Source organism: Nocardia halotolerans, from assembly GCF_042650145.1.
In the GTDB taxonomy this organism is placed as follows: domain Bacteria; phylum Actinomycetota; class Actinomycetes; order Mycobacteriales; family Mycobacteriaceae; genus Nocardia; species Nocardia halotolerans.
The window spans coordinates 1-114,521 of record NZ_JBHSDL010000014.1 but is presented as its reverse complement, the minus strand read 5'-3'; the positions used below and the strand labels follow the sequence as shown (position 1 = coordinate 114,521).

The following is a 114,521-nucleotide window of genomic DNA, read 5'->3' as shown; positions in this document are numbered from 1 at the left end:
GGACACCCCACCCCGTTCACCCCGGAACAGAGTTCGTTATTGGCCCGAGTCCACCGACTGGCCGTACAGCGCCTGCGCCTGGACCGCCACGACGGTGACCACCTGCCCTGGCTGGCCGCCTCGGCCCGGCTGGGTTTCGACGACCCGCTCGACAGCCACTGCGAGGTCTTCGTGCTGGCCTACTACGGTGGTCGCACCTACCGGGCGATCGGTCGCGAACTGGGTCTGCGGGTACCCGCGGTGACCCGATTACTGGCCGAGGGCATCGAACGGCTCGCCGAACGTCACGCCGACACCATCGGCGCCGGGCGCGCGTGGAGTCCGCCCGGTTCGATCCTGGCGCTGGCCGACGCCTACGCCCTCGACGCCGTCGCCGAACTCGAACACCACCACATCGAGAACAAACTCACCGCCGTCCCGCCGAACGGGCTGGCGCAGTTCGCGTCCCGGGTGCGCGGCGTGCACGAGGTGCTGGCGCGGTTGGCCGCCGCCGACCAGCGCACTCCACCACGGCATCTGGAGAACCGGATCCTGGCCGACCTGAACGCCACCGAATCACCGCCGCGGCGCGGTCACCGGGTGAGCCGGCCACCGTGGTTACGCCGCTTCGGCGGATACCTGGCGGACTAGAGCACCACCACGTGGTCCTCGGCGACCCGCCCGCCCAGGCGGACCCAGCCGTCGGAATCCCATGCGGTGTAGAGCTGGGAGCCCCGGCCCTGGGTGATCACGAGTCCGCTGCGCAATTTCGCGGTGAGCGCGACCGCGGCGGCGCCGGTCGCCTCGTCCTCGGCGATCCCCATCGCCGGGGCGAACATGCGTGAGCGCAGGGCACCACGCGCCTCGTCGGTCCAGGTCCAGCAGTAGTGCTGCCCCTCGGTGAAGTCGCCCGGTTGCAGCGCGGCCAGTTCTTCGGCCGAATCCAGTTGGCGGAAGGTGAATGCCGGGGCCCACTCGGCGCGGGCGGTGATCCAGGTGAGCCCGTCGGTCTGGCTCACGGCCACCGAACCGGCCGGTACCCGCAGGGTGTGCACGGGTGTGCCCTGTCCGGCCAGCCACCACGCGGTGCCCACGGTGGGGTGTCCGGCGAAGGGCAGTTCGATGGCGGGGGTGTAGATGCGCAGGTCGGCGACTCCGTCTACCAGGTCCTGTACCACCGTGGTCTCGCTGAAACCCAGCCGTGCGGCGAGTTCCTGTTTGTCGAGGGCCACGACGTCGCCGGCGCGGGCGATACCCAGCGCGTTGCCGAGATTGCCTGCCGGGTCGGTGAACACTCGGACGACCTCGACCTGGATGTCCGGGGCTTCGGGCGCATCATGTGCGTTCATGATCACGAGCTTACCGATCCGCCCGGCAACGGCCGCGGCCCCGAGCGGAGGATCCGATCGGGGCCGCGAGTGGGTCGAGAGATCAGACGGCGGCCGCGGCCAGCGCCTCGGTGGAGGCCACGGCCTGGCCGACACCGGCCACGATCGCGGCCGCCCGCAGCGACTCGAAGATCACCTCGCGCGAGACACCGGCCTCGCGCAGGGTCTTCTCGTGCGCCTCCAGGCAGTGCGCGCAACCGTTGATCGAGGAGACCGCGAACGACCACAGTTCGAAGTCGGCCTTGTCCACACCCGGGTTACCGATGATGTTCATCCGCAGACCGGCCCGCAGGTCGTCGTAGCGGCCGCCCAGGAACGCCTTGCCGCGGTAGAACACGTTGTTCATGCCCATGATCGACGTGGCGCCCAGCGCGGCCTCGTAAGCCTCGGCCGAGAGCACGTCGGCGGCCTCTTCGGCGATTTCGCGCAGCGTGGTCGCCGAGCGGGTCGCCGCGGCCGCGGCGAGCAGGGTGCCCCACAGCTGCTGCTCGGTGAGCACCGTGGTGCGGGCCAACGAGGACAGGTTGAGCTTGAGGTCCTTGGCATACTCGGGAAGAGAGTTCTTCAGGTTCTCGATGCTCATGACAGTGGGGCTCCTTCGGATGAATCGGTGGGGATGGTGGTGACGCGAGCCGACGCCGCGATCAGACGCTGGCGGAAAGCAGCTCGCCGGCGTCGATGGTGGGGTCGCCCTTCTTCCAGTTGCAGGCGCACAGCTCGTCGGACTGCAGGGCGTCGAGCACGCGCAGCACCTCGTCGACGTTGCGGCCGACCGAACCGGCGGTCACCGAGACGAACTGGATCTCGTTGTTCGGGTCGATGATGAAGGTGGCGCGGTCGGCGACGCCGTCGGCGTTGAGCACGCCGGTGGCGCCGGCCAGTTCACGCTTGAGGTCCGAGAGCATCGGGAAGGGCAGGGTCTTGAGGTCTTCGTGCTGTGCGCGCCACTGGAAGTGCACGAACTCGTTGTCGACCGAGGCGCCGAGCACCTGGGTGTCGCGGTCGGCGAACTCGTCGTTCAGCTTGCCGAACGCCGCGATCTCGGTGGGGCACACGAAGGTGAAGTCCTTGGGCCAGAAGAACACAACGCGCCACTTGCCTGCATGGTCGTCACTGGTGATCTGGGTGAAGTAGTCGTCGGGCTGCTGCGCGTCGACCTTCGACAGGTCACCGCCGATGACGGCCTTGAGGTTGTATGCCGGGAACTGGTCGCCGATGGTCAGCAGAGCCATGCTCGTCTCCTCATGAGTGGTGGGTGTCGTGCTCATCGTGTGAGCTCGCCAGAGATCTTGCCCAAAGCCTACTGAAAGGTAAAGCCGATTGCTCGTCGTACACTGATAGGTGTGAGTGATCAGACTTATCAGCCAACCCTGTCGCAGCTGCGTGCGTTCGTCGCCGTTGCCGAATACCGGCATTTCGGTACTGCCGCAGCACGTTTGACTGTGAGCCAACCCACGTTATCGCAGGCCCTGGCATCACTGGAAAACGGCCTCGGCCTGCAGCTGATCGAGCGCAGCACGCGCCGGGTACTGGTCACCGCCGCCGGGATGCGGCTGCTCCCGCAAGCCATGGCCACCCTGGAGGCGGCCGACCGTTTCGTCGCCTCGGCCACCGGCGACAGCCTCGGCGGTGTGCTGCGCCTGGGCATGATCCCGACCGTCGCACCCTACGTGCTGCCCGAGCTGCTGCCCGAGCTGCGCAGCAAACTACCGAACCTGGTGCCCCAGGTCGTGGAGGACCAGACCGCCCGGTTGCTCGACGGCCTGCGCACCGGCGTGCTCGATGTCGCTGTGCTCGCGCTGCCCAGTGAGGCGCCCGGGCTGGTCGAGATCCCGCTCTACTCCGAAGAGTTCGTGCTGGTCACACCGCGCGGGCACGAACTGGCCGGGCGCACCGACCTGGCCGCGGGCGCGCTCACGGATCTGCCGTTGTTGCTGCTCGACGAGGGGCACTGTCTGCGCGACCAGACGATGGAGTTGTGCCGCACCGCCGATGTACACCCCGGCGCGGTCGGCGACACCCGCGCGGCCTCGCTGACCACCGTGGTGCAGTGCGTGGCCGGCGGGCTCGGGGTGACGCTCATCCCGGAGATGGCGGTGGCGGCCGAATCCAGCCGCGGCACCCTGGACACCGCGCGGTTCGCCGCGCCGGCGCCGGGCCGAACCATCGGCTTGGCCTATCGCGCCTCCTCGGCGCGGGCCGAGGACTACGAATACCTGGCAGCGCTGATCCGATCGAAGCGACCCTTCTGAGGTGGTGGTCGTCGAGTCGGCCACGCTGTGGTGGTGCGGACCGGATCGCGCGGGGCGGGCCTCGCCTCGCAGCGGCGCCGGACGGCTCACCTGCTACTTTGAACGTCGTTCAATTGCTGTTGTTAAGGATGTCTGACTGTGCCCGATGTCGAGAATTCCCCGAAGCGGGCGACCCGTTTCGCCGCGCGGGAGCTGGCGCAGATCGCCGTCTTCGCGGCCCTGATCGCGGCGCTGGGGCTACCCGGTGCGATCACCGTCGGATTCAGTGGTGTCCCGATCACGCTGCAGACCCTCGGGGTGATCCTCACCGGCGCGATCCTCGGCGCGCGCAAGGGCACCGCCGCGGTCGCGGTGTTCATCGCGTTGACCCTGATCGGCTTGCCGCTGCTCTCGGGCGGGCGCACCGGGCTCACGGCGCTGGCCTCGCCGACCGCTGGATACCTGATCGGCTGGATCCCGGCGACGCTGCTGATCGGCTGGCTCACGGCGGTGATCCTGCCGAAATACCCGATCGTGCTCGGTCTGCTGGTCAACGCCCTCGGTGGGGTACTGGTCATCTACCTGTTCGGAACCGCGGGGCTGCTGGTCCGCACCGATCTGGGAGTGTGGGCCGCGGTATCGACCAACTTCGCCTTCCTACCGGGTGATCTGGCCAAGGTGGTCGTTGCCACCGTCGTCGCCAAGGGTGTGCACCGCGCCTACCCCGGGCTGATCCATGGCTGATCGCGCAGCGTGTCGCGGGAGCGTGCGATGAGCGAGATCGTCATCGACGCGGTGGGCCACCACTTCGGTGACCGCACCGTGCTGCGTGACATCGACCTGCGGATCACCGAACGCCGGGTCGGTTTCATCGGAGCCAACGGATCCGGGAAGTCGACACTGGCACGGATGCTCAACGGCCTGCTGAAGCCTGCCACCGGCACCGTGACCGTCGACGGCATCGACGCGGCTCGCAAAGGCGCGCAGGTGCGGCGCAAGGTCGGGTTCGTTTTCACTGATCCCGATACCCAGATCGTCATGCCGACCGTCGGGGAGGACCTGGCGTTCTCCTTGCGGCGCAGCGGCCTGAGCAAGGCCGAGGTCGCCGAGCGAGTGGCGCGGATGCTGGATCGCTTCGGGCTGGCCGCGCACGCCGACCATCCGGCACACCTGCTCTCCGGCGGTCAGAAACAACTACTCGCGCTCGGGTCGGCGCTGATCCGCGCACCCGAGGTGATCATCGCCGACGAACCGACCACGCTGCTGGATCTGCGCAACGCCCGGCTGGTGACCGAGGCACTGAACTCGCTCGAACAGCAGGTGATCGTGGTGACCCATCAGCTCGCGCTGCTCGACGGCTTCGACCGGGTGGTGGTGCTCGACGACGGCGCTGTCGCCTTCGACGGGGCACCGGGGGACGCGGTCGGCGCCTATCGACGCCTGATCGAATGATCGGCCTGTACTGCCCCGGCGACTCGCCACTGCACCGGCTGCCGGCGGGAATCAAACTCGCCCTGCTGATGGTCGCGATCGTCGCGACGGCGGTGTTCGTACGCACCCCGCTCGGGGTCGCGGGTGTCGCGGTGGTGGTGGCCGGGCTGTTCGCGCTCGCGCGCATCTCGTGGCGGGTCGCACTGGCCCAGATTCGCCCCGTGCTGTGGATGATGCTGATCATCGGAGCATTCCAGTTGCTCACCACCTCGCCGGCGCGTGCCGTGGTGGTCTGCGGCGTGCTGCTCGTCTCGGTGTCGCTCGCGGCGCTGGTGACGGTGACCACCAGGGTGAGCGCGATGCTCGACGCGCTCACCACGGCGCTCACCCCGCTCCGTCGAGTCGGTGTCGATCCGGAGCGGGTGAGTCTGCTGCTCGCCTTGGCGATCCGGTGCGTTCCGCTGCTCGCGGGCATAGTCCACGATGTCGCGCAGGCACGGCGAGCTCGCGGCGTCTCCTGGTCGGCGACCGCATTGGTGACGCCGGTGCTGGTACGAGCGCTGCGAACGGCCGACGCGATGGGGGATGCCCTGGCCGCTCGCGGGGTCGACGACGACTGAGGTCCGGATGCCGCGAGCCGGCAGGTGGTGTCCCGTGCCCGGCTCGTCGCGTCAGATGACGGCGTCGAAGGGCACCGATGCGTCGAGCGCGAACCAGCCCATCGGCAGCCGGCGCCCGCGCGTGCGGAAGTAGCTGGGGCCCAGCCACAGGCCGGGTTCGATCTCGCGGAGTTCGTCGTAGATGCCGCGTGCGGATTCGGGCACCCCTGGGCGTGTGGTGTAGTCCAGACACACCGCGGGACGACCGTCGACTACTGAACGACCAACCGTCGCAACGAAGTTCATCGCTCGCACGCCGCCGAGGGCGGTGAACACGTTGTGGCCGAGTGCCACCGATTCGGTGGTGTGTCGAAACGATTTTCCCACCCAGAAGTAGGTGGGGCGTGCCATCAGTGCGCCCAAGACCCGTTGCCCCACCGCCGGGAACGAACGCATCGCCACGTCGCCGTCGAGGCGCGCGAAGTCGGCTGCTGTCACCGGGGACGCCTCGGCGAACAGCGTGCGGAACTCGCCGATTCCGGTGGCGGAGAGCCGGTCCAGACGTGGGCGCCGGGCGGTGGGCCTACGGACCGGCATCAGTCCGTCCGCGGACAACGGTGTCTGCTTCACGTGCGGCTCGATTCTGTCGAAGCTGGTACCTCGCATGGTGCCAACATCCGGCGCCGGCGGCACCGGAATCGAGACCTCGGCGATCCTGAGCCGGCACGGCTGGTCGAATACGGACCCACCGGAGGACCGTGCTCGGTGGCCCGCCGATGCCGAAGGCGGTGAACCGGGAATCCGGGTCACCGCCTTCGACGAGGGAAAGGCCGAGCTCAGCCGCGCAGCGCGTACGGTTCGATCGCGCCGCGCTCGAGGGCGCGCGCGTCGATGGTCGCGGGGCGGTAGGGAAGCAGGGCCAACCGGTCGGTCATGCCGCGCACCGGATCGTCGATCTTCTCGTTCAGACCGAACAGGAAGGTCCACTCGTGCTCGTCGCTGCTGTAGGGCACCACGGTGTCGAACTGCTCCTGGAAACGACCCCAGGAACGTTTGAGCGTCTCGTTGCGCCACATGGTCGCGCACCCGGCCTGGGCCGAGAGCACGCCACCGGGCGCCAGCAGTGCCTTGCACCGCGACAGGAACTCCGATTCGTAGAGGCGGTTGTGCTGGGCGTCCTCCACGCGCTCGTCGGGCAGATCGATGACGATCACGTCGTAGCGGGTACCGGCCTGCCGCGCCTCGGCGAGAAAGTCCCAGCCGTCGGCGTAGTGCACCCGAACCGGGCCCTCGCCGCGCACCGCGGCGGCCAGCTCCTGCGGGGTGTACCCGTAGGGCAGGTGCTGCGCGCACAGCTCGACTTCGCGCTCGTCGATGTCGACATGGTCGACCACGGTGGCACCGGCGGCGACCGACATCTGCGAAGCCACCCCTTCACCCGAGCCGATGATCAGCACCCGGTCCAGCTTCTCGGCCAGCACGAACGCCGGGACCATCATGGCCTCGTGGTAGGTGAGCTGGGAGAACTCGGTGGACTGGCGGTCGTCGTCGGAGAACAGGGAGATGCCCTGATCGGTGCGCGCGATCACCATGTGCTGGTACGGAGTGTGGGTGTCCACGATCACCTCGTGCAGTTCCCAGATCCGGGTCAGGCCGTCGCCCACCGGTTCGAGGATCTGCTCGGCACCGTGGCCACGCTGGACCACTTTCATCCGGACTTCGCCGGGAGACAACTTGTCCCGCAGCAACTCCACCGCCTTCGTCGCGCCCGCGCCGATGCTGCCGCAGGTGAAGACGTCGACGAAGAGTTCGCCGGACTCCGGATAAGTGTGAATCGAGGCGTGGGACTCCGACAACAGGGCGAGGACGGTCACCCCCTGCGGTTCGAACTTTTTGTGAACGACATCGCAGATGGTGACGCCCGCCGCGATCAGAGACTCACGCAACGCCGATTCGAGTCGTTCGACATCGTCACACAGGTCTGTGTCGACACCACCGAACTCGGCCAGCACGTGCCAGCCGGTGAATTCCGCCGTCATGGGCAAACTCACTCTCGCTCAGCGCCCGAGACATGAACGGTCAAGGGCGGAAAACCATTGAAGGACACCGACGAATAACTCGCGGTATAGGCACCGGTGTGCGGAATCCGAACGCGATCACCGGCTCGCAACGTGGTCGGCAGAAGGACCTTCGTGCGTTGATACAGTACATCGTCGCCGTCGCAGGTCGGACCCGCGACCACCGCCTCCGCGACCGGATCGCCGTCGCGATCGGTGACGAAACGGTATGCGATGTACTCGTTCTCGGTTTCGGCCATACCGTTGTACCGGCCGATGTCGAGATACACCCAGCGCCGGCCGTCCGGCGCGAAACGCACGCCGACGACCTCGGCGTGCACGGTGCCCGCGTTGCCCACCAGCGCGCGTCCCGGTTCGATGATCAGACCGGTGGCTGCGGGCAGGTAGCGGGTCGCGGACTCGGCGATCGCGGTCGCGATGGCACCCGGTTCGGGTGCGGGCTCGGCGTAGGAGATCGGCAGACCACCGCCCACGTTCACCGCACCGACCGTGATCCCCTTGTCCGCCAGCGCGTTCACGAGCTCACCGGCCTGCTCGACACCGATCCGCCAGGCGTCGGGGTCGAGCTGCTGGGAGCCCACATGGAAGTACGGTCCGCCGACCGTGAGACCGAGATCGCGGGCGCGCACCAGCAACCGGAACGCCTCACCCGGCGTGCACCCGAACTTGGTGCCGAAGGGCGTGCGTGATTCCGGCGCCGCGGCCAGGAACCGGCACTCGACCTCGGCGCCGGGGGCGTGCTCGGCGATGCGCAGCAGATCGTCTTCGGTGTCGAAGGCGAAGCGGCGCACACCGGCGGCGTGGGCGTAGGCGATGTGGGCGCTCTTCTTGATCGGGTTGCCGTAGCAGAGCTTGCCCGCCTCGATGCCCAGTCTCGAGCACTGGTCGATCTCGCCGACACTGGCCACATCGAACTCGGCGCCCTCACCGTCGAGCAGGGTCAGTACTGCGTCCACCGGTGCCGCTTTCACCGCATACCTGATCCGGGTGCCCTGCGTGCGCGCCGCCGTCAGCGCGCCAGCGAGAGCGCGGAAGTTGGCACGTACCTGTTCGGGACAGATGACAAGGTACGGGGTTTCGGGCATAGTTGAACTTTCGGTCGGCGGCCGGGAGAGACTACCAGCGGCCCCCGCCCGACATCGAATTCGTCAAACCTTCGTCATATCCGCCGTGTAGAGGCGGATATCACTCATCCGGCGACCACTGTGACCTCGTCGAACACCACCTCGCCCGCGGCGTCGGACTCCTCGAGATCCACGATCGCGCTCAGCGCCCAGCCGTGATCACCGGCCGGGTCGTCGAGCACCTGGCGCACGTGCCAGAAACCGGGGCGCTGCTCCACCTGGAACAGTTGCGGGCCGCGCGCGTCGGGGCCGGTGCCGATCGAGTCGTACTCGTCGAAGTAGGCGGCGAAGTCCTCGGCCCAGTCGGGGCCGGTGCCGAGCTGATCGAGTTCGTACCAGCGCCGCCGCGAGGCCAACTCGACCCGACGGAACATGGCGTTTCGCACCATGATCCGGAAGGCGCGTTCGTTGGCCGAGATCGGGCGCACCGATTCGGCGCCGAAGGCGATCTGTTCGGTGTCGATCTCGGCGCCGGGATTGGTGAGCTGTTCCCATTCGTCGAGCAGGCTCGAATCCACCTGGCGGATCAGCTCACCCAGCCACTCGGTGAGGTCGTCGAGCTCCTCGGTGCGCGCCGCATCGGGCACGGTGCGCCGCAGCGCCCGGTAGGCGTCGGCCAGATAGCGCAGCACCACACCTTCGGAACGGGTCAGTTCGTAGAACGAGATCAGCTCGGCGAAGGTCATCGCGCGCTCGATCATGTCGCGCACCACCGACTTCGGTGACGGCGCGAACTCCGACACCCACGGATGCCCGGCCCGGTAGGTCTCGAACGCGGGCTCGATCAGCTCGGCCAGCGGCTTGGGCCAGGTGACCTCCTCGAGGAGCTCCATACGCTCCTCGTACTCGATGCCCTCGGCCTTCATCTCGGCCACCGCCGCACCACGGGCCTTGTGCTGCTGGGCCATCAGCAGCTGACGTGGATCCTCGAGCGTCGCTTCGATCAGCGACACGACATCGAGTGTGTAGGTGGGGTTCTCGCGATCCAGCAGGTCGAAGGCGGCCAGCGCGAACGGCGACAACGGCTGGTCGAGAGCGAAGTCACGCTGCAGGTCCACGGTGAGCCGTGCCATCCGGCCCTTGTCGTCGGGCTCGGAGAGTTGTTGCACCACACCGGCATCGCGCAGCGAACGATAGAGCCGGATGGCGCGCAGGATGTGCTTGCGCTGAGCCGGGCGCGGTTCGTGATTGTGCTCGAGCAGGTGGCGCATGGCGTAGAAACAGTTGCCCGGGCGGGCGATCACGTTGAGCAGCATCGAGTTCGTCACCGCGAAGCGTGAAACCATCGGCTCGGGCTGGGCGGTCACCAGGCGGTCGAAGGTTTCCTCGCTCCAGGACACGAAACCCTCGGGTGGCTTGCGGCGCTGGATCTTTCGTTGCTTCTTCGGATCGTCACCCGCTTTGGCGACCAGGCGGGCGTTCTCGACTTCGTGCTCCGGTGCCTGCACCACCACGGTGCCCATGGTGTCGTACCCGGCGCGACCGGCACGGCCGGCGATCTGATGGAACTCACGGGCCTTGAGCCTGCGGGTGCGCACGCCGTCGTACTTGGTGAGCCCGGTCAGCAGCACCGTGCGGATGGGCACATTGATCCCGACACCGAGGGTGTCGGTACCGCACACCACCTTCAACAGGCCCTCCTGGGCGAGCTTCTCCACCAGCCTGCGGTACTTGGGCAGCATCCCCGCGTGGTGCACCCCGATGCCGTGGCGGATCAACCGCGACAGCGTCTTGCCGAAACCGGACGCGAAACGGAACTCGCCGATGGCGGCGGCGATCGCATCCTTCTCCGCGCGTGAGGAGAAGTTCACGCTGGTCAGCGCCTGTGCGCGTTCCAGCGCGGCCGCCTGGGTGAAGTGCACCACATAGACCGGGGCCTGATGGGTGGTCACCAGCTCCTCGAGCGTTTCGGTGATGGGCGTGCGCACATAGGAAAACGTCAGTGGCACCGGACGTTCGGTGCCCGCGACCACCGCGGTGGGGCGTCCGGTGCGCTCCTCGAGATCGGTGGCGAAGAACTCGACCTCACCCAGGGTCGCCGACATCAGCAGGAACTGGGCGTTCGGCAACTCGATGATCGGCACCTGCCAGGCCCAGCCACGGTCGGGGTCGGAGTAGAAATGGAACTCGTCCATCACCACCTGCCCGACTTCGGCATCGGCACCTTCACGCAACGCCAGGTTCGCCAGGATCTCCGCGGTGGCGCAGATGATCGGCGCGTCGGCGTTGACCGCGGCGTCACCGGTGACCATGCCGACGTTCTCGGCGCCGAACACCTCGCACAGCGCGAAGAACTTCTCGCTCACCAGCGCTTTGATCGGCGCGGTGTAGTAGCTGCGCCGCCCGTTGGCCATGGCGAACAGGTGCGCGCCGACCGCCACCAGCGACTTACCGGAGCCGGTCGGAGTGGCCAGGATGACGTTGGACCCCGACGCCAGCTCCATCAGCGCCTCGTCCTGCGCTGGATACAGGGTGGTGCCCTGTTCGGCGGCCCACAGCGCGAACGACTCGTAGAGGGCGTCGGCGTCGGTTCCGGGAATTTCCAGCAGGTCGGTCAGATCCACTCCGACCACCCTAGTGTGCGCGGCGGTGTCGCCTCGCCAACCCTGCGCACGGCCGCAACGCAGGCGCGTAGGTCAGGCCCCGTGGGTCTTCAGTCCCTGCCGTCGCCCGAGGTGTCGTCGTAGCCGCCCTGTTCGGCGAGGAAGCGTTCGAACTCCGCGCCGAGCTCCTCACCACTGGGCAGTTCGCCGTCACCGGCCAGCAGACTGGACTGACGTTCCTGCGCGGTGACGAAGCTGTCGTACTGGCGTTCCAGCGCCGTCACGACGGTCTCGACCTCCTCGTTGCCCTCGATGTGCTCGGCGACCTGCTCGCGCACCCGTGCGGCCGCCTCGCCCAGCGCCGTCAACGGCAGTTCCAGGCCGGCGTTGTCGGCGACGTTCTCGAGCAGGGTCTGAGCGGCCTCGGGGTAGTCGGTCTGGGCCAGGTAGTGCGGCACGTGCACCGAGAACCCCAGCGACTCGTGGCCGTGCTGGGCCATCCGGAACTCGAGCAGCGACGAAGCGCTGCTGGGCACCTGCAACTCACCGGGCCAGCGCTGGTGCTCGCCGAGCAGCGAACGGTCCGAGGAGTGCGCGGTGACCCCCAACGGGCGGGTATGCGGGATGGCCATCGGGATCGCGGACAGGCCGATGGTGCGGCGCACGCCCAGCTGTTCGGCCAGCAACCGCACCGCGGTCGTGAACTTCTCCCAGCGCAGATCCGGTTCCAGACCCGCCAGCAGCAGGAACGGGGTGCCCGCGGTATCGCGCAGCGCCCACAGGTTCAGCTCCGGCTCGGCGTAGTCGGCGAAGTGGTCGGTCTTGAATGTCATCAGGGGACGGCGCGAGCGGTAGTCGAGCAACTCGTCCACCGCGAAAGAAGCGACCAACTCCGATTCGAGGCTCTCGCGCAGATGTGTGGTGGCCAAACGCACCGCGTGGCCCGCGTCGGTGAAACCTTCCAACCCGTGTACCAGCACGGGGCCGGCGCCGTCGTCCGCGGACAACTGCGGTGCCGGGAACTCCAGTTCGTACATGTGCGACTGGTCATCCATCGCGTTTCTCCTTCCTGCGCGGTCCACCAGCGCTCGCGGCGGGGGAGGCGTTCTCCATTGTCCCCCACGCGAGCAGACAGCGCGCACACGGCCGGAGGACGGCTCGTCCTCTAGGCAACAGCGGCACCGGACCCGGCATTCCCCACGGCGTGGCGCAAGCCGCACCGATCCGCGGGTGGGGCACAGTGGACAGAGTGAACACGACGAGGATCACACCGATCGGCGCAGGTCGGCGCGGGACAGCCGGCCGCCGGCGGATCGCCGGGGCGGCGGTGGTACTCGTCGCGGTGTCGACCGGATGCGGGCAGGCGGTGAGTGGGACGCCGGTGGCCGAGAGCGCGATGTCGATGCGCCACGTCGAGGCGCCGATCGCCGAGCTGCTGCCCACCCCGGGGCAGTTTCCGTCCCGGTACCCGGCGGTGGCGTTGCCGCCACAGGCCGCGGCGGCGGCCGCGGGGGATCTCGACGGGGTGGGAATGGGCGCCACCGTGAGCCCGGTGGAGTGCACACCGCCGGATCCTGAATCCGATGTGGAACCGGCCGCGGTGGCCGTCGGCACCGATGACGCGACCAGGGCCAGTCTCACCGTGGAGCTGTCGCGCACCACCGAAGGGCTCGCCGTCGTGCGTGCGCGCCTCGACGCGTGCGAGGAGATCCGGGTCCGTCGCGCCGGCGCCGGATCGACCGTCACCACCGTGCTCGACGAAGCCGCCCTGCCCGGGGCCGATGAGGCGATCTCCTTGCGGCGCACCGTAATCCCCGACGTCGGCGGGCAAGGGCTGACCCAGACGATGCAGAGTTCGGTCGGTCGCGTCGGGGACGTGCGGATCACGGTGACCTCCATGATCTTCGGCGCGGGCGAACCCGACACCGCCGCCGTGGCGGAGCTGTTCGCGACCACGGTGCGCGGAATCCGCACCCGCTGAGGGCGCCTACCATCCGGCGCCGACATGTTCACCGCGCGGCCGTGGCGTGGACCGGGATCACTCCACAGGCACGGCGGTACTCACAGGGCAACCGAAAGCCCAGCTCACCGAGTCGGCGGCAGACCGCGGTGCGCGCACTGTGGAGCCATGACGCCTTCGACGAACTCCACCCGCCGGGCCGAGCGCACCGGACCGTTCCCCCGCGCCCTGCGCTGCGCCGAAACCACCCCCGGCTACCCCGAGCTGACCCCGCCCCCACTGCGAGTGGACGAACCCGGCGAGCTGATCGCGGCACTGCCCGCGATGCTCGGCTTCGTGCCCGAACGATCCCTGGTCGTCGCCGTCCTGCACGGTGACGGTCGCGGTCGCACCACCGCGATCGAAGCGGTGGTGCGCTTCGATCTCGACAGCGTGACCGATCCGCACCACATCGATCAGCTCTGTGCGTGCCTGAGCTCGATCTGCGTCCGCGAGGCAGCCACCGGGGTGCTGGCCGTGTTCGTCGACGACCGCCGCGAATCCGCGGCCCTGGAAGCTCTGCGCATCGTCACCCTGCTCGAGACGCTGGACGCGGAAGGAATCGTCGTGCGCGGGGCGTGGGCGGTCCCGGCGATCGCGGCCGGCGCCCGGTTCCGGGGCCTGCTCGACACCGCCACCGGATCGGTGGCCGATCCGGGCGCGTCGATGATCGCGTTGTCACACGTGCTCGACGGCAAACAGATTCGGCCCTCGCGCGGGGAGCTGACCGCCCTCGTCGCGCCCGATCCGCCGCTGTGCGCACGAGTCGGTGACCGGCTGGGCTCGGCGGTGACTCGATACCGGGCCGGACTGTCGGCGGCGCAACGAGCCGGCCGGTCCACGGCGTATCAGCGGCGGGCCCTGGAATGGGTGCTGTGGCAGATCGCCGACGCCGCGTCCGGTGAACCACGCGCCGACCGCGAGCTCGCGCAGCTGGCCGCGACGCTGCGCGACCGGCCCATCCGCGACGCGCTGTACGGCCTGGCACTGGGTGATCACGCCGAAGCCGCCGAACAGCTGTGGGCACAGCTGGCCAGGGCCACACCCGGCACCGATCGCGCCGAAGCCGCGGCGCTGCTCGGGTTCAGCGCCTACGTGCGCGGCGACGGACCGTTCGCCGGTATCGCCCTGGCCGCCGCGGTGGCCGCCGACGCCGACCACTCGATGGCGGTGCTGCTCGAGACCTCGCTGCAGAGCGGTCTGCGCCCGGAGCGGCTGCGCAAACTCGCTCACTGCGGTCAGCAGATCGCCGCCGATCTGGGGGTCGACATCGGCCCGATCCGCCGGTGAAGCCGGGGACACCCGGCGCCGGTCAGGCGGCGCTGTGCGCCGCGGACCCGAGTGAACGCAGGAAATCCCAGGCATCGGAGACGATCTCGTCGAGATCGGTGTGCTCGGGAGTCCATCCCAGCTCCGCCACCGCGCGGTCGCTCGAGGCGACCAGCACGGCCGGGTCACCGGCGCGGCGGGGCGCATCGATCGCCTCGATCGGCAACCCGGTCACCCGCTCGCACGCCGAGATCACCTCGCGCACCGAAAAGCCGGTGCCCGAGCCGAGATTGAGGATCCGGTGACTACCCGGACGGGCCGAGGACAGCGCGAGCAGATGGGCCTGCGCCAGATCGCGGATGTGGATGTAGTCGCGCACACAGGTGCCGTCCGGCGTCGGCCAGTCGGTGCCGTAGACGGAAATGGCCTTGCGGTGCCCCAGCGCCACCTGCAACACGAGGGGGATCAGATGTGTTTCCACGACCCGGTTCTCACCGAGGCCGCCGTAGGCGCCCGCCACGTTGAAGTAGCGCAGGCTGGTCGCGGCGAGTCCGTGCGCCGCCGCATAGGAGGTGATGGCGTGGTCGATGGCCAGCTTGCTCGCACCGTAGGGGTTGGTGGGCCTGGTCGGCGCGTCCTCGGTGATCGGCACCTGCTCGGGTTCGCCGTACACCGCGGCCGTCGAGGAGAACACCAGTCGCGCGGTAGCGGTCTCGCGCATCGCCTCGAGCAGGGCCAAGGTCTTCACGACATTGCCCTGCCAATACTTCTCCGGCTGCTCCACCGATTCGCCGACCAGCGACTGGGCCGCGAAATGCAGGACACCGTCGAAGGATTCGGCGCGCAGCAGTGGCGGCACGGCGTCGGCGATGTCGCCCTCGACGAAGCGCGCGCCCGCCGGGACACCGGCGGCATTACCGGTCGAGAGATCGTCGACGACAACCACCTCGTTGCCCTGCTCGAGCAACACCGCGGCGCAGACGCCGCCCACGTAGCCGGCGCCGCCGGTGACCAGAAGTTTCACGAATCAGACCAGCCTCACCTGGACGGCGTGCGCCATCTCTTCCGACAATTCGAAACCGTTGTGTCCCGGCACCGTGATCAGCACCGCACCCGGCTTGGTCTCCACGGTGACACGCGCGTCGGGCACCACGCCCGCCTCACGCAGCCTGCCGATGACCTCCGGGTCGGTCTGGATGTGTTCGGCCAACCGGCGCACCACCACCGCGTGCAGCGTCCCGTTGGGCAGGTCGGAGAGCCGGATGAGTTGCTCCTCGGCCGCCGGGGCGTCGAGGAGGCCGAGCTCGTCGAGCCCGGGGATGGGGTTGCCGTAGGGCGAGGTGGTGGGGTGGTTGAGCACCTCGATCAGGCGCCGCTCCACGTCCTCGCTCATCACGTGCTCCCAGCGGCACGCCTCGGCGTGCACGTTCTGCCAGTCCAGGCCGATGATGTCGACCAGCAACCGCTCGGCGAGCCGGTGCTTGCGCATCACCGCGACCGCCATGGCCCGGCCCTTGTCGGTGAGCTCGAGATGGCGGTCGCCCGCGACGAGCAGCAGGCCGTCGCGTTCCATCCGCGCGACCGTCTGGCTCACCGTCGGACCACTCTGTTCGAGGCGTTCGGCGATACGCGCCCGCAAGGGCACCACGCCCTCTTCCTCGAGGTCGTAGATGGTACGGAGATACATCTCCGTGGTGTCGACCAGATCCTTCACCTGATACCCCTTCGTCGGCACGAATTCTACCCACGCGCGAACGCCTGTCCGACCGCCGGACCGGCGGCCCTATTTCTACTGCATGTCAACGCCACACGGAGGCTGCTGCTTCCGGCTAGCGTGGCGAGCATGGTCACCCCGCCACGCAGCGAAGAACGGGGGACTCTGGTGTGGACCGAGCGATTCCTCGGTTACACCTGGAGTCCGGAGCACCCGATGAAACCGGCGCGCTTGAAGTTCACCATGTCGCTGGCCGAAAGTCTGGGCTTGCTCGACGGTGTCGAGCCGCTGGACCCCGGCGCGGCCACCGACACCGACCTGATGCGGGTGCACAGCAGCGCCTATATCGAGGCGGTGCGCCGCGCCGGTGACGGGCCACCCACCCCCGAGGACACCCTCTACGGGCTCGGCACCGCCGACAATCCGGTCTTCCCACGGATGCACGAGGCGGCGTCGGTGATCGTCGGCGGCACCCTGGCCGCGGCCGGGGAGATCGCGGCCGGCCGCACCCGGCGGGCGGTGAGCATCGGCGGCGGAATGCACCACGCCATGCCGGATTCGGCGGCCGGCTTCTGCATCTACAACGATGCCGCGATCGCGATCTCCTGGTTGCTCGAACACGGCTTCGACCGGATCGCCTATCTCGATGTCGACGTCCATCACGGCGACGGCGTGCAACGTGCCTTCTACGCCGATCCGCGGGTGCTCACGGTGTCGCTGCACCAGCACCCGGCGACCCTGTGGCCCAATACCGGGTGGCCGGAGGAGACCGGAGTGGGCGCCGCCGAGGGCACCTCGATCAATCTGCCGTTGCTGCCGGGCACTCGGGACGCCCAGTGGCTGCGCGGTTTTCACGCGGTGGTGCCGGGTGCGGTCGCCGCGTTCGGGCCGCAGATCATCGTCAGCCAGTGCGGCGTGGACACCCACCGCGAAGATCCCCTGGCCGACCTGGAACTCACCGTGGACGGTCAGCGCGCGGCCTTCCTCGCCATGCGCGAGCTGGCCGACCGCTACGCCGAAGGGCGGTGGCTGGCCCTGGGCGGCGGCGGATACGGCGTGGTGCGGGTGGTGCCGCGCGCCTGGACGCATCTGCTCGCCGCCGCGCTGGACCGTCCACTGGCCCCGCGGACTCCGGTGCCCGAGGACTGGATCGAACAGGTGCGCACCGCCGCACCGCGGGTGACTCCACCGACGTCGATGACCGACGACGGTGACATCGACTACCTGCCGTGGGACGGGCCCGGTGGTACCCCGGAGATCGGTGACGCCGACCAGATCCGGGCCCAGCGGGCGGTCGACACCGCCATTTCGGCGACCAGACGCGCCAGTTTCGGCCTGCTGGGCCTGGATCCGGAGGATCCTCGTGACTGAGCCGCTGCTGCCGGACACCCCGGACACGCCCGCGAATCCGCCTGCGCCGCCACCACAGTGGTTCGGTGACGTGCTGGCAGCCGACGGCGGGGTGGTGCGGATCCGGCCGGTGGTGCCCGCCGACGCCGAGGCCCTCGCGGCCTTCCACACCGGGCTCTCCGACCGCACCCGCTACCTGCGCTACTTCGGCCCCTACCCGCGGATCTCGGCGAAGGACATGTACCGCACCACCCACGTCGACTACCACGACCGGGTGGGGCTGGTCGCTGTCCTTGGCACCGCGATCATCGCCGTGGCCCGCTACGAACTGCTCGACCGGCCGGGACGGCGCGCGGCCGAGGTGGCCTTCGTGGTGGCCGACGAACACCAGGGCCGCGGGCTCGGCTCGATCCTGCTCGAACACCTCGCCGGCGCCGCCGCCGAGAACGAGGTGGAGGCCTTCGTCGCCGAAGTGCTCGCCGAGAACGAGGCGATGATCACGGTGTTCCGCGAGGCCGGCTACCAGTTGCAGCGCAGTCGCGACGGCGCCGAGGTGCATCTGGAATTCGCGATCGACCCCACCGAAGCCTTACGCGCGGTGCGCGACGCCCGCGAGGCCGCCTCGGAGGCACGCAGTGTGGGCAATCTGCTCACCCCCGGTTCGGTCGCGGTGATCGGCGCCTCGCCGGTGCCGACCCGGGTGGGTGGCGCGGTGCTGGCCAACCTGCTCGCCGGTGGGTTCAGCGGTCCCGTGTTCCCGGTGAACCCGAATCGGCGGTCCGTGCTCGGAGTGCGCGCCTACGCCACCGTGCGCGAGATCCCCGACGAGGTGGATCTCGCGGTGGTCGCGGTGCCGCCCGCCGCGATCGGCTCGGTGCTCGACGACTGCATGGCCAAGGGTGTCAAGGGACTGATCGTGCTCACCGCGGGCTTCGGCGAGACCGGGCCCACCGGGCTGGCCGCCGAACACGATCTGGTCGCGGCCGCACGCGGGCACGGGATGCGGGTGGTCGGCCCCAGCGCGCTCGGCATTGCCAACACCGATCCGGCCGTCGGGCTCAACGCCACGTTGGCGCCGGTGCTGCCCGAACGCGGCCGGATCGGGTTCTTCTGTCAGTCGGGTCCGCTCGGGGCCGCGATTCTCGCCGAGGCCGCGACCCGCAACCTCGGTGTGTCGACGTTCGTGTCGGCAGGTAACCGCGCCGATGTGTCCGGCAACGACTTGCTGCAGTACTGGGACACCGCCGCCGACACCGAAGTGATCCTGCTGTACCTGGAGAGCTTCGGTAACCCGCGCAAGTTCTCACGGTTGGCCCGGCGGGTGGCGCGTAGCAAACCGATCGTGGCCGTCAGCAGCGGCCGGCTGGCCGCCGGAACCGATATGGATCGCACCGTGGTTCGCGACCTGTTCGCCCAGGCGGGGATCATCCAGGTCGACTCCATCTCGGAGCTGTTCGACTGTGCCGCGCTGCTGGCCTGTCAGCCGCTGCCGCGGGGCCCCCGGGTGGCGGTGGTCGGCAACAGCGCCGCGCTGAACTGGCTGGCCGTCGACGCCGCCCTCGGCGAGGGCCTGCGTATCCGCCGACCGGCCACCGCCGTGGATCGCGGCCCCGGCGCCCGCCCGACCGAACGCAACATCGGCTCCGCACCCACCGACGGACCCGTCGACCTCGGCCCGGAAGCGACCCCCGCCGACTACCGGGAGGCCGTGCTCGCCGCCCTGCGCAGCGACGAGGTGGACGCGGTGATCGTGGTCGTGGCGCCACCGGTACCGGTGCCGATGGGCGGGTTCGCCGACGCCCTGCGCGCGGCCGCGGCCGCGGCACCCGGGCAGGACAAACCGGTGCTCACCACCTTCGTCGCCGAATCCGGTATCCCGGAGTTGCTCGCGGTCCGCACCACCGGTGGGGCACCGGCTCGGGGGTCGGTCCCGTCCTACCCGGACCCCGAGCGGGCCGCCCGCGCGCTGGCCCGCGTCGATCGTTACGCACGGTGGCGCGACCGTCCCGTCTCGCCGGTGGTGCGCCCGGCCGGGATCGACACCGCCACCGCGGCGGCCCTGGTGGAAGGCTGGCTGGCCGAATCGGGTGGCCGCTGGCTCACCGACGCCGAAGCGGTGCGGCTACTCGAGTGCTACGGCATCACGGTGGTCGAGTTCCGGGCGGTGCACGACGCCGAGCAAGCGGTGGCCGCGGCCGCGGAGCTGGGCTATCCGGTGGCGGCGAAAGCCACCGGTGAGCTGTGGCGGCGCAGACCCGACCTGATCGGGGTGCGGCTGGACCTGTGGGGCCCCGACGCGGTCCGGCAGGCCTACACCGACCTGGTCGCCATCTGCGGTGACCCGCTGCTGCACATACAGAAGATGGCGACCAGAGGTGTGGGTTGCGTGCTGAGCGTCACCGACGACCCGTCGTTCGGCTCGGTACTCGAGTTCGGGCTCTCGGGCATGATCATGGACCTGCTCGGTGACCGCGCCCATCGCGCGCTCCCGCTGACCGCCGAGGAAGCCGCCGCACTGATCGAGGCGCCGCGGGCGGCGCCACTGCTCTCACCCGGCCCGACCGGGCCCGGCGTCGACAAGCCCGCGCTGATCGAACTGGCCCAGCGCATCTCGGCGCTGTTCGACGACCTCCCGCAGATGCGGGAACTGTCCTGCGATCCGGTGCTGGCGGCACCGTCCTCGGCCGAGATCATCTATGCCAGGGCCCGCATCGGCCCGGAACCGACGCGTTTCGATGTCGGTCCACGGCGGTTGTCATGAGCCCGGGCCGCGCGAGCCGCGCGCGCTCAGCGGGCCGCAGCCGGTCGCCGGCAGCGCGGTGCCGGGCGTGGGAACGGACAACGCCGACCGGCTCGCGACCCCGGAGGGGAGTGGAGTCGCGGACACCGGTCGGCGTTTCGGAAGACGACCCCGTGGGGCCGTCGGGTCTGGGGTCAGCTGGCGTAGGCGCGCAGCCGGTCGGCGCGCTCACCCTTACGCAGCTTGGACATGACTTCGCGCTCTATCTGACGCACACGTTCGCGGGAGAGACCGAACAGCTTGCCGATCTGGTCCAGAGTGCGCGGCTGACCGTCGTCGAGCCCGAAGCGCAGGCGGATGACCTGCTGTTCGCGCTCGTCGAGCGTGGCCAGCACGCTGCGCACGTCGCGGTGGAGCAGCCCGGCGATCACCGCGCTCTCCGCGGAGGTGGCCTCGGAGTCCTCGATGAAATCACCGAGGGGGGCTTCCTCGTCGTTGCCGACCGGCATGTCCAAGCTCACCGGGTCACGGCTGTGGTCGAGCAGGTCGGCGATCTTCTCCACCGGGATGCCCGATTCTTCGGCCAGTTCGGCATCGGTGGCCTCGCGGCCCAGCTGCTGATGCAGTTCGCGCTTGATCCGGGCGAGCTTGTTCACCTGTTCGACCAGGTGCACGGGCAGCCGGATGGTGCGGCTCTGATCAGCCATACCGCGGGTGATGGCCTGGCGGATCCACCAGGTGGCGTAAGTGGAGAACTTGAAGCCCTTGGCGTAGTCGAACTTCTCCATGGCGCGGATCAGGCCGAGGTTGCCCTCCTGGATCAGGTCGAGCAGCGGCATACCGCGGCCGGTGTAGCGCTTGGCCAGCGAAACGACCAGGCGCAGGTTGGCTTCGAGCAGGTGCGAACGCGCGGCCTGGCCCTCGCGCACCAGCAGCGCCAGATCACGCTTGCGAGCCGCCGACAATCGCTTGCCGGTTTCGAGCAGGTGCTGGGCATACAGGCCCGCCTCGATACGCTTGGCCAACTCGACCTCGTCGGCCGCCGTGAGCAGTGCCGTGCGACCGATTCCGTTCAGGTACACCCGTACCAGGTCGGCGGCGGGACTCTGGGCGTCGATATCGGCCTCGCTGGGGCGCACACGAGTAGTGGCGGGGCTTGTCATGACTTGCCTCCTGTCGGTGGTGTCTCACTCCGATCAACGGACCCGACTTACAGAAAGTTCCCGATCCCATGCGCGATAAACCGCTCTGAACTGCGGATTCGGGCCGCTATGGCTGAGAAGTTCCTGAGAAGGACACCGTTGTGGAACTCGCGTCCGCCACCACCGGGCTCAGACCGGTGACACCAGTCCGTGACGCACCAGCGCGGTCACCACGCCGAGAGCCTGGGCGGCGAATTCCGGGGTCACCCGCTCGGCACCGTCGGCGAAGGCGAGCAGTTCCATCAGGTCTTCCAACGCCAGGCCATCCGGGCGCATTCCCGCCACCAGCGCCACGGTCGATTCGTCGACCTCGTGCTGCCAGCGCGGTCCGTCACCACGATGCAGACGAGCCACCCGCTGGTCCCAGCCCTGCTCGCCCGGCAGATACACCCGTTCCAGCGCGGTCGCGGGACTGGGCGCGTAACGGGAGGCCCAGGCGAGGTCTTCGTCCGCGGCGACCGCACGCAACCAGGCCGAACGGGCGAAGTAGGCGTCGACTTCCGCGCCGAGGGGGTCGTCGAAGCCGTGGCCGAGATCCTCGGCGAGCAGTTCGGTGGGGCCGTCGATGGCGCGCAGATAGACGAAGCCGAAACCGATCCCCACGACCTCGGCGGCCTCGAAGGCCGCGAGCCAGCGCTCGGCGCGTTCCTGTGCGTCCGGGTCACGCGGGTCCAGGCCGGCATCGCGCAGCCAGGTGCCCACGTACAGCGCGGGATCGGCGACATCGCGTTGCACCACCCAGGCATCGACGCCGTGGGCAGGCAGCCACGACGACACCCGTTGGCGCCAGTCCTGCCCGTCGACGTGCACCCAGGCCGCCAGCATGGCCGCGGTGCCGCCGGGGGCCAGCAGTCCGGGAGCCTGCCCGATCACCAGTTCGCTGGCCCCGTCCAGTGCCAGTCCCGAATCCCGGTAGGTGTGTTCGATCCGGGCCGGGCCGACCACGAACGGCGGATTGGCCACGATCTGATCGAAACGCCTGCCGGCCACCGGCTCGAACCACGACCCTTCGAGCAGCTCGAGGTCGAGCTCGTTGAGTGCCGCGGTGGCCCGGGCCAGCCACAGCGCCCGCGGGTTGACGTCGGTGGCGGTGACCTTGCCCGCGTACCCCGCGGCGTGCACGGCCTGCACACCGCAACCGGTGCCGAGGTCGAGCACGGTGCCGACCGGTTCGGTCGGGGTGGCGCGCAGCAGCGACAGCGACGCGTGCCCCACCCCGAGTACGTGCTCTTCGGTCAGGGTGCGCCGGTGCATCGAATCGTCGAGATCGGACAGGATCCAGCGGGTGCCGGTGCCCGCGTCGAGCGGACGCAGATCCAGTGCCGCCGTGAGCTCGTCGCCGTCGCCGGTGAGCAGTCCCGCGGCGATCGCGTCCTCGACCCGAACCGGCGCGAGCGCGGCGGCCACCTCCGGTCGTGGCAGCGCGTCGCCGAGCAGCAGCAACCGGATCAATGTGCCCAGCTCACCGGCATCGCGTGCGGCCCGGCGCACCGGCACCGGCTCCGACCGGCCCAGCGCCGCGTGCACATCCGGTCCGAGGACCTCGAGCAAGCCGTCGGCGGTGTAGTCCACCCGGGTCAGCGCCGTGCGCAGATCAGGGCACAACGCGGTGAGCAGGGAATCGGTGGTCGAGGGGTTCGTAGGCACCCGATTACTGTGCCAGCACGACTGCGGCGGGAAACGAACAGCTCCGGCCGGGGGCGGCGGAGTAGGCGCGTCGGGTGCGCGCTCAACCGGTGTAGGGGTCGCGCGAGGTGATGCAGTAGAGGGCGTTGCCGGGGTCGCGTAGGACCACCCAGCCCGGGTGGTCGGCGACGCGGACGGCGCCGAGGGATTCGTGCCGGGCGGCGGCCGCGGCGACGTCGGAGCAGGCCAGGTCGGCGTGCGCCGCGGCCGGGCGGGCCCGGTCGAGGCGCTGGAGCAGCAGGTGCAGCGGCTGGTCGGGGCCGCGCAGGCGCGAGAACTCCGGTCGGCGGGCCGGCTGGTGGGTCCATCCGGTGAGCGCCCGCCAGAATTCGGTGTCGATGGCGATGTCGGCGGGGGACAGGTCCAGGCAGACCTGGTCGAGCCGGCTCACGGTGCCGTCGGGTGCGGTGGCGACCGTGACCGGCGCGGGCTCCTCGAGTGCTTCGGTGCCGCCGGCCCACGGGGTGAAGCAGAACGTCTGTCCGGCCGGGGTCTCGAGCACGGTGTAATCGGCCTGTTCGGTGACGACTCGGGCACCGAGGTCGGTGGCCGTCGACACCGTGGCGGCGATGTCGTCGACATCGAGGTCGAGGTGGATGCCGCCCTCGTCGCGGACCGCCTGGAGTTTGAGCCATGCCGGTCCGGTGGCGGGTCGCAGGGTGACGAACTCGTCGTGCTCACCGCGTCGAGGGGAAGCGGTGGAGTCGGTGACGGCCGCCCAGAAGCGCACACAGTCGTCGAACGTGTCGGCGGGCCGGTCCAGAAACGCCCAGGTCCAGCGAATCATGCTGTTTCCCTTCGGAAGTGGTCGCCATGAGTGCACCGCCCGGCGGTGCCTGCGGCCCTCGCGGGCGAAGCGGGTACTCGAGTCCGAACGGTATGCCGTCGCCCCCGCGCTGTCGACCGAATGCCCGACTGGCAGGATTTTGATCAGGATGTCATTGCAGCCACTCGCGATCGGTGCCCTGTGCGGGGCCGCGGCGCTGATGTCGATGCCGGCGCGCCGACCGGCGGCGAGTTGGTTACTCGATAGTTTTGTGGCCGCGGGCTTCGAGGGCGATCTGGTCACGGCGCCCGTCCCAGCGGCTGGGCTCGTCCTTGGCGCGCGGGGGCCGGTCGTTGGCGATGAGTACCGCGATCCACGGCAACGGCACCGACGCGGCGAGGATCAGAACCGAGATCAGCGGATTCTCGAAGGCGCTGTAGGCCACCGCGGCCAGGATCAGGCAGGGGATGCGGAACGCCATGATGAACATGTACCGGCGCACCCGGGCGCGATGCTGCTCCTCGAGCGAGGTCGCGGCTTCGGTGATCAGCACGGGGTGATCGGCGTCGGCGTCGCGGAAGAAACCGCGCGACGCGCCGGCGGCGGGCTTGCGTGTCCGCGCGCCCGGTGTCGGCTCGTCGGCGCCGGGGATGTCGCCGTTGGAGTGCATACCCCGAGTCTTCCACTCGGGCCCGGCGGGCGCACACGCGGCTGGTCAGCGCGACCCCACCGGGATGCGGCATCATGGAGGGCGTGAGTACAGACACTCTGGTACGCCCGGAAACCAACACCGACGAGACGACCGGCGACGATGTCCCCAAGTTCTTCCACTACGTGAAGAAGGACCGCATCGCCGAGAGTGCCGTGATGGGCACGATGGTCGTCGCGCTGTGCGGTGAGGTGTTCCCGGTGACACGCTCGGCCAAGCCCGGTTCGCCGGTGTGCCCGGACTGCAAGAAGGTCTACGAGCGCTTGCGCAAGGGCGACTGAGCCGCTTGACCGGTCGATGAAGCCGGCGCCTCCGTCGAGGCGTCGGTGGTTTCTTCCTGTTCGTCGTCCGCGCCGCGCACCTGGTTGGCGAGCCACTCCCTGACCTGTTCGATCCGGGTGGCGCGCGCGGGCCAGAATTCCTGCACGGCGGCGTTGAACTCCGCGCCGAGAATCACCGCGAAGCCGAGGAAATAGGTGAACAGCAGGAAGGCGATCGGCGTGGCCAGCGCGCCGTAACTCACTCCGGTGGCGGTGATCCAGGCCAGGTAGCGGCGCAGCAGGTCGCTGGCGGCCATGAAGAACACCCCGGCCGCCAGGGCGCCGATGAACAGCCGGTGCCAGGGCAGCGTGGTGTGCAGTGCGAGCTTGTAGAGCGTGGTCAGGGCGACGATCAGCAGCAGGCCGACGATCGGGTAGTAGAACGTGTCGATCAGTTGCAGTCCGGGTTCGCGCCACGCCTCGGGCAGCACCCGCCCGATCCGGACGGGGCCCAGCGCGACCATCGGCAGGATGAGCACCGCCGCCACCAGGAACTGCACGTACAGCAACAGCGCGAAGATCCGCTGCCACACCGGATGGCGCGCGTCCTGCTGGCCGTGGGCCTCGACGATGGCGTCGACGAAGGTGGACATCGCCGAGGAACCGGCCCACAGCGAGAGCACGAAACCCACCGACACCACCGCGCCACGACCACGGCCGAGCACGTCGTCGACGGTCGGCTGGATCAGGTCGCTCATCACCGAGGGGCTGAAGAACTCGCGGCTGAACGCGATGATCTTGGCCTCCACCACCTGCACCGTGTCGGGACCGAACAGCCCGCCCACATAGCCGAGGCTGCCCAGCAGGCCCAGCAGCAGCGGCGCCAGTGACAGTGTCTGCCAGAACGCGGCCGCCGCCGACTTGGTGAAGATCGAATCGTTCCAGCACTTGACCGCCACCCGGCCCAGCAGCCGTGCCGCGGTGCGCGGCCACCGCACCCAGAGCGGGTGTTCGCGGGGTCGTTGCCGGTCGGCGGGTGCGTGTGTCGATCCCAGCGCGGTGGCACCGCCCGGCTGGGACGACTGCGGCGGTGGTGCCGCGGCGGCTGCGCGGACCTGGTCGTTGCTCATGTCGGTTCAAGCATCCCGCACCGAGCGGTCTGGTGGGGTGTGCCCGCGGCATCGTGTCGGAGGGTAACGGTAAATGGCTGGTGACCTCGGCCGCGGCTGTGATGCCGGTCGCCCACCCCGCGTCGGTGTTGGCGGCACGCCGTACCGGGCGGCTAGGGTCGTCTGCGTGACTGGGTCGGGTGGCATCGCTGCGGCGAGAGAAGCGGGTACACCGGGCGATTCGGCTGCCGGCGGCGCGTCGGGGGGTTCCCTGCGCGCGTGGCAGCGTCGCGCCCTGACGAAATACCTGGCCACCAAACCACGTGACTTCCTCGCCGTCGCCACGCCGGGCGCGGGTAAGACCACCTTCGCGCTGCGGGTTGCCGCGGAGTTGCTGGCCGATCGTACGGTGGATCAGATCACCGTCGTCGCGCCCACCGAACACCTCAAGCACCAGTGGGCCGCCTCGGCCGCGCGGTCGGGTATTCAGCTGGACTCGCGCTTCTCCAATTCCACCGGCGGCACCTCCGGCGACTATCACGGTGTGGTCGTCACCTACGCCCAGGTCGCCGCGCACCCCACCCGGCACCGGGTGCGCACCGAGAACCGCCGCACCCTGGTGGTCCTCGACGAGATCCACCACGCCGGTGACGCCAAGACCTGGGGTGAGGCCACCGAGGAAGCCTTCGGTGACGCGACCCGGCGCCTCGCGCTGACCGGGACACCGTTTCGCAGCGACGATTCGAAGATCCCGTTCGTCACCTACGAACCCGACGAGGCCGGTCTCCCGCGCTCGCGCGCCGACCACTCCTACGGCTACGCCGATGCCCTGGCCGACGGGGTCGTGCGTCCGGTGGTGTTCCTGGCCTACTCCGGTGACGCGCACTGGCGTGACAGCGCGGGCGAGGAACACACCGCTCGGCTCGGTGAACCGCTCAACGCCGAACAGACCGCACGCGCCTGGCGCACCGCGCTCGATCCGGCGGGCGACTGGATCTCGGCGGTGCTGCGTGCCGCCGACACCCGTCTGCGGCAGCTGCGTTCCTCGGGCATTCCCGACGCGGGTGGGCTGGTGATCGCCACCGACCAGGAACGCGCCCGCGACTACGCCGAACTGCTCGAACACATTTCGGGGGAGCGGCCGGCGATCGTGCTCTCCGACGATCCGCAGTCCTCGCAGCGCATCGGTGAGTTCGCCGAGAGCACCCAGCCGTGGATGGTGGCGGTGCGGATGGTGTCCGAGGGCGTCGACGTGCCGCGCCTGGCGGTGGGTGTGTACGCGACGAGCGCCTCCACCCCGCTGTACTTCGCGCAGGCGATCGGCCGTTTCGTGCGTGCCCGCACACCCGGCGAGACCGCGAGCGTGTTCCTGCCCTCGGTGCCGGTGCTGCTCGACCTGGCCGCCCAGCTGGAGTTGCAGCGCGACCACGTGATCGGCAAGCCGCACCGGGAGAAGAACGCCTTCGACGACGAGCTGCTGATCGAGGCGAACAAGACCAAGGACGAGCCCGGCGAGGAGGAGCGATCCTTCGTCGCCCTGGCCGCCGATGCCGAGCTCGACCAGGTGATCTACGACGGGTCGTCCTTCGGCACGGCCACCTTCGCCGGCAGCGACGAAGAAGCCGACTACCTGGGCATCCCCGGTCTGCTCGATGCCGATCAGATGCGCGCGCTGCTGCGCGACCGCCAGACCCGCCAGGTGTCGGAGCGCACCGCAGGTGCCACCGCGACCGCCGCACCGCCGCCGCCCGCTGTCGCCGAGCGCGTGGCGACCTCGGACAAACTGGGCGAGCTGCGCCGCGAACTCAACAGTCTGGTGGCCATGCACCATCACCGCACCGGCAAGCCGCACGGCGTGATCCACGGTGAACTGCGCCGCGAATGTGGTGGCCCGCCCACCGCGCTGGCCTCGGTCGACCAACTCACCGAGCGCATCGCCGCCCTGCGCCGCCGCTGAGGTCGGTCAGCGCCGGGCGCCCGCCAGCACGGTCAGAGCCTGGTCGACGGCGGTGTCGAGTTCGTCGCGGCCGGCGCCGTCGCGGGCCTGGATCGACAGCCCGAAGAGCACGGTGCTGTAGAAGGTCGCCAGTGCCGTGGTGTCGGTACCGGCCGCCAGTTCCCCGTCGCTGACGCCGCGGTCCAGGCGCACCCGGATGTCGTCGGCGGTGTGGCGACGGGCCGCGGCGAGGAATTCGCTCACCGACGCGTTGCGCGGGGTGTAGGTGGCGCCCGCGAGGACCACCATGCAGCCGGGCGGTACGCCCTCGGTGGTGTAGGCGGCGACGTTGTCGCGCAGCATCGCCCGAATCGCGCCGTAGGCGGTGGGTTCCTCGCGCAGTGCCCGGGTGGTGAGTGAGCCGTCGGTGCGGCCGTAGAGCTCGACGGCGGCCCGGAACAGCGCTTCCTTGTCGCCGAAAGCCGCGTAGAGGCTGGGGGAGTTGATGTTCATCGCGGCGGTGAGGTCGGCCATCGACGCGCCGTCGTAGCCGAGTCGCCAGAACACTTCCATGGCGCGCCGCAGGGCTACGTCGCGGTCGAAGGCGCGGGGGCGGCCACGCTGTGCCATCGAGGCCCCTTTCTGTGTCGACCGGTGAACATACCGCGCGGGCGGGTCGTCCGAACTGTTCCACCCAATTATGTAGTAAGCGATAAGAAACTCTTGACGGCGGCGGAGGGATGCGCTTCGATACTTATGTATCAACCGTTACAAAATGAGAGTTGGCGCAGATGACGAGCAGTACCGTGGCATTGGTGACCGGGGCGAGCCGGGGGATCGGCGCGGCCATCGCCCGCGCACTGGCCGGGAACGGCGCCGATGTGGCGTTCACCTACCAGCGCGACGAGATCGCCGCGAAGGCGGTCGCCGCCGACATCGAGGCACTGGGTGGGCGGGCACTGCCGATCCGCGCCGACAGCGCCGACGCCGCACAGCTCGTCGCCGCCGTCGACCGGACCGCGCGCGAACTGGGCGGACTCGACGTACTGGTGAACAACGCGGGCATCTTCCCGGCCAAGCCCTACGAGGAATTCACGGTCGCCGAGATCGATCGCGCGCTGAACATCCACGCGCGCGCACCGTTCGTCGCGGGTCAGGCCGCACTGGCCCACCTGGGCGAGGGCGGCCGGATCATCTCCATCGGATCGAATCTGACCGACCGCGCGCTGTTCGGCGGTCTGGCGCTGTACAACCTGAGCAAGTCGGCACTCAACGGCTACACCAAAGCTCTCGCACGCGAACTCGGACCGCGCGGAATCACGGTCAACCTGGTCCAGCCGGGTCCGACCGACACCGACATGAACCCGGCCGACGGCGAGAACGCCGACGGGCTACGGCAGTTCAGCGCACTCGGTCGCTACGGCGCCACCACCGACGTGGCCGACCTGGTCGCCTTCCTCGCCGGCCCGTCCGGACGCTCGGTCACCGGCGCGGTCGTCACGATCGACGGCGGTGTGAACGCCTGACCCGGTCGGCGAGTCACCGTTGCGCCGATCGCCGGTGATGCCGTCAGTCGGCGACGGCGAAGAACCGGTCCGGGTCCAGCGAGTTGAGGGCGGTCCATCGGCGCTCCTGGACCGGTGCCTCCGGATCGTGGCCGGTGTCGAAGTAGCCCTGCAGTTCCAGTGCCAGGCGCGGATTTTCGTCCACCTGCCGGGCGATCGTGTACAGCACCGCGAGCACGTGCAGGCAGCGGACGGTGCGGGCCGAACAGGAACAGTCGGTACTGACGAGGACGGGGGCGGGGGAGTGGCCCGCGTCGCGCAGCGCGCGGTGCATGTCGTCGGTGAGCACGCTGGTGTCGGGGATCACCTGTCCGATCGCGGTCACCTGCGCGCGCGACAACGGTGCCAGCTCCACATGCGTGATCGAGGCCTGGCCACCTCGATGCAGGTGGGCGCGCACCGTGCGCCCCTCGATCTCGGTGCGCACAGCGCTGTTGCGCGCGGTGCTGCGAGCCCGCGGTAACAGCGGCTCGGGGCGGGTCTGGTGCAGCGGTTCGGCCAGGCGGACCCAGTCCCGGCCCCAGGCCGTGTAGCCGAATTCGTTGTCCGGCATCAGTTCTCTCGCTTCCGTCGCAGGATGTCGACGAGCGCGTCGTCGTCGAGGCGGGCCAGTTCGGCGATACCCGTCGCGTCGGACAGGTCGGTGAGCGCCGATTTGCGGGTGTGCATGGCCGCGATGTGTTCCTCCACGGTGGTGGCACTGGTGAGTGTGGTGACGGTGACGGTGCGGGTCTGCCCGATGCGGTGTGCCCGATCCGAGGCCTGCGCCTCCACCGCCGGATTCCACCACCGGTCGAAATGAATCACATCGGCGGCGCGGGTGAGGGTGAGCCCGGTACCGGCGGCACGCAGACTCAGCACGAGAATCGGTGGGCCGCCGGGTGCTTGGAAGGCCCGCACGATGTCGGCGCGCCGGTCGGCGTCGAGCCCGCCGTGGAAGAACGGCGCCTCGACCCCGAACTGGTCGGCGAGATGACGGACGAGCAGCTCACCGGTCTGGCGGTACTGGGTGAAGATCAGGGTCGGATCACCGGTCTCGAGATTGGTGGCGACGATGTCGGTGCACAGGTCGAGCTTGCCCGAGCGCCCGCCGATCTCGCCCAGCTCGCCGGTGACCAGGCCGGGGTGGTTGCACACCTGTTTGAGATGCGTGAGCGCGGCGAGTACCCGTCCCTGGCGTTGCAGACCGGAGCCGAAGCCCTCGTCCACGGCTGCGGTGAGGACCGAGTCGTACACCTTCTCCTGCTCGGCGGTGAGGTCGCACAGCAGGTCACTGTGGATCTTGGCGGGCAGCGAAGCGGCCACCTGCGCCTTCTTGCGGCCCAGCAGTACCGGTTCGACCGCGTCGCGCAGCCGGGCGGCCGCCTCGGCCGAACCTTCCTCGATCGGGCGCACGAAGCGCCGCCGGAACTGGGCCCGGTGTGCGAAAAGCTTGGGCACGGTGAGGTTCAGCAGCGCGAACAGTTCATCGAGGTGGTTCTCCACCGGCGTGCCGGTGAGGGCGACCTTGGCGTCGGCGGGCAGCGCGCGCGCCGCCCGCGACACCTGGGTGCGCGGATTCTTCAACGCCTGCGCCTCGTCGAACACCACCGTGGTCCACTGTTGTCCGACCAGCGCCGACCCGTGCAGCCGCAGCGTCGGGTACCCGGTGACCACGACCGTACCCGCGGCTGCGGGCACCGCACCGCCACGCCAGGCCACCACCCGTAACCCCGGCGCGAACCGCTCGATCTCGTGCACCCAGTTGCCCACCAGTGAGGTCGGGCACACCACCACCTGGGGGCCGTCGGCGCGCCCCTGCAGAAAACCGATGGTCTGCACGGTCTTGCCCAGGCCCATCTCGTCGGCCAGCACGGCCCCGCCGTACGCGGCGACGGTCTCGCGCAACCATCCGACCCCGCGCACCTGATAGGGCCGCAGCGTGGCATCCAGCGCGCCCGCCAGCTCCGCGCTCACCGCCTCGGTGTCGCGCAACACGCGTATCGCCCGCTCGGCGGAGAAGATCGAGGTGCCCACCGCGTCGGGAACCGCGTGCGCCGCCGTGGGCAACTCGATGGTGCGTGTCGGGCGGTCCGGTGATTCGGACGTGGGTGGCTCGCCCGCCGGATGCCCGCCGGTCGGTGTGGCGTGCAGCAGTGCGCGCCAGGCGCGCGCCGAGGAGGCGAGGTCGGCGGTGGGCAGCTCGGCCAGCTCCGTGGGCAGCACCACGGTGGCCGGCACTGCGACCGGTTCGATCGCCCGGCGCGCTCCGACGGGCAGCGCGAGCGTCAACGTTTCGGGGTCGCCGAGGTCGGCCGGTGGGTGTCCGGCACCGTGACCGGTCCAGGTCCACAGGGCGAACAGGTGACGGTCGGGGAGATAGGTGGCCTGAAGGGCGGGCAGAACGGTCTCCTCTGATCGGGCAGCGCGAACAGCTCAATAACGTACACTGTACTGAGTTTGTTCCCGAGTGCTAAGGACAGCGCGTGCCCACCGACGGCGAATCCACCGAGCAGGCCGCCCGGATCGTGGAGTTGCTGTGGCGGCACACCCGTCCGGCCAAGCCCGGCGCGCGCGGTCCCAAACCCGGCCGCACGGTCGACGCCGTGGTGGCGGCCGGTATCGCCCTCGCCGATCGCGAGGGCATCGACAAACTCACCATGCGCGCGGTGGCCACCGCGCTCGGCCTGCGGCCCATGAGCCTCTACACCTATGTGCCGAGCAAGGACGCCCTGGTGGTCCTCATGGTCGACGCCGTGGCCGCCGAAGACGCGCCGATCCCCGCCGAGCTGCCGATCCGCGACCGGATGATCACGATCGCCACCGGGCTCAGGACCGAACTCATGGCCCACCCGTGGCTGCTCGAGATCTCGCCGTGGCGCCAGGTGATCGGCCCCGCCAGAATGCGCCGCTACGAGAACCAGCTGCGAGCCATCGAGGACGCGGGGCTCTCGGATCTGGCGATGGATCGCGCCATCGCGGTGCTCACCGATTTCGCCACCGGCAACGCCCGCCTGGCCATCGCGGCCGCCGGCGCGGCCGAGCAGCTCAGTGATGCCGATTGGTGGCACATGCACGGGCCGCTGCTGGGCCAGATGATGCCGGCCGGGGAATTCCCCCTCGCCGGACGGGTGGGAACCGCGGTCGGCGAGTACTACCAGGCGCCCGCCGATCCCGATGGTGCCTTCGCCTACGGCGTCGCGACCCTGGTCGACGGCATCCTCGCCGACGCGGCCACCTGAGTCCGCAGACGGCGACAGCGGGCGCCGGAGTCCGGACGCCCGCTGTCGGGGATGTTCTGTTGTCAGATGTTGTTGTTTCGGACGCGAGAGGAGCGGGTCAGACGGCGGGCGCCGATTCCGTATCGATCACGGCTTCGAGCTCGCGCAGACGGTCCATGTGTTCATTCGCGTGGTGCTGGCAGAAGAGCAACTCGCCACCCGCGGGAAGAACGGCACGCACTCGGGCAGCCGCCCCGCAACGATCGCAACGATCGACCGCGGTCAGTGGGGTGCTGGTCAGGGTTCCTGGCATGACTCCTCCGTCCCGGCTCCCGGCGCTTCGTGGCCGTTCGCCTAGGTGTGGGCCACGTGGTCACTCCACGTGGCTCGCGTCCGCTACTTCCCAGCAGTGGATACGACTACTCTGTCAGACGTTCGGGGTTCAGGCTTTGTTCCCGGAAGTGAATCTTTGTGTTTTCGATAACACGACCTGCGGTTTCGCTGAAAGCGAACACCGGCTGGTCGTCGGTCTCGAGCACCCGCCGATCACCCGCGGCGCCGTTGTGCCACCTCCCACTCGATCCTGTCACTGCCCGGTATGTCGCTCGCTGTGGTGTTGCTCGTTACGCACGAGCCGAGCACCGCACCGAACCCGCAAACCGCTACGTGACAGGGTCTTTACCGTCCGATCCTGTTGTCTAACCGGAGATTACCCGTGATATACGACACTCACACGCTTGTTCACCTGTGTTCTTCCCAAGAGTGGCAACAATCTGTGCACGCCGGCGTCCATCGACCGGCTTCGCTGACCGAGAGCGGCTTCGTCCACCTGTCCGCTCCCGCCCAGGTACACCTGCCCGCCAATCGGCTCTTCGCGGGCCGTACCGATCTGCTGGTGCTCTGGCTGGACCCCACCCGGTTCGCCGACGAGGTGAAATGGGAACCGGGCGTGCCGAGCGACCCCGCATCGATGCTCTTCCCGCACCTGTACGGCCCGCTGCCGCTGGCGGCGGTGGTCACCGCTGAGCCCTACCTCCCCGGCGCGGACGGCGTGTTCGTCACCCCACGCCGACCCGGGGTGGCGTAGGACACGTTCGGCCGGGGGCGCGGTTAGGGTGGGAGGGTGAATGTCGACGTCACAGCGCTACCGGGGATCGGAGTGCGCAAGGATTTCGAAGTCGGGTCGGGGCGCCGCGTCGGCGTGGTCGCCCACCGTGACGGTGACATCGATCTGATCGTGTCCGAGTCCGACGACCCCGACGCGATCGCGGCCCAGGTGCCCCTGTCCACCGATGAGGCGTCGGTGCTGGCGAACCTGCTCGGCGCCCCGCAACTGGTGGCCACCCTCAACGACGACCACCGCGACCTACCGGGCATCACCACCCGCCATCTCGACGTCGCCGACGGATCGCCGTACGCGGGACGCACGCTGGGCGAGACCGCCATGCGTACCCGCACCAAGGCGTCCATCGTCGCGGTGATGCGCGCCGGGCAACTACATCCCTCACCCGGTCCCGATTTCACCTTCACCGGAGGCGACCTGCTCGTCGTTGTCGGCACCCCCGACGGCCTGGACACGGCCGCGAAGATTCTCGCGCCTGGCTGACGGCCGGTGATCCGACAGGCCCCGGCATCGGGTTGATCAGTCGACGATCCGCCGCGGCCAAGCTCCCGCTCCGTCGTAGACGAGTTCTTCGGTGTGGTATTCGATTTCGGGCGCCTGCGGCGGTCGCGGCTGCTCGACCGGGGTAGGTGCCGGTGCCGCCGCGGGCTTCGGCGCGTGGTCGCGTGGCCGGTGGTGCGAGGTCAGCCACATCCGGGGTAGCGCCGCCTCGTTCTCGATCTCGGTGAGGCACACGCTGATCAGTACCAGCATGGTGACGATGCTGCTCACTCCGATCAGCGGGGCCAGTAGTTCCATCGCCCCGGCGCCCGAGGTCGGGGGGCCGCTGTGGTGGCCTTCGTGGGCTCGCATGGCGGCCATACCGGTGTAGTGCATGCCGGTGACGGCCACGCCCATGATGATCGCCGCACCGACGGTGGCGAGAAAACCCTTGACCCGCAAGGTGAACCACAGCGCCACGATCGAGGCGACCACCGCGATCACCATCGACAGGGTCACCAGGAACGGGTTGTAACTCACCGTCGCCGTGGTCTTCATCGCGTACATGCCGGTGTAGTGCATGGTGCCCACACCGACCCCGGCGATGGTGCCGCCCGCGATGAGCGAGCGCACCGTCGGCTGCGGTTTGTTCACCATGAACAGCCCGATGCCGACCACCACCATCGCGGTGATCGCGCTGAACAGCGTCAGCGGAACGTCGTAGCGGATCTCGGTGCCGCGAATGCTGAAACCGAGCATCGCGATGAAGTGCATGACCCAGATCCCGGTGCCACCGATCGCCACCGCGGCGCCGACGAGCCAACCGACCCGCCCCTCCACGGCGTTGCGTCCGCGAGCCGCGCACTGCAGGCCGAGCAGGCACCCGGTGACGGACATGAAGTACGCGAGGACGGGGGTGAACCAGCCATAACTGAAGTGATAGATGTCGAGCACGCCGCGAGAACCCTCAAAGCCAGTACCGCATATCGGGGCGCGGTAGAACGAAAAGCTGAATGGACCATACTGTGAATTACGTGAATTGAGGTCCTGCACGGTGTAATCCGTCATGTGGGCTTGATCACGGGGGGTTTAAGCTCGGAATACCGACCGTTCGGAATTTCCAGAAGAAAACAAAAAAGGCCCGTGTGCACCCGAACGGGTGGACACGGGCCTTCTTTTCGAGAACCGCTAGTCGAGGTAGTCGCGCAGGACCTGCGAACGGCTCGGGTGGCGCAGCTTGCTCATCGTCTTCGATTCGATCTGGCGGATGCGCTCACGCGTGACACCGTAGACCTGGCCGATCTCGTCGAGGGTGCGCGGCTGACCGTCGGTGAGGCCGAAACGCAACCGCACCACACCCGCCTCACGCTCGGACAGCGTCTCCAGCACCGACTGCAGCTGATCCTGCAGCAGGGTGAAGCTCACCGCGTCGACCGCGACGACGGCCTCGGAATCCTCGATGAAATCACCGAGCTGGCTGTCGCCCTCGTCGCCGATCGTCTGGTCCAGTGAAATGGGTTCACGCGCGTACTGCTGGATCTCGAGGACCTTCTCCGGCGTGATGTCCATTTCCTTGGCCAGCTCCTCCGGGGTGGGCTCACGGCCCAGGTCCTGGAGCAGCTCGCGCTGGATGCGGCCGAGCTTGTTGATCACTTCGACCATGTGCACCGGAATACGGATGGTGCGAGCCTGGTCGGCCATGGCACGGGTGATGGCCTGACGGATCCACCACGTGGCATAGGTCGAGAACTTGTAACCCTTGGTGTAGTCGAATTTCTCGACCGCGCGGATCAGACCCAGGTTGCCTTCCTGGATGAGGTCCAGGAACGCCATGCCACGCCCGGTGTAGCGCTTGGCCAGCGACACCACCAGTCGCAGGTTGGCCTCGAGCAGGTGATTCTTGGCCCGGTTGCCGTCGCGCACGATCCAGTTGAAGTCGCGGCGCGTCGTCACCGACAGCTTCTCACCGGCCTCGGCGAACTCGCGCATCTTCTCCGCGGCGAACAGACCGGCCTCGATCCGCTTGGCGAGTTCGACCTCCTCCTCCGCGTTGAGCAGCGCGACCTTGCCGATCTGCTTGAGGTAGGCGCGCACCGAGTCGGCCGAGGCGGTGAGCTCGGCGTCCTTGCGTGCCTGGCGCAGCGCTTCGGACTCCTCCTCGTCCCAGACGAAATCGCCGGAGGCTTTGTCCTTCTCGGACGGCTCCGCGGTCTCGGCGGCCTCGGTGGTGTCCTCGGCGACGTCCTCGACGATCACATCGCCGTCGGCGAGTTCTTCTTCGGCGACTTCGAGATCACCGAGATCGGCGACTTCGATCGAGTCGTCCTCGAGCTGCTCCTCACCGCCTTGGCCCGAGGTCGCCTTCTTGGCCGCGGACTTCTTCGCCGGGGCCTTCTTGGCGGCAGCCTTCTTCGCCGGGGCCTTCTTGGCCGCTGCCTTCTTCGCCGGAGCCTTCTTGGCAGCGGCCTTCTTGGCCGGCACCTTCTTGGCCGGGGTTACGGCGTCGTCGGCATCGGCGTCGGCCGAGTCGGCGGTCTGACGGGTATTCGTGGCTACCACGTACGCCCTTTCGTGACGGTCTCGTGCGGCGTCACGCCAGAGTGATTTTCCGGCGGAGCGGTCGGTCGGGGTTGCACCGGCGGTGCGTCGGTCGGGTGCAGCCGGGGTGTGTTCCGGTCTACTCGCGACCGGCCGCGGCCGGAAGGTTTCACCGGCTCACCGCCGGACGTGTTCCATTGTAACGATCCAACCAGGGTACTCATGGCACGATGCCACCGAGGCGTTGCGTCAGGAAGCCACGCGGGGCCTATGGAGCAATGCCCGCGTCGATGGCCATCGCCGCCCCGACGATACCCGCGGTGTTCTTCAACACGGCCGGAATCACCGGAGTCCGGTTGGTGAGCAACGGAATCCACAGCTCGTGATCGCGGCTGATGCCACCACCGGCCACGAACACCTTAGGCCAGAAAATGTTCTCGATGTGGCGCAACACCGTGCTCACCCGCTGCGCCCACTCCGGGTAGGTCAGTCCGTCGCGGTCCTTGACCGAGGCCGCGGCCATGTCCTCGGTGTCCATGCCACCGAGCTCGAGGTGACCCAGTTCGGAGTTGGGGACCAGCAGGCCGTCGTAGAGCAGCGCCGAGCCGATGCCGGTGCCGAAGGTGAGCAGCACCGTGAGCCCGTGCAGGTCGCGCGCGGCGCCGTAGCAGTCCTCGGCCAGGCCCGCGGCGTCGGCGTCGTTGAGCACCGTCACCTTGCGCCCGCCCAGCGCCGCGGAGAACAGCTCGGCGGCGTCGGTGCCCACCCAGGCCGGGTCGACGTTGGCCGCGGTCTCGGCGCGTCCGTCGCGCACCACGCACGGCAGGGTGAGCCCCACCGGCCCGTCCCACTGCGCGGTGGCCACGAGCTCGGCCACCGCCGCCGCGACCGCCGCGGGCGTGGACGGCTGCGGTGTGGCGACCTTGAGCCGATCATGGGTGAGCTGACCGGTCGCCAGGTCGACCGTGGCGCCCTTCACCCCGCTACCGCCGATATCGATGCCGAATGCGTGCCCCCGAGCGGACATGGTTCTACCCCTTGCTGACGCCGGTCGATGTGCCTGACAACGTGCCTGAGAAGACTAGCGGTAGTCCGCGCCCGCGCGAGTCGGCCCGGCATGTGATGCGATGGGGTGATGCCCGAACACACTGTCTCCGAGACTCCCAGCGCCCCGACCGCATCCGGTGATCACGAGCAGTTGCGCTTGCTGGCGGTCGAGCTCGCCGAAGCCGCGGCCGCGCACGTGCGCGGCCGCAGGCCGGAGGTGTTCCTCGACGGTGGCCCGGTGGCCGGTGCCGTCGCCACCAAGGGCGACATCACCGATCCGGTCACCGTGGTCGACACCGAATCCGAGCAGCTGATCCGTGGCCTGCTGGCCTCGCGCCGGCCCGCCGACGCGATCCTCGGCGAAGAGGGCGGCGGTGATGTCGGCGCCACCGCGGCGGGCACCGTCACCTGGGTGCTCGATCCGATCGACGGTACGGTCAATTTCCTCTACGGCCTGCCCGGATACGCGGTCTCGGTGGCCGCCGTGCGCGACGGTGTGCCGGTGGCCGGCGCGGTGGCCGATGTGGCCGCCGCGACCACCTACAGCGCCGCGGCCGGTGGTGGCGCGTTCGCGGTCACCGCCGACGGCACCCGCGCGAAACTGTCCTGTACGCGCGAGGATTCGCTGCCAGTGGCGCTGGTGGGCACCGGCTTCGCCTACGGTCGCGGCCGCCGCAGCCGCCAGGTGCGGTTGCTCACCGAGATCCTGCCCGAGGTCCGCGACATCCGCAGGCTCGGCGCCGCCGCGATGGACCTGTGCCACGTGGCGTCCGGGCGCCTCGACGCCTACTACGAACACGGCCTCAACGCCTGGGATTGGGCCGCCGGCGCCCTCATCGCCGCCGAAGCGGGCGCGGTGGTGCACGTCCCCGACGTCACCGTGGGCGGCGCCGCGGGCGAGCTCACCGTTGTCGCCGCCCCCGGCATAGCCGAGGACCTCACCGCCCTGCTCGCCCGCGTTGGCGCGACGACCTCGCTACCGGACTAGAACCGTCCGGCCGTCGTGTGCCTCGGCTCGGTTCTAGTCGGCCTTGATCCGGACTGACCAGAGGGCGCGACGAAGGAGCGCCCGCCGCAGGGAAGGCCAAGGGAACAGGCCGAGGCCCCGCGGCCCCTGGCCGCCATGTCTCGGTTCTCGGCCGCCTTGATCCGGACTGACCAGAGGGCGCGACGAAGGAGCGCCCGCCGCAGGGAAGGCCAAGGGAACAGGCCGAGGCCCCACGGCCCCTGGCCGCCATGCCTCGGTTCTCGGCCGCCTTGATCTGGACTGACCAGAGGGTGCGACGAAGGAGTGCCCGGCGGGAGGGAAGATCAAGGGAACAGGCCGAGAACCCGCGGCCCCTGGCCGCCATGATTCAGCACTTGACGGTGCGGGCGGCGTCGAGGAGGTCGGGGTCGATCGAGGAGGAGGTCGAGCCGGGGGCGAGGTTCTTGAGGGAGCGCAGGACCTCTTCGGCGTCGGGGCCGGGGCGCAGGGATTCGCCGAAGGCCAGCCCGAGGACCAGGTCGACGGTGTCGTCGGTGCGGGAGTCTTCGATCAGCTCGGCGCAGGGGGAGGCCAGTTGGACCGAGGCGGCGGCGGATCTGCCGTTGACGCCGAAGCGGATCTGGCCGGTGCAGGTGAGGTCGCCGTTGACGTAGACCGGATCGTTACCGACTTGTGTCCCGGGTGCGGGCGCGAAGCCGAGGTCGCCGAGGGCGGAGGCGATGTTGCCGGCCTGGCCGCTCTTGCCGTTGGCGTTGAAGACCCGGACTTTGGCGTCTGAGAGCGCGGCGGGGTCGACGTCGTCGAGCCGCGTGGGGTCGACCCGGGTGCCCAGGGGCGCCGGTTGGGTCGCGTCCGCGCCGGTGGGTGCGCTCGGTGCGTTGCAGGCCATCGGCGCGTTGCTGTCGTCATGGGTACGAAACGCCGTGATCCAGACGAACAGGCTCACCAGAGCCAGCACGAGGACCAGTGCGAGCCAGAGCTCGGGTCGTCGTCGCGGATAGGGTTTGCCGTCGCGATCGGTCGCGCTGCCTTCGGTGATCAGTGAAACCACGCGCTCACTCTACGAGTCCGGTCGGGGCGCGCGGGTACGGGATGTCTCGGCGAGTTCCCCGGCAGGTGAAGATTCGTCGTCGGTTTCGACTCGGCGGGGGTTTGATTGCGACATTTGTCCGTAGGTCCGCTATTGTCTGGCCGCCCAGATCGAATAATCACCGGTGAAACGGTGGTCGGTCGCGGGAACAACAAGGGCATGTCCTGCGTTAACCGAACGCTGTCGGAGTAGATCCTCGCCGATCGAACCTGATAGGCGACAGGTGTACGTGTGAAGTGCACCACCGGCGGGGCGGTACGAACGCCGTATCCCTGCGGGGATGACGGCAATCGAACTGATCCGGGATATACGGAGTAAGGACTGAGGGGAAGACGACATGGCAACCGACTATGACGCACCGCGGCGTACCGAGTCCGACGAGGTGTCGGAGGATTCGCTCGAGGAGCTGAAGGCCCGCCGCAACGAGGCGCAGTCCGCCGTCGTGGACATCGACGAATCCGATACAGCGGAATCGTTCGAGCTTCCCGGCGCGGATCTGTCCGATGAAGTACTCAGTGTTCGGGTGGTCCCGAAGCAGGCGGACGAGTTCACCTGTTCGAGCTGCTTCCTCGTGCATCACCGCAGCCGTCTGGCCAGCGAGAAGGGCGGCCAGTTGATCTGTATGGACTGCGCGGCCTGATTGTGCTCGGGCCCGGCGGTGACAGCGCAGCGTCGCCACCAGGGCCGAGGAATCAGGGTAAGACGGGTCAGCCCGCGCTCGGGAGTCCGAGCGCGGTCAGGACCCGGTCCGGCCTGCGGGTACTGATCAACCAGTACGGTGTCGGGTCGTCCGGGTCGTCGAGCACGAGCAGGGCCATCGGGCCGATCCAGGCTCGGTGCTGGACATACGCGGCGGGGTCGAGCTGTCGGCCCAGTGCCGCGCTCTTGGCTGTCGGCGCGACGGCCGCCGCGCGCGCGACGAAGTTCACCGGCAGGTGGGCGCGGTCCACCCGCAGTTCCGCCGTTCCGTCGGGTGCGACGGTCACTTCCAGGCGGTGGCGGCTCATCCACAGCAGGATCCAGACCGGCACCGGCGCGAGCAGCACATAGGGCAGCCACGCGCGCAAGCCGGGCGCGCCCATGTGGATTTCGGCCGCCAGCAGGCCGGCGATCGCGAAGCCGACCGGCCACCACCACAGCGGCACCCAGAGGCGCTCTCGGTAGGGCGAGGCTCCCGGCGCTGCCGGCGCGTGACGGTCGGAGTCCGTGGTATCGGTCGTCGATGATCGGGGCTGGTCGGGCACCCCTCAACACTAGGTCACCGCGCCAGGGCTGTGACGAGAAGGTCCGGCCGCGAGCGCGTACTCTCGACCGATGTGAACGCACTTGCACCGATTCCGCTGCGGCGACTCGATCCCGGCATCCCCGTGCCGACGCGTGCCCATCCGGGCGACGCGGGCGTCGACCTCTGTACCACCGAAGACGTGATCATCGATCCGGGCGAGCGGGTACTGGTCGGCACCGGTATCGCGATCGCGCTGCCGGTCGGCACCGTCGGGTTGATCCATCCACGATCGGGTCTGGCCGCGAAGGCGGGCCTGTCGGTGGTCAACACCCCGGGCACGATCGATGCGGGTTATCGCGGCGAGATCAAGGTGTGCCTGATCAACCACGACCCGCGCACGGCCATCGAGCTGCGCCGCGGCGACCGGATCGCCCAGCTGCTGGTGCAGCGGGTGGAGCTGGTCGACTTCGCCGAGGTGGACGACCTCGACGACACCGCCCGCGGCACCGGCGGACACGGGTCGAGCGGCGGGCACGCGAGCCTGGCCGGCGAGGAGGCGTAATGGGTCTGTTCGGCAAGAAGAAGCGCGCACCGCGCGAAGACGAGCCCGCGAGCTATGACGAGTACGACGACTACAGCGAGTACGACGAGTACGGCGAGTTCGAGGATTCCGACGAGTACGACACCGACGAGTTCCAGCGTCCCGACTTCGCGCATTTGGATTTCGACGACGCCCCGACCGACGAGCGCATCTACGGCAACTTCGATCACGCGCCCGATGCCGCCGCCGGTCCCTATGACTACACCGAAGTCACCGACGAGATGGTCGCGCGGCGCCTGGATCTGGGGTCGGTGGTCATCCCCGTGCCCGAGGGCGGGCAGCTGCAGGTGGAGATGAGCCCCGACGGCACCCCGCAGGCGGTGCATCTGGCCACCGAGCACGGCAGGCTCACCGTGGCCGCCTACGCGGCGCCGAAGTCGGCCGGGCAGTGGCGCACCGTCGCCGCTGATCTGGCCGAATCACTGCGTGGCGACGGCGCGAGTGTGGCCGTGGAGAAGGGGCCGTGGGGGCGTGAGGTCAAGGCGGTCACCGAGGGCGCCGATCTGCGTTTCATCGGTGTCGACGGCCCGCGCTGGATGATCCGCCTGGTCGCGGCGGGACCCTCGGGCGCGGTGGACGACCGCAGCCCGCTGATCACCGCGGCCCGCGCGGTGCTCGCCGACACGGTAGTGCGGCGCGGTACCGAACCGTTGCCGGTGCGTGACCCGTTGCCGGTGGTGTTGCCCCGGGAACTGGCCGAACAGCTCGCGGCCGCCCACCAGCAGCAGGTGCAGGCCCAGCAGGAGGCTGCCGCCGCCCAGGCCGCCGCCACGCAGGCGCCGCCGCCCACGGCGTTGCCGCCGAAGCTGCCCGACGAGCCGCGCCGGGGTGCGGACGGTTCGGCCATGCAGCAGCTCGGCCTGAATTAGCCGCGTCTGATCTCCGCGACTGCCGCCGGTCGCGGGGAGACGGTTCGGCTGTCGGCCGGGTCGATGTCGGGGGCCACCGGATCGGCTGCCAACAGGTCCAATTCGGTGATCCCGGTGTGTCCGAGAATCGACGGGTCGGCGCCCAGCTCGGCCAGGGTGATGCGGTGCAGCCGCGCCGAGGGCAGCGTCGCGGCCCACTGTTCGGCGACGGCGATCGGATGCACGGGGTCGTCGCTCGCCCCGACCACGGCCACCGGGACTGCGCAGCCGGCCAACCGCTCGACGGTCGGCCAGGCGTAGGCGGCGGCTTCGTCGAGGGCTCGGGGCAGGTGCGGCCACTGCCCACGCCAGGACTGCGTGAGCGCCTCGGCCAGCCAGGCCGGGCTCGACGCCCGCATCCGGGCGATCACAGTCTCCAGGCCGTCGGCGCGCAGTTGCCCGGCGGTAGCCGAAGCGCTCAGGGCGGCAGGGCAAGTCGCGGTTTCGGCGCCGGTCCAGGCGGGTAATGCTGTGATGACACCGACGGTCATGTCGCGATGTCCGGCGGCCCAGTCGAGAGCGATCGCGGCACCCAGCGAAATCCCGGCGGCCAGTACCGGCCCGCGCCGGGCAGCGGTGTCCAAAGCCGCGGTACAGCTCGCGATCACGGCCTCGGGGTCGGGTTCGACGGCTTCGAATCGCCAGCCACGAGCTGCGGCCGCGGGTCCGAATGCACGGGCTGCGAAATCGGCGTCGGAACCGGTTCCGGGCAGGGCGACCACAGTGAGCTGGGGTGGGGTGCGCAACACGGGCCGAGCGTAGCGGCCCCGCGTTTGCCCATCTACAGTGGCGGTGTAGGGCCAACTAGCGGGAGAAGCGTGCCATGTCGTCAGCCACGGGCGGACACAAATCGGGATCGGGTCCGGACTCGGGATATTTTCGCCGGCTCGGCCGCCGCTTGACCGCCGATATCGGCCAGCTCGACGCCGAGGAACTCGCCGAAACCGCCGACGCGTCCGGCGCCCGGCGTGCCAAGGACTGTTGTCGCGGCGAAGAAGCCACCATCGTGGGCAGGCTCCGCAGTGTCGAAACGTGCCCGAAGGCCGCCGGGGCCACCGTGCAGGCCGAATTCTTCGACGGTACCGACGCGATCACCCTGGTGTGGATCGGTCGCAGGCGCATCCCCGGCATCGAATCGGGCAGGCGCATCATGGTCCGTGGCCGCGTCGGTGACCGCGACGGCCGCAAGGTGATCTTCAACCCCTATTACGAGTTGCGCGGGAACAGCTGACGTATGACCTCCAGCGACGAGTACCGCCGCACCGCGGATCCCGAAGCCACCGTGGCGCTGCCCGTGGTCACCGAAGAGCCGGTGGACCCGGCGGTCGACCAGGAAGTCGAGAAGGCCGAGCAAACCCTGCTCGAGCAACTCGGCGGGATCAGCGGCCTGATCTACTCCACCCTGCCGGTGCTGGTGTTCGTCCCGGTGAACACCTTCGCCGGGCTGACCGCGGCCATCTGGGCCGCCCTCGGTGTCGCCGGCGCGGTGCTGGTGTGGCGGATCGTGCAGCGCGACCCGGTGCAGCCGGCCATCTCCGGCTTCTTCGGCGTGGGCCTGTGCGCGCTCATCGCGCACCGGGTGGGTGAGGCCAAGGGGTTCTTCCTGTTCGGGATCTACACCAGCCTCGTCTACGCGGGTGTATTCGCGCTGTCGATCCTGTTCCGCCGGCCCCTGGTCGGGGTGATCTGGGGTGCGCTCAACGGGCACGGCCGGGCCTGGCGCTCCGACCCGCGTATCCGCAAGCTCTACGACCTGGCCACCGTCGTGTGGGTGGTCGTGTTCGGCGCCCGCTACCTGGTGCAGTCGCAGCTCTACGACACCGACCACACCACCTGGCTGGCTGTGGCCCGTATCGCGATGGGCTGGCCGCTGACCGCGGTGGCGCTGGTTGTCACCGTGTGGGCGGTGCGCCGCGCCGGCCACCTGCCCATCGGCAAGTCCGACAAGTCCGCTGCCGGAACGGGTTCCGCCACAGTCTGAGGGTGCTATCCCTCCTCGCGGAGGTGGGCGAGTACTCACCCTGGGGTGTCTGGTGGTGACCCCGAGTTCGTCGCACGATCAATGCATACCGAATTGCGGTGATCGTGAGAGGACCGGCGACGATGATGGCTACCGAGCAGTGCCCCACCGCGACCTCCCCGGCTGCTGCCGTGCCGTCGGAGAGCAAGCGCATCGGCGCCGAACTCGACGCGCTGATCGGCCCGGCCGTACAGGGCGACCGTGACGCCGTCAGCGAGATCGTGCGCCTGGTGCACCCGCTGGTGCGCCGCTACTGCGCGGCGCGCATGGGCGCCACCGGCCACCTGACCGTCACCGCGGACGACGTGACCCAGGAAGTGCTGATCGCCACCGTGGGTGCCATCCCGCGCTACCGAGATCAGGGCAAATCGTTTCTGGCCTTCGTCTACGGCATCGCCGCCAACAAGGTCTCCGACGCGTTCCGCCGCCGCAGGCACACCGCCTATCCGATGGCCGACATGCCCGAGCTCGCCAGCGCCGCGCCGGGACCGGAGGAATGGACGCTGGCCGCCGAGCACCGCGCCGCCACCATGGAACTGATGCGGGTGCTCAGCCCCACCCATCGCGAGGTGCTGGTGATGCGGATCGTGCTCGGCTGGAGCGCCGCGCAGACCGCCGAAGCCATCGGCACCAGCCCCGGCGTGGTGCGGGTGATGCAGCACCGGGCGCTCAACAAGCTGCGTGAACGGTTGCGCGACACCTGAGTGGCTAGGGCCGGATGCCGTGGGTGGCCAGGGTGAGACGCAGGTCTTCCTCGGCTTCCACGGAGGTGACGAACAGCAGTTCGTCCTCGCCCTCGAACGGGTCGTCGGGCTGGGGCACGATCACCCGGCCCCCGCGCAGGATCGTCACCAGCGCGGTGTCGCGTGGCATGACCAGGGTGCGGACCGGTTTGCCCGCCAGCCGGGTATCGGCGGGCAGGGTGATCTCGACCAGATTGGCCTGTCCCTGCCGCAGCGTCATCAACCGCACCAGATCACCCACCGACACCGCTTCTTCGACCAGTGAGGCCAGCAGACGCGGCGTCGACACCGCCACGTCGACACCCCACGACTCGTCGAACAGCCACTCGTTGCGCGGATCGTTGACCCGCGCCACCACCCGGCGCACCCCGAATTCGGTCTTGGCCAGCAGGCTGTGCACCAGGTTGGTCTTGTCGTCACCGGTGGCCGCGATCACCACCTCGTACGTCTCGAGGTCGGCGTTCTCGAGCAGCGACAGTTCACAGGCGTCGGCGTGTACCCAGACCGCGTCGGGGATGGCGGCGGGGTCGATGTGGTCGAGCTGGCGTTCGAGCAGCATCACCCGATGCCCGCCGCGCAGCAACTCCCTGGCGATCGAGCGCCCGACCGCGCCCGCTCCGGCGATGGCCACCTTCATGTTGTTCAGTCCTCGCTCACGGGGGCCTTGGTCGCCAGTGCGACGACCTCACCGACACTGCCGGACTTGGCGGCGACGTAGACCACGTCGTCGGCCTGCACGATGGTCTTGGACTCGGGCAGCAGTCCCTGACCGAAGCGCAGGATGAACGCGACCCGCACCGACAGCTCGCGTTCCAGGTCGCGCACCGTGCGCCCGGACCAGTCCTCGTGCAGGGTGAGCTGGGTGATCGCCACCGCGCCCGTCGGTTCGCGCCACGTGGTGGTCGAGTTGTCGCCGATCAGGGTGCGCAGGAACCGGTCGGTGGTCCACGGCACGGTGGCGATGGTGGGGATGCCCAGACGCTCGTAGACCTCGGCGCGCTTGGCGTCGTAGATCCGGGCGACCACCCGCTCCACCCCGAACATCTCCCTGGCCACCCGGGCCGAGATGATGTTGGAGTTGTCACCGGAGGACACCGCGGCGAACGCGTCGGCGCGCTCGATGCCCGCGCGGGTCAGCACATCCCGGTCGAAACCGACGCCGATCACTTCCCGGCCGGTGAAGCCCTCGCCCAGGCGGCGGAACGCGGTGGGGTCACGGTCGATCACCGTGACCTCGTGACCCACCCGGGTCAGGGCGCGTGCCAGCGACGAACCGACGCGCCCGCACCCCATGATCACTACGTACACCGTGCACACCCTCGTTCCTGGCCAACCCGTGCCTTCCGGCTCGGACCGTACCCGCCGGATGCTTCCACAGGCCATTTTCCCCCGCGCGAGGCGGTGCAAACAATCATGACACTCCCGCTCAGACGGGGACCACGTGTGCGCGAGCACACCGATGAACTCCTCTATGCTCAGCCCGGTGTCCAAGTTGACGACGGCGGCCAAACGGATGCTGCTGGGCAGGCCGTTCCGCAGCGATTCGCTCGGCCATACCTTGTTGTCCAAACGAATCGCCCTGCCGGTGTTCGCCTCCGACGCGATGTCATCGGTGGCCTACGCACCGGAGGAGATCTTCCTGGTGCTGTCGGCGGCCGGTATCTCGGCCTACCTGTACGCGCCGTGGGTGGGGCTGGCGGTCGCGCTGGTGATGGCTGTGGTCGTGGCCAGCTACCGGCAGAACGTGCGCGCCTACCCGTCCGGCGGTGGTGACTACGAGGTCGCGACCAAGAACATCGGCCCCAACGCCGGGCTCACGGTGGGCAGCGCGTTGCTCGTCGACTATGTGCTCACGGTGGCGGTGTCGATCTCCGCGGCCGCGTCCAACATCGGTTCGGCCATCCCGTTCGTCGCCACGCACAAGGTGCTGTTCGCCGTGGTGGCCATCGCGGTGCTCACCGCGATCAACCTGCGTGGTGTGCGCGAGTCGGGCAAGGCGTTCGCCATCCCGACCTACGCGTTCGTCTTCGGCATGTTCGTGATGCTGGGGTGGGGCCTGTTCCGGTCCTATGTGCTCGGCGACGACATCCGGGCGGATTCGGCCGGCTTCGGCCTGGTCGCCGAGGACGAGCAGCTCTACGGGCTGGCCTTCGCCTTCCTGGTCGCGCGCGCCTTCTCCTCCGGTTGTGCGGCGCTGACCGGTGTCGAGGCCATCAGCAACGGGGTGCCCGCGTTCCGTAAACCCAAGTCGCGCAACGCGGCCACGACGTTGCTGATGCTGGGCACGATCGCGATCATCTTGCTGATGGGCATCATCATGCTGGCCCAGAAGATCGGTGTCGTGTACGCCCACGACACGTCGAACCTGGTCGGGGCGCCCGAGGACTATCACCAGAAGACGTTGATCGCCCAGATCGCCGAAACCGTCTTCCAGGGTTTCCCGATCGGTTTCTTCTTCATCACCGCCGTCACCGCGCTGATCCTGGTGCTGGCCGCCAACACCGCGTTCAATGGATTCCCGGTGCTCGGTTCGATCCTGGCCCAGGACCGGTACCTGCCCCGGCAGCTGCACACCCGCGGTGACCGGCTGGCCTTCTCCAACGGCATCCTGTTCCTCTCGGGTGCGGCGATCGCGTTCGTGGTGTTCTTCGGCGCCGAGGTGACCAAGCTCATCCAGCTCTACATCGTGGGTGTGTTCGTCTCGTTCGTGCTGAGCCAGACCGGCATGCTGCGGCACTGGACGCGCTTGCTGCGCGGCGAGACAGACCCGGGTGTGCGCGTGAAGATGCAGCGCTCGCGGGTGATCAACGCGATCGGTCTCACCGCGACCGGCACCGTGCTGGTGATCGTGCTGGCCACCAAGTTCTTCGCCGGTGCCTACATCGCGATCATCACGATGGTGGCGATCTTCGCGGTGATGAAACTGATTCGGCGCCATTACGATTCGGTCTCGCGTGAACTAGGCGAATCCGAGTGGGACGGGGTGTTGCCCAGTCGCACCCACTCCATCGTGCTGGTCTCCAAGCTGCACCTGCCCACCAAGCGGGCCCTGGCCTACGCCCGGGCGACCCGGCCCGACACCCTCGAGGCGATCACGGTCAACGTCGACGACGCCGACACCCGCAGTCTGGTGCGCGAGTGGGAGAACAGCGAGATCAACGTGCCGCTCAAGGTGGTGGAGTCGCCGTATCGCGAGGTCACCAAGCCGGTGCTCGACTACGTGCAGCGGGTACGCAAGAACGCCCCGCGTGACGTGGTCACCGTGTTCATCCCCGAATACGTGGTGGGCCACTGGTGGGAGCAGGTGCTGCACAACCAGTCGGCGCTGCGGTTGAAGGGCCGGTTGTTGTTCGAACCCGGTGTGATGGTGACGAGCGTGCCGTGGCAGCTGTCGTCCTCCACCCGGGCCAGGCAAGCAGCCGAAGGTAACGCGCCGGGCTCGGTGCGTCGCGGTTTCGAACGGCCGGGTCGTCGCTGAGCGGCGTGCCGGTCGACAAGGGAAGTGGGTGTGGCTGTGAGTGATTGGCGCGGACAGGAATTCGAGGTGCGTCTCGGGGCGCCGGGGCACGGTGGCTTCTGCGTGGGCCGCCACGAGGGCCGGGTCGTGTTCGTGCGCCACGGGCTGCCCGGTGAGCTGGTGCTGGCTCGGGTCACCGAGGACCGGGGCAAGTCGTTCTGCCGTGCCGACGCGGTCGAGATCATCGAGCCCTCACCGGACCGGGTGCCCGCGACCTGTCCGGTCTCGGGTCCCGGCGGCGCGGGCTGCTGTGATTTCTCCTTCGCCACGCCCGCCGCGCAACGCGCGCTCAAGGCGACCGTGGTGGCCGAGCAGTTGCGCAGGCTGGCCGGGGTGGAGCGCGAGATCACCGTCGAGCCGATCGCCGGCGACCCCGACGATGTCACCGGCGGCTGGCGTACCCGCGTGCGCCTGGTCGTCGACGGCGCCGGTCGCGCCGGTGTGCACCGCTACCGCAGCGACGAGGTGATCGCCGACCTGCGTTGCCCGCAACCGGTGGCCGGTGCTCTCGACGGGGTCGCCGACCGGTTGTGGACCCCCGGCGCCGACCTGGTCGTGGCCCTCGACGGTGACGGCGTGCGCCACATCGTGGAACTGGCCCCCGCGGCGGTGGCCGAGCGATCCGGTGCCCGTCCGTCGACTCCGCGGGGGGCCGCTCGCGGCCGTGGGCAGCGTCCGGCGCGGCATCGCGAATCAGGCAGACCGGTCGGCGACGAGCGTGGCGTGGTGCGCGACCGAGCGGCCTCGCGTAAATCCGCGACCAACGCGCCCCGCGAGGAATGGGTGATGGCCGGTACCGGTCGCGTCGTCGAATATGTGGCGGGCCGCCGCTGGGAGCTCGCGGCCACCGGCTTCTGGCAGGCGCATCACGGAGCGGCGCAATGCTATTCGGATCTGATCGCCGACTGGTCCGGGCTGGCACCCGGCGGTTCGGGCTGGGATCTCTACAGCGGTGTCGGCGTGTTCGCCGCCCGGCTGGGGGAGCAGACCGGGCAGACGGGGGCGGTCACCGGCGTCGAATCCGCGCGCCCGGCCGTCGCCGACGGTGCTGTCGCCCTGCGTGACCTGCCGTGGGTGCAGTTGCGCGCCGAGCGAGTCGAACGGTGGGCACGCGAGGCGACGACGACGCCGGACGTGGTGGTCCTGGATCCGCCGCGGGCCGGTGCGGGTAAAGACGTCGTCGCCGCGGTCACCGATGCCGACCCACGCCGGATCGTGCACATCGGTTGCGATCCGGCGGCCTTCGCCCGCGACCTCGGTCTCTACCTCGATGCCGGCTATCACCTGGCCGAGCTGCGCGCCTTCGACGCTTTCCCCGCCACGCACCACGTCGAATGCGTGGCGTTGCTCGACCGCTGACGCGATCGTCCTCGCCGTCCCCGACTCAGCGCGGCGTCGGGGCCGGCGAGCGTGTACGGGTGTGCTGACTCGAGGAGCACACGCCACCCTGCGGTTCCGGCGCCGACTTCGGTCCCGCCGGAACCGCTGCGCGCCACCGCGGCAGGAAAGCGTGTGCGGGCGAGCTCACTCGAGTGCCCACGTGACCCGTACGCTCGCGCCGACCTCGGTCTCGCCGGGCACCACCGGTACGGGGGAACTGCCGCGCGCCATCAGCATCGGCGCGTTGCCGGAGTCCGCGCTGATGTCATAGGCGCGTGGCGGCGGCGCGGTGTCCTCGGTGATCTGCAGGACCGCGCCCAGCCGGACCCCGGCGCGGGCCGCGTACTGCCGGGCCTTGGCCAGCGCGTCGTCGAAGGCGGCGTCGCGGGCCCGGGCGAGCAGCGGTTCCGGGTCGGCCACCGCGCGGGTCAGCCCGCCCAGGCGCACGTCGTCGCCGCCGGCGGTCACCGCGGCGGCGACGGTCTCGGCGGGATCGGTGCCGGTGTCCTCGCGCAGGGCGATACTCAGCCCGGTGCTCGCCAGATACCCGGCGATCTCGTTGCGCCCCTTGTCGGTGTAGACGGTTTCGGTGCGCACACTCAACCCGCTGGTCGCCAGGTCGGCGTCGCGCACCCCGGCGGCCCGCAGGGCGGCCACGACCCTGCTCACCCGCTCACCCGCGCGTCCGTACGCCGCGGCCACCGTGCGCGCACGTGACTCCACCGACAAGGTGACCCGGATCAGGTCGGGCACCGCACGCACCGTGCCCCGCCCGAACGTGGTGGTGCTCGCCTGCCCGGATTTCTCGTTCATCGCGGTGCTCCTGCCGGTCGAAGGGTCCTGCGCTACCCAACGACTCGCGCGTGGGCGAGGTTCCGGGCCACGGTCAGTAGTTGCCCGCGTTGGCCGAGATGGTGCGCACGGTGGCCTCCATCTGCGCGTACGCACCCGCCGCCAGTCGTTGCAGCAGCGCGAGTTTCAGTTTGGGATGCGCGTCGGTGAGCGCGTCGAACACCGCGGGCACCAGCACCGCCACCCGCACCTGCGTCTCGGCGACGACCGCGTTCACGACCGGTTCGCCGATCAGCATCGGGATCTCACCGAACGACATTCCGGCCGTGAGCGTCACCAGCCGGTGCACGCGCCCGTCGGTGCCCGGAAAGGTCACCCGCACCCGGCCGTCGAGGATCAGATACAGGCCCGAGCGCGGGTCGCCGTGCTCGGCGATCACCTCGCCCCTGGCCAGGGTGCGCAGCACGAAGTCGGGGGTGAGACGGGCTCGGTCGGCGGCGACGAGACCGGCCAGCATCGGATGCTCGTCCAGGCCCATCGAGTGGGCGGCCTGTACGCCGGGCGGCCGGTGCTTTTCCAGCACGATGTCCTCACACCATTCGGTGGCGGTGTCGCGATCGATGAACACCCGCCCGCGCGGATCGCGCGGATCCAGACTCGACACCTCGTGCCCGAGCCGGGCATCGGGGTCCACCAGTGCCACCCGGCAGCCCGCGGCCACCAGATCGGCCTGCAACGTGTCGAGCATGCCGCGGGCCACCGCGCTCACCTCGCCGACCCGGCGCAGATCGATCACCAGCGCCTCGAGCTCGCCCGCTCTGCCCTCGATCGCGCGGACCGTGCGTTCGGCACCGGCGAAGAGCAGATCACCGTGCAGTTCGTAGATCCGGGCGCGCTCACCGTGCGCGGACAGCACCGCCGCGTCCTCGGGGGAACGGCGCAGTCGCGACGGCAGCTGGGCCACCGTGTAGTCGGCCCGGATGGCTGTGCGCGCCGACCGGGTCACGTGACAGAAGTGCAGCTCGAGCCGCCGTGACAGCTCCCGGCAGGCCGCGACCCCGCGGACGCTGTTGCCCTGGGCGTCCAGGCGCGGGGAGTACACCGAGATCCCGAGCTGGCCGGGCAGCACGGCGATGATCCCGCCGCCGACTCCGCTCTTGGCGGGCAGGCCGACCGTGGTCACCCAGTCACCCGCCGCGTTGTACATACCGCAGGTGGTCATCACACTGAGCACCCGCTCGGTCAGCGAGGTCGACAGCGCGCGCTCCCTGGTCGTGGGATTGACCCCGTTGTCGGCCAGGGTCGCCGCCATCACCGCCAGGTCGGCGCAGGTGGTCTCGATCGAGCACTGCCGGAAGTACCGGTCCACGGCGTCGTCGGGATCGTCGTCGATCACGTTCACCGAGCGCAACATGTAACCGATGGCTCGGTTGCGGTACCCCGTGCGCGCCTCGGACTCGTACACCGCCTCGTTCATCCGCAATTCGCGCCCGGCGAAGCGGGAGTAGCAACGCCGGACCCGCTCGAACTTGTCGGCCGCGTCCCGGCCCGAGACGAGCGAGGCCGCGGTGATCGCCCCGGAGTTGATCATCGGGTTGCTCGGTCGCTGGGTCTGCGGTTCCAGGCTGATCTCGTTGAACGGCTCGCCCGAGGGTTCCACGTCGATGTGCGCGGCCACCCCGTCGACGCCGCGGTCGGCCAGGGCGAGCGCGTAGGTGAACGGTTTGGAGATCGACTGGATGGTGAAGCCGGTCTCGGTGTCGCCCACCCGGTAGACCAGCCCGTCGGCGGTGGCCAGGCACAGCCCGAACGCGTCCGGCGCCACCGCGGCCAGCTCGGGGATGTAGTCGGCCGGTGTCCCGGACAAGTCGTCGCGGCAGGCCGCGTACACGTCCTCGAGCATGCCGAGCACCACCCCGGGTTCGATCGCAACACGGTCGGGTTCGGCCACAGCGTCACTGTAAGGGGAGTTGCCGGCCTGCTCGTGCGGGGCGCGCGGGAGAGATAGTCCTCACAGCCGGTGAAGCCGGCTGGGCGGGCTGTCATCCGCTCACCGGTGTGGCTGGTCGAACGTGCGCGCTGGTCACAGGCTACCGTCGACGGGTGCTCCGTGATCGCGATCACGGACGGAGAAGGGGCCGCGAGCCTGAGCTGTCGGCGCGGCCAAATACACTGGGCGGATCACACAACAGTCCGGAGGGAGCGAGTTCAGGTGGGAGTGCTGTCGCGGGTGGATTCACCCGAGGATCTGCGCCGGCTGAGCGTGCCGCAACTGCGCGAACTGGCGGACGAGATCCGCGAGTTCCTGGTGCAGAAGGTTGCCGCCACCGGAGGCCATCTCGGTCCCAATCTGGGTGTGGTCGAGCTGACCATCGCCCTGCACCGGATCTTCGATTCGCCGGTCGACCCGTTGATCTTCGACACCGGCCACCAGGCCTATGTCCACAAGATCCTCACCGGCCGCAAGGGTCTGTTCGATTCGCTGCGCAGCCGCGACGGCCTGTCGGGCTACCCGAGCCGCGCCGAGAGCGAGCACGACTGGGTCGAGTCCTCGCACGCCTCGGCCTCGCTGTCCTACGCCGACGGTCTGGCCAAGGCGTTCGCGCTCACCGAGCAGGACCGCACCGTGGTGGCCGTGGTCGGCGACGGCGCGCTCACCGGTGGCATGTGCTGGGAGGCGCTCAACAACATCGCGGGCGCTCCCGATCGGCCGGTGGTGGTCGTGGTCAACGACAACGGCCGCTCCTACGCCCCCACCATCGGTGGGCTGGCCGACCGGCTCACCGCGCTGCGCACCCAGCCCGCCTACGAGCACGCCCTCGACGCGGGCAAGCGCATCCTCAAAAGCATTCCCGCCGTGGGGGAGTCGGCGTACTCGATGGTCCACGCGCTCAAAGCCGGGATCAAGGACGCGGTGAGCCCGCAGGAGCTGTTCTCCGATCTGGGCATGAAGTACGTCGGCCCCGTCGACGGCCACGATCTGGTCGCGCTCGAGGCGGCGATGCGGCGGGCCAAGGAATTCGGCGGCCCGGTGGTCGTGCACGTGGTCACCCGCAAGGGCAACGGTTACGAGCACGCGGAGAACCACGTCGCCGATCAGATGCACGCCTGCGAGCCGATCGACCCGCTCACCGGCCGCCCGCTGGCCGGGAAGAAGGCCAAGGGCTGGACCGCGGTGTTCTCCGAGGAACTCATCGAGCACGCGGCCCGGCGCGACGACATCGTCGCCATCACCGCCGCCATGCCCGGCCCCACCGGCCTGGCCCCGTTCGGTGCACGCTTCCCCGACCGCATGTTCGACGTCGGCATCGCCGAGCAGCACGCGATGGCCTCGGCGGCCGGGCTGGCCCTGGGCGGCATGCACCCGGTCGTCGCGATCTATGCCACCTTCCTCAACCGCGCCTTCGACCAGTTGCTGATGGACGTGGCACTGCTGAAGCAGCCGGTGACCGTGGTGCTCGACCGCGCGGGCATCACCGGCCCCGACGGTGCCAGCCACAACGGCATGTGGGACTTCTCGCTGCTGGGTGTCGTCCCCGGCATCCGTGTCGCCGCCCCCCGCGACGGCGCCACCCTGCGCGAGGAACTCACCGAAGCTCTCGCCGTCACCGACGGCCCCACCGTGCTGCGGTTCCCGAAAGGCAGTGTGGCCGAGGACATCACCGCCGTCGAGCGCCTCGACGGCGTCGATGTGCTGCGCCTGGCCATCCCCGGCGCCGGATCGGCGCAGTCTCAGCACGGTGACGTGCTGCTCGTTGCGGTCGGCCCGTTCGCGGGTACCGCGCTACAGGCCGCCGAACTCCTGGCGCACCAGGGCATTTCGGTCACCGTCGTGGACCCTCGCTGGGTGCTGCCGGTCTCCGACGCCCTGGTGAAACTGGCCGAGAACTACCGGCTGGTCGTCACCGTCGAAGACGGCGGCCTGCACGGCGGCATCGGCTCCACCGTCTCCGCGCGGCTGCGTGACGCCGGCCTCGACGTCCCCGCCCGTGATCTCGGTGTGCCCCAACAGTTCCTGGACCACGCCTCCCGCAACGAGATCCTCGAGGATCTCGGCCTCACCGCCGACGCCATCGCCCAGCGCATCGGTGGTTGGTTGCAGGCTCGCTGAAGACCGGGTTCTCAGCGGGCCGGTCGCCGCGCGACGACCGCGAAGTTCAACGGGATCCGCGGTTTCCCGGCGGGTAGTGTCCAACCTTGTTCGCACGCCACGAGATCGGGAAACGCCGGCCAATCCATGTACGGCAGCTCCACCACCGCCTCGATCATGAGCCCGGCGCCCAGCAGCGCCGCGACGACTTCACCCAGGTCGTGGCGCCACTCGTGATTGGTGGTGTGGGTGATCCGCCCGTCCGAATTCTCGGTGTAGGTACCCGAATCCGAGTAGGTGCGCACGCCACCACCGCCGAGGTAGTCGTCGGCGATTTCCCACGGCTGGAACTGCATCGCTCCGAGGATCGGGTGGTCGTCGCGGATCGCGAACACCCCGCCCGGCTCCAGCAGGTCGTGGACCGACCGTGCCCACGCGGTGAGTTCCGGTAACCAGACAATGGTCCCCGCGCTGGTCACCACGGTGTCGAACCGCCGTTCGATCAGCGCTGAGGCGAACCTCGCGTCCGCCTCCACCCAGGTGATCTCACGACCGTCGTCTCGTCCGATCCGCGCCGCGTGCCGCAGCGAATTGGGCGACAGATCCACCCCGTGCACATCCACGGCCCCCAACCGCGCCCATGACACGGTGTCGAGGCCGATATGACACTGCAGATGCAGCAGCGACCGCCCCTCGATTCCGGTATACGGCAGGTGCGGCGTGAGCACGGCGAGATCGTTGCGCACCACCGAGGAGATCATGCCCGGGTCACCCAGGAAAGCCGCCACGTCGTACATGCGCGACCGTACATGCACCTCGGCCCGGTCGTCCCAATTGGCCCGATTGGCGGCAATCGCGTCTTCCAGCACAACGGTCCCTTTCGGTGGCGGCGAGTCGAAGACACACGCTATCCCCGCCGGATACGGCCGTCGAACCCTTTTCACTCGTTGCCACTGCGCTGCTCGCGTGTGGCTGAGAGCTGACGAGTGTGGGCGGACCAGCGGCTATTGCTCGTGGGGCGTCAGCGCTTCGGTCAGCACCGGTACGGCGAGGGCGCGTTGCCAAGGCCGGGCACCGCCTGCGCGCAGGAATGCCTCGATCGCCGCACCGAGTTCTTCGGGGGTGCCGACGTTTTTGTAATCAGGGAGCCCGTCCCAGCACAACCGGCGCACCAGATCGGGGGAGAGCAGGTTTTCCACCGGAATGGCGTACTCGGTGGAGAGCTCACCCATGGCGCTGCGGGCGGTGGTGAGGCGGGCGGCGGCGACCGGGTCTCGGCGTTCCCAGCGGTTGACCGGCGGCGGACCGTCGAACGGGAGGGTCAGCGGGGGCAGATCGGTGTCGGGGAGGGTGCGGGCGCGTTCCACGGCGGCGAGCCAGTCGCGGGAATAGCGGCGCTGGCGGGGACCACCGAAGACGGGCATGGTGCGCAGTTGCGCGACGGTGCGTGGTTCGCCGGTGGCGGCGGCGACGATGGCCGAGTCGGGCAGGATGCGGGAAGGGGCCACGTCGCGGGCGCGGGCGAGATCGTCACGGGTGATCCACAGTTCCCGCACGATCGCGAGCTGGCGGGCGCGGCGCAGATTGTGGATACCGGAGGTGCGCCGCCAGCGGTCGACCTTCGGGGCGGGCGGGTCCATGGTGCGGACGTGTTCGAATTCTTCGGCCGCCCAGGCCATTTTGTCCTGCTCGGCCAGGTCGGCGGCGACGGTGTCGCGCAGTTCCAGCAGCAGCTCCACATCGAGGGCGGCGTAGTTGAGCCACTCGGCGGGCAGCGGTCGGGTCGACCAGTCGGCGGCCCCGTGTCCTTTGCGCAGCGAGCGGCCCAGCAGGTTTTCCACCATCGCGGCCAGGCCGACACGCTCGTAGCCGGCGAGGCGCCCGCCCAGTTCGGTGTCGAACAGGCGGGCGGGCCGCAGGCCGAGGTCGGCTAGGCCGGGCAGATCCTGGTCGGCGGAGTGCAGCACCCATTCGAGGTCGTTGATCGCCGCGGCCAGCGGACCCAGCGCGTCGGTGATCGGGATCGGGTCGACGAGGAAGGTGCCCGCGCCTTCACGACGCAACTGGATCAGGTAGGCGCGTGCGGAGTAGCGGAAACCGGAGGCGCGTTCGGCGTCGACGGCCAGCGGGCCGGTGCCCGCGGCGATGGCCTCGGCCGCCGCGGCGACCTCGGCGGCGGTGGCCAGCACGGGGGGAACACCCTCGGCGGGAGCGAGCAGAGGCTCGGCGGCGGTGGGTTCCTCGGCGACCGACATAAACCTGAACTCTACGTGGCGATCAGGGCCGATCGGTGTGGGTATAGGACTCCGGGCGTAAATGGGTGATTCCGGCAGGGGGGAGACCGGCGGCGAACGCCAGCACCTCGCAGAAGGCTTCCACGTGTCTGCGCATCTCGGTGTTCATCGCCGTCCAGGAGGCGCGTAGCTCCAGTTGGTGGGCGCGCGGGGGACCGGCGATGTCGCCGTAGCGGACCGAACTGGTGGCGGTGACCGTGCCGCCCAGGGCGGTGAACGGCTCGCCGCGCGACTCGAGCGAGTCGACCAGCCAGCTCCACGCCACCTCCGGGAGCAGCGGGTCGGCGGCGAGGGCGGCGTCGATGTCGGCCTGGATGTAGGCGACGAGCCGGAACACACCGTTCCAGGCCTCGTCGCCGTCCGGGTCGTGGAGCAGGATCAGCCTGCCGAACGCGTCGCCCTCGGAGTCGGTGGGTACCACCGGGGTGTCCGGGTGGATGACCTCCGCTCCTAGCGCATAGGAGAACGGCGCCAACCGTTGCGGGGGACGGATAGGCGCCAACTCGATTCGGGGGTGCACTGTTGCGGTGCCCATCGCATCGACCGCCGCCCGGAAAGAAGCAGGCTCGCGGGGCGTTCCCCCGGTCGGTGCGGCGCCGTCGCGGATGTCGAGCGGTGTCACGAGGAGAACCGTAGACGGTGGGTGTGCGGCCCGTGCGGAGGCGCGCCGCCAACATCTGCGGTGCCAGGGCCGCGTTGCGGAGGGCGCATTCTGGGCGCCGGTGTGATGCACACTATGCGACAGACAGGGGCGTACCCGCGTTGACGATGCGCCTGGTGTGCAGGCAACTCGAACCTCAGGCGGGGAGCGAGCGGATGTCCTTGCCCCGCCCGATCCACGGCGTTCGGCCGGACCTGGCGGCGAACTCGCTCTGGCCCGCAGCGGGCGTGCCCGGCCGAATGTGGCGCAACCTACCCCGGATGTGGGGGCAGTTCCGTGCTCCTCGCCGCCTAGGATGGCAGCGGTGAGCACCTACACCCGCCGCCGGTTGACCGATGCCCCCTTCCTGGCCGCCGCCACCGGCGCGACACCCAGCAGGCGCCCGGTCTGGTTCATGCGTCAGGCCGGTCGGTCGCTGCCGGAGTACCGGGAGTTGCGCAAGGGCATCGGCATGCTCGAGTCGTGCTTCGATCCGGAGCTGGTGTGTGAGATCACCTTGCAGCCGGTGCGCAGGCACGGGGTGGACGCCGCGATCCTGTTCTCCGACATCGTTGTTCCGCTCAAGGCCGCCGGCATCGACCTCGACATCGTGCCCGGTGTGGGCCCGGTCATCGCCTCGCCCGTGCGCACCGAAGCCGATGTGCGCGCTCTGCCGCACCTGCGGCCGGAGGAGGTCGGCGCCGTCACCGAAGGCGTGCGACTGCTCACCGCCGCACTCGGCGACACCCCGCTGATCGGTTTCGCCGGCGCCCCGTTCACTTTGGCGTCCTACCTGGTGGAGGGCGGACCGAGCAAGCAGCACGAGCGCACCAAGGCGATGATGTACGCCGACCCGAAAACCTGGCACACCCTGCTCGGCACGCTCACCGACATCACCATCGCCTTCCTGCAGGCCCAGCTCGCCGCCGGAGTCGACGCGGTGCAACTGTTCGATTCGTGGGCCGGTGCGCTCTCGCTCGCGGACTACCGCGAGTTCGTCCTGCCGCATTCGGAGCGCGTCTTCGCCGAGGTGGCCTCGGCCGGAGTGCCGCGCATCCACTTCGGCGTGGGCACCGGTGAGCTGCTCGGCGCCATGGGCGAAGCCGGCGCCGACGTGGTCGGGGTGGACTGGCGGGTGCCGCTCACCGACGCCGCGCGGCGCGTGGGCGCCGGGAAGAGCTTGCAGGGCAACCTGGACCCCGCGATCCTGTTCGCCGGATTCGACGCCGTCGAGACCCAGACTCGGCGCATCGTGCGGGAAGCCGACGAGGCGATCACCCTCGGCGCCTCCGGCCACATCTTCAACCTGGGCCACGGGGTACTGCCGGATACCGACCCCGGCGTGCTGACCGAGCTGGTGGAGCTGGTGCACTCGCTGTAGGGCGCCCGTGGGGCGACCAGGGCGGTGCAACCGCCGCTGTGCCCGGAGACGCAGTCCGCGCCGGTCACCCGCGCGCGGCTGAACTGGTCGCCACAGACCCCGGTGGACCACGCGCACGACGTCCACCGCCGCGTGGCCGGGCCGACACCGATCCGGTCCGGCCCGTACCGCGACGCACCCCCCCGGCTACGGTCGAAGCATGCGGATCGCGGTTATCGGCGGCGGAGTCAGCGGGCTCGTCGCGGCCTATCGTTTGCGGCAGCGGCTCGGTGAGCGCGTCGACATCGTCGTGCTCGAGCAGAGCGCGCGCACCGGTGGAGTGCTGCACACCGGTGAGTTGGGCGGCGGGCCGGTGGATCTCGGCGCCGAGGCGTTCGTCGGGCGCCGGCCCGAGGTGCTGGACCTGATGCACGAGCTCGGCCTCGACGACCAGCTGGTGCGGCCGGCCGGGAAACGCCCGCTGGTGTGGGCGCGGGGTGCGGCCCATCCACTGCCCGGGCGCACGCTGATGGGCATCCCGTCGGATGCCGAGTCCCTGCGCGGTCTCATCGACGACGCAGGCGTCCACCAGGTCGCGACGGAGCCCGAACGCCCGCTGCAGTGGCGCCCCGGCGGCGATATCGATGTGCGGACCCTGGTCGCGGATCGGTTCGGTACGCAGGTGGTCGAGCGCAGCGTCGATCCGCTGCTGGGTGGTGTGTATGCCGGGATCAGCGCGTCCATCGGCGTCCGCGCCGCACTGCCCGCTCTCGCCGCGGCCCTCGACGACGGTGCGCCGAGCCTCACCGACGCTGTCCGCCGGGTACTGCCTGCCCCCAGCTCCGCCCCGGTTTTCGGCGGGCTGCGCGACGGCTACGCAGCGCTGCTCACCGCGCTGACCGAGGCGGCGCGGCCACGGTTGGTCACCGCACTGGCCGCCACCCGGCTGGCCCGCGGTTCCGGCGGCTGGGTCGTCGACCCGCTCGGCGCCGTCGACGCGGTGGTCCTCGCGACTCCCGCACCCGTCACCGCCCGGCTCCTGCACTATGTGGCTCCCGAAGCAGCGCGGGCCGCCGCGGGCATCGAACTGTCGTCCTCGGCGCTGGTCGCCATGGCACTGCCCCGCGACACCGAGCTCCCGGACAATTCCGGCATCCTCGTCGCCACCGGAGAACCCTTGGGAGCCAAGGCCTTCACCCTGTCGAGCCGCAAGTGGCCGCATCTGGCCGAACGCGACGTCGCCTTGGTCCGTGCCTCATTCGGCCGCTTCGGCGACGAGAAGTCCCTGTCGTGGACCGACGACGAGCTCGTCACCACGGCGGCCGATGACCTGGCCACCGTCACCGGAATCCCGATCACCCCACTGGCCACCGTCGTCCAACGCTGGCCGGGCGGTCTTCCCCAATACGCCCCCGGCCACGCCGACCGGATCGCCACCATGGAAGCCGCCGTCGCCGACCTCGAGGGCCTCGCCCTCGCCGGCGCCTACCTGCACGGTGTCGGCGTCCCCGCCTGCGTGGCCTCCGGCACCGCCGCGGCCGAACGCATCGCCCTCGTCCTCCCGTACTGACAGCCCGCGGGCAAGGACCCCGCGTGTATCCATGGCAGCCGGCGAGAGCCTGCGCCTCGACCGTCGAGCGGGCGGCAGCATCTCGCTCCGATCGACGGTGGAGGCAGAGCTCTTGCGTGCCTGCCGTCCGGCATGCGCGGCGTGTCAGTGGACACCGGTGATAGCTGTCTTGCATGATGGCCTGCTGTGGACATCCCCGGTGAGCAGACCCCTCGTGCGCGGACCCTGATCCTCGACCCCGATCTCGGCGCGGTCGAACTCCACGGCGACGAGGTGTCAACGGTGACCTCGGTTTTCGGCGATGACGAAACCTCGCCGTGGCGGGCGCGCAGACCGGCTGTGGAGTGAGCCCCAGCGGTGGGCGGAAAGCGCGCAGTGGCACCATGGATCCATGGCGCGACTCGACTACCAGGCCCTCAACTCCACCATTCGCTACCTGATGTTCTCGGTGTTCCAGGTTCAGCCCGGCGTGCTCGGTGCGGACCGGGCCGCGGCGATCAAGGAGGCGCAGGCGTTCTTCGACGGTCTCGCCGACAAGGGCGTGGTGGTGCGCGGAATCTACGACGTGGCCGGGCTGCGGGCCGACGCCGATTTCATGGTGTGGACCCATGCCGAGCGGGTGGAGGATCTGCAGGCCGCCTACGCCGATTTCCGGCGCACCACCGAACTGGGCAGGGCCAGCACTCCGGTGTGGAGCAACGTGGCGGTGCACCGCCCGGCGGAGTTCAACAAGAGTCACATCCCGGCCTTCGTGGCCGGTGAGGACCCGGGCGACTACATCTGCGTGTACCCGTTCGTGCGGTCCTACGAGTGGTACTTGCTGCCCGACGACGAGCGCCGCAAGATGCTCGCCGACCACGGCAAGGCCGCCCGTGGCTACGCGGACGTGCGGGCCAACACGGTGACCTCGATGGCGCTGGGCGACTACGAGTGGATCCTGGCCTTCGAGGCCCCCGAACTGCACCGCATCGTCGACCTGATGCGTGACCTGCGCGCTACCGAAGCTCGCCTGCACGTGCGCGAAGAGGTCCCGTTCTTCACCGGCCCCCGGGTCGAGGTCGAGCAGCTGGTCACCGCACTGCCGTAGTCGACGGCAACGCGAAAGGCTCGGTCACGATGACCGGGCCTTTCGCGTGTCAGTCGGTGCTCGGCTGTAGACGCAGCGCGATCGAATTGATGCAGTAGCGCTGGTCGGTGGGGGTGGGGTAGCCCTCGCCCTCGAAGACGTGGCCGAGGTGGCTGTGGCAGTTGGCGCACAGCACCTCCACCCGGCGCATGCCGAGGGTGTCGTCGGATCGCAGGATCACCGCGTCGGAATCGGCGGGGTCGAAGAACGACGGCCATCCGCAGTGCGAGTCGAATTTTTCGGTGCTGCGGAACAGTTCGGCATCGCAGGCGCGGCAGGTGTAGACGCCTTCGGTTTTGGTGTCGGTGTACTCGCCGACGAAGGGGCGCTCGGTGGCGGCTTCGCGTAGCACCGCGTATTCCTGCGGATCCAGTTTCGTCTTCCACTGTTGCGGCGTGAGCTGGATGCGCGGCGTTGGCAACGAGGATTCGGAACTCATCACTCCACGGTAATGCGTTCGACCGGTGCGTGCCGTGATCCTCGGCGCACGCACCGGCCGGTGGCTACTTCAGTGCGGGTTCGCGCTCGGCGGTCGGTTCTTCCGGCGCCACCGGGTCGTCCTCGCGGACCGGCTCGCGCCCCGGGGTGGCCGCGTCGCTGCCGTTGCGGGAGTCCGGCGCGTCGGCCATCCAGGCCGGGTCGAGGCCGAACTGGAGCCGGCCCGCGCGCCGGGCCGCCAGGTAGCGGTCGCCGAGCACGCAGAACACCACGAGCAGCAGCAGCCCCCAGCCGAAGGTCACCCGCAGGTACTCGAGTGCGCGCCCGGTGCTCTGCCAGCGATCCGAAAGCCACTTGTCGTAGGTCATGAAACCGAAGATCGCCAGCCACGCCGGCCAGTTGCGCAGTACGGAATTGCGCAGCACCACCGTCATCAGGAACGGGAACAGCATCATCGAGTAGTACATCTGGCCCAGCGAGGGCAGCAGGAACGACGCGGTGAGCAGTACCCCGGAGAACGTGGTGACGAAGAACAGGTCGTCGTGGCGGTAGTAGCGCCACAGCAGCCACAGCGACGCCGCGACCACCCCGGCCATCACGATCTGCGTGAGCAGGATCAGCCAGTGCGGCAACCCGTAGTAGAGCCCGTTGCCGCCGACCGAACTGTTGAAGTAGTCGCGGGTCTGCGCCAGGTAGGGCATCACGTGGGTGAAGAACTTCTCGGGGTCCTTCGACAGCGGCCAGGCGATCGCGGTGAGGGCCACCGGCACACCACACGCGGTGATGAACACCTTCCACTGCCCGCGTACCGCCGCGACCAGTAGGAGCGGCGCCAGCGTGGGTTTCACCGCGATGCTCAATCCCAGGGCGGCACCGGCCCAGAGATCCCGGCGCGCCAGCAACAGGTGGATGAACAGCAGTTCCGCCAGCAGCAGGCACCCGTTGACGTTGGTGAACACCAGTGTGTTGATCACGGTCTCGGAGGAGAACATGGCCAGCAGCAGCGCGGGTGCGGCGATCGAGCCGATACCGAACTTGAACAGCCGCAGCAGCAGGTACCAGGCCAGCAGGATTGCGGCCGCGTTGAGCGCGATGAACAACCAGCGCGACAGTTCGTATTCGATGATCGCGACGGGCGCGATCATCAGGGTGCCGCTGGGCGGATACAGGTAATGGGGGTCGACGGAATCGAAGTTGGCCGTGTACACCGGCCGGCCGTTGAGGAACTCGAACGAGGCGTTGTAGACCGGGCGGTAATCATCGGTGATGAAGCCGTTGATCGCCTTGATGAACACGCGGTTCAGCACGGTCATGATCGCGAACGGCCACAGTGCGAACTTGATCACATCCGCGGTGGTCCGGGCGGTACGGGGCTCGAGCTGTCGGAACAACACTGGGGCACGGTACACCGGATCGGGTTGCGGTGGTGTCGCCGGACCCGCCGGACGCGCCGCGAACCGGGTGCCGTGGCGGCGGTCAGGCAGGGCAGGCGCCGCCGTCGGCGGGCAGTTCCGCGCCGGTGAGGTAGTCGTTGACGGCCTGTTGCGCGCACTCGGAGTGGGCGGTCACCGGGTGCCCCCAGCCCTGCCAGGTCATCGTCGCGTGCCGGGCGCCGGCCGCACCGAGCGCGCCGGTGACCGAGGGCGCGGCACCGCCGACGACCGGGTCGGCGGCACCGGCGAACACCAGCACGGGCAGCTCGAATTCGGTGGGCAGCGGGGCGGGGGTGGAGACCGGCCAAGCCGAGCAGACCATCAGCCCGATCGCCGTGGTGCGGCCGAACACGGGGTACTTGTCTCCCCAGGTCCGAACCAGCTCGCGCGCCTGGTCAGCGGTCGGTGGTTGCTGGCTGTCGGTGCACCGGTTCACGAATTCGCCGTCGGAGTTGATCGCCGCGGCGGCCCGTTTCACCGCCGCCTCGAGTGGCCCGCGATCGCCGCGGTCGGCGGCGGCGAGGACATCGGCGAGCGCGGTGACCCGGCTCGTCTGATCGCCGCGCGGGCTCGACAGGAATCCGAGCAGCGCGGTGGACAGGTCGGCGGCCGAGATCGTGCCCAGTTCGCCGGCACTCGCCTTGTTCATCAGCGCGGTGACCGCGGCGCGCGGGTCGTCGCCGAGTGCGCAGCCGGTGGCCGCGCAACGCTGGGCGAAGGCGGTCAGGGCGGCTTCGGCGCCGGTGAGGCGGGCTTCGGCCCTGGTGGTGGCGTCGGCGCCGACCGGCTCCGGCGCGTCGAGCACCAGCCGGGCCAGATGATCGCCGTAGCGGCGGGCGTAGCTGAGCGCCACCGTGGCGCCGTTGCCCGTGCCGAGCAGGTTGATCTTGTCGACCTGCCACTGCTTGCGTAGCTGCTCGATGTCGTCGGCGGCATGCGGGGTGTCGAAGGTGCCCTCGTAGGGCTGCAGGAAGTCGCGGCAGGCGATGGTGGCGTCCTGGCTGAAACCGGCCACCGCGCCGACCTGATCGTCGCTGCCCACCCCGGTCTGGCCGAGGTCGGTCATCACCGCGCGCAACTGGGCGGGAATGCAGTCGATCGGCTGGGAGGCACCGATTCCACGCCGGTCCACCGCCACGATCGGCTGGGCGGCCAGCAGTGTCGTGCTGGGGCCGACGGCCAGTCCGGCCAGCGTCGAGGTCGACGAACGGTCCGACCCGGAGGTGAGGACCAGCGGCGCCACGTCGACGGGGGTCTGCGGCAGCCGGGCGCGCAGCGCGCCCGCGCGGAAGGTGCCCAGCACGTTGCCCGCCGTGTCGATCGGGGTCGAGAAGTCGGCGCATTCGAGCACCAGCCCTTCGGGAGCCGCGCCGAAGTCCAGCGAACTCAGGGTGGTGTCGGTGCAGTCACGCCAGGCCAGGTCCGTTTCCGGTACCTCGGCGGCGGGCGGTTGTTCGGCCGCGGGCTCGGTGGTCTGCCCGCCGCCGGATCCGGGACGCTCCACGGCGACGACAGGCCGATCCGACGGCCCGGCCCCACAGCCCGCGAGCATGATCGACAGTGTCGCGGCCGTTGCCGCGGCCCGAGTCCAGCGCATGGGTTACACACTGCCAGGTTCGGCGCCGGGTTTCATCGACGGGCCCACCGGGCCAGCACGGTGCCGTCGTCGTCGAGCAGCAACTGCTTGCGGCTCATCGGGGTGCCGAATTGTTTCGCCGACAGCGAGATTCGGCCGCCGGACCCGCCGACCAGCATCGGGGCGGTGGTCAGGCACAGTTCGTCGACCAGGTCCGCTTCGCCCAGTTGCCCGAACAGATGGGGTCCGCCTTCGCACAGCACCCGCAGCAATCCGCGTTCGGTGAGCACCCGCAGCAGGGCGGCGGGCATGACCGTCGCCTCGCCCGCGATGACCACCTGCGCGCCCACGTCCTCCAGCGCGCACACCTGGTCCGGGGCCGCCTGGGCGGTGGTGATGATCAGCGGCGGGGTCTGCGCGTCGGTGAACAGTCGCGCCGCCGGATCCAGGCGCGCGGTTCCGGTCACGACCGCGATCGGCGGGGCGGTGCCGTCGGGGTGGCCGCCCACACCGTGCTGGAAGTGGGCACGGCGGCGCTGTAGGTCGGTGCGGGCGCCGCCGTAGTTCTCCGTGCGCACCGTCCCCGCGCCGACGACGATCACGTCGGCCAGTTCGCGCAGCAGGGCGAACACCCGGTGGTCGGCCGGGGTACCCAGCCCCTTCGTCACACCGTCGAGGGCGTAGGCGCCGTCGATACTGTTGACGAAGTTCGCCCGCACCCAGGGCCGTTCCAAGTGCCGGGGGTAGGCGTAGCACCTGGCCAGTGCGTCGTCATCGAGGTCTGCGAGCTGGGTCACATTGTGGATACGCTGCATAAGAACCGATGCAACCACGTCCGTACGATTTGTCCATGCAAGAACGCCTTGTCGATCGCCATCCGGAGGTCCCGGCCGACCAACTCGTCGCGCAGATGGTGCCTCCGCCCATGTTCGACGAGGTCAGCTTCGCCTCCTACATCCCCGACCCGAAGGAGCCGAGCCAGGCGGCCGCGGTCGCCAAGGCCGAGGAATTCGCCGGTCAGGTCGCCAAGATCCACAAGGCCGGGTCGAAGAAGGGCCTGTTCGGCAAGAAGAAGGCCGTCACCGGCGCCGGGCTGTATCTCGACGGCGGTTTCGGTGTGGGCAAGACCCACCTGCTCGCCTCGATCTTCCACAGCGCGCCCGCGCCGAAGTCGTTCGGCACTTTCGGTGAGCTGACCAACCTGGTCGGCGCCCTCGGCTTCGTCAACGCCGTGGAGCGGCTCTCGGCCAACAGTCTGCTGTGCATCGACGAGTTCGAACTCGACGATCCGGGCGACACCACCATGGTCTCGCGGCTGCTCACCGAGCTCTCGGCCGCCGGTGTCTCCATCGCGGCCACCTCGAACACCCTGCCCAGTCAGCTCGGTGAAGGGCGTTTCGCCGCACAGGATTTCCTGCGCGAGATCAAGAAGCTCGGTTCCATCTTCGAGCCGGTGCGCGTCGACGGCCCCGATTACCGGCACCGTGACCTGCCGCCCGCGCCCGCGCCCACCTCACCGGAACTGCTGGCCGAACGGGCCGCTGCCACACCTGGTTCCACCCTCGACGACTACGACGCGCTGCTGGCGCACCTGAGCACCCTGCATCCGTCCAAGTACGGCGCGCTGATCAACGGGGTGACCTCGGTGTTCGTGGACGGGGTGCACCCGGTGACCGACCAGGCCGTGGCCCTGCGCATCGTGGTGCTGGCCGACCGCCTCTACGACGCCAGCATTCCGGTGACGGTCTCGGGCGCCAAGCTCGACGAGATCTTCTCGCCCGAAATGCTCGAGGGCGGCTACCGCAAGAAGTATCTGCGCGCGGTCTCGCGCCTGCTCGCGCTGTCGCGGTTCGAGGCGGCCGCCGCGTAACCGCTACAGCACCCGTTCGAACACGAAGTCGGCGTGCACCTGGTTGCCGACCAGGTTGGTCTTGGTACCCACCCGGGTGAACCCGTGCTTGGCGTAGAACTTCTGTGCCCGCTCGTTGCCCTGGTGGACGCCCAGCCACACCCCGTGCGCCCCGGTGTCACGCGCGGTCTCCACGGCGGCCTCCATCAGGGCGCCGGCGACCCCGCTGCCGTGGTGGCCCGGCAGCACGTACATCTTGCTCAGTTCCACCACCTCGCCCGCCCCGACCTGCGCGTCGACCTCGGGGTCACGGGGCCGGCCGGCCACCAGCATGGCGTAGCCGACGATCTCGTCGTTCTCCACGGCCTTGAGCACCGTGCGGTCCGGGTCGGACAGGTATTCGCCGAATCGGTCGCCCGACAGCATCCTGTCGAGGAAGATCTCGATATCGGCCGGGGTGGCCTCCGGCGGGCAGGCCAGCGGAAAGGTCGCGGCCGCGACATCGCTGAGCGCCTCGGCGTCCCAGAGTCCGGCCCGGTCCACGACGACGGAACTGTTGGTCATCGTTCCAGTACAGCACGCCCCGGTACCACGACGGTGGCACCGTGACGGCGGTGCCGAGTACTCTCCTGGCCATGACTAGCGGTAGCCGCATCGGAATCGTCGGTGCGGGAGTTGCGGGGTTGGCCTGCGCAAAGGTGTTGAGGCAGGCAGGGTTCCCGGTCGAGATCTTCGACCGGGCCCCTGACGTGGGCGGCGTGTGGAGCGCCACCCGCCGGTATCCGGGCCTGCGCGCGCACAACAGCAAGTTCACCAACCACTTCAGCGACCATCCGATGCCACCGGACTATCCGCGCTGGCCCGATGGGCAGCAGATGCAGGCCTACCTGGCCGGATACGCCGCCACGTTCGGTCTCACCGAACACCTGCGCCTGGGCACCGAGGTGATCGCGGCCGACCCGGTCGACAGCGGGTGGCTGCTCGAGACCCGCGACGAGATGGGTGTGCACCGCAGTTCCTGCGATCACCTGATCGTCGCCAACGGTGTGTTCAGCGATCCGGTGATGCCCGATCTGCCGGGTGCCGCCGCGTTCCGCGCCGCGGGTGGGCAGCTGTGCCATGTTTCGCAGTTCCACGATGTCGAGCAGGCGCGCGACCGGTCGGTGGTCGTCGTCGGTTACGGCAAGTCGGCCTGCGACGTCGCCGAGGCGGTGAGCCACGTCGCCGACGAGACCAGCGTCGTGGCGCGCCGGCTCACCTGGAAGATGCCACGCCGGTTCGGCTTCGGCACCGACTACGAGCAACTGGCCCTCACCCGCGCGGGCGAGGCGCACTTCCCCTCGCGCTACCCGCACCGGGTCGAACGCCTGCTCGACCGGCTCAGCCTGCGCGCCGCCGACCTGGACCTGCTGCAGGAGCGTGTCATCCGCAAGCTGCGCCTGCGCGAGCACGGTCTGGTGCCCGAGGGCTCGATCGCCGACATCGCCACCAGCAGCGCGAGCCTGGCCACCGAGGGCTTCGCCGAGCAGATCGAGGCGGGCCGGATCAGCGTGCACCGCGACACCGAGATCACCGAACTGATCGGCGGGCAGCACGGGCCCGCGGTGCGCCTGTCCGACGGCAGCCTGAAGCTGGCCGAGATCGTCGTGTGCGCCACCGGGTACCGGCAGGAGGTCCCGTTCCTCACCCCGTTCGTGCGCCGGTCCCTCACCGACGAGGCGGGCGACTTCCGGCTCTACCGCCACATCCTGCCCGTCGAAGTGCCCAACCTCAGCTTCGCCGGGTACAACAGCTCCAATGTGAGCGCGCTCAGCGCCGAGGTCGGCGCGCACTGGATCGCGGGCCTGCTCACCGGTGCCTTCGTGCCGCCGGTGGAAGAGCTGATGAACAACGAGATCGACGAGCGGTTGGCGTGGTCGCGCGAACGCGGCGGCGGCAGTCACGCGCACGGCGCCTCGGTGATCCCGTTCTCACTGGCCAGTCTCGACGAGATGCTCGACGACCTGGGCACCCCGCTGCCGTTGTCGACACGGCTGGCGCAATGGGTGCGCCCGGTGCGCCCGGCGTCCTATCGCGGCGTGCTGCGCACCCGCACCGTCGCGGCGCCCGCTCCCACACCGGCTTCGGTCAGCGAGGGATAGCCGACACGCGGGATCGTCGTGTTGGTCGCGATGTCGGCGTTGGTGATAATCCTGACGTGAATGCGCTGGATCTGAACCTGCTGCTGGCCCTGGACGCGTTGCTCGACACCAACAGCGTCACCGAGGCGGCCCGGCGTCTGCACACCTCCACCTCGGCGATGAGCCGTACCCTCACCAAACTGCGTGCGGTGCTGGGCGACCCGCTGCTCGTGCGCTCGGGTCGACAGTTGGTGCCCACCCCGCGCGCCCTGGAACTGCGCCAGGACGTGGCCGCGCTGGTCGAAGCCGGCCGGTCGCTGCTCACCGCGCGTGACGGGCCCGGAGCGGAGCGCCACCGTGATTTCGTTGTCCGTGTGAGTGATTCGGTGGCTGCCCGGTTGCCTGGCCCGCTGCTGGCCGCGGTGGGCACGCAGCTGCCCGGTGTGACGGTGCGGTTGGTCGCCGCCGATCCCGCCGACGCCGCAGTCGGCCTACGGGACGGGCGGGTGGACATCGAAGTGGGTGTGCTCGGCCGCACCGACCCGGAAACGGTGGTGAAGCGCCTGCTCACCGACCGCTGGGTGGGGGTCGCCGCCGCGGCGCATCGCTTCGCCGCCGATCGCCCCACCGTGGCCGCCTACGCGGCGGTGCGCCACCTGGAGGTCTCGCCCACCGGCCGCACCCACGGCGTGATCGACGACCGGCTCGCCCTGCACGGCCGCACCCGCCGCGTCGTGGCCACGGTCGCCGACCTACCCACCGCGCTGTTCACCGTCGCCACCACCGATCTGGTCTGCCCCGCACCCGAAGCCCTGACCCGCCCCGCCCGCCGTGCCCTCGGCTTGGCCACCTTCGAAATCCCACTGCCACTGCCCGCCCCGGTGCTGGCCATGGCCTGGCACCCACGCAACACCGCCGACGCGGGCCACCGCGCCCTGCGCGAACTCATCGCCACCGTCCTGCGCGACCTCCCCGACCCCGACCTCCCGGAAGCCGACCCGGTGCCGGTGCGGATCCCCGGCTGACGATCACCGGCGTGCACCGCACCTGCGTGGCGGGCACTGAACTGGTGGGCACCCGGTTGGCGGGCACCGAACTTGTCGGCACCGAACTGGTGGGCACCGAGTCGGTCGGCACCCAATTGGCCGACGCCGAACTGGTGTGGGCGCCGAACTGGTGAGCGCCGAATTGGTGGGCGCCGAATTGGTGGGCGCCGAATTGGTGGGCGCCGAGCTGGTGGGCGCCGAGCTGGCGGGCACCGCATCGGTCGGCAACCGATTGGTGGGCACCCAATGGTGGGCGCCGAACTGGTGAGCACCCGATTGGTGGGCGCCGAACTGGTGAGCACCCGATTGGTCGGCGCCGAACTGGTACCCGATTGGTGGGCGCCGAACTGGTACCCGATTGGTGGGCGCCGAACTGGTACCCGATTGGTGGGCGCCGAACTGGTACCCGATTGGTCGGCACCGAACTGGCGAGCACCCGATTGGTCGGCACCGAACTGGTCAGCGCCCGATTGGTCGGCACCCAGCTGGTCGGGTCCTGCTAATCGGCGTCCCGTGTCGGTGGCCCGAACACGTCACGCCGTCCCGGTGGCAACCCCGCCGACCGCTTCAATTCGTCGAGCATGGCCTGCAGTTGGTCGACATGGGCGGCGCTTTCCATATCGATGGCGCGGTAGGTGCCGGTCACGGTGATTCCCGCCGCGTCGGTCGCGGTGGGTGGGGCCGGGTCGGACACGGCACGTTCGGAGGAGATCGGTCCGGAAGCCGGTAAGGAGGTCGGCCGTTCGTGCACGGGTGGCTGGGCCTGCGGGGTTGCGCGGTGTTCGGCCGCTCGGCCCTCGGAATCCGGGCCGGCGGGCCACGGCGTGGAGGTCGAAGGAGTGGACTCCGGTGCGGTGGAGCCGCGTCCGGTCGGGAGGTCGACGGTGGGCGGGCCGGATGCTTCGTGGCCTGATCGGTGGTGGTTGTTCGTGGGTTCGCCGATGTCGGCTCGAGCGCCGTGCCCCGGGGTGTCGAAGCCCCGGTAATCGTTGGCAGGCTGGCCGTAGGTCGCGGGACCGGTCGTGTCGGCGTGGGCTGAGTGTGCTGCCGAGTCCGGAGCGGGGTCGGCCGGTGTCGACTGTTCCTGCGGTGCCGAGGCGAATCCGGCCGAGAAGGGCGCCGTCTGGGGCGCAGAGTTCATCGGTGTCGACCCGGGGGAGACATACTCGGTTGCGGGCGGTGTCGTGGAGCTCGGGGGCGGGGCCTGGTTCTTGGGCGGGGAGAGGCGGGTCGGCGGGGCGGGCGGTGTCGTGTCGGCGGCGAAGTCGGTCGTCAGGCGATCACGCGGGGTGAAGTCGTGGAAGACCTCGGCGCGATGAGCGGAGTCATTGGTGAAGCCGTTGCCGGGGCGGCCATTACGCACCGGCGGGGCGGGCGTGGATGCCGGGTCCTCGGCAAATGCCCAGTGGATACCGTTGGTACTGCCGCCGACCGGTGCGTCCGTGCCGGAATCGGCCTGGTCTGCGAACCCGTTGACCGCGTGACCGTTCGTCCGGGACCGCACGTGCTCGCCGTCCGTCAGTCCCGACCGAGCGTCGGCCATCGCATCGGAACTCACCCCGCGCGTTTCGGCCTGCCCCGCTATCTCAGTGGGTTTGCCGACCGGTCGCGCCCGCTCGATACCGGACTCCCGGTCCGCCGCCGGGTCCGCATGATCCGGGGCCCGATGCGATGTCGGCTCGTGCACAGTGGGATGCGCTCCGGCCCGCACGTCGGTATCGCGGTGGACGGGATCGCCGTCACGCACGTCGTCATCGATGTCGGCCCGACCGCCCGGTTCGATTCTGTCGGGAGCCGAGGCCGCCGCCCGTTCGACGCGCGCCTCTACCACCGCGTCGTCAATCGGCGCATCCGGCGTCGAGAACCTTCGCCCCGAACTCACCCGAAAACCGGAAGGCACGTCGTCGACGTGGCCGGAAAGGCGCTGCGGCACCGGGCTACCCGACGCGCCACCGGCCAGCCGCCCGGTCGATCGATCAGCACCGGCCTCCTCACCGATTTCACCGACGGTCTCGCCACCCTGCCGAACCGTCGATCCCCGCCCCGCGAAAGAGTCGCTGACATCGGCTGATTCGTGCCCCTGCCGCCCGCCGGAAGCGTCACTCTGTCGTGCGGGCGGCCTGTGGGTTTCGTCGTGGCCCTCGGCAGTGTTGTGTCCGTGTCGAACTGGGGGCGCGTCGCTCTGTTGCGCAGCTGGCCTGTTGATTTCGTTGTGGCCATCGGCCGTGTCGCGGCCATGCCGAACGGCCGGGGTGTCACCCCGCCCGGCGACCGACCCGTTGGTCTCGCCGTGCTCACCGGCGGTCTCGCGAACCGGCCGAGCCGGGGGAGCATCGCTGTACCGGGCGACCGACCCGTTCAACTCGCCGTTGTGGGCCGGTCGGCCGTTCGCCGAGTGCGCACCGCGCGGATCGGTCCCGCCGCCCGAAGAAACTGGCAGAGCGGCACTGTCGGCCCGCTGCGTGCCGGACGGCAGGTGCGTGCCGGCACCGCCGGGTTCGGCGTCGCTACGGTGAGCCGGGGCGGCTTCGCGGCCACGTTCCTGCCTGTCTCGCCCGGCATCGCCGGAGACATGCCGACGCCCGGAGATCTCGGCGCGGCCCGGCGTACCGGCCCCGTTGGTCGCGGTGCCGCCGCGCACAAGCGTTCCGCCGATCTCAGCGGTCCTCGGCCTGTCCGCATCGTCGGTGCCCGGCACAGTTCCGTTGCCGTTCACCGCCGGCATCTTGCGCCCGACAGGGTCAGTGCTCTCGTGTGTCGATGAACTTCGACGCGTGGCCGAAGTCTCGTGGGCGCCCCCAGTACTACCGTTCACCGGCCCGCCGGCCGTGGGAACCTTCCGCTGACCGGCCGAGCCGCTGATGTCGAGACTGACCGAGCCGGCGGCGTCCGCGCGGCCCACCGGGATCCCGACCATCGAGGCGGCCGTTACCGCATCGGTCGTGCGCTCGGCAGTGGATTCACCGTTCGCACCGTCGCCCGGTGTGTCAATGCCCGAACTCGGCGGTTCGAATGTCGTGCGCGGCACCGGAGTAGCGGTGATCGGCCAAGTCGGATCACCGAGGTGGTCGGGGACCGAGCGGGTAGGGGACTGGCGGCGTTCCAGCGGGGGACGGTTCTGGGCAGCGGGCGGTTCGGATTCCTCGCGGGCGGCATCGGCGCGTTCGGCCGCCTCCCGCACTTCTCGCCGACTGCGACTGCCACGGGTCGGGCGCTGCCCGCTCGGTTCGGGATCGCTGCCGTCCAGGGCGTCGAGTCGCGAGCTCAGCCGCGCAATGTCCTGTGACGCATGGAATGCCCAGGATTCGAGCCTGCGGATCCTGATCTGGTCGGGCACGTCCTCGTCGACCGGGAAGGTGGGAACCTCCTGCTGGACTCGCGCTGCGACGACATCGAGCTTTTCGCTGACGTCACGCAGCGCCGAGGCGATACCCGCCAGCATCGACCCGATGGATTCGTCGTGCTCAGCCTGATTCATGCACCCTACTTCCCGTCGTCGGCGAGCGTGCCCGCTTCGGCCGCAGCGATCATATCCACCGGCGCCACCCGGTGGGTCGTGGCGAGGGGTTCCCGGCGGAGTCGGCGACGCGCCGAACCGCTTCGTCATCGGCCCGACAAAGAGCAGCAACAGGCCGGGTCTGTGTATCGAAATGATCAAGATCTCGGCCGGTCGGTGCGACGTTGGCACAATGAAAGTGCTTGATATTCAAGCAATGTCACGGTTGTGATCTCGATCACCGAACGATGACGCACCCGAGCGCGGGTCAAGGGGGCTGGCGGCGTGTCGGCGTCTGCGGGAACCTGAAGAACAGGACGTGGGCGCGGGCGCGCGACAGGTCCCCGGTGAGGGAGTGATGGTGTGAGAACGAAGCGGCGAAGCGACACCCAGGTGGAATGTGGTCGGCGGGCGTTGCTCGACGAACTCGGTATCTCCGAGGGCGGGCGCCGCGCAGCCTCCGAACGAACCGGGCACGGCTGCGGGTGTGCCGATTGTGTGGCGGCGCAACGCAACACCCAGCGCCTCGAGCACTGGATCTGTGGCAGGCTCCGGGCGGCGGGGGCTGACGATGCCGAGGTCGATGCCCGCGTCGACGACATTCCGGTCGACATCTACTGGCGGCGCGGCGACCGCCGCTGCGTGGTGCAGGTCCACAGCGGCCCACTCGACATCACCGCGGCCCGTGCCCACCGGCAGCGGCTGCAGGCCGCGGGCATCGACGACGTGCTGTGGGTGTGCCCGAAGGGCTACTGGGTGCCGCTGGTGCCCGCGGTCGCCGTCGCCGACTTCGCACCGACCGGATCCGAGTACCGCATCGATCAGGGCATGGTCGCTGTGGGCGAGTCGGGTTTCGCCGCGCCGACGCGGGCGAGCTGGGAGTTGCGTGAATTTCTCGCGGGCTGGGTAGCGGGGGAGATCGCCTGGGCCCACGTGGATTCGACGATAGGAGGGTGGGCCGTGCTGGACACCTGGGAACGACACACCTCGGCGCAGGCCGCGCTGATCGAGAAGCAGCGCAGGGAGCTGCGTGACCAGCGCGTGCAGCTGGCGGTGTCGCGCCAAGCCGTGCGCGACAAGGAGAAGCTGGTGACCCGCCTGCACCACCGGATCGACCGGGCGGCCTCGACCGCGGATGCCGTGGCCATCACCCTGGCCGGGGTGCGTAGCGAACTGGTCGCCCAGCAACGCGTCGCGGCGAGCCTGCGCGCGACGATCGGCCGGATGGACCGCACCCTCGATCAGTGGCAGTGGCTCACCTGCTGCGCGATGCTGCTGGTGGTCGCGGTGCTGGCCGGTGCTCTCGTGACGCGCTGAGCCGCAGCGGAATCCGGTCCCACTGCCAGTCGTTGCGCAACACCAGGCCGGTCAGGTCGAGAAGATCGAGCCCGGTGTCGGCGAGTACGGCGGCCAGCGCGGCCCGATCGTAGGGACCGTGTGCGAGGTCGTCGGCCAGACGTTGTTCGGCGGCGGCGTCGACGGGCCGTGCCCGCAGCTGCGCCGGGCCGAGCGCACTGCCGGTCCAGCTGAGCATGCCCCAGCCGTGGTCGTGGGCGTAGGCGCGGGCGAGTTCGGCCTGAACCAGGTTGTGGCGGAAGGCGACCCGGTCCAGCGGTACTACGTCGACGAGCACGGTGCGTCCGTCGGTGAGCCGCGCGGCGACCGACGGGTAGTGCACCTGATCCCGGCCGTCGAAGTGGTAGGTGAGCGCGGTCGGTTCTTCCTGGAAGGCCGCGACGGCGGGGCTCGCGTCGAGGGTGCGCAGCAGCCGGGCGACCAGCGCTGAATCGTAGGCCACGTCGCGGCCCACCTTGGCGAGGTAGAACCGGCCGCGACCGTCGTCGTCACCGTCGGCGACTCGCGCCGACTCGGTGGGCAGCGGGGCGGGCGTCCCACCGGACCACACGGTGTCGGCGAGCAGTGCGTGCAGGTCCTCGGTGGGCTCCTGTGGCGCATGCAGTTTGGCGAGGATGCTGGCGGTCTTCTTCTGCCAGCCCATGATCCGCTGCATCACATACCCGGCGACCCGTTTGGCGTCGGCCGGATCGTGACCGGCCAGGCGCAGCTTCAGGTAGGACCATTCCATCGCCACCAGATCGGTGTCGGTGGCGTATGTCTCGGCCAGCAGGGTTCGCACCAGTCGCAGGTCACCGGCTTCGCGCGGGTATCGGTGCGCGAACACCTGCGCCGAGCGGTGCCCGGAGCGGGCCGCCTCGGCCACTATTCGGCCGATTGCCTTGGTGTAGAGCTGGCGCACCCGGTCGCGCGCGAGGTCGTAGCGGGCGCCCACCCGGGTCAGGGTTTCCGGGCGTTGCCCGCCGATGCCCAGGCGCAGCGCCACGATCCGCGCGTCGCGAGCCACCCGTTCGGCATGTTCGACGAGCAGTTCGCCGACCAGTTCGTCGAGCTCCACCAGCTCGAAGGACACGTCGGCGGCGATATCGTGGCCAGGTTCTGTGACGGTGTCGCTCACCGCACCCATGTGCACCTCCCGCGCTCTGTCGGGTCAGCGTAGCGGGGGACACCGACACCCGGCGCTCACAGCGAGGTGAGGTACTCGCTGTAGAACAGGCACAGCCCAGTAGCCGACGCGATCCCGGCCAGCACCCAGAACCGGATGATCACCGCCGTCTCCGGCCAGTTGTTCAGTTCGAAATGGTGGTGGAACGGCGCCATCCGGAACAGCCGGGTGTGGGTGGTCCGGAAAACCACGATCTGCAAGAGCACCGAGGTGATCTCGGCGACGAACAGCGCACCGAGCACCACGGCCAGCAGTTCGGTGTGGCTGGTGATCGACAGGCCGGCCAGCAGCCCGCCGAGTCCGAGCGAACCGGTGTCGCCCATGAAGATCTTGGCCGGCGCGGCGTTCCACCACAGGAAACCCACGCACGCGGCCGCCCCCGCCGCGCTGACCATCGCCAGGTCGAGCGGGTCACGCACGGTGTAGCAGGCGCGGCCAGGGCTGATCTCGCAGGAATTGTCGTACTGCCAGAGTGTGATCACCACGTACGCGCCGAGCGTGAGGCTCATGGATCCGGCCGCCAGCCCGTCGAGGCCGTCGGTGATGTTCACCGCGTTCGACCAGGCCACCACCAGCAACACGATGAACGCGACGAAGAAGATCGAGGCGAAGGTGATGGTCGGAATGTCACGGACATAGGAGAGGTTGCGTCTGGCGGGGGTGAGTCCGGTGGCGCCGGGGAACCGCAGCACCAGCACCGCGAACACCACCGCGACACCGATCTGACCGAGGTACTTGCCCGCCGCGGTGAGCCCGAGGTTGCGGTGTTTGCGCAGCTTGATCGAGTCGTCGAGGAATCCGACCAGCCCCAGTGCCGAAGCCAGCAGCAGCACCAGGATCCCGGACGCGCTGGGCCCCGGCGCGTCCCAGAGCATTCCGATCAGGTGCGAGCCCAGGTATCCCGCCCACACGCCGGCGCCGATCGCCAGCCCGCCCATCGTCGGGGTACCGCGTTTGGTGTGGTGGCTGGCCGGTCCGTCGATGCGGATCTCCTGGCCGAACCCGCGCCGCGCGAACACCCGGATCAACACGGGGGTGAGTGTGATGGTGACGAACAGGGCGATCCCCGCCGACAACAGGATCTGCCTCACAAGTGCCCTCCATGCCAGCCGGTCCCGCGTCGCGACTCCCACCCGGCGACGTGAGCCGATCCTAGGGGAGGCCACCGGGCCGCCGTGCCGCGAGTGACTCGAGTTACAGGTGTGGCACGGCCCGGTGCCGGAGTGATCGCTGAATGGCGGTGATGGGCGCAAAACAAGAAAGACCCCCTCGAAAGGGGGTCTGACTCGGTACTACGGTGGTGCGCGATACTGGGATTGAACCAGTGACCTCTTCCGTGTCAGGGAAGCGCTCTCCCGCTGAGCTAATCGCGCGAGGTGGAGACGGGAATCGAACCCGTGTGCACGGCTTTGCAGGCCGTTGCCTCACCACTCGGCCACTCCACCGCGCAAAGGAGGATGGCATGATGCCTAACCTACCTCTCGAGCGGATGACGGGATTCGAACCCGCGACCCTCACCTTGGCAAGGTGATGCGCTACCACTGCGCTACATCCGCATTCACACTTCCGGAGTAGCTCGGCGTCTCGGCCTCGCTGCTCTCCGTGGTGCGAGGAAAACATTAGCCGACGTTCGCCGAAGACTACAAATCGCCTGGTAGGAAGCCCTGAATGTGAATTACAGGCCTGTTGTTCAGTGCTCTCTCGGGCTGATCGGCATCCCGAAACCAAGATATGCGCATCCCGAGATGCGATCCTCATCGTCCCAACGGCCAACCGTGCGCGTCGGCGCCGCCGGGAATGCGACGACTCTGCCCCCGCTCGTCCGTGGCCCGCCGGGGAGCCCGAACTCCCCGTTCACGGGCCGATTTGGTGTCACACCACTGCCTCGTGCTAATGTTCCATCTCGTTCGAGCGGCCCTGAAAAGCCACTCGGAGCGCAACCCGGTCCCATAGCTCAGCGGGAGAGCGTCCGCCTCACACGCGGAAGGTCGCTGGTTCGAAACCAGCTGGGACCACAGTAAACGGCAGGTCAGAGCCCCAGAGGCGATGGCCTGCCGTTTTCGTTGAATTGGAGCCTGCCCGATCAAGCGCCGCGACTGTGATGCTTGTCAGGCGATGGTGGATCCCGTCGAGATCAGCCGTGGTTGTCAGACGTCGCGACCGTCGCCGAGGTTCGTGGGCTGGTTCGATGTTCGCGCTGCCGGCCGGTATCCGTACACCCGCCGAGGCGAAGACATCTACATCGATCCGTGCGGTGATCAGCAGTTCGCAGACGGCGTTCGGCAGCTCGTAGGAGTGGACCAGCGTCGGTAGGGCGATGTCTCGGGTCTCGGCTTGTCCGGACAACCAGTCGTGTGGGTGGCTGCTCGGCAGACCGTGAACGATCTGGATCATCCGTGTTCGTGAGCGCTATGTGATATTTCATCTTGGCCTTGGTCGGCGGCTCTGAGCTCCGGTAAGCGGGCGTTACAGACGGCCAGCGCGGAGTCGGTCGCCAGGGGAGGGCGCTTCTGCGAGAAGAACACGTTAGGCATTTGTCCGACTGCCAAGTGAACAGCGCCCACACAGTGTTCGTGGCCATGATGGCAGGCGAGCAGCCATCATGGCCACACAGTGTTGTCACACCGATCAGCTCGAAACAAAGAGAAGCCCCGGTGCCAACTGCTCCGGGGCGTTCCCATGTGGTTTCGCGGCAGCTCTTGTCTCCCGCATTCGAACTCCATCATACCCCCTGTGCGAATGATGTCGACGTCGGATGGAGCATGCGTCGGTCCAGGCGAGTAGCGATGACCGACACTGATCCTGTAGAACCGGCAGATGCCTGCCCCGCTGGCCGTCACCGCGCTACGCCGCCACCTCCCCGCATCACGCCTTGCGCCATTCTTGGCCGAGGCAGGCGGAGACCCCGATCTGTCACTTGCGCTGTACCAGTGGAACATCCAGGTCGGCGGAGCGATACAGGAAGTGCTCGGCATCGTCGAGGTCGCGGTCCGACATGCGATAGACGAGCAGCTACGGGTGTGGAATCCGACCCGTGGCGTCGAGTACCACAGCAAAATCCGATACACCGCCGACTGGACCACCATGCCCGCCGCGCCGTTGGCCGGCGTTCTCGCTGAACCCCTGACCCAAGCCCGCCGCTATGCCGCCAAAGCCGCGGCCAAGCGGAACAGCAACCCGCACCATCTCCGCTGCAACCAGCCGATCACGCATGACGACATCGTCTCGCAGCTCTCCTTTGGTGTGTGGTGCAAGATGCTGCCCAGCGATCCGAAGAAGCAAGGTCTGCAGCAGCTGTGGAAGCATGCGCTCGGCGCCGCGTTCCCTCGTGTCGGACCCGATGCCGCCAGCGCGAATGTCACCCCCGAACAGTTGGTCTACAGTCGACTCGATCGTCTGCACAATCTGCGCAACCGCGTCGCGCACATGGAGCCGCTGTTGCATTCGAACATTCCCGCTCGGCTGACCGACGCCATGGCCGTGCTCGGTTACATCTCACCGGAGACCCGAGACTGGTGCGGCGGGATGAGTCGAGTAACCGAGGTGAACAACACTCGGCCAGCGCGTAAGTGAGCGGCGCGACCTGCCGACCTGACATCAGGTCCAGGTATCTCGTATGGGTCGGCGGGCTCCCCGCTCGTGATGCTGTTGTCGGCCGATCGATCTGCCGAAAGGTGCGGCTGGCATCACATGCGCATCTGGGACCGAAGCAGACAAGTACCTCGCTAACCCACTGTTGGGCTTCCTCACACCTGTGGATCGTCGGGATCCAGGTCGGCCGGGTCGAACCGTGGGAGTTGCCCTTATGTTGGGGGCTCGGCAACTCCCGCGACGCAATCATCGCAAGTACGTCGAACGTGCGCGGGGACGGAAACCACGTGATCGCGGGTGCAGCACGCATCGGCCTCCTAGCCCAGTGCACACCACGTACTCTCGATTTCACCTTCGACTGCGCCCGCTGAAGCCCCTATTGCTGCGGGGTAGGGCCGCGATGACGAAGGGCTCTGGGTCCCGTCAGTGTCGTGTGTGATTCGGCAGCAGGCTGCTCGAGGTTCTTGCTCAGTTGGCGTGTAACGGTGTCGGCGCTGTGGCGACAGTATCTGCAGTTCGTGGTCTATCAGTGATGTTCGATCCGGAGATAGAGGGGAGTTCGGTGGCACGGCGCAGGGGGTTATTGGCTGAACTGCAACACCAACATCGGCTGGCGCAACAGCGCCAGGTTCAACAGCAGCGCGCGGCGATGCGCGCGCACAACGCGGCCGTGCGGGAGGCGGAGCGGTCCGCTCGTGAGCGACAACGTGCCTCCGCTGCATTTCAACGTGCGTCAGCCGCCGACCGTGTGGCCGCGGAACGCGCTGCGAAGGTCGCCCATGTCGCCGCCCGTGAGGCCGAGGTTGTAGAGAAGAACGCGCACCTGAACGCGACCTACGATGAGATCGACAGCTTGCTCGCGGCAACCCTCGAGGTCGATGACTGGGTCGATCTGGAGTCACTACGCGAATCGCCGGGTGAGGTGGCCTTCGACCGGCCCGAACTGCTCACCCCATCGCCGACACCCGGCTACCACGATCTACCGGGTCGCCCGCTCTTCGTGGCACCACCGCCCCCGACAGGTATCTCCGGCGCCCTGGGTGGGAACCGCAAGCATGCCGCTCAGGTAGAAGCAGCACAGCGAGAATTCGGAAGCATCATTCAGCGCTGGCAGCATGCTCTCGGTCAGACCTTCGAACTCAACGCGCAGATCCGTAAGCGCTGGCAGGAGACAGAATCCGCTCGCCTTGTCGCGTTGGCCGAGGATCGCCGACAACACGAGCAAACTGTTGCGCAACGTCACCGAGAGGTCTCCGAGTCGAACGATCGCCTGGACGGTTTGATCTCAGGATTGCGGCATCGTCACCCTGCTGCGATGGACGAATACGTCGGTATCGTCTTGGCGAACTCGGTCTACCCCGAAGCCTTCGAGGTATCCCATGAACATTCCTTCGACGCGGAGAACCGAGAACTTCGCATCACGGTCTTGGCACCCCATCCCGACACCTTCCCGACTACGAAAGCGTTCCGCTACAACAAAGCCAATGATGAGATCTCCGCGAGCCCGCTCCCGGCGGCAGAGTGCAAGCGCCGCTACGCATCCGTGGTCGCACAGCTCGCATTGCGCACAGCACACGAGGTGTTCGAAGCCGATCGTGAGGAGATCATCGACAGCATCGCACTGACGGTCGCCGTCGACGCGATCGATAGCGCTACCGGACACGACACCCGTGTCGACCTCGTCAGGTTGGCAACCGATCGTGCGGATTTCCTGCCGATCGACCTGTCTCGCGTGGAACCTGCCGACACCCTGGCGCATCTGGCCGGTGCCATGTCCAAGAATCCATACGGGCTGGCGCCCTTGGCAAACCACGGAGTACGCGGATGAGCGACCCACAAGAACAGATCATCGGACTGCGGAAAATGCTGATCGTCAAGGAACGAGAATCCGCCGACCTGCAGGACAAAGTCCAGGAGCTTACCGCGCAGCTCAACACTCGCCCCGTCGTCTCCACCGCACGGCAACCCTTGAGTGATCCGAGGGTCATCACGGTCGACGACGCGCTGGTTCTCCAAGAAGTGGGAATCTACGAGTACCACCACCCGCTGGAAAACGCTGACAGTTACAAGCAGGCCTTGACCGACCTCCGGCTGGCTATCCGCGAAGCGGTCAAGACCAGTGTTGCTGTCGTAGTCGCCAATAAATTCAGCTTCAACAACTCCCTCGCCGAAGGGCGACGACTGACCTCGGACCTGTCGAAGCTGATGCTGCGTGCCTACAACGCTGAGGCCGAGAACTGCGTCCGTACCATCCGCGCCGGTAATCTCGACACAGCCAAACGGCGCCTGGACAAAGCAGCAACGGACATCGAAAAGCTCGGCGCTGCAATGCAAATGCATGTATCGCCCGCCTATCACGCGTTGCGGACCAAGGAACTCGAACTCACCGCCGACTACATGATCAAGGTTCAGGAAGAACGCGAAGCCGCCCGCGAGGAACGCGAACGTCTGCGCGAGGAACGCAAAGTCGAACAAGAACTCGCCGCCGAACGCGAGCGACTCGACAAGGAACATGCCCACTACCGCTCAGTCCTGCAACGCCTCACAGACGCGGGGCAGGACACGCGCGAGATAGAGGACCAGTTGTCCCGCATCGCCGATGCCATCGCCCAAAACGATTTCCGCGCCGCGAATATCCGCGCCGGATACGTCTACGTGATCTCCAACATCGGCGCCTTCGGACCCAACGTCGTCAAGATCGGGCTGACACGTCGACTCGAACCCCTCGACCGAGTCCGCGAACTCGGCGGCGCTTCGGTCCCGTTCCCTTTCGACGTGCACGCTGTGTATTTCTCCGACGACGCGGTAACACTCGAGAACGAACTGCACAAAGAATTCGGACCCAAGCGACTCAACCACGCGAACCTCAGGCGCGAATTCTTCTTCGCAACGCCCGAAGAAGTCCGACGAGTACTCGCCAAAAAGATCGGCAATCTCCTCGACTACAACGACTCGCCCGAGGCGACACAATACTTCCAGTCAAAGCGGTCCTGGCCCGACGACACCCGATTTTCAGTGGTCGGTGACTGGCGATAGGTCTCTCAATGGAGTGCCTGGCTACCAATACTCAAATGATCCGTCGCATTGGGGAACTTTCCGACAGTTCGAGATCGATGGAATGGGTTCAAGGGTTGTTGTTGAACATACGGGCGACCCGAAGGGACCTCATTTACACGCGGGACAGCCAAAAGGTGACCCAGATCGGAACTACGTCAACTTCGGGTGGGATCCCACTCGCACAGCAGATCCATTGGAGCGGTATGGCACGATGGACAAGCCCGGCGGAGACCACCACTTTTTCTACGAGTAGCGAGGAACGACAGTGGAGCAGTCAGATGCGCGGCTGGACCGCATTCGGAGCGCTGGATTTGCTATCCGATCGAGCGACCCTGTTGTCACAGCACCGACAATCGATGAGACGTGGCGTCTTATTTCGGCTTCAACAGTAACGCCCGATGTTGCTGTTCCGTTCGCGGATAGCGCTGTTTCATTGACCAGAGCATGGTTGCAGGTCGTTAGCAGCCATCAGATCGTTTCCGACACTGATGATCTCCTGATAGCTTCTCCATTCCAAGGAAATCGAGAAGCTATCAGGGGCTGGATCCCCGTTAGATTGACCGACGGAATCAATCTCGACTCGATGGTGGACGGGAGAGGGAGCGTGGAATTCGTCGGCAGATCAATCGACGGAACAAAGTACTGTGGTGTGACGGCCGAAGATTATGGGTATTGGATCGTTGCGGGAAACTATCCAAAATCGCGACCTGTGACATGGGTCGAGGCAACTAACTGGCCACCTAAAAAATCAACCACACTCACTGAACTGCTAGCGACGATCCGAGGCAGCAGCGATATCCCTCAGATGAAGATTGCTGTAGCCAAGGCATTGCATGAAGTATACGGGCTATCTGTGTCCAGGGCTCGGCAAATTACGTCGGTCCTCGACGACGAACTTTTCCCAACCGTTCCGGAGGATGAGTTGGAGTGCCTTTGGCGATCTGTGGTTTCACCTGACGTCATCGACTGACGACAGTCGAAAGGAGTTCCCGATAAGGTGATATTTCATCGGCGATCGTTAGAACACTGAACGCAACGATGGAATGGACTGCAAAGGTGACGCCATAATGGCTTCCAAGCGCTACGGGTACTCCTCCTCTGATATCAAGGAGACTACTTGGGGAAGCGTCAGAGACTTGGGTGATGGTCGTTGGGAGACTGTTTGGCAACTTACGTTTAAGTCATTACGCCCACTTGGCAACGTTGGTGTCTTCCGCAGTGACGACGGTAGTTTCTGTGCCGAGCTTCGTATGACTGGTAGTACAAGCGGAGAACTTCGCGTGACTACCAAAAGTGATGCGATGGCCGCCGAAAACTATTCGCCGACGTACGCAAGTTTCAGAATTATTAATGATGAATACGGCGAAATTGAAACAATTGAGACTCAGCTAAAAGATTGGTATCCGCCCTTTAGGAATCGCGGCGATGCCGGTTAGTGTCGCAGTCGTGTCAGAGGTTACTGGAAGCGCTCGACACCGCCTGGGACGGGCTCCGGCCAACTCGGTCTGATGTGACGCGAGGAAGTCGACGGCGCCGGGTCGTTCCGATGGTACCGGCCTGTACGGGCTTCCCGGCGGCTATATTTCAGGTCTAATGGGCGCGACCATGCCTGGTAGTGGCACAATTCTGTGACAGGAGTCAGCCGTGGGTGAAATCCGCAATGCGGATGAGGTTGCCAAGAGTTCTTCGCGTCCGTTGGTCAAGCCTACTGCGATTTTAGCGGTGTTCCTGGTTCATCAAAGTTTGAGTCCTGAATTGTATATTGAACGATTGCGAGCATTGATTTCGGCTGCCGTCAGTATCGCTCAGAATGTCAATTTTGACGAGGATTCGGACATCGCGTTTGACTCGATGCCGGAATGGTTTCCAACGACAGCGGACATGGCGAGCCGCAAGGGTGCTAGGAACTATGTCGACGCCGGCCTTGGCGATATCTGGGATCCGGAAGAGTGGATCTACACCTTCGACCCGGATCTGCGTGCGTGGACTTGGTGGGACGCTACAGTGCGAGGCGATAGCGTGGCTGTATGGATTGACACTCTTGGTGAGCCACACGTTCCGCATGAGGAACTGCTGTGGGCGCTATACGTCTCTGGCGCCGAACGAGTGGATCCGCTGTACATGGAGGATGCTACCGTTTGGGTAGATGAAATTCGATAGTCGCAAGGGCGGTCCCGATTTATATGGAAATGTTAGAATGGCGGCAGCGGTAATGCCCACTGCCGCAGATGCACACCCCGTCGGAGGGCGGGCAGATGCGCTCTGCACCACGCGAATTCGATACAATCGGCGGCGACGTTTACGACCTGGATAGACCTGGCAGTGGCAACGCCCAGGTTCCGCGCCAAAGGTCCTAGATCCGACATTCCATCACTACAACCGCCGAGAATGCCGAAATTCGATCGCGCCCAAGTGGTTGATCTCGTAACGAGGCTCTCCGAGTGGCAGGGGACGGAAGAGGAGCAAGATGAGTGGATGGCAGCCCTGAAAGACTCCGTGTCTGGTCCAAAGATCAGCGACTGGATCTTCTGGGGCAACTCGAATCTTTCCCCTCACTCCCGAACAAATAGTGAACAAGGCTCTCGCGTACCAGCCAATAGCGCTCGGTGGTCCTGACTGGCACGATGAACTAGGAGATTGCCTCGTGGGGTGGTTCTTCGTGGGACTGTTGCCAGGATGGTGATTCATGATTTGGTTTGCCCAGGCGGCTGGAGCAATCGAACCCGAAACGACTGTAGGATTCTGGGAGATGAAATACGACTCACGCGAAGTTTTGGAAGCCCTCGACACTGCCTGGGATCCGGAATGTGGGTTTCTTGGAAATCTTCGTGAAGGAAATTGTCTTCCAGAGCTGGGAGATTCCTATCCGTCTCTGCTTGGGTCGATTGAGATCCCGGAGGGTGAGCGTCTGCATGCGGACTTCGTGCGGCTGTTGGGGTTTGCTCCGCAATTCTTTGTGTGGCATATTCAGCGCGCGGTGGATAGGGGAGCTGATCGGATCGCGGTTTCCAAACACACTGTGGTGGTCGGCCCTCGGGGCTTGCCCGTGGACGCTCTGGTAACCCTTCGCATTGGCGGGGGTATCCCACGCGGGAAGTGATGTTCGTGGTGCAGGGCAAGGCCGTATTGGCTATGGTCTGCACCTTTTTGTGCGCCCATAGGTGCAGCAGTGCTGCGTGGGTGCTTTGTCAGCGCGATTGTTCGGTCCGGCCCGCCAGCAGGGCCGCGCCGAGAAGCAGGGTCAGCAGGATCGCGGCCAGTAGCACTTGAGGGTGCAGGCCGAGAGCCGACTGGGGGTCGAATTCGGGGTCCTGTACGGCGGTGCCGGGGAACAGCATCGCGCACAGTAGTCCGAGCCATGGCGTGGCCAGGATTGCGCACGAGGTCCACACCCGCGCTCGTGTGCCGCCCCCGCGCTGGAGCAGTAGGGCCAGTGCTACGGCCGAGAGCAGGATCGACATCACGATGTATTGCGCGTCGTGGAACTTCGCGTGTGGCGGCCATGCGTCGTTGAGCATGTGCTGGGCCGCGGTTGCCGGGACGATGAGGTCGGCCAGTAGTGCGCCTGCCATCGTGACGAGTGCGACGGTTATGGCGAGAACTCTTGGGATGGAGAGATTTCGGGTCACTGCTGTGGGCATGTCAGGTACTTCCTTGTGGGCGGGTGGGTTCGGTGCGATGGCGGTGTAGGAAGTCCTCGACGACGTCGTGGACGTAATCGAGGTCGAACGATCGGTGGGCCACCAGCCGGCGGAAGAACAGCGGGCCGTGCAGTTGGTCGAGGGCGAGATCGATATCGAGTTCGGCGGGTAGTTCGGCGCGTGCGACGGCGCCGGTGAGGATCTCGCGGACGGCTCGGGTGCCTGAGTGGTGCAACGACTCCTTGACCTCGGCGAATCTCGGGTCGACGCCTGCCCTTTCGATGATCACCCGCATGCCCTGTTCGGCGGCGGGTTCGTGCAGCATCGCGCGGGTGGCCGACAGTGCGGTGATCAGGTCGGCTCGTAGATCGCCGCTGGGCGGCGCCTGTGCCAGCACGATGTGCCAGGTCAGGGTGGCCTGGATCAGGTCGGGCGGTTCCGGCCAGAGCCGGTACAGCGTGGCCCGGCTGATGCCGCTGCGCGCCGCGACGGCGCCGTGGGTCAGCCCGGCCAGTCCCTGCTCGACGAGCAGTTCCCGGGCGGAGGTGAGCGCGGCCGCGCGGCTGCGCACCGTGCGGGGATCCGGTGGTCGCACAACATCCTTTCGATACAGAGTGTTTCGTAGTTACGAAACAGACTGTATCGGAAGTTTGGTGACTCCGTGCTGCAACGGTCCTTCCCGTCGCAGTGGCGGACCTCACCACCGGCTGGCGGCCGACGGTGAAATCACGGCCCTGACTAGCATCGATGGGGCGTACATTTCGATGAGACCCGAGGACGTGTGTTGAGTACCGAACAACTTGATCGCTGGAACGCTCAGGAAGCCGCCGCGGAGGCGATGATCCCGATCATCGGGACGCTGTACCGGGCCAAGGGTGTGACGATCCTGTTGCACAGCCGCTCACTGGTGAACAAGTCGGTGATCAGCATCCTGCGCACGCACCGCTTCGCCCGCCAGATCGGGGGCGAGGAGCTGTCGGTGGACGAAACGCTGCCGTTCCTGCAGGTGATCAGCCGGTTGGATCTGGGTCCGTGCAAGATCGATCTGGGTCAGCTCGTCGCGGCTTTCCACGCGGACGGGCGCGGGCGCTCGGTCGAGGAGTTCACCACCTCCGTGCTGGCCGAGGTCAGTGACGGCAACAAGGCGCCGTCGCAGGGGCCGCGGGATGTCGTGCTCTACGGCTTCGGCCGGATCGGGCGACTGGTGACGCGGCTGCTCATCGAGAAGGCCGGTTCGGGCAACGGGCTGACGCTGCGCGCCGTGGTGGTGCGCAAGGGCGGTGAGGACGACCTGGCCAAGCGGGCCTCGCTGCTACGCCGGGACTCGGTGCACGGTCACTTCAACGGCACCATCAAGGTCGACACCGACAACGACACGATCACCGCCAACGGCAACGTCATCAAGTTCATCTACAGCGACGATCCGACCGCCATCGACTACACCACCTACGGCATCGACAACGCCATCCTGATCGACAACACCGGTCGGTGGCGTGATCGCGCGGGTCTGGAACAGCACCTGCGTCCCGGGATCGCCAAGGTCGTGCTCACCGCACCCGGTAAGGGCGACGTGCCCAACATCGTGCACGGTGTGAACCATCGCGACCAGGACCTGTCGCAGCAGGTCTTCTCCTGTGCCTCGTGCACCACCAATGCGATCGTGCCCCCGCTCAAGGCCATGGACGACGAATTCGGCATCGCGCGCGGACATGTGGAGACGGTGCACTCGTTCACCAACGACCAGAACCTGCTGGACAACTACCACAAGGCCGACCGTCGCGGCCGGTCCGCGCCGTTCAACCTGGTGCTCACCGAAACCGGCGCCGCGTCGGCGGTGGCCAAGGCGATGCCGGACTTCAAGGCCAAGATCACCGGCAACTCGATCCGCGTGCCCACCCCGGACGTCTCGGTGGCGATCTTGAACCTGCAGCTCGAGCGGGAGACCACCAAGGAAGACGTGCTGGCCTACCTGCGCGGGGTGTCGCTGGCCGGCCCGTTGAGCCGCAACCTCGACTACACGGCTGCCACCGATGTGGTGTCGAGCGACTTCATCGGCTCGCGTGCGGCCTCGATCATCGATGCCAATGCCACCATCGTCGAAGGCGACACCGCCATCCTCTACGTCTGGTACGACAACGAATTCGGCTACTCGTGTCAGGTTGTTCGCACGGTGCAGTACATCTCGGGTATCGAGTACCCGACCTACCCGCAACTGGGTGCGTCCGCCGGCAGCCGGGAGCTGACCGAAGTGCGGTAGTTCGCCTGCTTGGACACGCTCATAAGACGAAGGTCCGCTGCCGGGTGGCAGGGGGCCTTCGTCGTTGGTCCGGGTATGGGTGATGCGCGAGGCGGGTGGCCCGAGCCATCTGGACAGCCGACTGGGATTTGTTGCCCGCCAGCGTATCTCCGAAAGCGGCGATCGATGATAGATCGTCGGCTCGCTCGGGCGCAGCGGATTCGTTCACGCCCATGGGGTGGGGTGTGAAAGTGCCGGAAGGGATTGCCAGACAGTCGCTCTCGTGGTTACTCTTGTGGAGGGGAAGATCGGCGCTCACGGCTCGAACCTGATGAGGTCGAACCGGTTGTGGCACAAACGAACTCACTGTTCCTTCCCCTGTCTGTCGACGACGGCGCATCGTTCTGTGGGACGAGTGTGTCCCGTCTCGATGTTCTGAAATAGCTTGCGCTACAAGGCGATGTGCTGTTCCGTCGCCCCGCTCCGCTGCTCGTGAATCTGTACCCGCGTATGGCTCGTGCTCGCACACATGCACTGCGACAAAAGGGATTTCACATGACAGAGTTGGTCGAACCCCTCGCCCCTGCCGCCTCCACCCAGCAAAGCCTCAGTACCGCCGCCGCCCGCAATCTGGCCACCACCACCAAGTCGGTGCCCCAGATGCAGGGCAAGACCTCCCGGTGGTTGCTGAAACTGCTGCCCTGGGTGCAGGCCGACGGTGGCGTCTACCGCGTCAACCGGCGGCTCACCTACACCGTGGGTGACGGGCGCATCACCTTCGTCACCACCGGGGCGAACGTGCGGGTGATCCCCGCCGAACTGCGCGAACTGCGCTACCTGCGCGACTACCCCGACGACACCGCTCTGGAAACCCTCGCCGATCGTTTCGAGCAACGCGAATACGCGGCCGGCGAGCCGCTCGCGACCCTCGGCGACCCGGCCGACGAACTGATCCTGATCGCGCACGGCAAGACGAACAAGATCGGAACCGGCGAATACGGGGAGACCACCGTCCTGGCCACCCTGGCCGACGGCGCGTTCTTCGGCGAAGAAGCGCTCGCCGGCACGGCGGCCACCTGGGGATACGGCGTCAAAGCGGTGACCCCGGTGACCGCGCTGGTGCTCGACCGGTCAGCGCTCGACGAGCTCGGCCGCACGATCCCGTCGCTGCGCGCGCACGTCGATTCGGTCGAGGCCGAAGTCGAACGCATCGCCGGACAGGCCAACGATCACGGCGAGGCCTCGATCGAGCTTGCGTCCGGTCATGTCGGTGAACCGGTGCTGCCCGGCACCTTCGTCGACTACGAGACCTCCCCGCGTGAATACGAATTGAGCATCGCGCAAACCGTGCTGCGCGTGCACAGCCGTGTCGCCGATCTCTACAACAAGCCGATGGACCAGACCGAGCAGCAGTTGCGGCTCACCATCGAAGCGCTGCGCGAACGCCAGGAACACGAGCTGGTCAACAATCCCGATTTCGGTCTGCTGCACAACGCCGACCTCGACCAGCGCATCTCCACCCAGTCCGGGCCACCGACGCCCGACGACCTGGACAATCTGCTGGCCCTGGTCTGGAAGGACCCGTCGTTCTTCCTCGCCCACCCGCGTGCGATCGCCGCGTTCGGCGCCGAGTGCAACCGTCGCGGGCTCTACCCGGGCGGTATCGACTTCGGCGGCCACAAGGTGCCCGCTTGGCGTGGGATCCCCATCCTGCCGTGCAACAAGATCGGTGTCTCGGCCACCAACACCACCGCCATCATGCTGATGCGCACCGGTGCGGAAGACCAGGGCGTGATCGGCTTGCGTCAGACCGGCATTCCCGACGAGTACGAACCCGGACTGAACGTGCGGTTCATGAACATCGATGACAAAGCCGTCATCTCCTACCTGGTCAGTGCGTACTACTCGGCAGCGGTCCTCGTCCCCGACGCGCTGGCGATCCTCGAGAACGTCGAAATCGGCCGCGAAGGCTGACGGCGGTGCAGCCCTTCGAACTGCCCGAGTTCTACATCGCGCACCCGCCGCGGCTGAACCCGAACGTCGAAGCCGCCCGGGCCCACACCAAGGCCTGGGCCCACGAGATGGGGATGCTCGGACCGACGGTCGGCGGCGATGTGGTGTGGGACGAGCCGACTTTCGACGGGATGGACTACGCGGGACTGTGCGCCTACACCCATCCCGACGCCGACGCCGCGGTGCTCGACACCGTGACCGACTGGTACACCTGGGTGTTCTACTTCGACGACCACTTTCTCGAGGCGTTCAAACGCACCGGTGATCTCGACGGCGCCCGCGAATACCTCGACCGGCTCGCCACCTTCATGCCGGCCGAGACGTCCACGATGCCGGTACCGACCAATCCCGACGAGCGTGGGCTGGGCGACCTGTGGGCACGCACGGTGCCGGTCATGTCGGTGGCTTGGCGGGAACGGTTCGCCGAAAGCACCCGCAACCTGCTGCTGGACTGTGTGTGGGAGATCCGCAACATCAACGGCGCACGGGTGCCGAACCCGATCGACTACATCGAGATGCGCCGCAAGGTCGGCGGCGCGCCCTGGTCGGCCGATCTCGTGGAATACGCGCGGGGGATCGAGGTGCCGCGAGCGCTGATCGGGTCGCGGCCGCTGCGGGTCCTCAAGGACACCTTCGCCGACGCGGTGCACCTGCGCAACGACATCTTCTCCTACCAGCGTGAAACCGAACAGGAGGGTGAAGTCAACAACGGTGTGCTGGTGGTCGAACACTTCCTCGGCTGCGCACCACAGGAGGCCGCCGATCGGGTCAACGACCAGCTCACCTCCCGTATGCACCAGTTCGAGAACACCGTCGCCACCGAACTGGGCGCGCTGTTCGACGACCACGCGATCGACCCGGCCGGGCGGGCCGCGACGCTGTCGTACGTGCAGGGACTGCAGGACTGGCAGTCCGGTGGCCACGAATGGCACCTGCGGTCCAACCGGTACATGAACGAGTCGGCCGGGGCGCGCACCACACCTGTGCTCGGTGGCCCCACCGGCCTCGGCACCGCCGGGGTGGCCGGCCTTTTACGCGGGCTCACCGGGCCGGGCGGGGTGCGCAACCACAGCCGGGGTCCGACCCGGCCTGCCGGACAGTTGCCGCTGCCCGAGTTCGACCTGCCGTTCGAGGTGAGCGTGTGTCCGCACCTGCCGACGGCCCGCCGCGACAGTATCGACTGGGCCGAGCGAGTCGGCTTCCACGACCCGCTCCCGGAACTCGGCGGCCGCCCACTGTGGTCCAGGCAGGACACTGCGGGATTCGACTTCGCGCTGTGCTCAGCGGGTCTGGACCCCGACGCCACCGAAGAGGCTTTGACGGTGTCGGCGTGCTGGCTGACGTGGGGCACCTGGGGCGACGACTACTATCCGGCCCTGTTCAACCCGACCGGGTCGATGGCCGCGGCCAAAGCGGCCACCGCGCGGCTGTCGATGTTCATGCCGGTGAACCTCGGCGCGGTGCCGGAGCCGCTGAACCCGCTCGAACGGGGACTGGCCGACCTGTGGCCGCGCACCGCCGCCGCGATGGCGCCGCGAGCCCGGGAGACGTTCAAGTCCTCGGTCGAGCGGATGGTGCAGAGCTGGCTGTGGGAGCTGGCCAACCACATCCAGCACCGGGTGCCCGATCCGGTCGACTACCTGGAGATGCGCAGGCTCACCTTCGGTTCGGACCTGACCATCGGGCTGTCCAAGCTCGCCCGCGGCGGCATCGTGCCCGACGAAGTGTTCCAGACCAGCACCATGCGTGGCATCGAGAACGCGGCGATGGACTACGGCGCCCTGATCAACGACCTGTTCTCCTACGAGAAAGAAATCGACTACGAGGGCGAACTGCACAACATGGTGCTGGTGGTCGAGACCTTCCTCGACTGTGATCGCGACCGTGCCGCCGCCATCGTCTTCGATCTCATGCGGGCCAGGATGCGGCAGTTCCAGCGACTGGTCCTCGAGGAGCTACCGGTGCTCTTCGAACACCACCGGCTCGACAACACCGCCCGCAGCGCCCTGACCGACTACGTCGGCGAACTCCAGGACTGGCTCGCCGGCATCCTGCTCTGGCATCGCGGCACCAGCCGGTACACCTCCGAAAACCTGCGGTACCCAGCAGGACCGGCTACCGCGACGGGTGCACCCGCCGGCCCGAGAATCATCTCGCGCGGGCCCAGCGGACTCGGTACCTCGGCTGCTCGACACCTGTCGCATCCCTCCACTCGAACGGTCAGGAGTAGCTCGTGACCTCAGCAGAACTCACCGCGCTCGGCGTCCCCGCGGCGCGGACACTGTCCACCACCACCAAATCCGTTCCACAGAACCAGGCCCGCACCCCACTGTGGCTGCTGCGCGAACTGCCCTGGGTGGAGGTCGACGGCGGCACCTACCGGGTCAACCGGCGACGTACCTACACCGTCGGCGACGGCTACCTCACCTGCACACTCTCCGGTGGGACCTACCAGGTCATCGCACCGGAGCTGCGGGAATTGCGGGCCCTGCGCGGTGTGGACGACGAGGACGTCCTGCGTGAACTCGCCTCGTCGTTCGTCCAGGAGGAGTTCGCGCCGGGAGACACGATCTGCGAATTCGGCAGCCCGATCGACCGCCTGTTCGTGATCGCCCACGGCCGGGCGATCACCAACCGCACCGGCGAATTCGGTGACCGGGTGGTGCTCGACGTCCTCGGCGACGGCGGTGAGCTGGGCAGCGAGGTGCTGCTCGACGCGTCGGCCATCTGGGAGTTCACCGCCACCGCCGAGACGGCGTGCACGGTACTGAGCCTGGCCAGGGCCGACCTCGAACGCGTCCTCGAGCGGATCCCGGCATTGGCACAGCATCTTTCGGCAGTACGCGCGGCCGACCGGGCGGCCGAAGGTAGGTACAGCAAGCGCGGCGAAGCCTCGATCGACCTCGCGTCGGGGCATGCCGGGGAACCGGTGATACCCGGTACGTTCGTCGACTACGACCCGAGTCCCCGCGAATACGAACTGAGTGTGGCGCAGACCGTGCTGCGGGTGCACACCCGCGTCACCGACCTGTACAACAAGCCGATGAACCAGCTCGACCAGCAGGTGCGGTTGGCGGTGGAGGCTCTGCGGGAACGCCAGGAAGCCGATCTGCTCACCGACCCCGGCTACGGGTTGCTGCACAACGTGGACCCGACGCAGCGGCTGCGCTCGAGCACCGGCAGACCCACCCCGGACGACCTCGACCGCCTGCTGGCCCGCCGCCGCAAAACCGCGTTCTTCCTGGCACATCCCCGCACGATCGCGCGGTTCGGACACGAATGCAGTGCCCGCGGCATCTATCCGGCCACCACCGAACTGCACGGCAAGCCGGTGCGGGCCTGGCGCGACGTGCCACTGCTGCCGTCGAACAAGATCCCGATCAGCGCGTCGGGATCGAGCACGATCCTCGCGATGCGGATCGGCGAGAGCGACGAAGGGGTTGTCGGGTTGCGCAGCACCAACCTGCCCGACGAGTACGCGCCCGGTATCACCGTGCGGTTCAACGGTATCGACGATCAGGCCGTCGCGTCCTATCTGATCAGCGCCTACCACTCGGCCGCCGTCCTCGTGCCGGACGCGCTCGGCTCGCTGACCATCACTGTTCAGTGACCGGTGCAAGGGAAAGGATCCGCGAATGACCCTGAGTACCAGCCCATCCAACGCCGGCGACGCTCCCGTCGCCGACACCCGTGAACCGTTCCGGGCGGCGCTGCGGGCAGCAGTCGAGTCGCTACCCGAATCGATCCGGCACATCGCCGGATACCACTTCGGCTGGTGGGACCCGCACGGCAGACCCGAATGCGCCGACGGCGGAAAAGCGTTGCGTCCCACGCTCGTTCTCCTGGCCGGTAAAGCGGTCGGCGCCGAGATCAGCCAGACCATGCCCGCAGCCGTGGCGGTGGAACTGGTGCACAACTTCTCATTGCTGCACGACGACGTGATGGATCGCGACACCACCCGCAGACACCGTGCGACGGCCTGGCACCAGTTCGGGATCGGACCCGCCATCCTCGCCGGCGACGCACTGGTCACGTTGGGCTTCGCGGGATTGGCCGCAACCGGCGGGCGCAACGCCGACGCGGCAACCCGCGTGCTGAGTGCGGCGGTGCTGAGCCTCGTCGAGGGCCAGACCGCCGACATGGCCTTCGAACAGCGATCCGACGTGAGCGTGGAGGAATGTGTCTCGATGGTCGACCGCAAAACCGGGGCGCTGTTCGGCTGCTCCGGTGCGCTGGGCGCGTTGGCCGGTGCGGCCGGACCGGGCGCGATCGCTGGGCTACAGGGCTTCGGTAACGCGCTGGGCCGCGCGTTCCAGCATGCCGACGACCTGCTCGGGATCTGGGGTGATCCCGCTGTCACCGGCAAACCCGCGCACTCGGATCTGCGCAACCGCAAGAAGTCACTGCCGGTGGTGTGGGCGTTGCGTTCGGCAACACCGGAGGCGAAAGCGCTGGCTGAAATGTACAGTCGCGCGGAAGAACTCAGTGACGCGGACCTGGTTCACGCGGCGGAACTGGTCGAGTCGGCGGGTGGTCGCGACTGGAGTCGCTCCCAGATCGACCGGCTGCTCGCCAGCGCCATGCTCGCCCTGTCGGGCGTGCGCGGTGAAGCCACCGCGGTCGCCGAACTGGCGAACCTGGCCGCCTCGGCCACCCGCCGCGACAGTTGACCGGCGAGGCGGGCGCCGCATCCGGCGCCCGCCCTTGTCGGGTCGTTGTTCGTTGTGCATACTGACCACATGACGACAAGTGGAAAGGGCGTCCTCCGCCCGGGCCGTTGAGCCCCACGCCGGTCACCGCACCGGCATCCCTCCCGCTCGATCGTGTCGATGATTCCCGCCTTTCCTTCTGGCTGCGTGTACGCGAATTCGCCGTACCCGTCGCCATGATCGACACCGCCACCGCCCGCCGCGCTGTCGGCGACTGGGCCGGTGCCTGCGCGGCGGCTCATGTCGACGTCGATGTCGATCTTCGGGCACTGGCACGCACTCATGGTCGCGAGCTCGCCGCCCGCGTGCGCGCCGACCTGCGCCATCTGGCACCGGACCTGTTGCGCTGGCACCTGCCCAGAGTCGCCCCCGACGGACTGCTCCGCCCGGGCTTGACGATGATGCTGGCTCGATACGATGCAGGGGAAAACGCAAACGCTGACGACATATTCGGTGAAAGCCGTTCAGGCGGCACCGGTTCGGTGTGCCTGGTGGTGCGCACCCCACCGGCCTGGGCGGCGGCCGGACAGCGGATCAGCCTGGCCCTGTGGGACAGCGCACGACCAGCGGCCGGGCCGAACCTGCACCCGCACCCCCGCCCGAACCGGCGCTTCCGCCTCGACCTCCACCCGCACCTGTGGGACGCGCGCAAGGCCGATCAGCTCCGATCACGGTGCGGCGCGGGCCCACTCGATCCTGATGCCCCTCGGTTTCCGATCCGGCTGCCGCGTGGGTGCGCCGTAGATCGCTGGGCAGCCGAGGCCGCGATCCTGCTGCGTACCGAAACCCGCCACTGCGGCCTGGTGCTGGTGCGGTGCGGAGCACGAAAACGGGTGGTTCTCGACCTGAACAGGGCCGAGACCGATCCGGCGCGGCAGTCGGCGCACCGGGCCGACGCCGAACCGTCGGCGATCGACGGGACGGTGGCGGCGTGGCAGTGGGTGGATCGGGCCGGTGCCGAACCGTCGGCGATCGACGGGACCGTGGCGGCGTGGCAGTGGGCGGGCCGGGCCGGTGTCGAGCTGTCGGCAGGCGACGGGACGGTGGCCGCGGGGGACCGAACCGGTGTCGTGTCGCCGATGACGGACACAGGCAGCGGTCCTGCTGTGCGAATCGCGCGGCAGAACTTGCGTGGGGGAGTGAGCGCATTGCCCGTCCTGCCGGACGCGGCGACCTGGGTGCTGCCCGACCTCGAACTGCTGCGCACGGATGCGATCACCGTAGACCGGTTGCATCCGTTGGTCGCCTCGGCGCTCAGCCCGATTACCGCTGCTCGTGGTCCGGCCGACCGGGCGAACGGTCAGCGGTCGATCGCGACCAGTGCGGCGCCGGCGGTCGTGGAATGCCGGGGTGAGCGGCATCGGATCGGATTGGTGGACGGGGTGCTCGCTGCCCTCGATCACGGCCCGGCCGAAATTCGGCGCGAGGAACTGCTGGTCGCCTTGACCGGGGCGCCGCTGCCCTGCTTGCGTGCTATCGACGAGGCACATCGGCGCCCGGATTGCCTTGCCGGCGTGCGCGAACGGCTCGACCACGGCGACATCGCGGGCGCACTGGCTGTCGTCGAAGGACTACTGGGCCCGGATGCGGTGCTGCGCGAGGGCCCCCTACGCGACGAACTGGAAGCCGCCGCCCGGCAACAGACCGTCTACGGCCTGTACCGGGCCGGCTTGCCCGCACCCGGCCGCCATCACGGCACCCGGGTCCGACGTACCCGTGGCAAACCGCGCACGCGCTGACAACGCGGCTGCGGTCCGTCCTGCCCGCGCCCGCCGCCATCACGGCACCCGGGTCCGACGTACCCGTGGCAAACCGCGCACGCGCTGACAACGCGGCTTCGGTCCGTCCTGCCCGCATCACTCCACTTCCGATGAACCCCAAGGTGATTCCCATGACTGTGTCCCGCCCCGTGCCCACCACGAACGCCCGCCTCGACGTCGCAGGGGAACTGCTGGCGCTGCTGGCCGACGTGTCCACCGAACCTCGACCCGACACGCAACTGGATGCGCTGACCCTGGCCGTGGCCGCGGACCTGCCGGTGTTGCTGTGGGGCGAGCCGGGGATCGGTAAAACCGCTGCGCTGACCCAGCTCGCCGATTCGCTCGATCTGCCGCTGACCACGGTGATCGCGAGTGTCCACGAGCCGTCGGACTTTTCGGGGCTGCCCATCATCGGTGACGATCCCGCCACCCAGGGTGTCCCGATGGCTCCGCCGGACTGGGCGGTGCGACTGGTGCGGGCCGGGCGGGGTCTGTTGTTCCTCGACGAGTTGTCCACCGCGCCACCGGCTGTACAGGCAGCGCTGCTGCGGGTGGTGCTGGAACGCCGGGTCGGCACGTTGCGGTTGCCGCCGGGTGTGCGGATCGTGGCCGCCGCCAATCCGCGCTCCTCGGCCGCTGACGGGTGGGAGTTGAGCCCGCCACTGGCGAACCGTTTCGTGCACCTGCGGTGGACTCATGACCACGATGTCGTCGTCCGCGGTCTCGGTGGGACTTGGCCACGGGCCACACTGCCCGTGCTGGATCCCCAGAAACTGCCGGGCGCAGTGGCGTTCGCCCGGCGGGCGGTCTGCACGTTGCTCGCCGCCCGGCCGAAGCTCGTGCACCAGCTGCCCAACACCGAAACCCGCCGGGGCGGTGCCTGGCCGTCACCGCGCAGCTGGGAGATGGCTCTGCGCCTGATCGCCTTCGCCACCGCGGCGGGTGCCGATCGTGATGTGCTGTCGCAGCTCGTCCGTGGCACCGTGGGCGACGGTGCCGGCTTCGAACTGCTGACCAGCATCGACCGGATGGATCTGCCCGATCCGGAGGTGCTGCTGGCCGAACCGGCGGCCGCCGAGCTGCCCCAGCGCGGCGATCTGCGCCAGGCTGTGCTCGACGCGGTGGTGGCCGCGGTGCGCAAGCGCCCGGAGCGGTCTCGTTGGGACGCCGCATGGGAACTGCTGGTCAAGGCCGTGGAAACCGGTGCGCCCGACCTGGTGGTGGTGCCCGCGACCACCCTCGCCACGTTACGCCGCGACGACTGGGTGGTTCCCGCGGCGATCGAACAGCTCGCCACCGTGGTGTCGGTGTCCCAGCGCGCCGACCGTGCGGCGGCCCGTGTCGTCGTCGAGGTGGGCCGATGACCGGACTCGACTTCGAGAAGCTGTACGCCGCGCGGCTGCAGGCGGTCTCGGCCCGGCCTTATCTGGCGACGGCCCTGTACGCGCTGCACATCGTCGAGTCACCGTCGGTGCCGACGATGGGCGTGGACAAGCACTGGCGGTGCTACGCGTCGGCCGCCTTCGTGGACCGCACGCCAGTAGAGGAACTGGCTTCGGTACTCGTGCACGAGGTTTCGCATCTGGTGCGCGATCATCACGCACGCAGTGACCGCTACGCCCGTGCGCACGACCTGGCCGGTCCGGCCGAGCGCCTGCGGATGAACATCGCCGCCGACGCCGAGATCAACGACGACGCGTTCGGTGCCGGTCTGGTCGTGCCGGAGGGGGCGGTCACACCCCAGCAGCTGGGTCTGCCGCCCGGTTCGCTGATGGAGGACTATCTGGCCCTGTTCACGCTCGGCCCCCGCACCCAGGAGATGGCCTGGCTCGACTGCGGCAGCGGCGCCGACGGATCGAGCCGGGAGTGGGAACTGGGCCCCGACGGTGCGGACGGGCTCAGCGAGCAGGAACGCGCGGGTGTCCGGTTCCGGGTGGCGCAGGGCATCGCCGGGCGTCCGGGCAACGCACCCGGGGGTTGGCGGCGCTGGGCCGAGGAGGCCCTGCACCCATCGCAACCCTGGCGTGACCTGCTGGGAGCTGCCCTGCGCGCCGCAGTCTCGGCGCCCGGCGTCGGGGAGGACTACACCTACGGCCGCCCGGCGCGCCGTTCGGCCTGCCTGCCTCGCGTCGTGCTGCCGAGCCTGCGCCGCACCCCGCCCCGGGTGGCCGTGGTCATCGACACCTCGGCGTCGGTCAGCGACGCCGAACTCGGCAGCGCGCTGTTGGAAGTCGCGGCCATCACCCGCGCCGTCGGCGGCCGCCGTGACCTGGTCACCGTGTTCGCCTGCGACGCCGCCGCCCGCATCGCCCACCCACTGTGCGGTGCCGAAGGGATGTCGCTGACCGGCGGTGGCGGCACCGACCTGCGGGCCGGTTTCCGCAAGGCCCTGCGCACCCGACCGGATGTGATCGCGGTGCTGACCGACGGTCAGACCCCATGGCCGGACGATCGACCTTCCTGCCGCACCGTGGTCGGCTTGTTCGGCCGCGCACCCGCGTGGCGCGAAGACAATCCCGACTACATCCCGGACTCCCCGCCCGATTGGGCGCGTGTGGTCGAGATCGGGTGAGCTCACGCGGTTTTAGCTCGGGCGCCCTGCACGGCGGCAATCATGTGACTGAGGTCACAAATGAGCTGCGATTCGTCCCAATTTTCCCGTAGGACTTTCCTAGAGCTTGGGGAGTTCTTTACTATTGATGCGGCCTTCGCGTCACGAGTCCGAAGCTCCACGAGGCCGTTCGCTGTTCCGCCTCTCTTGCCAGTGCATGTTCGACCGATGAACCGACAGCTGTGCTGTCGGCGAAGGAGAATGATGGCCACCGACAACGATTCGGGCACTTCTGTCGAAAGCTGTTGCTTACCAAGGTATTTCGGCTTCTGTAGGGTTGATTGCGGTACGCGCGCAGCTACCGGTGGTGACAGTGGCGGTCACCACCGTGCCGAGCCCGGCGATAGCCGATTGATGTGAGTCACACCGGGGTGGACCTTCGGTTATGGCTGCTCCCACTGTCGGTGCGACACCCTGGCTTTGCCAAGTCTTTACTCATAGCGTGACCACCTGATGCCGTTCCTTCCCGGTTCGCCGCTGCACCGGGGTCCCTGTGCGAAGGAGAGACATGTCCATCGACCACGATCTCGCCCCACCCCGGCCGGAGACGCCTCCGCCGACGCAAAGCTCTTCCCGCCCAACCGAAACCGAGCCCCGGCCGACTTGGCAGCAAACGTTGCTGCGCCATGATCTGCCCGCGTCCATCGTGGTCTTCCTGGTCGCGTTGCCACTGTCGCTGGGGATCGCGGTCGCTTCCGGTGCGCCCGTCGCCGCCGGGCTCGTCGCCGCGGTGATCGGCGGCGTGGTCGCCGGTTCGCTGGGCGGATCGATACTGCAGGTCAGTGGCCCCGCCGCCGGCCTGACCGTCGTCGTCGCCGAGTCCATCGCCCAATTCGGCTGGCGCACGACCTGTTTCCTGGTGGCCTGTGCCGGACTGCTGCAGATCCTGTTCGGGCTCAGCCGGATCGCGCGCGCGGCGCTGGCCGTCGCCCCGGTCGTGGTGCACGCGATGCTCGCCGGTATCGGCATCACCATCGCGTTGCAGCAGGCACACGTACTGCTCGGTGGCTCCGCACACAGCACCGCGTGGCGCAATATCGTCGAACTGCCCGGCCAACTGCTGTCGCTGCACGGTGGCGGCGCGCTCGTCGGTGCCGTGGTGATCGCGGTGATGCTCGGCTGGAAGTACGCACCGCCGAAACTGCGGGCGGTGCCGGGCCCGCTGGTCGCGGTGATCGCGGGCACGCTGCTGTCGTTCCTGTTCCCCGGTATCGAGCGCATCGTGCTCGACGGCTCGATCTTCGACGCACTGCAACTGCCGCAGGTGCCCTCGGGCAACTGGGCCGCGGTGGCCATGATGGTGCTGACCATCGCGCTCATCGCCAGCGTGGAAAGCCTGCTCTCGGCCGTCGCGGTCGACAAGCTGCACACCGGCCGCCGCACCGACTTCGACCGTGAACTGATCGGGCAGGGCTCGGCGAACGTGCTGTCGGGGCTGGCCGGTGGTCTGCCGATCACCGGTGTGATCGTGCGCAGCTCCGCCAATGTGGCGGCGGGAGCGCGCAGCCGGGCCTCGGCGATCATGCACGGATTCTGGGTGTTGCTGTTCTCGGTGGCACTGGTCGGGCTGGTGGAGCAGATCCCGATGGCGGCGCTGGCGGGTCTGCTGATCGTGATCGGCATCCAGCTGGTGAAGATCGCCCACATCCGGTCGGCCAAACGCACCGGTGACCTGCTGGTGTACTTCGTCACGGTGTCCGGTGTGGTGTTCCTCAACCTCCTCGAAGGTGTGCTCATCGGTTTGGGGCTGGCCTTCGGCCTGCTGCTGTGGCGGGTGGTGCGGGTACAGGTGAGCGCGGTGCCGATGGGCGCGCGCTGGCTGGTGCGCATCGACGGGTCGTGCACCTTCCTCGCACTGCCGAAGCTCTCGGGCGAGCTGGCCAGGGTGCCCGCGGGTGCGGACGTGACGGTGGAGATGACCGTCGACTTCCTCGATCACGCGGCCTTCGAGGCGATCGAGGACTGGCAGCGTCAGCAGCAGAGCAGCGGCGGCAGTGTCGATTTCGTCGAGATCGGTACTGTGCGCATGGCCGGAGCCGGGGCCGCGCCACCGGCGCGCAGCTTCGGCCGGCAAGTGTGGGACGAGTTCCTCGGGCCGTGGCGGCACCAGAAGTCGGGCAGCGACGCGCTCACGGCCGGGGTGTCGGCCTTCCACCGCAGCCACGCCCATGTGGTGCGCCCGCACCTGGACGGCCTGCGCGACCGGCAGGACCCGGATTCGTTCTTCCTCACCTGCTCGGATTCACGGATCGTGCCCAATGTGATCACCTCCAGCGGCCCCGGTGACCTGTTCACCGTCCGCAATGTGGGCAACCTGGTGCCCACCAGCGGTGACGACTCGGTGGAGGCGGCGCTGGTGTACGCGCTCGAGGAGCTCGCGGTGCGCACGCTGGTGGTGTGCGGGCACTCCGCGTGCGGTGCGATGCAGGCCGTCCACAGCGGCGCGGCAGCCGACGGTGGGCTGAGCTGCTGGCTCGGTCACGCCGAGGCGAGCCTCGAACAGTTCCGGGCCGACCATCCGGTCGCGCTCGCGGCCAGGGCCGCCGGTTACCCCGAAATCGACCAGCTGAGCATGGTGAACGTCGCCGTGCAGCTCGAGACCCTGCACCGGCACCCCGCCGTGCGCCGCGCGGTGGCCGAGCGCGGGGTCGCGGTCTCGGGCCTGTTCTTCGACATCGCCGGGGCCCGGGTGCTCGAGGTGACCGCCGAGGGTGTGCACACCATCGACGACGCGGTCACCGCGCTACCGGTCTGAGCGGGCGGACGCGGCGTCGGCCTCGTAGGCTGGAATGATGACCAGCGAGCCGACCGCCGCCCGCGCCGAGGACCGCGAGGATTCCGCCGAACGCTTCGCGGGAATCAAACAGCGCGGGCGCGCCTTCCGTGGTGCCGTCGCCGCCCGCCCTACGCTGAACTTCGGTTACCGCATCGCCGTCGGCGTGGTCGGTGGGCTGGTGTTGCTCGTCGGGATCGTGACGATCCCGTATCCGGGACCGGGCTGGGCGCTCGTGTTCGCCGGGTTCGGCATCCTGGCCACCGAGTTCGTCTGGGCTCACCACACGCTGACCTGGGTGCGCGGCAAGTACCGGATCGTCATGGACTGGTACACCTCGCGCGGCTGGTTCATCAAGGTGCTCGGCGCGGTCGCCACCTTCGCCCTCGTCGTGGTGACGTTGTGGCTGCTCGGTACTTATTCGATGGTCGGCGGGTGGATCGGAGTCGATTGGCCGTGGTTGCGCAGTCCCCTGATGTCGTGAGCACCGCGCCGGGCCGTTTGCTCGCCGATCCCGCCTGGGTGGCGGCTCGAATCGGCGAGATGAGCCGGGCCTGGGGCACCGAGACGCCGCGCGTGGGCGCCACCCTGTGGTGGTGCATGGTCGCCTCCGCGCTGGTCGACCAGATCACCACCGCCTACGCGACGGGCCGCCCGGCCCCGCTGCCCGCGCTGGACGAACTCGACTGTGTGGTCCGGCCGGACGGAGGAGTGGAGCGAGTGCGGTTCCACGCCTTCGCCGCCGAAACCACCGTCGGCTCCGGAACCGTGACGGACGAAGCCTGCGGCGCCGCGCACGAGCCGGCGGTCCGCACCGAGACGGCCGTCGGCCGCGCCCTGCGCGAGACGCTGACAACCGTGATCCCGCAGGTCGCGGCCGTCTCCGGCGCGGCGGCGCCCGCCCTGTGGGCGATCGTCTCCGACGCGATCGGCAACCGCGCCCTCGACGCGGGCGCTCGGGACGCGGGCACCGAACTGGCCACCGAGGTCGGCTCCCGGTTGCCGACTCCACGCTTCGTCACCCTCGGAGACCGTACGTTCGTGAAACGAATCTCCTGCTGCCTCGTCTACGAAGTGCCGGGCGCCACGATGTGCACCAGCTGCCCGAAACGCCCACCGGCCGAACGCACAGCGCTGCTGACCGGAGCCTGAATCCCGTCGGTCCGGTTTCTCGCCGGTCGTGCGACAGCGAACACGCGGTATCAGGTCCATCGACACGGCCTGTCGGCGCTCCCGATAGCATGGGCGGCGCAGGACGGTGCCCGTGACCGCCGCTGCGCGAACCGCCGGATCGACCCGGCACCCGACGTCAGGAGAAAATTCCCGTGACCACCTCTGCACCCATCAGTCCAGTCGCCCTCGTCCGGGTGCCGGCCGGGACTACCGCGGGCGCAGCGGTGCGGGAAGCGGGCCTGCCGACCAAGGGCCCGGACACGATCGTCGTCGTGCGCGACGCGGAAGGGGCCCTCAAGGACCTGTCCTGGGTGCCCGAGCACGACGCCGAGGTCGAGCCCGTCGCCGCGCACACCGAGGACGGGCGCAGCGTGATCCGGCACTCGGCCGCGCACGTGCTGGCCCAAGCGGTGCAGCAGGAGTTCCCCGACGCCAAACTGGGGATCGGCCCGCCCATCAAGGACGGCTTCTACTACGACTTCCGCGTCGACCGGCCCTTCACCCCCGAGGATCTGGCCAAGCTGGAATCGCGGATGAAGAAGATCGTCAAGGGCGCCCAACGTTTCTCGCGTCGGGTCGTGGAGATCGACGAGGCCCGGGTGGAACTGGCGAAAGAGCCGTTCAAGCTCGAACTGATCAGCGACAAGTCCGGCATCGACGACCCGGAGATCATGGAGGTCGGCGGCAACGAGCTGACCATCTACGACAACCTCGACCCGCGCACCGGCGAGAAGCTGTGGGGCGATCTGTGCCGCGGCCCGCACATCCCCACCACCAAGTTCATCCCCGCCTTCAAGCTCACCCGTTCCTCGGCCGCGTACTGGCGTGGCGACCAGGACCGCGAGGACCTGCAGCGCATCTACGGCACCGCCTGGGAATCGGCCGAGGCGATGGACGAATACCTGCACCTGCTGGCCGAAGCCGAGCGCCGTGACCACCGCAAGCTGGGCCTGGAGCTGGACCTGTTCAGCTTCCCCGACGAGCTCGGCTCGGGCCTGCCGGTGTTCCACCCCAAGGGCGGCATCATCCGCAAGGAGATGGAGGAGTACTCGCGTCAGCGCCACGTCGCCGCGGGCTACGAGTTCGTCAACACCCCGCACATCACCAAGGGCGCGCTGTTCGAGACCTCCGGGCACCTGGACTGGTACCGCGACGGCATGTTCCCGGCCATGCACCTCGACGCCGAACTCAACGACGACGGCACCGTGCGCAAGCCCGGCCAGGACTACTACGTCAAGCCGATGAACTGCCCCATGCACAACCTGATCTTCCGGGCGCGTGGCCGGTCCTACCGGGAGCTGCCGCTGCGGATGTTCGAGTTCGGTTCGGTGTACCGCTACGAGAAGTCGGGCGTGATCCACGGCCTGACCCGGGTACGCGGCATGACCCAGGACGACGCGCACATCTACTGCACCAAAGAGCAGATGCACGCCGAGCTCACCACCACCTTGAACTTCGTGCTGTCGCTGCTCAAGGACTACGGTCTCGACGACTTCTACCTGGAACTGTCGACCAAGGACCCGAAGAAGTTCGTCGGCTCCGACGAGCTGTGGGAAGAAGCCACCGAGACCCTGTCGAAGGTGGCCTCGGCCTCGGGTCTCGAGCTCGTGCCCGATCCGGGTGGCGCCGCGTTCTACGGCCCGAAGATCTCCGTGCAGGCCAAGGACGCGTTGGGCCGCACCTGGCAGATGTCGACCATCCAGCTCGACTTCAACCTGCCCGAGCGCTTCGACCTGGAATACACCGCCTCCGACGGCACCAAGCAGCGTCCGGTGATGATCCACCGCGCCCTGTTCGGCTCCATCGAACGGTTCTTCGGCGTGCTCACCGAGCACTACGCCGGTGCGTTCCCCGCCTGGCTCTCGCCGGTGCAGGTCGTCGGTATCCCGGTGGCGGAAAACTTTGCCGCACACCTGGATTCGGTGATCGAGCAGCTGATCGGCGCCGGGGTGCGCGCGCAGGTGGACCGCAGCGACGACCGCATGCAGAAGAAGATCTTCAACCAGACCGCGCAGAAGGTGCCGTTCATGCTGCTGGCCGGTGCGCGCGACGTGGAGGCCGACGCGGTGAGCTTCCGGTTCCGCGACGGCACCCAGGTCAACACTGTGCCGGTCGCCGACGCGGTGGCCACCATCGTGAGCTGGGTCGGCAACCGGGAGAACACCTCGCCCACCGCGGAGGGGTTCGAGATCATCAAGGCGTCGGCATGAGCGGTAGAGAGAACATCGCGTCCGAGGCATCGGCCGGTTCGATCGTCGATGCCGGCGCGGGGCATCCCGACCGGTTGCAACGGTTGTGGACGCCGTATCGGATGTCCTACATCACCGGTGACGTGAAGCCCAAGGACGCCACCGGGCATCCCTTCACCGACATCCCGAAGATGACTGACGAAGACGGTCTGATCATCGCCCGCGGTGAACACGTCTACGCGGTGCTCAACCTGTACCCCTACAACCCGGGGCACATGATGGTGGTGCCGTACCGCCGGGTGGCCGATCTGGAGGACCTCACCCCGCTCGAGAGCGCGGAACTGATGGCCTTCACCCAGCAGGCCATTCGCGTGATGAAGCGGGTCTCGCGGCCCGCCGGTTTCAACGTGGGTCTCAATCTCGGCGGGGTGGCCGGTGGGTCGCTGGCCGACCACCTGCACCAGCACATCGTTCCGCGCTGGGGCGGGGACGCGAATTTCATCACCGTGGTCGGTGGCGTGAAGGTGATGCCTCAGTTGTTGCGCGAGACGCGGCAACTGCTGGCGGAGGCATGGGAGGCGTAGATGTGTGATCATCGCGAAGCCGCACATCGGAGCCGATCGGGTGCGGGTGTCCCGCAGGGTGCAGGAGGCGTAGATGTGTGATCATCGCGAAGCCGCGCACATCGGAGCTGATCGGGTGCGGGTGTCCCGCACGGCGCAGGAGGCGTAGTACGTGCTCAGCTTCTTCGGCCGCCAGACGTTTGCGAAAGCGACTGCGCCGCTGGGCAAAGCGCTCGTCGCGACGGGGCTCACCCCGGATGCGATGACCTTGATCGGCACCGCCGCGACGGTCACCGCGGCGGCGACCCTGTTCCCGACCGGGCACCTGTTCTGGGGTGCGATGGTGATCTGGCTGTTCGTCATGTTCGACATGCTCGACGGCGCGATGGCCCGGGCCCGTGGCGGCGGCACCAAGTACGGTGCGGTGCTCGACGCCACCTGTGACCGGGTGGCCGACGGGGCGATCTTCGCCGGTCTGGCCTGGTGGGCGGTCTATCACGAGCACAGTAAGTCGTTGCTGGCCGCCACGTTGGTCGTGCTGGTGACTTCGCAGGTGATCTCGTACGCGAAGGCGCGGGCCGAGGCCAGCGGGCTCTCGGCCGACGGCGGGCTCATCGAACGGCCCGACCGGCTGGTGCTCGTGCTGGTCGGCGCCGGTTTCACCGGCATCGGCGGGCACTGGGGGATCGAGTGGCTCACCTGGTCGGTGTATGTGGCCATGTGGGTGCTGGCGGTGCTGAGCATCGTCACCGTGTTCCAGCGGGTGCTGGCGGTGCGAAATTCGCCGGGCGCGCGGACTGTGATTCCGGCTGCGCCGCAACAAGATACGGCAGGGGGAACGGCGTAGTGACGGTGACCGGGCGGTTGAGCGACTGGGGGTACGCCGCGGGCTGGCGGTTGGTGCGTTCGGCACCGGAGGGACTGGCCCGCAAGGTGTTCGATCTGGGCGCCGACCGGGCCGTCAAGAACGGCGGGCCGCCACAGCTGCGCCGTAACCTCGCCCGCGTCCTCGACGTGCGACCCGAGCAGGTCCCCGACGAGCTGATGCGGGCGAGTATGCGCTCCTACGCCAGATATTGGCGCGAGGCGTTCCGGTTGCCCGGCATGGATCACACCACCATCGATTACTACGTCGACGGCCTGGAACATCTCGACGCGGCCCTCGAGCAGGGCCGCGGCGTGATCTTCGTGCTGCCGCACTCGGGGAACTGGGACATGGCCGGGGTGTGGCTGGTGCAGCACTACGACACCTTCACCACGGTGGCCGAACGGTTGCAGCCCGAATCGCTGTTCGAGCGGTTCGTCGCCTACCGCGAAAGCCTCGGCTTCGAGGTGTTCCCGCTCACCGGCGGCGAACAGCCGCCGTTCCGCGCGCTCGCCGAACGTCTGCGGCAGAACCGGATCGTGTGCCTGATGGGCGAACGCGACCTCACCGGCAAGGGGGTGCCGGTCGAGTTCTTCGGTGAGCGCACCTGGATGCCGGCGGGTGCGGCCAAGCTGGCCATCGAGACCGGGGCCGCGCTGATGCCGGTGCACGGGTGGTTCACCACCGAGGCCGACGGCACCGAAGGCTGGGGTCTGAAAACCGAAGCGGCACTCGATGTCTCCGTGGGTGTCGCCGCCGCGACGCAGGCGCTGGCCGACCGGTTCGCCGCCAACATCGCCGAACACCCCGCCGACTGGCACATGCTGCAACCGCTGTGGGAAGCCGACCTGTCGCCCGAACGGCTGGCCCGCATCGCGGCCAACCAGGAGGGTGGGCTGCGGTGAAGATCGGCATGGTCTGCCCGTACTCCTTCGATGTGCCGGGCGGAGTGCAGGCCCATGTGGTCGAACTGGCCAGAGTGTTCCTCGAACGCGGGCACAAGGTGAGCGTGCTCGCCCCCGCAGCCGACGACACCCCGCTGCCGGATTTCGTCGTCTCGGCCGGTCGCGCCGTGGCGATCCCGTACAACGGGTCGGTGGCGCGGCTGTCGTTCGGACCGATGGCCTACACGCGCATCCGCCGCTGGATCGAGGGCAACGACTTCGATGTGCTCCACATTCACGAACCCAATGCCCCGAGCCTGTCGATGCTGGCGCTCAAGATCGCCGAGGGCCCGATCGTGGCGACCTTCCACACTTCCACCACGAAGTCGCTGGTACTGAGTACTTTTCAGGGGGTGCTGCGGCCGTATCACGAGAAGATCAGTGGCCGCATCGCGGTGTCGGAGCTGGCCAGGCGCTGGCAGGTGGAGGCGCTGGGCTCCGACGCCGTCGAGATCCCCAACGGGGTCGACGTGGCCGCCTTCGCCCGGGGCGCACCGCTGGACGGGTATCCGCGCCCGGGCAGGACGGTGCTGTTCCTCGGCCGCTACGACGAGCCGCGCAAGGGTATGGACGTGCTGCTGGGCGCCCTGCCCACGCTGGTCGAACGCCACCCGGACGTGCAGATCCTCATCGTCGGACGCGGGGACGAGGAGCGGTTGCGGCGCGAGGCCGGTGCGCACGCCCGGCACCTGCGCTTCCTCGGACAGGTCTCCGATGCCGAGAAGGCCGCGGCCCTGCGCGGCGCCGACGTGTACGTGGCGCCGAACCTGGGCGGGGAGAGCTTCGGCATCATCCTGATCGAGGCGATGGCCGCGGGCACCCCGGTGGTGGCCAGCGAACTGGACGCCTTCCGGCGCGTGCTGCGCGACGGCACCGCGGGCTTGCTCACCCCGGTCGGCGACGCCGACGCGCTGGCCACCGCCATCGACACCGTGCTCACCGACGACGCCACCCGCGAGCAGCTGGTGCGCACCGCCACCCAGGTGGTCGCCGCCTACGACTGGCCGGTGGTCGCCGAGCAGATCCTGCGCGTGTACGAGACGGTCACCGTCGGCGACATCAGAGTGCGGGCCGCCGGATGATCACTTTCTCCGCGACCACCGTCCTCGTTCTCGGACTGATCGCGTTGCTGGTGCTCGCGCTCGGTGTCTGGGCCTATTCCACCGCCAATCGCCTCGACCGCCTGCACGTGCGCTCCGACCAGTCCTGGCAGGCCCTCGACGCCGCTCTGGCCCGGCGTGCGGTGGTGGCGCGCGCGGTCGCGATGTCGATCGCGGGGCCGGTGAGCAACGACCCGTTGCGCGCCGAACGCGCCGCCCAGCTGGCCACCTTGGCCGACTGGGCCGAACGCGCCGATCGGGGCGACCGCGAGACCATCGAGAATCAGCTGTCCTCGGCACTGTCGATGGTCGACATCGCCGCGCTGCGGCCGCAGCTGGTCGCCGAACTCGCCGACGCCGAGGCCAGGGTGTTGATCGCGCGCCGCTTCCACAACGACGCCGTGCGCGACACCCTCGCGCTGCGCACCCGCCGCCCGGTGCGGATCCTGCACCTGGGCGGCACCGCGCCGCTGCCGCACTATTTCGAGATCACCGAACGCGCCACACCCGCCGCGGCCACCGGGCTCGAGGTGCACACCACCCGCACCTCGGCGCGGGTGGTGCTGCTCGACGAGCAGGACCGGGTGCTGCTGCTGCGCGGCCACGACCCGATGGTGCCCGAGGTCGCGTTCTGGTTCACCGTCGGCGGCAGTGTCGAACCGGGGGAGAGCCTGCGCGAGGCCGCGGTGCGCGAGATCTACGAGGAGACCGGCCGCCGCGTCGAGGCCGCCGCGTTGCGCGGTCCGTTGTGGCGCCGGGTCGCGGTGTTCCCGTTCAACGGCGAACTCGTCCGCTCCGAAGAATTGTTCTTCACGTTGCGGGCCGCGCGCTTCGAGTGGCGACCGGCCGATCTCACCGCGCTGGAGCGGCGCACCATCACCGATCACCGCTGGTGCACCCCCGCCGACATCCGGGAACTCGACGCCACCGGGGAAGCGGTTTACCCCTACCACCTCGACGAACTGCTCGCCGAGGCCGTCACCGCCGCCGAAGACGACACCGGACACGTGGTGCGCTCCATCCGTTGATCCGGTCACAGGGCCACCGGAGAAGGCCAGCGGACGGCTGAGTCTGCATCCGTGCTGGTCGTGGCAAGGCCAGTGGACCCCAACTGGCTATGAAGACCGAATCCGCACGGTTCTAGAATCGTCGGTGACCCTTCCGAGCGACCTGATTGGCGCACATGACACAGGAGACAGCCGTGACTACGCCTGAGACCACCAACACCGTCGGCACCGCCCGCGTGAAGCGCGGTATGGCCGAGATGCTCAAGGGTGGCGTGATCATGGATGTGGTCACCCCCGAGCAGGCCAAGATCGCCGAGGACGCGGGCGCGGTGGCCGTGATGGCGCTCGAGCGGGTTCCGGCCGACATCCGGGCCCAGGGTGGCGTCTCGCGGATGAGCGACCCGGACATGATCGACGGCATCATCGAAGCCGTCTCGATCCCGGTCATGGCCAAGGCGCGCATCGGTCACTTCGTGGAAGCCCAGGTGCTGCAGAGCCTCGGGGTCGACTACATCGACGAGTCCGAGGTTCTCACTCCCGCCGACTACGCCAACCACATCGACAAGTGGAACTTCACCGTCCCGTTCGTCTGTGGCGCCACCAACCTGGGTGAGGCCCTGCGCCGCATCACCGAGGGTGCGGCGATGATCCGGTCCAAGGGCGAGGCCGGCACCGGTGACGTCTCCAACGCCACCACCCACATGCGCACGATCCGCGGCGAGATCCGCCGGCTCACCTCGCTGGCCCCCGACGAGCTGTTCGTGGCCGCCAAGGAGCTGCAGGCACCCTACGAGCTGGTTCGTGAGGTCGCCGAGACCGGCAAGCTGCCCGTGGTGATGTTCACCGCCGGTGGTATCGCCACCCCCGCCGATGCCGCCATGATGATGCAGCTCGGCGCCGAGGGCGTGTTCGTGGGTTCGGGCATCTTCAAGTCCGGCAACCCCGCCCAGCGCGCCGCCGCCATCGTCAAGGCCACCACCTTCTACGACGACCCGGACGTGCTGGCCAAGGTCTCGCGCGGCCTGGGCGAAGCCATGGTCGGCATCAACGTCGAAGAGATCCCGCAGCCGCACCGTCTCGCCGAGCGCGGCTGGTGATCTGAGGCCCGATCACGATCGGGCACTGCGGTATTCGCCCGGCGGGCGTCGCGACGCGCGACGTCCGCCGGGTTGTTTCCACACCGGCTTTTCGTGCGCACCGAGCCGCTGTCGTAGGGGCGTGGGCGAGAAACCGGCCGTCGTCGTTGCCGTCCGCACATACCGTACAGTCGGTTCGTGACCTTGCTCGAGTTCTTCCTGCTGGTCATCGTGGGGCTCTGCACCGGCTTGATCGGTTTCGTCACCGGGATGGCCTCGATCGTTTCCTATCCCGCACTGCTGGCCGTCGGGTTGACGCCGGTGGCGGCCAATGTGACCAATACCGTGGCGCTGGTCGCCGTTGGCGTCGGTGCCACCGCGAATTCCGGGAAGGAATTGAGCGGGCGCGGGCCCACCTTGGTGCGGTGGGCGGCCTTGTCGGCGCTCGGTGGACTCATCGGTGCGCTGGTGTTGCTGCTGGCGCCCGCGGCGGCCTTCGAGATCGTGGTGCCGTTCCTGGTGGCGGCGGCATCGATCGCGCTGCTGGTGCAACCGGTGGTGCGCAGGCACGTCGGCGAGCTGAGCGCGCCGTGGGTCGTACCCGCCGGGATTCTGCTGATCTCGGTGTACGGCGGGTACTTCGGCGCGGGTGCCGGGGTGATCTATCTGTCGATGATGCTGTTGTGCACGTCCGAATCCGTGTGGAGCGCATCCGTTCTCAAGAGCTTCCTGCTCGGCGTCGCCAATCTGGTCGCCGCCGTCGGGTTCGCGATGTTCGGCCCGGTGCACTGGTGGGCGGCCCTGGCCCTGGCGATCGGTGCACTGGTGGGCGGCTGGTGTGGCCCTCCGGTGGTGAAGGTGATTCCACCGAATCTGCTGCGGGTGACCGTCGGGATCCTCGGGCTGGGGCTGGCCGGGTATCTGGCGCGCTGATCCGATCGGCGCTCACCGTGGCATCCGGTCGCCTAATCTGGAAACGATGCAGCACTCCGACGCCGACATCGCGATCCGCGCAACCGAAGTCGCCTCGACTGTGATCAGGTCCGCGTTCGGAGCCCCGGTCACCAGATTCGCCAAGGACGGTGACGATTTCGCCACCCAGGCCGACATGGCGGCCGAGCAGGCCATCCTCGAAGTACTCGCCGAAGCACGTCCGGGCGACCGGTTCGTCGCCGAGGAGTCGGGCACGACCGGAACGGGGACCGGCGAGCGCACCTGGTTCGTCGATCCGCTGTGCGGTACCCGCAATTTCGCGGTCGGCACCACCTTCGTCGCGGTCAATGTGGCCCTGCGGGTCGCGGACACCGTTCGCGCCGCCGCCGTCGCCGACCCGTTCACTCGCGAGGTGTTCTGGACCGACGGTCACCGCGCGTACCGGCGCCACGACGAGCTCGACGAGCAACTGCGTCCACAGGCCGACAGCCGGCTGGTCGATGTCGATCTCGACCACGAGTTCCCGTGGTCCACGCCGGCAAGTCTGTTCGACGCCCCCGGCTTCGCCGGCAGCTTCCACCCGCGCGTGCTCTCGACGGCGCTGGCGCTGGTCTGGGTGGCGGCGGGCCGGCGCGCCGCCTACGTCACCGGCGGCGACCTGCGCGACAGCGTGCACTTCACCAGTGCGATCGCGGTGTGCCGGGCGGCCGGCTGCGTGGTCACGGGGCTCGCCGGGCAACCGCTGCACACCGCACCGCACGGACTGATCGCGGCGGCCGACGCGGGCACCCACGCCCAGCTGGTCGCCGCCGTCGCCGGATTGCACTGAACCGCAACCGATCCCGTGCTGTCCGGCGAAGGCGGCAACCGGCTGCACCCCACCGCCATCAAGGGAACGGACCAGCGCGCGAACGTGATCGGCGGCTCGCGCGGACCCCACGCGACGGTGTGTCTCAGAGATTCCTCATCATCGGTGGGTACCGTCCGGGCGTGGCATCGTGGCCTGCCCCCTCGGGCGCGCCTCGCGTGCCGTCGCCCGACAGGGTGAGAAAACGCCGACCCGACGTAAGGACGAGTGGATGAAGTTTCGTAGGACCGGACGTGCCGCGATCGCCGGCCTGGCCGTGGTCGCCGCACTGGGAATGAGTGCGTGCAGCGACGACAAGGGCGATGCGCCCACCGCCAAGACCGCTACCAGCGCCCAGGCCACGACATCGGCCGCCGCCTCCGCGGAACTGCCGCCCGTGCCGAGCGTCGAGGAGCTCAACGAGCAGTTGAACACCGCGTTGGATCCGTCGATCCCGAACGAGGAGAAGCTGGACTTCGTGCAGGGTGGTGAGGCTGATCCGGAGTTGCCGAACCGTTTGGCGCAGGCGGCTCAGGATGCGAAT

Annotated in this window: 104 protein-coding genes, 4 tRNA genes and 2 pseudogenes (1 of these 110 running past the window's edge); 65 read left to right on the top strand and 45 right to left on the bottom strand. The window is 68.5% G+C overall.

The features are described 5' to 3' along the window. Positions 1 to 630: the 3' portion of an RskA family anti-sigma factor gene (locus tag ACFO5K_RS11155; RefSeq protein WP_378560066.1), read on the top strand. The gene continues 429 nt to the left of window position 1, outside the view; 630 of the gene's 1,059 nt are visible here — the last part of the coding sequence; its start codon lies beyond the left edge, outside the window; it ends in the stop codon at positions 628 to 630. Here ACFO5K_RS11155 and ACFO5K_RS11150 read toward each other — a convergent pair. From ACFO5K_RS11150 to ACFO5K_RS11140, 3 genes are all read right to left on the bottom strand, one after another. Then, the gene (locus ACFO5K_RS11150) at positions 627 to 1,328 is read right to left on the bottom strand and encodes a PhzF family phenazine biosynthesis protein (protein WP_378560063.1); all 702 of its coding nucleotides are present in this window, start codon (positions 1,326 to 1,328) and stop codon (positions 627 to 629) included. The two genes, ACFO5K_RS11155 and ACFO5K_RS11150, sit on opposite strands and share 4 nt — an antisense overlap. Before the next feature lie 82 nt (positions 1,329 to 1,410). Further along, positions 1,411 to 1,950, bottom strand: coding sequence for a carboxymuconolactone decarboxylase family protein (locus ACFO5K_RS11145; RefSeq protein WP_378560060.1), 540 nt, complete (start codon positions 1,948 to 1,950; stop codon positions 1,411 to 1,413). 61 nt (positions 1,951 to 2,011) lie between these two features. Beyond that, complete coding sequence (locus ACFO5K_RS11140) at positions 2,012 to 2,599, bottom strand: peroxiredoxin (protein WP_378560057.1); 588 nt, start codon at positions 2,597 to 2,599, stop codon at positions 2,012 to 2,014. 111 nt (positions 2,600 to 2,710) lie between these two features. On the opposite strand from ACFO5K_RS11140, the gene ACFO5K_RS11135 reads away from it, so the two are divergent. The 4 genes from ACFO5K_RS11135 to ACFO5K_RS11120 all read left to right on the top strand — a co-directional run bounded on the left by ACFO5K_RS11135 (position 2,711) and on the right by ACFO5K_RS11120 (position 5,649). Continuing rightward, positions 2,711 to 3,619: a hydrogen peroxide-inducible genes activator gene (locus ACFO5K_RS11135; protein ID WP_378560054.1), complete on the top strand. Its 909-nt coding sequence runs from the start codon at positions 2,711 to 2,713 to the stop codon at positions 3,617 to 3,619. Positions 3,620 to 3,757: 138 nt separating this feature from the next. Beyond that, positions 3,758 to 4,342 carry a biotin transporter BioY gene (locus ACFO5K_RS11130; RefSeq protein WP_378560051.1) on the top strand — a complete coding sequence of 195 codons (585 nt, stop codon included), beginning with the start codon at positions 3,758 to 3,760 and terminating at the stop codon, positions 4,340 to 4,342. Between the two features lie 27 nt (positions 4,343 to 4,369). After that, positions 4,370 to 5,050 carry an energy-coupling factor ABC transporter ATP-binding protein gene (locus ACFO5K_RS11125; protein WP_378560048.1) on the top strand — a complete coding sequence of 227 codons (681 nt, stop codon included), beginning with the start codon at positions 4,370 to 4,372 and terminating at the stop codon, positions 5,048 to 5,050. Next, entirely contained in the window at positions 5,047 to 5,649 is a 603-nt protein-coding gene (locus ACFO5K_RS11120) for an energy-coupling factor transporter transmembrane component T family protein (RefSeq protein WP_378560045.1), read from the top strand. The genes ACFO5K_RS11125 and ACFO5K_RS11120 overlap by 4 nt, the downstream gene beginning before the upstream one ends. A 51-nt stretch (positions 5,650 to 5,700) precedes the next feature. Here the strand turns inward: ACFO5K_RS11120 and ACFO5K_RS11115 are convergent, their stop codons facing one another. From ACFO5K_RS11115 to ACFO5K_RS11095, 5 genes are all read right to left on the bottom strand, one after another. After that, positions 5,701 to 6,294 carry a hypothetical protein gene (locus tag ACFO5K_RS11115; RefSeq protein WP_378560042.1) on the bottom strand — a complete coding sequence of 198 codons (594 nt, stop codon included), beginning with the start codon at positions 6,292 to 6,294 and terminating at the stop codon, positions 5,701 to 5,703. Positions 6,295 to 6,464: 170 nt separating this feature from the next. Beyond that, positions 6,465 to 7,667: an adenosylmethionine decarboxylase gene (gene speD, locus ACFO5K_RS11110; protein ID WP_378560039.1), complete on the bottom strand. Its 1,203-nt coding sequence runs from the start codon at positions 7,665 to 7,667 to the stop codon at positions 6,465 to 6,467. Positions 7,668 to 7,675: 8 nt separating this feature from the next. Further along, positions 7,676 to 8,791 carry a type III PLP-dependent enzyme gene (locus ACFO5K_RS11105; RefSeq protein WP_378560036.1) on the bottom strand — a complete coding sequence of 372 codons (1,116 nt, stop codon included), beginning with the start codon at positions 8,789 to 8,791 and terminating at the stop codon, positions 7,676 to 7,678. Positions 8,792 to 8,895: 104 nt separating this feature from the next. Beyond that, the gene (locus ACFO5K_RS11100; protein ID WP_378560033.1) at positions 8,896 to 11,394 is read right to left on the bottom strand and encodes a DEAD/DEAH box helicase; all 2,499 of its coding nucleotides are present in this window, start codon (positions 11,392 to 11,394) and stop codon (positions 8,896 to 8,898) included. An 89-nt stretch (positions 11,395 to 11,483) separates the two neighbouring features. Continuing rightward, positions 11,484 to 12,428: a proteasome assembly chaperone family protein gene (locus ACFO5K_RS11095; RefSeq protein WP_378560030.1), complete on the bottom strand. Its 945-nt coding sequence runs from the start codon at positions 12,426 to 12,428 to the stop codon at positions 11,484 to 11,486. A 194-nt stretch (positions 12,429 to 12,622) separates the two neighbouring features. Here ACFO5K_RS11095 and ACFO5K_RS11090 point away from each other — a divergent pair, with 194 nt between their 5' ends. Continuing rightward, positions 12,623 to 13,354: a sensor domain-containing protein gene (locus ACFO5K_RS11090; protein WP_378560027.1), complete on the top strand. Its 732-nt coding sequence runs from the start codon at positions 12,623 to 12,625 to the stop codon at positions 13,352 to 13,354. A gap of 147 nt (positions 13,355 to 13,501) precedes the next feature. After that, on the top strand, positions 13,502 to 14,662 hold the full coding sequence (locus tag ACFO5K_RS11085; RefSeq protein ID WP_378560025.1) for a DUF4192 domain-containing protein: 1,161 nt from the start codon (positions 13,502 to 13,504) through the stop codon (positions 14,660 to 14,662). A gap of 22 nt (positions 14,663 to 14,684) precedes the next feature. Here ACFO5K_RS11085 and galE read toward each other — a convergent pair whose 3' ends face one another. Both galE and ACFO5K_RS11075 read right to left on the bottom strand, forming a co-directional pair. Then, a complete protein-coding gene (gene galE / locus ACFO5K_RS11080) occupies positions 14,685 to 15,665 on the bottom strand; it encodes a UDP-glucose 4-epimerase GalE (RefSeq protein ID WP_378560022.1) in 981 nt (326 codons plus the stop codon). A gap of 3 nt (positions 15,666 to 15,668) precedes the next feature. Next, a complete protein-coding gene (locus ACFO5K_RS11075) occupies positions 15,669 to 16,355 on the bottom strand; it encodes a metal-dependent transcriptional regulator (RefSeq protein ID WP_378563693.1) in 687 nt (228 codons plus the stop codon). 129 nt (positions 16,356 to 16,484) lie between these two features. On the opposite strand from ACFO5K_RS11075, the gene ACFO5K_RS11070 reads away from it, so the two are divergent. Both ACFO5K_RS11070 and ACFO5K_RS11065 read left to right on the top strand, forming a co-directional pair. Continuing rightward, a complete protein-coding gene (locus ACFO5K_RS11070) occupies positions 16,485 to 17,726 on the top strand; it encodes an acetoin utilization protein AcuC (RefSeq protein ID WP_378560019.1) in 1,242 nt (413 codons plus the stop codon). Next, positions 17,719 to 20,466: a bifunctional acetate--CoA ligase family protein/GNAT family N-acetyltransferase gene (locus ACFO5K_RS11065; protein WP_378560016.1), complete on the top strand. Its 2,748-nt coding sequence runs from the start codon at positions 17,719 to 17,721 to the stop codon at positions 20,464 to 20,466. Before ACFO5K_RS11070 ends, ACFO5K_RS11065 begins: the two co-directional genes overlap by 8 nt. A gap of 173 nt (positions 20,467 to 20,639) precedes the next feature. On the opposite strand, the gene ACFO5K_RS11060 is transcribed toward ACFO5K_RS11065, so the two are convergent. From ACFO5K_RS11060 to ACFO5K_RS11045, 4 genes are all read right to left on the bottom strand, one after another. Further along, positions 20,640 to 21,608, bottom strand: a complete 969-nt coding sequence (locus tag ACFO5K_RS11060) for a sigma-70 family RNA polymerase sigma factor (RefSeq protein ID WP_378560013.1) — start codon at positions 21,606 to 21,608, stop codon at positions 20,640 to 20,642. Positions 21,609 to 21,776: 168 nt separating this feature from the next. Then, entirely contained in the window at positions 21,777 to 23,294 is a 1,518-nt protein-coding gene (locus ACFO5K_RS11055) for a DUF7782 domain-containing protein (protein ID WP_378560010.1), read from the bottom strand. Between the two features lie 82 nt (positions 23,295 to 23,376). Further along, entirely contained in the window at positions 23,377 to 24,120 is a 744-nt protein-coding gene (locus tag ACFO5K_RS11050; protein ID WP_378560007.1) for a VOC family protein, read from the bottom strand. Positions 24,121 to 24,355: 235 nt separating this feature from the next. After that, entirely contained in the window at positions 24,356 to 24,769 is a 414-nt protein-coding gene (locus ACFO5K_RS11045; protein ID WP_378560004.1) for a DUF3099 domain-containing protein, read from the bottom strand. Positions 24,770 to 24,852: 83 nt separating this feature from the next. Between ACFO5K_RS11045 and ACFO5K_RS11040 the strand changes: the two genes are divergently transcribed. Continuing rightward, complete coding sequence (locus ACFO5K_RS11040; protein WP_378560001.1) at positions 24,853 to 25,089, top strand: DUF3039 domain-containing protein; 237 nt, start codon at positions 24,853 to 24,855, stop codon at positions 25,087 to 25,089. Here ACFO5K_RS11040 and ACFO5K_RS11035 read toward each other — a convergent pair. Then, complete coding sequence (locus ACFO5K_RS11035; protein WP_378559998.1) at positions 25,062 to 26,198, bottom strand: YihY/virulence factor BrkB family protein; 1,137 nt, start codon at positions 26,196 to 26,198, stop codon at positions 25,062 to 25,064. The genes ACFO5K_RS11040 and ACFO5K_RS11035 overlap by 28 nt on opposite strands. Positions 26,199 to 26,382: 184 nt before the next feature. Here ACFO5K_RS11035 and ACFO5K_RS11030 point away from each other — a divergent pair, with 184 nt between their 5' ends. Continuing rightward, the gene (locus ACFO5K_RS11030; RefSeq protein ID WP_378563690.1) at positions 26,383 to 28,134 is read left to right on the top strand and encodes a DEAD/DEAH box helicase; all 1,752 of its coding nucleotides are present in this window, start codon (positions 26,383 to 26,385) and stop codon (positions 28,132 to 28,134) included. Between the two features lie 6 nt (positions 28,135 to 28,140). Here the strand turns inward: ACFO5K_RS11030 and ACFO5K_RS11025 are convergent, their stop codons facing one another. Next, entirely contained in the window at positions 28,141 to 28,743 is a 603-nt protein-coding gene (locus ACFO5K_RS11025; protein WP_378559995.1) for a TetR/AcrR family transcriptional regulator, read from the bottom strand. A 161-nt stretch (positions 28,744 to 28,904) separates the two neighbouring features. Between ACFO5K_RS11025 and ACFO5K_RS11020 the strand changes: the two genes are divergently transcribed. Further along, positions 28,905 to 29,639 (top strand): SDR family NAD(P)-dependent oxidoreductase, encoded by a 735-nt coding sequence (locus ACFO5K_RS11020; RefSeq protein WP_378559992.1) that lies wholly within the window; start codon positions 28,905 to 28,907, stop codon positions 29,637 to 29,639. Positions 29,640 to 29,682: 43 nt separating this feature from the next. On the opposite strand, the gene ACFO5K_RS11015 is transcribed toward ACFO5K_RS11020, so the two are convergent. Together ACFO5K_RS11015 and ACFO5K_RS11010 are read right to left on the bottom strand one after the other, a co-directional pair. Further along, on the bottom strand, positions 29,683 to 30,231 hold the full coding sequence (locus ACFO5K_RS11015; RefSeq protein WP_378559989.1) for a hypothetical protein: 549 nt from the start codon (positions 30,229 to 30,231) through the stop codon (positions 29,683 to 29,685). Continuing rightward, complete coding sequence (locus ACFO5K_RS11010; protein WP_378563687.1) at positions 30,231 to 32,021, bottom strand: DEAD/DEAH box helicase; 1,791 nt, start codon at positions 32,019 to 32,021, stop codon at positions 30,231 to 30,233. Before ACFO5K_RS11010 ends, ACFO5K_RS11015 begins: the two co-directional genes overlap by 1 nt. 122 nt (positions 32,022 to 32,143) lie before the next feature. Here ACFO5K_RS11010 and ACFO5K_RS11005 point away from each other — a divergent pair, with 122 nt between their 5' ends. Beyond that, positions 32,144 to 32,899: a TetR/AcrR family transcriptional regulator gene (locus ACFO5K_RS11005; RefSeq protein WP_378559986.1), complete on the top strand. Its 756-nt coding sequence runs from the start codon at positions 32,144 to 32,146 to the stop codon at positions 32,897 to 32,899. A gap of 97 nt (positions 32,900 to 32,996) precedes the next feature. Here the strand turns inward: ACFO5K_RS11005 and ACFO5K_RS11000 are convergent, their stop codons facing one another. Beyond that, on the bottom strand, positions 32,997 to 33,191 hold the full coding sequence (locus tag ACFO5K_RS11000; protein ID WP_378559983.1) for a DUF7455 domain-containing protein: 195 nt from the start codon (positions 33,189 to 33,191) through the stop codon (positions 32,997 to 32,999). Positions 33,192 to 33,593: 402 nt separating this feature from the next. Here ACFO5K_RS11000 and ACFO5K_RS10995 point away from each other — a divergent pair, with 402 nt between their 5' ends. Together ACFO5K_RS10995 and ACFO5K_RS10990 are read left to right on the top strand one after the other, a co-directional pair. Next, on the top strand, positions 33,594 to 33,965 hold the full coding sequence (locus tag ACFO5K_RS10995; protein WP_378559980.1) for a DUF952 domain-containing protein: 372 nt from the start codon (positions 33,594 to 33,596) through the stop codon (positions 33,963 to 33,965). A gap of 36 nt (positions 33,966 to 34,001) precedes the next feature. Further along, positions 34,002 to 34,484: a cation:proton antiporter regulatory subunit gene (locus ACFO5K_RS10990; RefSeq protein WP_378559977.1), complete on the top strand. Its 483-nt coding sequence runs from the start codon at positions 34,002 to 34,004 to the stop codon at positions 34,482 to 34,484. Positions 34,485 to 34,520: 36 nt separating this feature from the next. Here ACFO5K_RS10990 and ACFO5K_RS10985 read toward each other — a convergent pair whose 3' ends face one another. The 3 genes and pseudogenes from ACFO5K_RS10985 to ppgK form a co-directional block, all read right to left on the bottom strand. After that, on the bottom strand, positions 34,521 to 35,435 hold the full coding sequence (locus ACFO5K_RS10985; protein WP_378559974.1) for an MHYT domain-containing protein: 915 nt from the start codon (positions 35,433 to 35,435) through the stop codon (positions 34,521 to 34,523). A gap of 234 nt (positions 35,436 to 35,669) precedes the next feature. Further along, a pseudogene (locus ACFO5K_RS10980) lies at positions 35,670 to 37,133 on the bottom strand (RNA polymerase sigma factor); the annotation flags it as partial. A 154-nt stretch (positions 37,134 to 37,287) separates the two neighbouring features. Continuing rightward, positions 37,288 to 38,046 carry a polyphosphate--glucose phosphotransferase gene (gene ppgK / locus ACFO5K_RS10975; protein WP_378559971.1) on the bottom strand — a complete coding sequence of 253 codons (759 nt, stop codon included), beginning with the start codon at positions 38,044 to 38,046 and terminating at the stop codon, positions 37,288 to 37,290. A gap of 108 nt (positions 38,047 to 38,154) precedes the next feature. Between ppgK and ACFO5K_RS10970 the strand changes: the two genes are divergently transcribed. After that, positions 38,155 to 39,054 carry an inositol monophosphatase family protein gene (locus ACFO5K_RS10970; protein ID WP_378559968.1) on the top strand — a complete coding sequence of 300 codons (900 nt, stop codon included), beginning with the start codon at positions 38,155 to 38,157 and terminating at the stop codon, positions 39,052 to 39,054. Between the two features lie 367 nt (positions 39,055 to 39,421). Here ACFO5K_RS10970 and cei read toward each other — a convergent pair whose 3' ends face one another. Next, on the bottom strand, positions 39,422 to 40,105 hold the full coding sequence (gene cei / locus ACFO5K_RS10965) for an envelope integrity protein Cei (RefSeq protein WP_378559965.1): 684 nt from the start codon (positions 40,103 to 40,105) through the stop codon (positions 39,422 to 39,424). A gap of 376 nt (positions 40,106 to 40,481) precedes the next feature. Here cei and ACFO5K_RS10960 point away from each other — a divergent pair, with 376 nt between their 5' ends. Beyond that, on the top strand, positions 40,482 to 40,784 hold the full coding sequence (locus tag ACFO5K_RS10960; protein WP_218716942.1) for a DUF4193 domain-containing protein: 303 nt from the start codon (positions 40,482 to 40,484) through the stop codon (positions 40,782 to 40,784). Between the two features lie 67 nt (positions 40,785 to 40,851). Here the strand turns inward: ACFO5K_RS10960 and ACFO5K_RS10955 are convergent, their stop codons facing one another. After that, positions 40,852 to 41,388 carry a DUF3093 domain-containing protein gene (locus ACFO5K_RS10955; RefSeq protein ID WP_378559962.1) on the bottom strand — a complete coding sequence of 179 codons (537 nt, stop codon included), beginning with the start codon at positions 41,386 to 41,388 and terminating at the stop codon, positions 40,852 to 40,854. A gap of 72 nt (positions 41,389 to 41,460) precedes the next feature. Between ACFO5K_RS10955 and dut the strand changes: the two genes are divergently transcribed. Together dut and ACFO5K_RS10945 are read left to right on the top strand one after the other, a co-directional pair. Beyond that, positions 41,461 to 41,931 (top strand): dUTP diphosphatase, encoded by a 471-nt coding sequence (gene dut / locus ACFO5K_RS10950; RefSeq protein WP_378559959.1) that lies wholly within the window; start codon positions 41,461 to 41,463, stop codon positions 41,929 to 41,931. Between the two features lie 5 nt (positions 41,932 to 41,936). Next, positions 41,937 to 42,839, top strand: a complete 903-nt coding sequence (locus tag ACFO5K_RS10945) for a DUF3710 domain-containing protein (protein WP_378563684.1) — start codon at positions 41,937 to 41,939, stop codon at positions 42,837 to 42,839. On the opposite strand, the gene ACFO5K_RS10940 is transcribed toward ACFO5K_RS10945, so the two are convergent. Further along, positions 42,836 to 43,627, bottom strand: a complete 792-nt coding sequence (locus ACFO5K_RS10940; protein ID WP_378559956.1) for an alpha/beta fold hydrolase — start codon at positions 43,625 to 43,627, stop codon at positions 42,836 to 42,838. The two genes, ACFO5K_RS10945 and ACFO5K_RS10940, sit on opposite strands and share 4 nt — an antisense overlap. A gap of 74 nt (positions 43,628 to 43,701) precedes the next feature. On the opposite strand from ACFO5K_RS10940, the gene ACFO5K_RS10935 reads away from it, so the two are divergent. The 3 genes from ACFO5K_RS10935 to shbA all read left to right on the top strand — a co-directional run bounded on the left by ACFO5K_RS10935 (position 43,702) and on the right by shbA (position 45,602). Then, positions 43,702 to 44,109 carry an OB-fold nucleic acid binding domain-containing protein gene (locus ACFO5K_RS10935; RefSeq protein WP_378559953.1) on the top strand — a complete coding sequence of 136 codons (408 nt, stop codon included), beginning with the start codon at positions 43,702 to 43,704 and terminating at the stop codon, positions 44,107 to 44,109. A 3-nt stretch (positions 44,110 to 44,112) separates the two neighbouring features. Then, a complete protein-coding gene (locus tag ACFO5K_RS10930; RefSeq protein WP_378559950.1) occupies positions 44,113 to 44,859 on the top strand; it encodes a DUF3159 domain-containing protein in 747 nt (248 codons plus the stop codon). A 125-nt stretch (positions 44,860 to 44,984) separates the two neighbouring features. Then, complete coding sequence (gene shbA / locus ACFO5K_RS10925) at positions 44,985 to 45,602, top strand: RNA polymerase sigma factor ShbA (RefSeq protein ID WP_378559947.1); 618 nt, start codon at positions 44,985 to 44,987, stop codon at positions 45,600 to 45,602. 4 nt (positions 45,603 to 45,606) lie between these two features. Here shbA and ACFO5K_RS10920 read toward each other — a convergent pair whose 3' ends face one another. Both ACFO5K_RS10920 and ACFO5K_RS10915 read right to left on the bottom strand, forming a co-directional pair. Beyond that, positions 45,607 to 46,278, bottom strand: a complete 672-nt coding sequence (locus ACFO5K_RS10920; protein WP_378559944.1) for a potassium channel family protein — start codon at positions 46,276 to 46,278, stop codon at positions 45,607 to 45,609. 5 nt (positions 46,279 to 46,283) lie between these two features. Next, complete coding sequence (locus ACFO5K_RS10915) at positions 46,284 to 46,949, bottom strand: potassium channel family protein (RefSeq protein WP_378559941.1); 666 nt, start codon at positions 46,947 to 46,949, stop codon at positions 46,284 to 46,286. Between the two features lie 175 nt (positions 46,950 to 47,124). On the opposite strand from ACFO5K_RS10915, the gene ACFO5K_RS10910 reads away from it, so the two are divergent. Further along, positions 47,125 to 49,119, top strand: coding sequence for an APC family permease (locus ACFO5K_RS10910; RefSeq protein ID WP_378559938.1), 1,995 nt, complete (start codon positions 47,125 to 47,127; stop codon positions 49,117 to 49,119). Between the two features lie 36 nt (positions 49,120 to 49,155). Beyond that, positions 49,156 to 50,517: a class I SAM-dependent RNA methyltransferase gene (locus ACFO5K_RS10905; protein ID WP_378563681.1), complete on the top strand. Its 1,362-nt coding sequence runs from the start codon at positions 49,156 to 49,158 to the stop codon at positions 50,515 to 50,517. 165 nt (positions 50,518 to 50,682) lie between these two features. Here the strand turns inward: ACFO5K_RS10905 and ACFO5K_RS10900 are convergent, their stop codons facing one another. Further along, a complete protein-coding gene (locus tag ACFO5K_RS10900; RefSeq protein ID WP_378559935.1) occupies positions 50,683 to 51,351 on the bottom strand; it encodes an SIMPL domain-containing protein in 669 nt (222 codons plus the stop codon). 73 nt (positions 51,352 to 51,424) lie between these two features. After that, positions 51,425 to 53,233 carry a glutaminase A gene (gene glsA, locus ACFO5K_RS10895; protein WP_378563678.1) on the bottom strand — a complete coding sequence of 603 codons (1,809 nt, stop codon included), beginning with the start codon at positions 53,231 to 53,233 and terminating at the stop codon, positions 51,425 to 51,427. Between the two features lie 309 nt (positions 53,234 to 53,542). On the opposite strand from glsA, the gene dxs reads away from it, so the two are divergent. Beyond that, the gene (gene dxs, locus ACFO5K_RS10890) at positions 53,543 to 55,441 is read left to right on the top strand and encodes a 1-deoxy-D-xylulose-5-phosphate synthase (RefSeq protein ID WP_378559932.1); all 1,899 of its coding nucleotides are present in this window, start codon (positions 53,543 to 53,545) and stop codon (positions 55,439 to 55,441) included. 11 nt (positions 55,442 to 55,452) lie between these two features. Here the strand turns inward: dxs and ACFO5K_RS10885 are convergent, their stop codons facing one another. The 3 genes from ACFO5K_RS10885 to ACFO5K_RS10875 form a co-directional block, all read right to left on the bottom strand. Next, entirely contained in the window at positions 55,453 to 56,289 is an 837-nt protein-coding gene (locus ACFO5K_RS10885; RefSeq protein ID WP_378559929.1) for a class I SAM-dependent methyltransferase, read from the bottom strand. Between the two features lie 135 nt (positions 56,290 to 56,424). Then, positions 56,425 to 57,675, bottom strand: a complete 1,251-nt coding sequence (locus tag ACFO5K_RS10880; protein ID WP_378559926.1) for an HRDC domain-containing protein — start codon at positions 57,673 to 57,675, stop codon at positions 56,425 to 56,427. A 22-nt stretch (positions 57,676 to 57,697) separates the two neighbouring features. Continuing rightward, positions 57,698 to 58,249, bottom strand: a complete 552-nt coding sequence (locus ACFO5K_RS10875; protein WP_378563675.1) for a DUF3000 domain-containing protein — start codon at positions 58,247 to 58,249, stop codon at positions 57,698 to 57,700. A 421-nt stretch (positions 58,250 to 58,670) separates the two neighbouring features. On the opposite strand from ACFO5K_RS10875, the gene hemE reads away from it, so the two are divergent. The 4 genes from hemE to hemQ all read left to right on the top strand — a co-directional run bounded on the left by hemE (position 58,671) and on the right by hemQ (position 62,371). Continuing rightward, entirely contained in the window at positions 58,671 to 59,735 is a 1,065-nt protein-coding gene (gene hemE, locus ACFO5K_RS10870) for a uroporphyrinogen decarboxylase (protein WP_378559923.1), read from the top strand. 199 nt (positions 59,736 to 59,934) lie between these two features. Then, positions 59,935 to 61,284 (top strand): protoporphyrinogen oxidase, encoded by a 1,350-nt coding sequence (locus ACFO5K_RS10865; protein WP_378559920.1) that lies wholly within the window; start codon positions 59,935 to 59,937, stop codon positions 61,282 to 61,284. A 186-nt stretch (positions 61,285 to 61,470) separates the two neighbouring features. Next, entirely contained in the window at positions 61,471 to 61,632 is a 162-nt protein-coding gene (locus ACFO5K_RS10860) for a hypothetical protein (RefSeq protein ID WP_378559917.1), read from the top strand. 43 nt (positions 61,633 to 61,675) lie between these two features. Next, positions 61,676 to 62,371 carry a hydrogen peroxide-dependent heme synthase gene (gene hemQ / locus ACFO5K_RS10855; RefSeq protein ID WP_378559914.1) on the top strand — a complete coding sequence of 232 codons (696 nt, stop codon included), beginning with the start codon at positions 61,676 to 61,678 and terminating at the stop codon, positions 62,369 to 62,371. A gap of 49 nt (positions 62,372 to 62,420) precedes the next feature. On the opposite strand, the gene msrB is transcribed toward hemQ, so the two are convergent. From msrB to ACFO5K_RS10835, 4 genes are all read right to left on the bottom strand, one after another. Continuing rightward, on the bottom strand, positions 62,421 to 62,849 hold the full coding sequence (gene msrB / locus ACFO5K_RS10850) for a peptide-methionine (R)-S-oxide reductase MsrB (RefSeq protein ID WP_378559911.1): 429 nt from the start codon (positions 62,847 to 62,849) through the stop codon (positions 62,421 to 62,423). 64 nt (positions 62,850 to 62,913) lie between these two features. Continuing rightward, positions 62,914 to 64,242, bottom strand: a complete 1,329-nt coding sequence (locus tag ACFO5K_RS10845; protein ID WP_378559908.1) for a glycosyltransferase family 87 protein — start codon at positions 64,240 to 64,242, stop codon at positions 62,914 to 62,916. An 82-nt stretch (positions 64,243 to 64,324) separates the two neighbouring features. Beyond that, a complete protein-coding gene (locus tag ACFO5K_RS10840; protein WP_378559905.1) occupies positions 64,325 to 65,878 on the bottom strand; it encodes an alpha/beta hydrolase in 1,554 nt (517 codons plus the stop codon). Between the two features lie 32 nt (positions 65,879 to 65,910). After that, positions 65,911 to 66,672 (bottom strand): pyrimidine reductase family protein, encoded by a 762-nt coding sequence (locus ACFO5K_RS10835; protein WP_378559903.1) that lies wholly within the window; start codon positions 66,670 to 66,672, stop codon positions 65,911 to 65,913. Between the two features lie 35 nt (positions 66,673 to 66,707). Between ACFO5K_RS10835 and zapE the strand changes: the two genes are divergently transcribed. Next, a complete protein-coding gene (gene zapE, locus ACFO5K_RS10830; RefSeq protein WP_378559901.1) occupies positions 66,708 to 67,727 on the top strand; it encodes a cell division protein ZapE in 1,020 nt (339 codons plus the stop codon). A gap of 3 nt (positions 67,728 to 67,730) precedes the next feature. Here zapE and ACFO5K_RS10825 read toward each other — a convergent pair whose 3' ends face one another. After that, positions 67,731 to 68,270, bottom strand: coding sequence for a GNAT family N-acetyltransferase (locus ACFO5K_RS10825; RefSeq protein ID WP_378559899.1), 540 nt, complete (start codon positions 68,268 to 68,270; stop codon positions 67,731 to 67,733). A gap of 71 nt (positions 68,271 to 68,341) precedes the next feature. Between ACFO5K_RS10825 and ACFO5K_RS10820 the strand changes: the two genes are divergently transcribed. Genes ACFO5K_RS10820 through ACFO5K_RS10805 form a run of 4 tightly spaced genes read left to right on the top strand, consistent with a single transcriptional unit; the run spans position 68,342 to position 71,140 of the window. Beyond that, complete coding sequence (locus ACFO5K_RS10820; RefSeq protein WP_378559897.1) at positions 68,342 to 69,847, top strand: flavin-containing monooxygenase; 1,506 nt, start codon at positions 68,342 to 68,344, stop codon at positions 69,845 to 69,847. Between the two features lie 56 nt (positions 69,848 to 69,903). After that, positions 69,904 to 70,851 carry a LysR family transcriptional regulator gene (locus tag ACFO5K_RS10815; RefSeq protein WP_378559895.1) on the top strand — a complete coding sequence of 316 codons (948 nt, stop codon included), beginning with the start codon at positions 69,904 to 69,906 and terminating at the stop codon, positions 70,849 to 70,851. Between the two features lie 11 nt (positions 70,852 to 70,862). Beyond that, positions 70,863 to 71,006, top strand: a complete 144-nt coding sequence (locus ACFO5K_RS10810; RefSeq protein WP_378559893.1) for a hypothetical protein — start codon at positions 70,863 to 70,865, stop codon at positions 71,004 to 71,006. Next, complete coding sequence (locus ACFO5K_RS10805) at positions 71,003 to 71,140, top strand: hypothetical protein (protein WP_378559890.1); 138 nt, start codon at positions 71,003 to 71,005, stop codon at positions 71,138 to 71,140. The genes ACFO5K_RS10810 and ACFO5K_RS10805 overlap by 4 nt, the downstream gene beginning before the upstream one ends. A 231-nt stretch (positions 71,141 to 71,371) precedes the next feature. On the opposite strand, the gene ACFO5K_RS10800 is transcribed toward ACFO5K_RS10805, so the two are convergent. Further along, positions 71,372 to 74,350 carry a hypothetical protein gene (locus ACFO5K_RS10800; RefSeq protein WP_378559888.1) on the bottom strand — a complete coding sequence of 993 codons (2,979 nt, stop codon included), beginning with the start codon at positions 74,348 to 74,350 and terminating at the stop codon, positions 71,372 to 71,374. 381 nt (positions 74,351 to 74,731) lie between these two features. Here ACFO5K_RS10800 and ACFO5K_RS10795 point away from each other — a divergent pair, with 381 nt between their 5' ends. After that, on the top strand, positions 74,732 to 75,685 hold the full coding sequence (locus ACFO5K_RS10795) for a hypothetical protein (RefSeq protein WP_378559885.1): 954 nt from the start codon (positions 74,732 to 74,734) through the stop codon (positions 75,683 to 75,685). Here the strand turns inward: ACFO5K_RS10795 and ACFO5K_RS10790 are convergent. The 5 genes from ACFO5K_RS10790 to ACFO5K_RS10770 all read right to left on the bottom strand — a co-directional run bounded on the left by ACFO5K_RS10790 (position 75,624) and on the right by ACFO5K_RS10770 (position 78,445). Beyond that, positions 75,624 to 76,850, bottom strand: a complete 1,227-nt coding sequence (locus ACFO5K_RS10790) for a hypothetical protein (protein WP_378559882.1) — start codon at positions 76,848 to 76,850, stop codon at positions 75,624 to 75,626. The genes ACFO5K_RS10795 and ACFO5K_RS10790 overlap by 62 nt on opposite strands. A gap of 56 nt (positions 76,851 to 76,906) precedes the next feature. Then, complete coding sequence (gene mraY, locus ACFO5K_RS10785) at positions 76,907 to 77,980, bottom strand: phospho-N-acetylmuramoyl-pentapeptide-transferase (protein ID WP_378559879.1); 1,074 nt, start codon at positions 77,978 to 77,980, stop codon at positions 76,907 to 76,909. Between the two features lie 207 nt (positions 77,981 to 78,187). Further along, positions 78,188 to 78,262, bottom strand: a tRNA-Val gene (locus tag ACFO5K_RS10780). Between the two features lies 1 nt (position 78,263). Continuing rightward, a tRNA-Cys gene (locus ACFO5K_RS10775) sits at positions 78,264 to 78,334 on the bottom strand. Positions 78,335 to 78,373: 39 nt separating this feature from the next. Further along, a tRNA-Gly gene (locus tag ACFO5K_RS10770) sits at positions 78,374 to 78,445 on the bottom strand. A gap of 387 nt (positions 78,446 to 78,832) precedes the next feature. Here ACFO5K_RS10770 and ACFO5K_RS10765 point away from each other — a divergent pair. The 9 genes from ACFO5K_RS10765 (at position 78,833) to ACFO5K_RS10725 (ending at position 86,637) form a co-directional block, all read left to right on the top strand. After that, a tRNA-Val gene (locus ACFO5K_RS10765) sits at positions 78,833 to 78,904 on the top strand. An 802-nt stretch (positions 78,905 to 79,706) separates the two neighbouring features. Next, positions 79,707 to 80,462 carry a hypothetical protein gene (locus ACFO5K_RS10760; protein ID WP_378559876.1) on the top strand — a complete coding sequence of 252 codons (756 nt, stop codon included), beginning with the start codon at positions 79,707 to 79,709 and terminating at the stop codon, positions 80,460 to 80,462. 550 nt (positions 80,463 to 81,012) lie between these two features. Beyond that, positions 81,013 to 82,308: a hypothetical protein gene (locus ACFO5K_RS10755; RefSeq protein ID WP_378559873.1), complete on the top strand. Its 1,296-nt coding sequence runs from the start codon at positions 81,013 to 81,015 to the stop codon at positions 82,306 to 82,308. Next, positions 82,305 to 83,516, top strand: a complete 1,212-nt coding sequence (locus ACFO5K_RS10750; protein WP_378559870.1) for a DUF4041 domain-containing protein — start codon at positions 82,305 to 82,307, stop codon at positions 83,514 to 83,516. Before ACFO5K_RS10755 ends, ACFO5K_RS10750 begins: the two co-directional genes overlap by 4 nt. Further along, positions 83,503 to 83,790: an HNH/endonuclease VII fold putative polymorphic toxin gene (locus tag ACFO5K_RS10745; protein WP_378559867.1), complete on the top strand. Its 288-nt coding sequence runs from the start codon at positions 83,503 to 83,505 to the stop codon at positions 83,788 to 83,790. Before ACFO5K_RS10750 ends, ACFO5K_RS10745 begins: the two co-directional genes overlap by 14 nt. Positions 83,791 to 83,802: 12 nt before the next feature. After that, positions 83,803 to 84,507: a hypothetical protein gene (locus tag ACFO5K_RS10740; protein ID WP_378559864.1), complete on the top strand. Its 705-nt coding sequence runs from the start codon at positions 83,803 to 83,805 to the stop codon at positions 84,505 to 84,507. A 97-nt stretch (positions 84,508 to 84,604) separates the two neighbouring features. Next, positions 84,605 to 84,973 carry a hypothetical protein gene (locus ACFO5K_RS10735; RefSeq protein ID WP_378559861.1) on the top strand — a complete coding sequence of 123 codons (369 nt, stop codon included), beginning with the start codon at positions 84,605 to 84,607 and terminating at the stop codon, positions 84,971 to 84,973. A 208-nt stretch (positions 84,974 to 85,181) separates the two neighbouring features. Continuing rightward, the gene (locus tag ACFO5K_RS10730; protein ID WP_378559858.1) at positions 85,182 to 85,697 is read left to right on the top strand and encodes a hypothetical protein; all 516 of its coding nucleotides are present in this window, start codon (positions 85,182 to 85,184) and stop codon (positions 85,695 to 85,697) included. Between the two features lie 526 nt (positions 85,698 to 86,223). Beyond that, positions 86,224 to 86,637, top strand: coding sequence for a hypothetical protein (locus tag ACFO5K_RS10725; RefSeq protein WP_378559855.1), 414 nt, complete (start codon positions 86,224 to 86,226; stop codon positions 86,635 to 86,637). A gap of 88 nt (positions 86,638 to 86,725) precedes the next feature. On the opposite strand, the gene ACFO5K_RS10720 is transcribed toward ACFO5K_RS10725, so the two are convergent. Both ACFO5K_RS10720 and ACFO5K_RS10715 read right to left on the bottom strand, forming a co-directional pair. Then, a complete protein-coding gene (locus tag ACFO5K_RS10720) occupies positions 86,726 to 87,109 on the bottom strand; it encodes a DUF6640 family protein (RefSeq protein ID WP_378559852.1) in 384 nt (127 codons plus the stop codon). A 70-nt stretch (positions 87,110 to 87,179) separates the two neighbouring features. Further along, complete coding sequence (locus ACFO5K_RS10715) at positions 87,180 to 87,773, bottom strand: TetR/AcrR family transcriptional regulator (protein WP_378559849.1); 594 nt, start codon at positions 87,771 to 87,773, stop codon at positions 87,180 to 87,182. A 189-nt stretch (positions 87,774 to 87,962) separates the two neighbouring features. Here ACFO5K_RS10715 and ACFO5K_RS10710 point away from each other — a divergent pair, with 189 nt between their 5' ends. The 21 genes and pseudogenes from ACFO5K_RS10710 to ACFO5K_RS10610 form a co-directional block, all read left to right on the top strand. Then, the gene (locus tag ACFO5K_RS10710) at positions 87,963 to 89,435 is read left to right on the top strand and encodes a glyceraldehyde-3-phosphate dehydrogenase (RefSeq protein WP_378559846.1); all 1,473 of its coding nucleotides are present in this window, start codon (positions 87,963 to 87,965) and stop codon (positions 89,433 to 89,435) included. A 534-nt stretch (positions 89,436 to 89,969) separates the two neighbouring features. Beyond that, the gene (locus tag ACFO5K_RS10705; protein ID WP_378559843.1) at positions 89,970 to 91,388 is read left to right on the top strand and encodes a family 2B encapsulin nanocompartment shell protein; all 1,419 of its coding nucleotides are present in this window, start codon (positions 89,970 to 89,972) and stop codon (positions 91,386 to 91,388) included. A gap of 5 nt (positions 91,389 to 91,393) precedes the next feature. Continuing rightward, on the top strand, positions 91,394 to 93,664 hold the full coding sequence (locus tag ACFO5K_RS10700) for a terpene synthase family protein (RefSeq protein ID WP_378559840.1): 2,271 nt from the start codon (positions 91,394 to 91,396) through the stop codon (positions 93,662 to 93,664). Then, on the top strand, positions 93,661 to 95,037 hold the full coding sequence (locus tag ACFO5K_RS10695) for a family 2B encapsulin nanocompartment shell protein (RefSeq protein ID WP_378559837.1): 1,377 nt from the start codon (positions 93,661 to 93,663) through the stop codon (positions 95,035 to 95,037). Before ACFO5K_RS10700 ends, ACFO5K_RS10695 begins: the two co-directional genes overlap by 4 nt. A 25-nt stretch (positions 95,038 to 95,062) precedes the next feature. Beyond that, positions 95,063 to 96,097, top strand: a complete 1,035-nt coding sequence (locus tag ACFO5K_RS10690) for a polyprenyl synthetase family protein (RefSeq protein ID WP_378559834.1) — start codon at positions 95,063 to 95,065, stop codon at positions 96,095 to 96,097. A 215-nt stretch (positions 96,098 to 96,312) separates the two neighbouring features. Then, positions 96,313 to 97,875 carry a hypothetical protein gene (locus tag ACFO5K_RS10685; protein ID WP_378563672.1) on the top strand — a complete coding sequence of 521 codons (1,563 nt, stop codon included), beginning with the start codon at positions 96,313 to 96,315 and terminating at the stop codon, positions 97,873 to 97,875. 152 nt (positions 97,876 to 98,027) lie between these two features. Next, positions 98,028 to 99,260 (top strand): AAA family ATPase, encoded by a 1,233-nt coding sequence (locus ACFO5K_RS10680; protein WP_378559832.1) that lies wholly within the window; start codon positions 98,028 to 98,030, stop codon positions 99,258 to 99,260. Further along, the gene (locus ACFO5K_RS10675) at positions 99,257 to 100,468 is read left to right on the top strand and encodes a vWA domain-containing protein (protein WP_378559829.1); all 1,212 of its coding nucleotides are present in this window, start codon (positions 99,257 to 99,259) and stop codon (positions 100,466 to 100,468) included. Before ACFO5K_RS10680 ends, ACFO5K_RS10675 begins: the two co-directional genes overlap by 4 nt. 547 nt (positions 100,469 to 101,015) lie before the next feature. Beyond that, on the top strand, positions 101,016 to 103,262 hold the full coding sequence (locus ACFO5K_RS10670) for a SulP family inorganic anion transporter (protein WP_378559826.1): 2,247 nt from the start codon (positions 101,016 to 101,018) through the stop codon (positions 103,260 to 103,262). 37 nt (positions 103,263 to 103,299) lie between these two features. Then, positions 103,300 to 103,764: a TIGR02611 family protein gene (locus ACFO5K_RS10665; RefSeq protein ID WP_378559823.1), complete on the top strand. Its 465-nt coding sequence runs from the start codon at positions 103,300 to 103,302 to the stop codon at positions 103,762 to 103,764. Then, positions 103,761 to 104,432: a (2Fe-2S)-binding protein gene (locus ACFO5K_RS10660; RefSeq protein ID WP_378559820.1), complete on the top strand. Its 672-nt coding sequence runs from the start codon at positions 103,761 to 103,763 to the stop codon at positions 104,430 to 104,432. The genes ACFO5K_RS10665 and ACFO5K_RS10660 overlap by 4 nt, the downstream gene beginning before the upstream one ends. 173 nt (positions 104,433 to 104,605) lie before the next feature. Next, positions 104,606 to 106,663 (top strand): threonine--tRNA ligase, encoded by a 2,058-nt coding sequence (gene thrS, locus ACFO5K_RS10655; RefSeq protein ID WP_378559817.1) that lies wholly within the window; start codon positions 104,606 to 104,608, stop codon positions 106,661 to 106,663. Next, a complete protein-coding gene (locus tag ACFO5K_RS10650) occupies positions 106,660 to 107,226 on the top strand; it encodes an HIT family protein (RefSeq protein WP_378559814.1) in 567 nt (188 codons plus the stop codon). The genes thrS and ACFO5K_RS10650 overlap by 4 nt, the downstream gene beginning before the upstream one ends. 151 nt (positions 107,227 to 107,377) lie before the next feature. Further along, complete coding sequence (gene pgsA / locus ACFO5K_RS10645; protein ID WP_378559811.1) at positions 107,378 to 108,052, top strand: phosphatidylinositol phosphate synthase; 675 nt, start codon at positions 107,378 to 107,380, stop codon at positions 108,050 to 108,052. After that, positions 108,052 to 108,975: a phosphatidylinositol mannoside acyltransferase gene (locus tag ACFO5K_RS10640; RefSeq protein ID WP_378559808.1), complete on the top strand. Its 924-nt coding sequence runs from the start codon at positions 108,052 to 108,054 to the stop codon at positions 108,973 to 108,975. The genes pgsA and ACFO5K_RS10640 overlap by 1 nt, the downstream gene beginning before the upstream one ends. Then, positions 108,972 to 110,096 (top strand): glycosyltransferase family 4 protein, encoded by a 1,125-nt coding sequence (locus tag ACFO5K_RS10635; protein ID WP_378559805.1) that lies wholly within the window; start codon positions 108,972 to 108,974, stop codon positions 110,094 to 110,096. Before ACFO5K_RS10640 ends, ACFO5K_RS10635 begins: the two co-directional genes overlap by 4 nt. Next, on the top strand, positions 110,096 to 111,142 hold the full coding sequence (locus ACFO5K_RS10630) for an NUDIX hydrolase (RefSeq protein WP_378563669.1): 1,047 nt from the start codon (positions 110,096 to 110,098) through the stop codon (positions 111,140 to 111,142). The genes ACFO5K_RS10635 and ACFO5K_RS10630 overlap by 1 nt, the downstream gene beginning before the upstream one ends. 155 nt (positions 111,143 to 111,297) lie before the next feature. Continuing rightward, positions 111,298 to 112,218, top strand: a complete 921-nt coding sequence (gene pdxS, locus ACFO5K_RS10625) for a pyridoxal 5'-phosphate synthase lyase subunit PdxS (protein WP_378559802.1) — start codon at positions 111,298 to 111,300, stop codon at positions 112,216 to 112,218. 177 nt (positions 112,219 to 112,395) lie between these two features. Continuing rightward, entirely contained in the window at positions 112,396 to 113,130 is a 735-nt protein-coding gene (locus ACFO5K_RS10620) for a sulfite exporter TauE/SafE family protein (protein WP_378559799.1), read from the top strand. Between the two features lie 46 nt (positions 113,131 to 113,176). Further along, positions 113,177 to 113,959, top strand: coding sequence for an inositol monophosphatase family protein (locus ACFO5K_RS10615; protein ID WP_378559796.1), 783 nt, complete (start codon positions 113,177 to 113,179; stop codon positions 113,957 to 113,959). A gap of 250 nt (positions 113,960 to 114,209) precedes the next feature. Then, positions 114,210 to 114,521: pseudogene (locus ACFO5K_RS10610) on the top strand (hypothetical protein); the annotation flags it as partial.

Coding starts and splice junctions, on each gene's coding strand:
- ACFO5K_RS11150 (WP_378560063.1), bottom strand. CDS start 1,328: ATGAACGCACATGATGCGCCCGAAGCCCCGGACATCCAGGTCGAGGTC.
- ACFO5K_RS11145 (WP_378560060.1), bottom strand. CDS start 1,950: ATGAGCATCGAGAACCTGAAGAACTCTCTTCCCGAGTATGCCAAGGAC.
- ACFO5K_RS11140 (WP_378560057.1), bottom strand. CDS start 2,599: ATGGCTCTGCTGACCATCGGCGACCAGTTCCCGGCATACAACCTCAAG.
- ACFO5K_RS11125 (WP_378560048.1), top strand. CDS start 4,370: ATGAGCGAGATCGTCATCGACGCGGTGGGCCACCACTTCGGTGACCGC.
- ACFO5K_RS11120 (WP_378560045.1), top strand. CDS start 5,047: ATGATCGGCCTGTACTGCCCCGGCGACTCGCCACTGCACCGGCTGCCG.
- ACFO5K_RS11115 (WP_378560042.1), bottom strand. CDS start 6,294: ATGCGAGGTACCAGCTTCGACAGAATCGAGCCGCACGTGAAGCAGACA.
- speD (WP_378560039.1), bottom strand. CDS start 7,667: ATGACGGCGGAATTCACCGGCTGGCACGTGCTGGCCGAGTTCGGTGGT.
- ACFO5K_RS11105 (WP_378560036.1), bottom strand. CDS start 8,791: ATGCCCGAAACCCCGTACCTTGTCATCTGTCCCGAACAGGTACGTGCC.
- ACFO5K_RS11095 (WP_378560030.1), bottom strand. CDS start 12,428: ATGGATGACCAGTCGCACATGTACGAACTGGAGTTCCCGGCACCGCAG.
- ACFO5K_RS11085 (WP_378560025.1), top strand. CDS start 13,502: ATGACGCCTTCGACGAACTCCACCCGCCGGGCCGAGCGCACCGGACCG.
- ACFO5K_RS11070 (WP_378560019.1), top strand. CDS start 16,485: ATGGTCACCCCGCCACGCAGCGAAGAACGGGGGACTCTGGTGTGGACC.
- ACFO5K_RS11060 (WP_378560013.1), bottom strand. CDS start 21,608: ATGACAAGCCCCGCCACTACTCGTGTGCGCCCCAGCGAGGCCGATATC.
- ACFO5K_RS11050 (WP_378560007.1), bottom strand. CDS start 24,120: ATGATTCGCTGGACCTGGGCGTTTCTGGACCGGCCCGCCGACACGTTC.
- ACFO5K_RS11045 (WP_378560004.1), bottom strand. CDS start 24,769: ATGCACTCCAACGGCGACATCCCCGGCGCCGACGAGCCGACACCGGGC.
- ACFO5K_RS11035 (WP_378559998.1), bottom strand. CDS start 26,198: ATGAGCAACGACCAGGTCCGCGCAGCCGCCGCGGCACCACCGCCGCAG.
- ACFO5K_RS11025 (WP_378559995.1), bottom strand. CDS start 28,743: ATGGCACAGCGTGGCCGCCCCCGCGCCTTCGACCGCGACGTAGCCCTG.
- ACFO5K_RS11020 (WP_378559992.1), top strand. CDS start 28,905: ATGACGAGCAGTACCGTGGCATTGGTGACCGGGGCGAGCCGGGGGATC.
- ACFO5K_RS11015 (WP_378559989.1), bottom strand. CDS start 30,231: ATGCCGGACAACGAATTCGGCTACACGGCCTGGGGCCGGGACTGGGTC.
- ACFO5K_RS11000 (WP_378559983.1), bottom strand. CDS start 33,191: ATGCCAGGAACCCTGACCAGCACCCCACTGACCGCGGTCGATCGTTGC.
- ppgK (WP_378559971.1), bottom strand. CDS start 38,046: ATGTCCGCTCGGGGGCACGCATTCGGCATCGATATCGGCGGTAGCGGG.
- ACFO5K_RS10970 (WP_378559968.1), top strand. CDS start 38,155: ATGCCCGAACACACTGTCTCCGAGACTCCCAGCGCCCCGACCGCATCC.
- ACFO5K_RS10960 (WP_218716942.1), top strand. CDS start 40,482: ATGGCAACCGACTATGACGCACCGCGGCGTACCGAGTCCGACGAGGTG.
- ACFO5K_RS10935 (WP_378559953.1), top strand. CDS start 43,702: ATGTCGTCAGCCACGGGCGGACACAAATCGGGATCGGGTCCGGACTCG.
- ACFO5K_RS10930 (WP_378559950.1), top strand. CDS start 44,113: ATGACCTCCAGCGACGAGTACCGCCGCACCGCGGATCCCGAAGCCACC.
- shbA (WP_378559947.1), top strand. CDS start 44,985: ATGGCTACCGAGCAGTGCCCCACCGCGACCTCCCCGGCTGCTGCCGTG.
- ACFO5K_RS10920 (WP_378559944.1), bottom strand. CDS start 46,278: ATGAAGGTGGCCATCGCCGGAGCGGGCGCGGTCGGGCGCTCGATCGCC.
- ACFO5K_RS10900 (WP_378559935.1), bottom strand. CDS start 51,351: ATGAACGAGAAATCCGGGCAGGCGAGCACCACCACGTTCGGGCGGGGC.
- glsA (WP_378563678.1), bottom strand. CDS start 53,233: ATGCTCGAGGACGTGTACGCGGCCTGCCGCGACGACTTGTCCGGGACA.
- ACFO5K_RS10880 (WP_378559926.1), bottom strand. CDS start 57,675: ATGTCGGTCGCCGAGGAACCCACCGCCGCCGAGCCTCTGCTCGCTCCC.
- ACFO5K_RS10875 (WP_378563675.1), bottom strand. CDS start 58,249: ATGGGCACCGCAACAGTGCACCCCCGAATCGAGTTGGCGCCTATCCGT.
- hemE (WP_378559923.1), top strand. CDS start 58,671: ATGGCAGCGGTGAGCACCTACACCCGCCGCCGGTTGACCGATGCCCCC.
- ACFO5K_RS10865 (WP_378559920.1), top strand. CDS start 59,935: ATGCGGATCGCGGTTATCGGCGGCGGAGTCAGCGGGCTCGTCGCGGCC.
- hemQ (WP_378559914.1), top strand. CDS start 61,676: ATGGCGCGACTCGACTACCAGGCCCTCAACTCCACCATTCGCTACCTG.
- msrB (WP_378559911.1), bottom strand. CDS start 62,849: ATGAGTTCCGAATCCTCGTTGCCAACGCCGCGCATCCAGCTCACGCCG.
- ACFO5K_RS10840 (WP_378559905.1), bottom strand. CDS start 65,878: ATGCGCTGGACTCGGGCCGCGGCAACGGCCGCGACACTGTCGATCATG.
- ACFO5K_RS10835 (WP_378559903.1), bottom strand. CDS start 66,672: ATGCAGCGTATCCACAATGTGACCCAGCTCGCAGACCTCGATGACGAC.
- zapE (WP_378559901.1), top strand. CDS start 66,708: ATGCAAGAACGCCTTGTCGATCGCCATCCGGAGGTCCCGGCCGACCAA.
- ACFO5K_RS10825 (WP_378559899.1), bottom strand. CDS start 68,270: ATGACCAACAGTTCCGTCGTCGTGGACCGGGCCGGACTCTGGGACGCC.
- ACFO5K_RS10820 (WP_378559897.1), top strand. CDS start 68,342: ATGACTAGCGGTAGCCGCATCGGAATCGTCGGTGCGGGAGTTGCGGGG.
- ACFO5K_RS10800 (WP_378559888.1), bottom strand. CDS start 74,350: ATGAATCAGGCTGAGCACGACGAATCCATCGGGTCGATGCTGGCGGGT.
- ACFO5K_RS10790 (WP_378559882.1), bottom strand. CDS start 76,850: ATGGGTGCGGTGAGCGACACCGTCACAGAACCTGGCCACGATATCGCC.
- ACFO5K_RS10760 (WP_378559876.1), top strand. CDS start 79,707: ATGCCTGCCCCGCTGGCCGTCACCGCGCTACGCCGCCACCTCCCCGCA.
- ACFO5K_RS10755 (WP_378559873.1), top strand. CDS start 81,013: ATGTTCGATCCGGAGATAGAGGGGAGTTCGGTGGCACGGCGCAGGGGG.
- ACFO5K_RS10750 (WP_378559870.1), top strand. CDS start 82,305: ATGAGCGACCCACAAGAACAGATCATCGGACTGCGGAAAATGCTGATC.
- ACFO5K_RS10735 (WP_378559861.1), top strand. CDS start 84,605: ATGGCTTCCAAGCGCTACGGGTACTCCTCCTCTGATATCAAGGAGACT.
- ACFO5K_RS10725 (WP_378559855.1), top strand. CDS start 86,224: ATGATTTGGTTTGCCCAGGCGGCTGGAGCAATCGAACCCGAAACGACT.
- ACFO5K_RS10720 (WP_378559852.1), bottom strand. CDS start 87,109: ATGGCAGGCGCACTACTGGCCGACCTCATCGTCCCGGCAACCGCGGCC.
- ACFO5K_RS10705 (WP_378559843.1), top strand. CDS start 89,970: ATGACAGAGTTGGTCGAACCCCTCGCCCCTGCCGCCTCCACCCAGCAA.
- ACFO5K_RS10690 (WP_378559834.1), top strand. CDS start 95,063: ATGACCCTGAGTACCAGCCCATCCAACGCCGGCGACGCTCCCGTCGCC.
- ACFO5K_RS10685 (WP_378563672.1), top strand. CDS start 96,313: ATGATCGACACCGCCACCGCCCGCCGCGCTGTCGGCGACTGGGCCGGT.
- ACFO5K_RS10680 (WP_378559832.1), top strand. CDS start 98,028: ATGACTGTGTCCCGCCCCGTGCCCACCACGAACGCCCGCCTCGACGTC.
- ACFO5K_RS10675 (WP_378559829.1), top strand. CDS start 99,257: ATGACCGGACTCGACTTCGAGAAGCTGTACGCCGCGCGGCTGCAGGCG.
- ACFO5K_RS10670 (WP_378559826.1), top strand. CDS start 101,016: ATGTCCATCGACCACGATCTCGCCCCACCCCGGCCGGAGACGCCTCCG.
- ACFO5K_RS10665 (WP_378559823.1), top strand. CDS start 103,300: ATGACCAGCGAGCCGACCGCCGCCCGCGCCGAGGACCGCGAGGATTCC.
- ACFO5K_RS10650 (WP_378559814.1), top strand. CDS start 106,660: ATGAGCGGTAGAGAGAACATCGCGTCCGAGGCATCGGCCGGTTCGATC.
- pdxS (WP_378559802.1), top strand. CDS start 111,298: ATGACACAGGAGACAGCCGTGACTACGCCTGAGACCACCAACACCGTC.
- ACFO5K_RS10615 (WP_378559796.1), top strand. CDS start 113,177: ATGCAGCACTCCGACGCCGACATCGCGATCCGCGCAACCGAAGTCGCC.